The sequence below is a fragment of the Paraburkholderia sp. DHOC27 genome (genome assembly GCF_003429005.1).
Taxonomy (GTDB): Bacteria; Pseudomonadota; Gammaproteobacteria; order Burkholderiales; family Burkholderiaceae; genus Paraburkholderia.
In genome coordinates, this window is sequence record NZ_QVQV01000002.1 from 457,205 (window position 1) to 572,547 (window position 115,343).

Sequence of the window (115,343 nt, forward strand, 5' to 3'; positions counted from 1 at the left end):
GAGTCGGTCGCCTGACGGACCTCGTAACTGCTGGCAGACCCATCATGTTCAGGAATACTGCGCGCTGCCTGGACGCAATTTTCGTGATTGCGGGCGCGTTGATCGCTCACTGGATGCGTTTTTCGACACCGATTGCGCTTTCAGACACTCAACGCCTCTTGATCGCCTTCAACTGCGTTCTGGTACTGCTGCTTTTCCCCGCTTTTGGCGTGTATGAAACGTGGCGCGGCAAATCGCTGCCGGCCATGCTGGCACGCGTGGCAACCGCATGGCTGGTGGTGGTCGCTACTGGTCTGATACTGGTATTCACGCTGCACCGCATGGACGCGGTCTCGCGTCTCTGGTTCGGCTATTCGACCTTGATTTCCGGTGCGCTGATCATCGCCACCAAGTGCCTCGTGCATCTGTGCCTGCGCAACGCACGGCGGCGTGGTTTGAATCATCGCACGGTGGCGATCGTCGGCGCGCCTGGCTTCGCACGCACCCTGCTCGCGCATCTGCAGAACGCGCCCGAGGCTGGCTTCATGCCGGTGGCCGTGTTCGACACCAGCGCCGAACTGCAAGGGGCACCGCGCGCACGCATGGGCCGCCTGCCCGTGCTGACCGATCTCGACAGCTTCGCTTCCACGGTACGCAGCGAACATATCGACGAAGTGTGGCTCGCGTTGCCGCTCTCCGAAGAGCATGCCATCTATCGCTTCACGCGCACCTTCCGCGACGACTTCGTGAACCTGCGTTTCATTCCCGATGTACGCAGTCTGACGTTTTTCAATCACGCGATGGTCGACGTGGTCGGCCTGCCCACCATCAGTCTGAGCGCGACACCGGTGCCGCCGCCGCAGATGTGGCCGAAGCTGCTGTTCGACCGGCTCTTCGCGCTGGCTGCGTTGATCGCGCTGGCGCCGCTGTTCGTGGTTTTGGCCGCGGCCATCAAGTTCACCTCGCCCGGTCCCGTGTTCTTCACGCAGATGCGCAAGGGCGCGGACGGCCGCCCCTTCGCGATCTACAAGTTCCGCTCGATGAGCGTGCATCACGAAGCCTCCGGCCAGGTGACGCAGGCCGCGCGCGGCGACGCCCGCGTGACGAAACTCGGCGCCTTCCTGCGCCGCACGAGTCTCGACGAGCTGCCGCAATTCTTCAACGTGCTGCTTGGACAGATGTCCGTGGTCGGGCCACGCCCGCATGCCATTGCGCACGACGATCTCTACAAGGATCTGGTGTACGGCTACATGTCACGTTATCGCATCAAACCCGGCATTACCGGCTGGGCCCAGGTGAACGGCTACCGGGGCGCCACCAACAAAATCGAGAAGATGGAAGCGCGCGTCAAGTTCGATCTGTTCTATATGCAGAACTGGACCTTCTGGTTCGACATGCGGATCGTCGTCGCCACCATCTTCAAGGGATTCGTGGGTCGTAATGCCTATTGATCAGGATTACCTGGAAACGCTCGTGAAAGTCTCCGTCATCGTGCCGACGTACCGACGTATCGCCGATCTGGCGCGCTGCCTCGCCGCGCTCGAGGCGCAGGAGTGGCACGCCAACGAAATCGTCGTGATTGCGCGTCACGACGACCGCGCCACGCTCGACTGGCTGCGCGAACTCGACGCGACCCGGCCCGATGCGCGCCGCAAACTCGCACTGGTGCAGGTGACGGGCGTGGTGGCCGCGTACAACCTCGGCATCGAAACGGCGACCGGCGACATTGTCTGCTTCACCGACGACGACGCCGCGCCGCATCCCGACTGGATCGCGCGCATCGTACAGACCTTCCAGGCCGATCCGACGCTGGGCGGTCTGGGTGGCCGCGACATCGTGCACGACCGCGGCGGCATTCTCAAAGGCCAGCAGGAAGTGGTGGGGCTGGTGCGCTGGTATGGACGCCCGATCGGCAATCATCACATCGGCTACGGGCCGCCGCGTGCCGTGCAGGTGCTCAAGGGTGTGAACATGGCGTTTCGCCGCGACGCGATCGGTGGATTGCGTTTCGACAAGCGTCTACGGGGAAGCGGTGCGCAGGTGCATTGTGAAATGGCGTTCAGCCTGGATATCGAACGCCGCGGCTGGACCTTGATTTACGACCCGTCGTTGCTGGTCGAGCACTATCCGGCCCAACGCAGCGACGAGGATCAACGACATAAGTTTAATGACGCGGCGTTTTATAACGCGTCGTATAACCTCCGACTCATCATGTGTGAATACCTGTCGCCTTTTGGCCGATGGGCATTCCTCGCTTATTCGACGTTGATCGGCAATCGCGCGGACCCGGGGCTCTTGCGCGCATTGTTACTGGCGTTCGGCAGCGACGGAATGGCGCTCGCTTTTCACAAATGGTGGGTGGGGCTGCGCGCCATGCGCGGAGCCTGGCAGGAGGCGGGGCGCTGAAGGCAATCAGCGTGTTTGATCACGCGAGGGACCATTAATATGAACAGCAAAATAATCGCCGTGTGCGTTGCGGCCACTACGTTATGCGCCTGCACGCTGGCGCCGGGACCATACCTCGACTCGAAGCGGCTGCAACCGCCGGCGCCAGCGCAGCAAACCGCCGACACCTATCCGGTGCAGATGATCGACGTCGGCTATTTCCGCAAGGTACGCGCGGCTGCCGTGCCCGCGGTGTGCCCGCTTAGCTGCGTCACGCCGCAGGGCCGCCGGAACTACCAGTACGACGTGGGCATCAACGATCAACTGACGATCATCGTCTGGGACCATCCTGAACTGACGGGCGGCGGCACGGGTGTCGCCATGCCGCCGTTGCCGGCCACCGGCACCGGCACGGGTCCTTCGCCGGGCCCGACGCAAACCCAGGGCGCCACGCCCATTACGAACGGCGGCGGCTCCGAGAGCGGCCTGACGATTCGCGTGGCAAACGACGGCACGATCTTTTTTCCGCGCGTGGGCCGCGTCAAGGTGCAGGGCCTGACCGCCGAGCAGATCCAGAAAGTGCTCACCAAAGGCCTGGCGAAGACGATTCGCGATCCGCAGATCGACGTACGGGTGTCCGGTTTCAACAGCCAGTCCGTGCAGGTGACGGGCAACGTGCGCAGCCCGTCTTCTGAAGCCATCACCGAAGCGCCGCTGTCGGTGCTCGATGCGATCAATCGCGCGGGCGGTGCGCTGCCCGACGCGGACCTGCAGGACGTGGGCGTGACCCGTGACGGCAAGCGTTATCGCGTCGATGTCGCGGCGCTGCTCGAAACCGGCGACCCGCAGCAGAACGTGCTGCTGGCGGATGGCGACATCATCGACATTCCGGATCGTTCGAACAGCCGCGTGTTCGTGCTCGGCGAAGTCGCCAAGCCGACCTCGCTGCCGATGAACCGCGGCAAGCTCACGCTGGCCGACGCACTCACCGGTGCAGGCAGCCTCGATATCGCCACGGGCGACCCGCACTTCGTCTACGTGATTCGCGGCGCGGACAAGACGCTCACGCCGGACGTCTACCAGCTCGACATGACGCAGGTGGACGCGCTGATGCTGATGACCAAATTCGATTTGCAGCCCAAGGACGTGGTGTACGTCCAGGTCTCGAGTGCCGCCCGCTTCAACCGCGCGCTGGCCCAGATCACACCGACGCTGCAAACCCTCTTCTATACGTGGCAACTGTCTAAATGAGCCGCGCCCTGCACGGAGTCGAACAATGAGTACCTATGACATGCTGGACCACTCTCCCGCGCCCGGCAGCGACGACGAAGCGGTGATGAAGGATCTGATCCGGATGATCGTCGATCAGATCTGGTGGGTGATCGGCATTGCCGGGGCGATCATTCTCGCCTCGGTGGTGTACGCCAAGCTCGCCACGCCCATTTATTCGGCTGACGCGCTGATCCAGGTGGAGTCCACGCCGCCCTCGGGCAATTCCGGCTCGCAGCAGGTGCTGGCTTCGCTGGTGCCGTCGGCCGGCGCGATGCACACCGACGCCGAGATGGAAATCATCAAGAGCCGTGCGGTGGTCGAACCGGTCGTCGAGCAGTTCAAGCTGAACTTCAGCGCATGGCCCAAGACGATGCCGGTGCTCGGCAAGGCGACCGCGTTTCTTGCCCACCCTGGCCACCCGCTCGGCGCGCTGTTCGGACTCAAGAGCTACGCCTGGGGAGGCGAGCAGTTCGCGCTCGACTCGATCGCCGTGCCGCCTTCGCTGGAAGGCAGTCAGTTGACGCTGCGCTCGCTCGGCAGCGGCCGCTATGAATTGTGCGACATGTATGGCCAGGTGCTGCTGACCGGCGTCGCAGGCGTGCAGGCACACGGCAGCGGTGTGACGATGCTCGTCACCACGCTGGTGGCGCGCCCCGGCACCGAATTCTACGTGCTGCGGTTCAATCAGCTGGACGCCGTGGCGGGTATCGCCTCCGGTCTGCAAGTGTCCGAAAAGGGCCGCGAAACCGGCGTCGTGCAGCTTTCGTACATGGGCACCAACCCGCACGCGATCACCGCGATCACGAATGCGGTGGCGGCGTCGTATCTGAAGCAACGCACCGAACGCGCGCAGGAAGAAGCGAGCCGCATGCTCACGTTCCTGAACAGCGAACTGCCGCGTCTGCGTGCCGAAGTGCTGCGCTCGGAAACGGCCTTGTCGGCCTATCAGGCGCGCGTCGGTTCATTCCAGCCGACTCAGGAAGCTGGTCTGTACCTGACGGGCGGTCTGGAGTACGAGAAGCAGATCGCGGCGTTGCGGATTGCGCGCGCCCAGCTATTGCAGCGCTTCACGGCGGACAGCCCGGAACTGCAGACCGTCGATGCGCAACTGGCCGCGCTCACGCGTGAAAAAGGCAGCTTCGAGGATCACTTCAAGACGCTGCCGGGTTCGGAACGCGAAGCGATGTCGCTGCAACGCGATGCCAAAGTAGCCGAAGAAATTTATGTGGCGCTCCTGAACAAAACCCAGGAACTGTCCATTTCGCGCGCGGGGACGATCAGCAACGTGCATATCGTCGATGAAGCGTTGCTGCCCTCCTCGCCCGTGCGTCCGAAGGCTGCGCTGATCATCTCGGCGGGCACGGTGCTGGGCGTGATCGCCGGCATTCTGTTCGCGTTCTGCCGCCGCACCTATTTCATGGGCGTTGCCGATCCGGAGTTCGTCGAGCGCCGCTTCCAGCTGCCGATCTTCGGTTCGATTCCAATCAGCCTCGAGCAGACGCGCAGCGACAAGCTCATCAGCGCCAACCACGGTTCGCGCGTGGGCGCGCCGATCGAGGCCGTGGCAAAGACCGCGTTGCCGTCCGCGATCGCCAATCTCATCGGTCCGCGTATCAAGCCTGCGACGACCGTGCCGGCGCCCGTCGCAACCGGCACGCAGACGGTGCTGCGTTCGCCGCACGTGCCGCTGCGTGCGTTGCTGGCCAAGACCCATCCGTTCGATACCTCGGTGGAAGGTCTGCGCGGCCTGCGCGCCACCCTGCAATTCGGCCTGATCGATGCACCGAATCGCGTGGTCTGCTTCACGAGCCCGGCGCCGGCGGACGGCAAGAGCTTCATGTGCGCCAATCTCGCCGCCCTGCTCGCGGAATCCGGCAAGCGCGTGCTGCTGATCGACGCCGATCTGCGGCGCGGCCGTCTCGCGCAATATCTCGGCCGCTCGCCGGTAGGCGGCCTGACCGAGCTGCTGACAGGCCAGGTGGATCTCGAAGTCGCTGCACGTCCCACCGGCGTGGCGGGACTGCACTTCATCGCCGCGGGGGCCTATCCGCCGAACCCGTCGGAAATCCTGACGTCGTCGCGCTTCAGCGAGATCCTGCGCCGCTTCGAAGAACAGTTCGATCTGGTGATCGTCGATACACCGCCGCTGCTGGCCGTGGCGGACGCCGCGATCATCGCGAACATGGCGGGCTCCACGGTGCTCGTGATGCGCGCCGGCGCGCACACCGAGCGCAATATCAAGGAGTCGCTTAAGAAGCTGCGCCGCGCACGCGCACGCGTGATTGGCGGTGTGATGAATGCCGTGCCGCTGAAGAGCGGTGGCCGCTATGGCACGTATGATTACGCGTATGCGTACACCTACATGCCGAACGATCCGCTGAACAGCGATCCGAATCGTTAAGCGGGTTTGATCGTTAGACCGGCCTCGACGGGCCGGTCTTTTGATTCTTCGCAGAGACGTCCACCCTCGCAACGAGCTTCAAAGTAAAAAAGCCGCCCGGTGTAAAAACCGGGCGGCTTTTTATCTGGCTCTCGTTTAGTTCAGATCGCGTCTGACTCGAACTGACTCAAACTGCTTTGCGCAAATGCGACCTGCTGCGGGCGTCATGACGGAATAGCGTTATAACCGCGTGAGAGCGATCACGCGGCTGCGGTTAGATCAACGCCCAGGCAACGCGAATCAGCGCGTCTGCAACCCGCAGACGCGCTCGCAAACTTACAGAAACACGCTGACGTCAGCGTGAAAACGCGCGGCCAGTGCCTTCGCGACATTCTTGCTGATCGCGCGGCGGCCGGCGAGGATATCGCTCACCACGGTCGGCGAGGCAATGTCCGCCAGGTCTTTCTGTTTGAGCCCATTCGTTTCCAGCAGATGGCGCAGCACTTCGCGCGGCTCCACTTTCGGCAGCGATATGTGGCGCGTCTCCCAGGCCTGGATCAGATCCCCGACGATCCCGAACAGATCGGTCAAGGGCCCTTCTCCTTGCCCATCGAGATGCCTGGACAGTTCGTTGGAAAGTTCGACCATGCTCTGATAGTCGTTCTCGTTGCGAATGGGCTTGAGTGCCACCTGATGTTGCAAGGTGGCCCAAGTCTCGGCGAGTTCGGGGAGCTTCCCCGATAGGCGGTCAGCGTTCATGTCGTTCTATTCATCCTTTGTCCAAAAGGTCGCATTGCATACGTCACGGTTGACCTGACGCGCAGCGACTGCTTGTTTTTGATGGAGCGCCGTCCAGAAGCGAAGCGGCTATTGCCCAATCGCGCACTGCGTACTGCGGAGTGCATCGACGCCAGAAAACCTGCTCCCGGACTCAAGAACTCGATACCCTCCCCCCAAAACCGGCCGCCCGCTGCCCACCTTCCTCTGCGTGCGCGGCCGAACCGTACGGCGCGTCAGAAGGCGTTCACAACCCGGCTATTCATAAGCATTGCAAAACACTTCTTCATTCGTGATTCGTCAGCTCATACGTAAAACAGGGTTCTGCGTCATACGAATTTGACCCCGAAAGCGACCGGGAAATCTGTGCGCTATGCCACTCATTCGACGCATCTTGCGGGGCGAATCTTTCCCGATCTTTCCAGACCTTTCAGGGTTTCTCCTGGAACACCGGATCCGGGTTCGAGACCGGCCTCAGCGCCCCCAGATATTGCCCTGCGCCTTGTCCTGCGGCCACACCAGATCCTCAGGTGTCCGCTCAGAGCGCTGACGGGCGGCCGAGGCGGCTACCGTACGCGTTACTTCGATCATGAAAGCATGCCGGAAGGTTGCCGCCGAAAAACGCTCGGCGTTCGCACGGCAGGCCGCGGGCGTGATCAGGATGCGTTGGCGGTCGAAGCGCTCGATTGCATCCTGCAGGGCCGGCACGGTTTGCTGTGAGAAATGCACGCCGGTGGGCCGCGCCTCGCCGATGGGGATGACCGTCTCGAGCGCACCACCCTTGCCGAATGCAATCACGGGTGTACCGCATGCCTGGGCTTCGAGCACGACGATGCCGAAGTCTTCTTCAGCGGCGAACACGAAAGCACGCGCACGCTGCATGTAGTCCTTCAGTACCGCAAACGGCTGATAGCCGAGAATCGTCACGTTGGGACCCGCGCTTGCGCGGATCGCATCCATGTCCGGTCCATCGCCGATCACCACGAGACGACGATGCGGTGTTGCATTGAACGCTTCGACGATCAGATCAATACGCTTGTACGGAACGAGCCGCGATGCAGTCAGATAGAAGTCGTCTTTCTGCGCGCACACCTGGAACTTGTGAACATCGACCGGGGGAGGAATGACGGCAGCATCGCGTCGATAGGTTTTCATCACGCGTCGCGCAACGAATTGCGAATTCGCAATCAGACGATCCACGCCATTCGCAGAACGGGAATCCCAGCCGCGCAGATAGTGAAGCAACGCACGCGCAGCCCACGAACGTGGTCCACGTGTGAGCTTCGCTTCGCGCAGATATTGATGCTGCAGATCCCACGCGTAACGCATGGGTGAGTGCACGTAACTCACATGCGTTTGATCGGGGCCAACCAGCACGCCTTTAGCAACCGCATAGGAACTCGTAATGATCAGGTCATAGCTCGCCAGATCGAATTGCTCAACGGCAAGCGGCATCAAAGGCAAATAAGCGCGATAGCGTTTGCGAGCCAATGGCAGATGCTGAATGAACGAAGTCGTCACCTCTTTATTGCACACCGGCGAACGGTCTTCGAGAAAGTCGACAAGGCTGAACAGGTCAGCATCAGGGAAGCACTGGATGATCTGCTCCAGTACTTTCTCTGCGCCCCCCGGTGCGACGAGCCAGTCGTGCACGATCGCCACTTTCATAATATCGCTACCTGTAGTCGGCCCTCGGCCATCGAAAACAGTGTACGGGGAGCATTACTCGCCGTGCGTGCGCGCGACCACATTGAAAGCACGACGGGCCGCGAATAATGACAGCACAGCGCGGTCCGCTTCATGTGGACCGATACATGTCACTCCATTCGTTTCCCCACGCGCCTGACGATGAACTCAACTGAACTCACCCACGCGTTCCCGCTCACCGAGTCGAATCTGGACGATGCGGTCGAACACGAAACCGCTGCTGCACCGACTGTGCTGTTCGTCGATCAGAGTGGGCAACTCGGCGGCGCTGAGTTTTCCTTACTGCCCCTTGCCACGAAGTTTCGCGCCCGTGGCGAAGTGGTATTGCTCTCTGAAGGCCCGTTCCGTACACGACTCGAAGATGCCGGCGTGCACGTGAAGATGATCAGCGACACACACGTCTCCGACATCGACCGGCAGGCCGTTGGTTTGAACTGGCTACGTGCGCTACCCGGCATTGTTCGTTCAATGCGTGAGATCGCAAAACAGGCGCGACGCTTCGACGTGCTGTTCCTCAATACGCAGAAAGCGATGGTGCTGGGCGCGCTAGGCAAGCCGCTGCATCGCAGACCTGTGATCTGGCATCTGCACGACATCCTCACGCGCGAACACTTCGGCCGTGTGCAGTTGACCATTGTTAAATGGCTCGTTCGGTATGCTATCGATCACGTGGTGGCAAACTCGCGCGCCACAGCGGATTCTCTTGTAGCGCTGACTGGCAAGCCGGCTGCGGAGATTCCGGTGGTGCACAACGGTATCGACGTAAGCGAGTTCAGTCAGGTGAGCGTCGACGACATGCAGGCATTGCGACGCCGCCTGGGACTGCCGGAACACGCCTGGCTTGCAGGCCTGTTTGGGCGGCTCGCGCCGTGGAAAGGTCAGCACATTGCGATCGCCGCAGTCGCGCGCCTTCCGGACGTGCACCTCGTGCTGGTGGGCGCCGACCTGTTCGGCGAACACGCGTATGCCACCGGCTTGCGCCAACTCGTGCAGCAGCTCGGCATTGCCGACCGCGTGCATTTCGCCGGCTTTCGCGACGACATGCCCACGTGGATGAAAGCGATGGACGTGATCCTGCACACCTCCACTGAACCCGAGCCGTTTGGTCGCGTGATCGTCGAAGGTATGGCGGCGGCGCGGCCTGTGATCGCAGCGGCTGCGGGCGGCGTCACGGAAATTCTGCGGCATCGCAAGAATGGCTGGCTCGTCACACCAGGTGACGTGACAGCTTTCGTCGACGCCATCGAAACCTTGCGCGCGGCACCGGAACTGGCGGAGCGTATCGCGAGCCAGGCCTTCGCCGACGCGCAGCGCGACTTCTCGCTGGAAGGCTATCTGGCGCACATGACGAAAGCGATCACGCACACCAATGCGCGCGGATCGCGGCATCGCGCTGTGGCGGCGCATGCCGCTGGCAATGCCACAGCGGCCACCACCGCGGGCAATCCAGGCGCGCAACAGCATTAGTCGCAAGTAGCAGTCTGGCGATATCTACGCATCGTGCCCGTCGATTCACCCACGACCGGCAAGATGCCATGGAATGCTAACCGGTGACGAACGAGCACCGGTAGCAACACGCATGCAGCGTAGCGGCCCACCAGCCGCTCGCAGCGTTACGCGTGACGTACTAGCAGCATGGAAGGGGCAACACCAAAACCAACCAAGGGCGGTGCCGATGCGCGTTCTCGCGGCGCGTCGGACCTCGCTCGGCCACAACAAAAACAGAAGATCTGAATTGGAGACGGACGCGAAATGGCTTACATCACCCCCAATAGCCGGCGTGCACTTTCAACCACGAAAGCAGCGGTATTCATCTTTTTTCTGAGCTTTTTCATTCTCGTTTCGAGCGGACGAATCGGCAGCGCCAATACGAATCTGCAAACCGTTACTTCTGCGCCGGATCTGCAAACGGCCAGCGGAAACGCCCATGACGCCCACGCGAAACCGTGGATGCGCCTGCCCGACGGACATTATTTCCAGCCGCACGACATGGGCGCGGTCCTGCTGGTATGGCCGGGCACCTGGCTTGGCGCCAGGGTCGAACAGTCGGCGCTTGCCACCATGCTGCCCGATCCTTCCATCGTTGCGCGGCTCGCCGTCTCGTTGACCTATATCGTTGTGAGCGCAATCGGTTGCCTCTACCTGTTCCTGCTCTTCAACGAGTTCTATTCCGACAAGCAGGCCTTCGTCGTCGCGCTGGCCTTTGCCGCAGGCAGCCTTTATTTACCTTACGCCAAGATGATATGGGACGAAGCGCCGTGCGCCGCGGCAATGTGCGCATTACTGTTCTACACCCAGGCATTGCTGCGTCCCGCTGCCGGCACACGTGCCTTTGCCGCTGCGGGGGCTGCGCTCGCGCTGGTTTGTCTCCTGCATCATTCCATTGCGCCACCGCTGTTCGTCGCCATGCTGATTCTCGCGGTGTACACGCGTGGCCCGCTGCTGCGCTATCTGGTTCTAGCCGGCGTGTTCGCGGCGATCGTTGCGCCGATGTGGGCCTTCGACGTGGCCTATACGCGCTCCATGTTTCGGCCGTTTCTCGAACTCGCCAGCTTCGTTCACGGCGCTGTAACGAACAGTACAGCTAACGATGCAGCAGGCAGCGTCATGCACGGCGACATGCTGCAAGGGCTCGGCACGCTGCTCTTCAGCGCGAATCGCGGGCTCGTGGTGTTTTCGCCGATCGTGCTGACGTCGCTGTTCCTGCCGTGGACCTGGCCGCGTCTGTCGTCGCCTCAGCGTGCCTTGCTGGTGGCCATGCTGTTTGGGCTGTCGCTGTATGTCGGCATGGTCATCCGTATGCAACAGTGGGGTGCGATTGGATGGGGGCCGCGTTGCCTGCTGCCCTGCCTGCCCATCGTGTTTCTGATGGTGGGACCGTGCCTGCTGGAAATTGCCCGTCGTTCAAACCGCACCGCGACGCTCATCGTGATTGCCGCGATTGGCTTCAACGTGGCGCCGACCTTGATCGACTGGCATGCAATGGCATCCGGATACGCGGGTACGCAGTTGCAGGACGCAAACTCGCCGCACGTGATCGAAGATATCTGGAGCGGCTTTTTCAAGGGCATGCGCGGTGAGCCGCTCGGGCTCGCTCACAGCAGCACGGCGTTGACGCAACACGACGACGCTGGCCGCTTCCCTGACGTGTGGACGGCGCAGATGATGAAAGGCTCCAGCGCTGGACGTATGGCCGGCTGGAGCATCCTGTGCATGCTGTTGCTCGGCATGACGATGATGTGGGGCAAAATCTTCGCGGCACGCCGGCAGCGCGACGGTCTGACGGAGGCCACCATGCGGGCCATCATGCAGCAGTCGGAGACCGCCCGGCGCTGGGACGGGCGATAGCGTAAAGCCTCTATACCTCTACGCCGCCGGGTACTCGATCGTCTCGACACCCGTGTCGGTACCCAGCAGGCAGAGGCTCGCGCCGTGGCCCGCAAAGAGACCGACGGTGACCACACCGGGCCACGCGTTGACCTGCGCTTCGAGCGCGCGTGGGTCGGTGATCTTCAGACCCTTCACGTCGAGGATTTCGTTGCCGTTGTCGGTGATGAACGGCGTGCCGTCTTTGGTCACGCGCACCACTGGCACACCGCCCAAAGCCGTCACGCGACGGCCAATGGCGGTGCGCGCCATCGGCACCACTTCGATGGGCAGCGGGAAGTGTCCGAGCACGTCGACGCGCTTGCTGGCGTCCGCGATGCACACGAACACGTCCGACACCGACGCGACGATCTTCTCGCGCGTCAGCGCGCCGCCGCCGCCCTTGATCATCGCACCGCTGTGGTCGATTTCATCGGCGCCGTCCACGTAGACCGGCAACGCATCGATCTCGTTCAGATCGAGCACCTTGAAGCCATGCGACTCCAGCCGCGCGGTGGTTGCCAGCGAGCTGGACACCGCGCCGCGATAGCGCTGCTTCGTGGCGGCCAGCGCGTCGATAAAACAGTTAGCGGTGGAGCCGGTACCGACACCGATCACGGCGCCTTCGGGCACATGGGCGTTGACATAATCGGCGGCGGCCTGACCGACCAGTTGCTTGAGTTCGTCTTGAGTCATGGGATTGGGGCAGAAGCTGCTGAAGTAGCGGGAAAACCGCAAGTTTACCGAAGTAGCATGCGCCAACGGCACTTATCCGGCAAGCGGGTTGGAGAAACCCGCTGCGCGCCTTCGCGGCGTCCCGCGTAGGGGACGGGAGGCGCCGCGCTTTGCCGGCCGGCCATGCGTTGTCACAAGGCCAGACCGTTAATTTCGCGGGCTTGCGCCCCGCTCAGGCCTTCACTTTCACCGAGCGCTGCCGCACCGCTTCGAACAGGCACACGCCGCTCGCCACGGAAACGTTCAGGCTTTCGACGCTGCCCGCCATCGGAATCTGCATCACCTCATCGCAGGTATCACGCGTGAGACGGCGCATGCCCTCGCCTTCCGCGCCCATTACGAGCGCCACCGGGCCGTCCAGTTTGGTGTCGTACAGGCTGGCCGTGGCCTCGCCCGCCGTACCCACCACCCACACGCCCGCGTCTTTCAGTTCGCGCAGCGCCCGCGCCAGATTCGTCACGGTGATGTAAGGCACGGTATCCGCTGCGCCGCTGGCCACCTTCGCCGCCGTCGCGTTCAGACCCACGGCGCGATCGCGCGGCGCGATCACCGCATGCGCGCCGGCCGCGTCGGCCACGCGCAGACATGCGCCAAGGTTGTGCGGATCCGTCACGCCGTCCAGCACCAGAATCAGCGGCGCGCCGTTGATGCCATCCAGCAGTTCGGCGAGATTCTGCGCGAGCGGCAGGTCGCCCGCACGTGCCACCACGCCCTGATGGCGCTCGGTATGGGCGAGGCCCCACAGACGCGTTTCGTCGGCTGCAATCAGACGCACGCCCGCTTCTTTCGCCGTATGCAGGAACTCCGTCATGCGACGGTCCTTGCGCGTGGCGTCGTAGTAAACCTCTTCCACTGTCGACGCGTCGTGGCGCAGACGCGCGGTCACTGCGTGGAAACCGTATAGAACCTTGAGACGTGACATGACTGAAACAACCTTTGATTGAGCGCGCCGCGAACGGGACGCGCTACTGAAATGAATACGAGTGAAATGCGAGACCGCGCGCAATGGGGCACTGAACGGGGTTGAGTGCCCCTTCAGTACCCCATTGCGCGCGGCAAAACTTCAGGCACACGGCGTCGTACGACGTTAGCGCTTCTTGCGGGTCTGCGCCTTGGACGAAGCGGCGGATTTCGCCGACGCGTTCTTGCGGGCCGCGCCGCGTGCCGCGCGCGCTTCCTTGACCGCCAGCGAAGGTGCGGGCGCCGCTTTCTTGCGACGACCACCCGGCGCGCCTTCCACGGGGGGCAACGCGCGCACGCGGGCGCCGCCGGTTTCGGCCGCGGCGTCGTCGGCGAGCGCCGTGCGCGTACCAGGCGACTTGATCGGCGTATCACGCACCAGACGGAAATCGATCTTGCGTGCGTCCAGATCGACGCGGCTCACCTGTACGCGCACCCGGTCCGACAGACGGTAACGGATACCCGTGCGCTCGCCGCGCAGTTCGTTCTTGATCTCGTCGTACTGGAAGTAGTCGGAGCCGAGTTCGGTGACATGCACGAGGCCTTCGACGAACAGCGCATCGAGCTGCACGAAAATCCCGAACGAGGTCACGCCGCTCACCATGCCGCCGTACTCTTCACCGAGCTTGTCGCGCATGAAATAGCACTTGAGCCACGCTTCGACGTCGCGCGAGGCTTCGTCCGCGCGGCGCTCGTTGGCCGAACAATGCAAGCCGAGTTCTTCCCAGATCGCCGTGTTCGAACGGTTGCGGCTGCGCTTCTCGTCATCGGCCTGCTGCATCGCGCGGGCACGCGGCGAGAGCGCCGTGTTCAGCTCCACGCCATGCGGCGCTTCCGGCGTGTACTTGCGGCCTTGCAGGATCGCGTAGATTGCGCGGTGCGTGAGCAGGTCGGGATAGCGGCGAATCGGGCTCGTGAAGTGCGCATACGCCTCATACGCGAGACCGAAGTGGCCGATGTTGTCCGGGCTGTAGACCGCCTGCTGCATCGAACGCAGCAACATGGTCTGCAGCATCTGCGCGTCGGGCCGGTCGCGGATGTGCGCCATCAACGCGGCGTAGTCGCTGGCATGCGGTGTCTCGCCACCGCCGAGCGTGAGGCCCATGCCGCGCAGGAAGGTGCGCAGGTTCTCGAGCTTCTCAGCCGTGGGGCCCGCGTGCACCCGGTACAGGCCCGGATGTTTGTTGCGCTTCATGAAGTCGGCGGCGCAGACGTTGGCCGCCAGCATGCACTCTTCGATCAGCTTGTGCGCGTCGTTGCGGGTACGCGGGATGATCTGCTCGATCTTGCCCTGCGCATTGCAGACGATATAGGTCTCGGTGGTGTCGAAGTCGATCGCGCCGCGTTTTTGCCGCGCCGCGAACAGCGACTTGTACACGCCGTAGAGATTTTGCAGTTGCGGCAGCAACGCCGCGCGCCGCGCCGCTTCGGGACCCTTGGTGTTCTTCAGGACCGCAGCGACTTCGGTATACGTGAGACGCGCCGCCGAGTGCATCACGCCGGGGTAAAACTGATAGGCCTTGATCTCGCCGCGCGCGGTGATGACCATGTCGCACACCAGTACGCAACGATCCACGTGCGGGTTCAGCGAACACAGACCGTTGGAGAGCTTCTCCGGCAGCATGGGAATCACGCGGCGTGGGAAGTAGACCGAAGTGCTGCGTTCGATCGCATCCACGTCGAGACCGCTGCCGGGATGCACGTAGTGCGACACGTCGGCAATTGCGACGATCAGGCGGAAGCCCTCGCCCTTGCCGACTGCAACCGGCTCGCAATACACCGCGTCGTCGAAGTCGCGCGCGTCTTCACCGTCGATGGTGACGAGCGGCACGTCGCGCAGGTCGACGCGATGACGGACATCGGCGGGGCGAACCTCGTCGGGCAGGCGCGCGGCGTCATCGAGCGCGGCCTGGCTGAACTCGTGCGGCACGCCATACTTGCGCACCGCGATTTCGATTTCCATGCCGGGGTCGTCGATATCGCCCAGCACCTCGACCACGCGGCCGAGCGGCTGCGAGTGGCGGCTCGGAAAATCCGTCAGCTCGACCACCACCACCTGGCCGACCTTGGCCTTCTTGGTGTTCTGCGTGATCAGGATGTCGTGGCCAATGCGCTTGTCTTCAGGCGCCACGATCAGCGCGCCATTCTCGTTGAGCAGCCGGCCGATCACCCGCTTGTTGGCGCGATCCGTGACTTCGACGATATGGCCTTCGGGCCGTCCGCGCCGGTCGTAGCCCACGATCCGCGCGAGCACGCGGTCGTTGTGCATGACCTTTTGCATTTCACCGGTGGGCAGGAACAGATCGTCCTGGCCGTCGTCGCGCACCAGAAAGCCGTAGCCGTCGCGGTGGCCCTGCACGCGTCCGCCGACGAAATTCGACGGGTGCGTGAGTTGATAGTGATTGCGCTGATCCAGCCGGATCTGACCGTCCCGCTCCATGGCCGCGAGACGCTTGAAAAATCCTTCGCGCTCCTGGCGCTTGATCGACAATGCTTCGGCGATGTCATTCGCTGCAAGCGGTGCTTCGCTCGTGCGGAGCACGCCGAGAATTTCTTCGCGGCTTGGGATCGGATACGGGTATTTGCTCAAGGGCTTGTCGATGATTTTTTCTCGTTGCATGGACGTCGGTCGGCGTTGTGACGCGCCTCAGTTGCACCTGCGATTGACTGCTCGGGTCTGGCTCGTTCAAGGCTGAGTCCGACGGGCTTGTGCACCGTGCCAACGAACTACTGCGAGGCATTCTAACACCCGTATTGGGTGCCACAGCGCGTGTCAATAGTTGCCAGGGGGCGCAAACGGCGGGGCATCGCGGGCGTTCTCAAAATGCTTGACAGCCCCGGATCTATCGCTATAATTGCGGTCTCTGCTGTACAGACACCTGCCCAGGTGGCGAAATTGGTAGACGCACTAGGTTCAGGTCCTAGCGGTGGCAACACTGTGGAGGTTCGAGTCCTCTCTTGGGCACCAAAAGCTGTTTTGGCGAAAGCCGCAGAAGTTCGAGAAACCCCGTAAGATCATCGTCTTACGGGGTTTTTTGTTTTCTGCCGCGGCGGCTCTACGGCAGCCTGATCAATGTGAAAAGCGCGGTGAAAGCGCGCCGCCCTTTTCGATTCATATTCGAAATATGGATATGAAGCCGGGTTATGACGAAGCCAGTCCTGACCGGCGCCGCTACCCGCAAAGCTTTATCCCGTGGGCTTCTCCAGCCCGTGACACGAAACGCACCAACCTTGCCGTCAAGACGCCTCGCGCCCGCTAGGGCAGCGGTCGCGCCGTGTTATTTCGATATACTTACAGACCTTTCCTAACCCATTTTTGCGGCCCTTCCCGCGCGGCGAACGCTGGTCTTTCGCGGCGTGTCGCCTGTGTGCGACGGGTGCGTCCGCCTCTGCTCACCATGTCCGATTTATCCACGTCGTTCGTCGACAAGCCGCGCGCGCTCGTCCAGCTCAATCCGAAGCCGCTCGCCATCGCGCTCGTGCTCATCGTGCTGGGCGCGATCTATCTGGCGCAGACCGTCAGCGGCAAGCAGGCCGCGTTGTACGTGCTCGGCGCGCTGCTCGGTCTCACGCTCTATCACGCCGCTTTCGGCTTCACCTCGGCGTGGCGCGTGTTCATCGCCGACGGCCGCGGTGCAGGACTGCGCGCGCAGATGTTGATGCTCGCGGTCGGCGTGCTGTTGTTCTTCCCGGCGCTGTCGGCGGGTACGCTGTTCGGTCATGCGGTAGTCGGCGAGGTGTCGCCGGTCGGCACCTCGGTGCTGGTCGGCGCGTTCATCTTCGGCATTGGCATGCAGCTCGGCGGCGGCTGCGCGTCCGGCACCTTGTATACAGTGGGCGGCGGCAGCACACGCATGGTGGTCACGCTGATTGCATTCGTGGCCGGCTCGGTGGTCGGCACCGCGCACATGCCGTTCTGGTCGGCGCTGCCGCATCTGCCGCCCATCTCGCTCGTCAAATCGCTCGGCGTCGGACCGGCGATCGCGCTGAATCTCGTGGTGTTCGCGGCCATCGCCGCGTTGACCGTGCGGATCGAAAAGCGCCGTCACGGTCATCTCGTGAACGAGGCCGCTGCGCATGCCTCATCGTCGTGGCTGCGTGGCCCGTGGCCGCTGCTGGTTGGCGGCGTCGTGCTTGCGGTTCTCAACTTCGTGACGCTCGCCCTCTCGGGGCATCCGTGGGGTATCACCTCGGCCTTCGCGCTGTGGGGCGCCAAGGCGTTTTCCGCGCTCGGCGTCGACGTTGCAAGCTGGCCGGTGTGGAGCGCGGGCCCGAACGCGGCCGCGCTCGCTGCTCCGATCAGCCATGACGTGAAGTCGGTGATGGATATCGGCATCGTGATCGGCGCGATGGTCGGCGCTTCGCTCGCCGGACGCTACGCGCCGGTGTGGCGTCTGCCGCTGCGCTCGCTGATCGCGGCGATCATCGGCGGCCTGCTGCTCGGCTACGGCGCACGGCTCGCGTATGGCTGCAACATCGGCGCGTACTTCAGCGGCATCGTGTCGGGCAGCCTGCACGGCTGGCTGTGGCTCGTCGCGGCATTCTTCGGCAACGTGGTGGGCACGAAACTGCGTCCGGCGTTCGGGCTCGCCGTCGAGCGCGTGCAGCAGACGGGTTGCTGAGCTTACGAACCGCGGCTAGCTCTTTCGACACGCACTGACGGACGATCTCGCGGGGCGCGTTTTCGTCCGTTTTCGTCGCCTCACCTGCAACATGCATTTCCGATCCGCACCGTCCCCTCGGGTCGCGTCGCATCTCCCGCCGCTCACGCCACCCTCGCCCCGTCCTACTCTCCACCCGTCCCCGCTCGCACCGCCGCCTTCCATCCCCCAGGCACAATCGTTGCACCCACATTGCACGAACCCAGGCGCGCGCAACACCACCCCCTCCCCACAAACCGCACCTTCACGGAGTAAAACCATGCATTGGATCGACCCGGAATGCCTGCCAGAGACACGCGGCACAGTGACTCAATTCCTGTTGAATCCGCACGGCGAAGTGGACGGCTTCATCCTCGGCCGCGACCAGCAAGTCCATTTCCCGCCTCACCTGTCCCGCGCGGTCACGAAAGCCATCCACCCTGGCGACAAGGTACGCGTGCGTGGCGTCAAACCGCGCGGCGTCGCTATGGTCGCCGCCGTTCAGTTGACCGCCGCGACGGGCGTGACGATTCTCGACGAAGGCCCCCACGCGGGCGGTGCGAAACACGAGAAGCCACACGTCGAAAAACGCCCCATGCGTGCCAGCGGCGAGGTCAAGCTCTCACTGTACGGGCCGAAGGGCGAACTGCGCGGCGCGCTGTTGATGGATGGCACCTCGGTCCGCATGCCCCCGCACGCGGCCGAAGAACTGGCCGCTTACCTCACGCCGCGGGTCCATATCCAGGTGTGGGGCCACGGCGTGAAGAACCGGTTTGGCCGGACCATCGAAGTCGATGACATCGCCGAACTCGTCGATGCCGGCACGTCGGCAGCGCTCGCGGAACTCGCGGAACTGGCGGAGTGACGAATGCGACCGGCTTCTGACCGACGCCACGCGAGACCACATCGTTTCTGTGGCATCCCCGTGTAGCCGTTCCTGCACCCAACCCTGACCCGAGCGGAGCGACGGTGAACCCGCAACCCGTTGAGGCGCAAGTGGACGAACAAGCACCGTCCCCGCAAAGCCTGCGTGGTCTGGACGGGCTTAACTTCCTGATGGCGGATGTGCGGGACGGGCTCGGCCCGTTCCTCTCCGTCTACCTCAAAGGCACACAGCACTGGAGCTCAGGCAACATCGGCCTCGTGATGGCTGCGAGCGGCATGGCGGCGGCTATCTGCCAGATTCCCGCCGGGTTGCTGGTTGACGCGGCGCGTGCGAAGCGCCTGCTCATCGCCATTTCCGGTCTGCTGGTGGCGACCGGGTGCCTGTTGATTGCGATTTTCCCGAGCCTGCCCGTCGTGCTCGCAGCGCAATTCACGCTCGGCGCCGCGTCGGCCATCATTGCGCCGTGCCTCGCGGCGTTGAGCCTTGGCATCGTCGGGCATCGGCTGCTGCCCGCCCGCATCAGCCGCAACGAGACCTTCAACCACGCGGGTAATTTTGTGTCCGCAGTGCTGGCCGGTGGCCTTGGACAGTATGTCGGGGCGATCTGGCTGTTCTATCTCGTGTGCGGCTTCGCGGTGGCGAGCGCGCTGGTGGTGCTGCTGATCAAGCCACAGGAGATCGACCACGAACTCGCCCGTGGCGCGGAGAGCATCGCGGACGACGCAGGACAGCACCGTGCGGCCACCTTCCGCGAACTATGGCGACGGCGTGACCTCAAGGTGTTTCTGGTCTCCGTCGTCCTGTTTCACTTCGGCAATGCAGCCATGTTGCCGCTCGCGGGCCAGGTGATCGCAAAGTTTCATCCCGGCGCGGACGTGGTTGCGCTGAGCGCCTGCATCATTTCGGCGCAGCTCGTGATGGTGGTCGTCGCTGCCACGGTCGGGCATGCCATGCGTAAAGGCGTGGGACGCAAAAGAATCTTTCTGGTGGCGCTCGCCGTGCTGCCCGTGCGCGGCATTCTCTTTTCCATGACCACGAGTCCTTACGCGGTGGTGGCGATCCAGTTGCTCGACGGGGTGGCGGCGGGCATTTTCGGCGTGGTCGCGGTCGTCATCGCGGCTGATCTGATGCGTGGCAGCGGCCGTTTCAATCTTGCCCAGGGACTCATGGCGCTGGCGGTTGGCACTGGGGCGGCGTTGAGTCAGGTGACTGGCGGATACGTGGTCGAGAAGTTCGGCTTTGCCACCGGGTTTGGCACGCTGGCTGGCATCAGCGCACTGGCCTTGTTGTTCTTCGCGGTGTTCATGCCGGAAACCCGACCCGACGCAGACAGCACGGAGGAAGGAGAATTCCGCCGGGCGACGTGATTCCCCTCCTCCGTGGCATGCATGTCTGCATGACTAGTCCATCAGCTTGTCCAGCGTGATGGGAAGATCGCGGATGCGCTTGCCCGTGGCGTTGAACACCGCGTTCGCGACAGCCGCGCCCACCCCCGTGATGCCAATTTCGCCCACACCGCGCGCGCCCATCGGCGTATGCGGGTCCGCTTCGTCGTTCCAGATGATGTCGATATGCGGCACGTCCAGATGAACCGGCACGTGATAGTCGGCAAGCGATGGATTCATCACACGCCCCGTCCTCTCGTCGAACTGCGTCTCCTCCATGAGCGCGAGGCCGAGGCCCATGATGATGCCGCCACGGAACTGACTGGCGGCGGTCTTCGCATTGATGATGCGGCCGCAGTCGAACGAGCCGAGGAAGCGGCTCACGCGAACCTCGCCGGTAATGACATTGACACGCACCTCGCAAAAGAGCGCGCTGTGGCTGTGCATCGACCAGTGCTGCAACTCGAACGGCATCGGCGCTTCCGCTTCCACCGCGAGTTCCATTCGCTCCGCACGGCTGAGGATGGCGCCATAGCTCTCGAACCGCGCGTCATCCTCCAGTGCATACAGACCGCCGTCCCTGGCACCGACCTCATCCACGGACAGACCGGACAGCGGCGAGCGATCGCCCGCCAGCCGCAGCAGTTCCTTGACGAGTGCCTGCTGGGCCGCACTCACCGCAGCGCCAATGGCTGCCGTCTGTTGCGAACCGCCGGCGAGCACGGTGCCGGGCAACCTCGAATCGGCGTATTCGAAGTCGATGTCCTGCATCCTCAGGCCCAGCCGCTCGGCCGCCACCTGGGACTGCGCGGTGGAGGTGCCCATGCCCATTTCGTGCGCGGCGATGCTGATGGTGGCGCGGCCGTCGACGGTCAAGGTGATGCGCGCCGCGCCGCCCGGCATCCGGTAGTACGGGTAAGTGCCCGTGGCGCAACCCATGCCGACGAGCCAGTCGCCCTCGCACCGCGCACCGGGTTTGCCGCGCGCATGCCAGCCGAAGCGCTCGCGGCCGGCCTGCCACGCGTCGACAATGCCACGCTGGGAAAACGGTAATCCCGTGGTTGGATCTTTTTCCGGCTCATTCCTGATCCGCAATTCGACGGGGTCCATGTTCATGGCTGAGGCAAGCTCGTCCATGCCGCATTCCAGCCCGAACGTACCCACGGCTTCGCCCGGTGCCCGCATGAAGGTGTTGGCCGTCATGTTCATCTTGACCGTCTCGACGTCGAGCAGAAAACTGCGCGCGGCGTACGCACTCTTCGCAGGCAGGATGAACGGTTCCGGCATGTTGTTGTGCGACGTCATGGCAACGAGGCCGGTGTGAATCAGCGCGTCCAGCGAGCCATCGGCCTGCGCACCGAGCGCCACGCGCTGTTCGGTGAGCGTGCGGCCGCCGACGACGCGGTACACCCCTTCGCGCGACAACATGATCCGCACCGGACGCTGCGCCAGTTTCGCCGCTGCCGCGGCAAGCAGTTGATGCTGCCACACCGTCTTCGAACCGAAACCGCCGCCGACGAACGGCGAGGTCACGTGGACGTTTTTCTCGTCGATGCCGAACACCTGCGCGATCGTCCACGCCTCATGGGCGACCGCCTGCACGGTATCGTGGATGCGCAGCGTCTCGCCCTGCCAGACGAGCGTCGCCGCGTGCAACTCGATCGGATTATGGTTGTGACGCGGCGTCGTGTAGCGTACGTCGATGCTATGCGGTGCCTGCGCCAGCATCGCCTCGGCATCCTCGATCGCGAGCTTCAGCGGCTCGCCCTGGAACACGCCGGGCTCGCTACCGTTTGCCTTGGCCTCGGCGAGCGCGGTCACACCATCGCTGCCTGCCTCATACGTCACGTTGATCAGCGACTGCGCGTGGTCCGCCTGCTCCTGCGTCGCGGCCAGCACGAGAGCGACCGGCTGACCATTCCAGTGCACCTGATCGTCCTGCATGATCGGCAGGTTGTCACCTCCGGCCGCCTTGGGCTGCGTCATGAACGCGGGCATGGGTTTGAGGCGCGGCGCGTTTTGGTACGTCATCACCAGCACGACGCCCAAGGCCGCCTCGGCGGCAGCGGTGTCAATTGCGACGATACGCCCACGCGCCACGGTGGAATACTTCAGGGCCGCGTAGGTCACGCCTTCCAGCGGGAATTCCGCGGCGAAGGTGGCCCGACCGCACACCTTCAACGGCCCGTCGATCCGGTTGATCGGCGCACCGATCAGGCTGTCTTTATGGCGAATCAGTTCATCCGGCTCGCCGCCGGGAATGAAACGGTCGGGGGCAAGCGCAATGGCTTTCTTCATCACCGCCTGCACGGTGTCCTTGACGATACTCATGAGCGGTTCTCCTGAAGCGCGGTCAACTTGAGCAGCGTGTCGATCATCACGCGCTGGCTCAGCTCGATCTTGAAGGCGTTATCGCGAAGCGCTCGGGCGGGCGCGAGTTCCGCCTGCGCCGCCGCACGATACGCCGCCTCGCTGGCAGGACCGCCCATCAGGGCGGCCTCGGCCGCTCTGGCACGCCACGGTTTGTGTGCAACGCCGCCGAGTGCGAGCCGCACTTCTTTCACCACACCGTCCTGCACGTCGAGAGCCGCTGCCACCGAAATCAGGGCGAACGCGTACGAAGCGCGATCGCGCACCTTGCGATAAACCGAGCGGCACGTTAGCGCAGGCGGCAGCGTCACGGCGGTGATCAGGTCGCCGGCTTCGAGCACGGTTTCGGTTTGCGGCGTGTCGCCAGGCAGCACGTGGAAATCCACCAGCGGGATATCGCGTAGGCCGTTGCGGCCCTCGACCGTCACCACCGCGTCCAGCGCGGCGAGCGCCACGGCCATATCCGAAGGGTGCGTGGCGACGCAGGCAGCGGAGGCGCCAAGAATGGCGTGCATGCGATTGAAGCCGTCGACGGCGTCGCAACCCGAACCCGGTGCGCGCTTGTTGCAACGCGCGGCGTCGTCGTAGAAATAGCCACAGCGCGTGCGTTGCAGAAGGTTGCCGCCCACTGTCGCCATGTTGCGGATCTGCGCCGAGGCCCCTGCCAGAATCGCTTCGGCTAGCAACGGATAGCGCTCGCGAACACGCCGGTCGGCGGCGACAGCCGTGTTCTTCACGCCCGCGCCGATGCGCAGGCCGCCGTCATCGGTTTCTTCGATTGCGCAGGAAAGTCCGGTGATATCGACCAGCATCACAGGATGCTCGATGGTCTCGCGCATCAGGTCGACCAGGTTGGTGCCACCGCCCAGATATTTGGCGCCCGAGCGGGCACCGAGTCTCAACGCCGCTTGCGGGTCCGAAGCCCGTTCATAAGTGAAGGGGTTCATCAGGCCACCTCGCGCGCGGTGGATGCCGATTCGGATGCGGATTCAGCCTCGCGTTCAGCTTCGAAGGCAACCGCGGACTGGTCCGTACCGAAGGTCTCCTGAATCGCATCGACGATACCGTTGTAGGCACCGCAGCGGCACAGATTGCCGCTCATGCGTTCGCGCAACTCCGCGTCCGTCAGCGCAAAGCCTCGCGCTGCCACGTCTTCGCTGACATGGCTTGGCACGCCGCACTGCAACTCGCGCGCCATACCGATGGCCGAGCAGATCTGACCGGGCGTACAGTAGCCGCACTGAAACCCGTCGTGTTCGACGAACGTCGCCTGGAGCGGGTGAAGCTTGCCCGGCGAGCCAAGCCCTTCGATGGTGGTGATCTCACGGTCCTGATACTGCACGGCCAACGCGAGGCAACTGTTGATGCGCGTTCCGTCCACCAGCACGGTACAGGCGCCGCACGCGCCCTGGTTACAGCCCTTTTTGGCGCCGAATAGATGTCGCTGCTCGCGAAGCAGATCGAGCAGCGAAGTCCTGAGGTCGAAATCGAGGTCAGCCTCGATACCGTTGATGACGAAGTGCATGATTGCTCCCGTTCGACAGTGGTCTACAGCCTGCGAACGCAGCAATTCCCGGACCGCGTATGGCGCGTGGGCCAGTGGTACACGTGCCGGATCACGGTGAAGTCACGATGGCGCAGACGACGCCGCCCGGCCAGAGAGGGAGAAGCCTGGCAGTGACGGTGGGCGCGTCGCGTGTAAAAACGGATCCCGGCGCCCGGTCTTTACGTGGCCAGCCCTTCGTCCCCTTTAAGCTTGGTGGTGGGCCCGCACCTGTGCACGTGCGACGTTTCAGCCTGCGCAACGTCAGCGGATTTTCCCGCCGCCGTCGATCCCCGCACCTTTGCGCCAAACCTCCTTGCCTTCCTCGGATAGCTCGCCGCTGCTGCGCGTTGCATTCGGCTCTGTCCCTGCAATCGCCTTCGAGCCGCCCGGCTGTTCCTGGGCTTTCTGCTTTTCCTGCTTGCGCGCGGCGACCCGCTCGTCGTGTGAACGACCTGCATGATGGTTCATTGCATCCTCCTTTGTTTGGCACAGTGGCCAGGTCTCTTTCTGGCCCGCACGCTCTGTGCCCAGCTTCAGGTGGGCAGCCCTGCTATTCAGCGCCGGCATACATCAGACCTTTGCCTGACGCGGCAAATCAGCGAAATGAGGCCAAAATAAAGGCCTATTCGTGATGCAGACGCACGCGCGCGAGCCCTAGAATTTCGTTACGCACCGTCACGTCTCCGACACCAGTCGGAACGCTTTCTCGCCACGGATCTCCGGTTAATTCAGCATGACACGGCTTGCACGGCACTACGTTCCAGAACAACCGCAGCACGTTATCTTGCAGGGGCTCACGGGGCCCGCCTTCCTCGACGAAGGAGATTACCTGTACTTTCTCACCTGCCTCGCGGACGCGGCGCGCGTCGCCAGCCTGGCGGTGCATGCGTGGGTGCTCATGCCCGAGGCAGTGCAGTTTCTCGTCACGCCGGCCTATGAATCGAGTGTGGCGATGGCCATGCAGGCCGTCTGCCGCCGCTACGTCGAGACCTTCAACCGCCGCCATGCGCGCCGCGGTATGGTCTGGCGCGGCGGCTACTGCGCAACCGTGATCGAGCCCGATCGCTATTTCCTGCTCGCAAGCCAGGTCATCGATCACGCGCCGGTGCGCAACCGCCTCGCCGCGGAGCCGTCACATTACCCGTGGTCCAGCTACACGCATCACGTCGGATTGCGTCAAGATCGCTTCATCAAGGACCACCCGCTCTACCGCACGCTCGGCGATACGCCGCCGGAGCGCCACCAGGCTTACCGCGACCTGAGCGCCCGCCCCCTCGACGAACTCGAGGTCGACAACCTGATGCAATCGACGCTCAACGGCTGGGTGCTCGGTAGCGCCGCGTATTGCGAGTGGGCGGCACAGACCGCGACCCGGCGTCTGATGCCCCTGCTGCTGCGCGATCGTCCGCAGAAGAAGGTTCGAACCGCCGCCACCCTCGCACACGCGGGCTGATCGACAGTCAAACCGTCAAGGAATCCTGACTGATCCACAGTGTGCTGTGTCGGCCCACAATGCTTCAAGGACCGTGGAGCAGGTACAGCCAGGCAATCAAGGTGACGATGGAAATGAGCGTCGACATGGAAATGACCGCGCCTACCGTGGTTTTTTCAACGTCGTACTCGGTGGCGAGAATGTAGGCGCTCTTTGCGGTGGGCACCGCAGCGCAGACCACCGCCGCAACCGTCGCCGCCTGCCCGAGACCGCTCGCAAGACACAACGCGTACACCACGAGCGGCGTAATCACCAGCTTGACGGCCGTGACGAGCGCGTAAAACGACAGGCGCTGTCGAAACTCGCTGAGCGTCAGTTCGAGCCCAATGGCGAACAGGGCACAGGGTGTGAGCGCGTCGCCGAGAACGGTGAGAAAAGACTCGAGCGGTGCGGGCATGCCAAAACCGGATAGCGACCACGCCACGCCGAAGACCGTCGCAAGAATCACGGGATTGGTCGCGATCTGGCGGATCAGCGGCGCCATACGGATTTTTCGTGAGGTATCGAAACGGCTGATTTCGAGCAGCACCACCAGCAACGGGAACATAAACGCGCCGATGAAGACCGTTGCGACCGCCGCCGCGAGTACGCCCGGCTTGCCGTAAAGCGTCTTGAGGATAGGCAGCGCGACAAACGCCGTATTGGTCATCGACGCTGCCGCGCCAAGCATCGTGCCCGAACCCAGTGTTGCACCGCCACGCAAGCGTGCAATCGCCATCACGACCACAAAGCAGATCAACGATCCGCCGCCGAACGCGGCCAGAAAACGCCAGTCGAGCAGCGCGTGCAGCCGTTCATCGCTGATGGTCAGGAACACGAGCGCGGGCATCGCCACGTAATAGGCGAAGCGCGTCAGCGAGCCTCCGAGGGCACGCGGCACATAGCCGGTGACGCCCGCGAGCCACCCTGCCACGACGATTGCGAAGATCGGGAATATCGTACCGACGAGATGCATGGCGCAGTCCAGTAAGAACCGACAGTGTGCCTGCCGATAATTAGCCGAGATTTACGCCTCACGCGAGCGGTTGCTGGGGTGCGCCTTGGAGCCCGCTTAAAACCCGCGCTAGAGCCCGCTTTAGAGCCCGCTTCAGGCTTGCATACAAGAGCGCCCGGTCAAAGCTCCACGTCGCCCGTTTTCGCGCGCACTGCGTGCTATCGTTTCGCTGTCGATTTTCCGCCGCGTCATTCGTCGTGGCAGTGGAGGCACTCGATGCCTCCGAATCCAGATCGTTTTTTGACAGGAGAATGGCAATGCGTGTGATGGTTCTGGTAAAGGCCACGCCTGAGTCGGAAGCGGGACAAATGCCCAGCATGGAACTCATCGCGGCGATGGGCAAGTTCAACGAAGAGCTCGTGAACGCCGGCATCATGCAAGGCGGAGACGGCCTGAAACCGAGTTCGGCAGGCGTACGCGTGAGGTTTTCCGGTGCGGACCGAACCGTCGTCGACGGCCCGTTTGCGGAGACCAAGGAACTGGTCGCCGGTTACTGGCTCTGGCAGGTCGAGTCAATGGAAGAAGCCATTGCGTGGGTGAAGCGCTGCCCGAATCCAATGGTAAGCGATTCGGACATCGAAATCCGCCCGTTCTACGAGCCGGCGGATTTCGCCGCCGCCTTCACGCCCGAGCTTCAGGAGGCGGACCAGCGCCTGCGTCAGCAAATCGACGAACAGCAGCGCGATCAACAGAAGCGTTGAGCGCGACGCACGTTCACCGTGAGATCGGCCCTGCGCGGGCCGATTCCATCATGGGCAGGTCGGATTCACTCCGGGTGTACCCAGGCCGAATCCTGATTCATCGCAGCATCAATAGAACGACGCCTCGCCCGGCGGACGGGTCTTGAAGCGCTTGTGGACCCAGTAGTACTGCTCGGGCATCAGGCGAATCTGTTCTTCCAGGTAGGCATTCATGCGACGCGCGTCGATCGCATCATCGCCGCTCGGATAGTCCTGCCACGGCTTGAAGACCTTCAACCGATAGCCTTTGTAATTCGGCAGCACCTCGCCAATAAACGGCAACACCTGCGCCTGGCCGGTTTTGGCAAGCCGCCCTACGGCGGTCAGCGTGCAGGTCTGAATGCCGAAGAATGGCACGAACATGGAATTGCGCAGTCCGTAGTCCATATCCGCGCCGAGCATCACCGGCTTTTTGTCGCGCAGCCAGCGCAACACGATGCGGGCGCTGTCGGCGCGACTCGCCATGTCGGAGCCGAAACGGCCGCGCTGGGTGCGCGCCACGGCATCCAGCGTCTTGTTCGACATGGGCTGATACAACGCGCCGCATTGCCGGCCGAGCGCGTAGTTGATGAATACCGAGCCCGCCTCGATGCCGACGAAGTGCGCGCCGAGCAGCACGGTGGGCGGCATATCCGGGTCTGATAAATCCACCTCGCTGTCGACGATCACCAGCTTCTTCAACTTTTCCGCCGAACCAAACCACTGGACGCTGCGCTCCACGTAGCTGCGGATCACATGACGAAAATGCAGTTGCGCCACGCTTTCGACCCGCGCGGCATCCCAGTCGGGAAAGCACAGCCGCAGGTTCACGTGCACGACGCGCTTGCGCCGGCTCGGCAATTGATAGAGCAGCCAGCCCAAAGCATCGCCGAAGCGGGCGGTCAGTCCATAGGGGAGGATGGCGAGAAACTTCAGTAGCGCGAGAGCGGCCGCCACGCCGACGCGGCCTAGCAACCGGCGCCCGGCAGGCCGCGGTTTTCAGCAAGAACGGGGACAGCAGAGAGCAAAGACAAGCGTTCGGCACCTTTTATGATTGACGGGATGCTCGAGCGCTTCTGATCAACGAGCCACTATCGCAAACGTGGACAGGATACTCGCACGGCTGACCGGGAAAAGCGACAGAAAAGATGAGGGGGTATCCCCTCACCTTCGATTGCAATTCAAACCGTCAGAAGGACGGGCGAACCACGGAAAGCGAGTAACGGCCGAGGTTCACTTCAGTGATCTGGCGTGCCGGCACCCATTTCTGGCGCGCATCGTTTAGCGCAGCCTGCGATTGATCGGCGGAGTCCGTGTAGCGGTAGGTGCTCTGGTCTTGGGCGATTTGCGTTCTCACATCGTCGTTCCACGAAGGAGGCGACGATTGCGCGAACGACGAAACAGCGGGGATGGCGAGCGCAGCAGCAACGATAAATTGAGCAACTTTCACGGCGTTTTCTCCAGAAGATGTCCCGCGTACGGTCTTGTCTGAATGCAGTGAAGTCAGTGTAAAACGATGCCCGCCCGGCAACGAGCGCCACGGCCGAATTCACTGTTGGCGATTTCCGCATAAAGCTGCGCGGTTCGCCTGCGCCGGCCTTGTGCGCGGGCCCTCAGCCGCTTCGGGCATCACGCGGGGATCAGGCGGCATCACGCGGTGATCACGCGGCGCGCCGGAAGCCATTCATCGCCGGACGCTCCGCTGCGGGCGGAAACACGTTCCATGAGCCGTCGTCATGGCGGAAAAACACCAGCGAGAGCACGCCGCCCGGCCGTGCCGTCTCGACGCACACCACCCTTGCCCGGCGCGAACCGATCCGGCTCATGCGGGTAACGCGTGCTGGGGTAGCGGGCGTCGGCGCGAGCCACTTGTCGACGATCCAGTGCAAGGATTTTTCGGCGCTGTACATGTCATGCTCCTTCGAAACTCCAGTTGATACCCTGATTCGGATTCCTGATTTTCAGCCGGCGTATTCAGGCGGCCACTCGAACGCCTGCATATACGCCCTTCAATTCCGTCGCCACGAGCGCCTTGAACAGACTCATCAGCACCTGCATGCCGGCGCGGGGGTGCGTGAGGCACGTTTCGACCTGCTGACTACGGCTTTCGCCGGACAGGCACCACGTACAAAAGTGCTCGCAGTTGTTCGTCAATAACCGGTAGCGGTTCTCGCCCAGACGTGAGCGAGCGCGCAGCACCGCTTCGGTGCCCACGAAGCGGGCATCGGTGTGCAGACGAATCACGATCGCGTTACCGGCGGCAAAGCTGTCCAGTGTGACTTCGAGCACGGGGCCACGGCAGCGGCCCGCAGCAAAGCCGGCATAGTGGACCACCCTGCCCGCGCCCACATAAATGCCGTGATGCTCGTAGCCACCCCGACGCGTCACGAGATGCGTGCCGGGTGTCAGGTCGTGGCCGTCGCAAAGCGGAATATCCGCACAGACGCTGGCCGCACCGCGCATGGCGTGCCGTGGTTCGCTACGGACTGCGGGTTGATTGCTGTTCATGACTCGCCTCGATTTTCGCTTGGGGCCGGTGATGCCTGCCTCGACCCAACACTGTTGCGAGGTCTTTTGCATCATCCGGGCCAGCAGCCTCGAACCGTTGATTTTCCGGGCGAGTCAGCGAAAATGAGGCCGTGGTGGAGCGGACGAATGTCTGCGCCTGACAAACGCTTTTCGTGCTGAACTGTTGGATGCATTCCGCCAGCACGGTGCGTGTGAATGCGGTGTGAAGAGATCGCGCAATGTGTTGGGTTGACGGCGCGAGCCCGGCCACGAGTGTTGGGCAAGACCGTACATTCCTTCGCGTCCGCGACCGTGCCGCACCGGCGCATCGGCGTGTAACGCCCGCCAGTCTAGGCATGCGAGACAAACGACCAGAACGCGGCAACGCTAGCACGCTATTTGCAACGTATCGGCCATCCACATGGCTTGTTGCAGCCGCACCTTCATTGCCGCATCGGAGACACATCATGGCGACCATCCGGATTCACGATCTTCCCGACAGCTTCGCGCTCGACCACAAGGCCATGAGCATGATTCGCGGCGGGGACGGCGCGCCCTGGCTGTACGGCTGGATGCAGCCCTATACGCCCACCACCTCGGGCACGGGGGCCGTCGGCAACCTCTATCAGATCACCAACAACTTTTACGCCGGGCAGATGATCAACCAGTTCCAGTCGGTCAACGTCAACAACACCGGCAACAACGCGAACCTCAGCGTGTCGCCCGACGCCATCAGCAAGAACCACGCGGCGTAACGACCGTGACCTGTGCCAGTCAATTCAGATGGGTGTCGTCCGCACGCTCGGACGCGGGCCGCGTGCGCGAGGACAACGAGGACGCCTGCCTCCAGCAGCCCGAACGCGCGTGCTGGGCTGTCGCCGATGGCATGGGCGGCCATGCGGTGGGCGACCTCGCCAGCGGTCTGATCGTCGACGCGCTGAGCGGCCTGTCCGCGCCCGAGAGCATCGCCCACTACCTCGCGGAAGCGAGCGAACGTCTGCTGTCCGTGAATCAGCGGCTCAGGGACGAGGCCGCGCGTCGGCAGGTGTCCGTGATCGGCAGCACGGTGGTCGCCCTCTTCGCCTGCGACGCCTACTGCGGCTATCTGTGGGCCGGCGACAGCCGGCTGTATCTATGCCGCCAGGGTCATCTACGGCAGTTGACGCGCGACCATAGCCAGGTGGAAGAACTTAAGGCGCTCGGCCATATCACGGAAGAGGAAGCCATCAATCATCCCGCCCAGCACCTGATCACGCGCGCCGTGGGCGCAACGGACCGTCTGGAACTCGACGCCAGCACGATGGCCGTGGCTGACGGCGACACGTTTCTGCTGTGCAGCGACGGCTTGAGCAATGAACTCAGCGCGCAGGAAATGCAGGCCGCGCTGACGGTGGCGGATTGCGACGTGGCCTGCGATGCGCTGATCGAAGCGGCGCTCGCACGCGGGGGGCGCGACAACATCACGGCTGTGGTGGTGCGCGCCGAGGACACTTACGCGTCCGACAAAACGCTCCTCAATCCGTCACCCTAGGTAGTCGATCCCGCATCATCCCCCGCCCGGCTCCTTGTCGTTTTGCTGAGCGTTGCGATGACGGAAGTCTTTCGAATGCAGACCGTGTTTCTTCAGCAGCATTTGCAAGTGCGAGCGGTTCATATCGACCCGCCGCGCCAGTTCGGCGACGGTGCCGCCCACCTCCTGAAGCCCGCGCTCCAGAAAGACTTTCTCGGCTTCATCACTGGCCGCCCTTTTGGCGTCCCCCAGCGACATCAGATTCGCCACCACGCTCACCGTGGCGGCAGCAGGCGATGCCGCGCCCGGCCGCACATCGACCGGCAGATGTTCCACGTCACCCGTGTCGCCCGCGAGACACGAGATCCGGTAGATGATGTTACGCAACTCGCGGATGTTGCCAGGGTAGCCATAGCGCAGCAGAAAATCGCGCAGGCGCGGCGTCATTCGCACAGGACGGCGCTTCAGTGCGCCCGCCGCCTCGTCGCTGAAATACGCGAGCAACAGCGGTATTTCATCGCGCCGTTCTCGCAGCGGCGGCAACGTAATGTGAATCACGCTGAGCCGGTAAAACAGGTCCTCGCGAAAACTGCCCTGCTCGCTCTGGCGCCGCAGATTGCGATTGGTCGCGGCCACGATGCGCGTATCCACCGGAATGGGTTCGTCGGAACCCACGCGCTGGATTTCGTGCGCTTCGAGCACGCGCAGCAGTTTGACCTGTCCCGCCAGCGGCAATTCGCCGATTTCGTCGAGGAAAATCGTGCCCGTATGGGCGCTTTCGAACTTGCCTTTACGATCGCCCGAGGCGCCGGTAAAGGCGCCCTTTCTATGGCCAAACAATTCGGATTCCAGAAGATTATCGGGAATCGCCCCGCAATTGACCGAGATGAACGGTTTGTCGGCCCGGCTGCCGTTGGCGTGAATCACCTTCGCCATCAGCTCCTTGCCCGTGCCGCTCTCGCCGTCGATCAACACCGGCAATTCGGTGGGGGCCGCCTTTTCCGCAATTTCCAGTGCTTCGAGCAAGGACGGATTGTCGCCGAACGTACCCTCGAAAATGAAGCTGCGCGCGAGCAGCGCCGCGCGTCGCGCGCCGCGTGACTGCTCGACACGAAGTGGCTCCGCGGCCGCCTGCACGAAACGCTCCTTGTGCGACAACTGCATGACCTCGTCGCGCAGTGCGCTCGCCTGCCTGAGTACGCGTTCGATGTCGGCGCGTTCGAGCTTCGAGGCCCAGCGCAACATGGAGCGCAGGATCTCGATCTTTTCGATCAAGCCGGCGTACGAAACGGCGGGACTCGCGTCCTCGGTCTGGTCAAGTATTTTCATCCGGCACTCAACTGTTTCTGGACGAGCTGGTAGTACATTCCCTTGCGCTGCACCAGTTCCTCGTGGCGGCCTTGCTCGACAATGGCGCCTTCGTACAGCACGAGAATCTTGTCGGCCCGCATGATCGTGCTCAGCCGGTGCGCGATGATCACCGCAGTGCGGCCTTTCAGAATGTCGTGCATATTGCCGAGAATATTGCTCTCGGACTGGGTATCCAGCGCTGAAGTCGCTTCGTCGAACACCAGCAGCTTCGGATCGTGATACAGGGCGCGCGCAATACACAGGCGCTGGATCTGGCCACCGGAGAGTCCAAGGCCGCGCTCGCCCACCACCTGCTCATAGCCGAGCGGCATCTTGCTGATGAACGCGTGCGCGTCGGCCATCTTCGCGACCTCTTCGATGCGCCGCCGGTCGGGCGCATCGTCCCCGCTCGCGATATTGTCGGCAATCGTGCCGGAAAACAGCAGATTGGTTTGCATCACGTAGCCGATCTGCCCGCGATAACAACCCTTGTCGATACTGTTGAGATCGTAGCCATCCACGGTCATCTTGCCTTCGCTTGGCATATAAAAACCGACCAGCAGCTTGGCGAGCGTGGTCTTGCCCGAACCGCTGCGACCCACGATGGCCACCAGTTCACCGGGCTTGATATCGAAGCTGATGTTCTCCAGCACATATTCGCTCTCACCGGCGCTGTAGCGGAAATACACTCCGTTCAGACTGATATCGCCTTGCAGATCGGGCAGGATGACGCGCGCGGCCAGGTCTTCCGGCTTTTGTTCGGGCTCGATGTCGAGCACATCGCCAAGGCGCTCCATTGCCACGCCCGCATCATTGAGCATGCTCCAGAGATTGACGAGACCCATCAGCGGTCCCAGCACACTCCCCATGAATGCATTGAAGGCGATCAACTGGCCGATGGTCAACTCACGCGCCAGCACCAGATTCGCGCCCACCCACAGAATGGCGATGGTGGTTGCCGCATTCAACAGCTGGCTGCCCATGCCCACGAGAATGTTGAAGGCCTGGGCGCGGTATTGCACCTCGAGCGCCTTCGCGTATTTCTTCTCCCATCGCATGCGCACCGGACGTTCGATGCCCATGCCCTTGATCGTCTCGACTCCGGCGAGCGCTTCCATCAAAAACGCCTTGGAATCCGTGGATGCCGTGAACACCTCGCGTGCGTAGCGCTTGATTTTTGGCGTGGCAAGCGCGGTGAGCAGCACGATCGGAATGACGAAGGCGATCAGCACCAGCGTCATCTTCACGTTGTAGAAGAACATGATGCTGAAGTAGATGAACACCATCAGCAGATTCAGCGCGGTCGTCACGGTCGATTCGGTGAGGAACGCACGAATGGTCTGATTTTCCTGGAAACGCGCAAAAATGTCGCCCGTCTTGCGGCTGGCGAAAAACGAGAACGGCAGCGACATGGTGTGCTTGAAGAACTGCGACATCATGGCGAAATCCATGTTGCGCACCATGAAATTCGCCAGATAGGCGCGCACGGTGGACATCAATTGCGAAAAAACATTCGCCACGATCAGCCCGGTAATCAGCAGTTCGAGAAGGCTGACGTTCTGATGCACGATGACGCCGTCAAGAATGTTCTGGATGATGAGCGGTGGAATTACGCCGAGCACCTGAATCACGAACGTGGCGAGAAACAGGTGCGCGAGTATCTTGCGGTACGGCGTGAGGTATCCGGCGAAGCGGATCCACGGTGAGCGTGAGGCCGCCATCTGCACCATGTTCGGGCCCGACGTAAACAGCAGGCATGTACCGCTCCAGCCGCGTTCGAAGTCCTCCACGCTCAGCTTTCTGAAGCCGAGCGCCGGGTCCGCAATCCACACCCAGTCCTTCGACGTGCCATACACGATGATGTAGTGGTAGCCCTCCCAATGCACGATGAAAGGCAGATCGAAGCCGCGCAACGACTCATAGACGCACTGCACGCCGCGCGTCGTGAAGCCGAGCGATTCGCCGGCGCGGGCGAGGCTATCGAGCGTCGCACCCATCGTCGTGACATTGGCAAGATCGCGCAGCTTGCCCAACGTCATGCCGATGCCGTAGTGCCGGCAGATCATCGCGAGGCAGGCGGCACCGCAATCCATCTCCTCGGCCTGCTCGACGAGCGGAAATCGCCGGAGCACTTTTTCGCCGAACTCGGGCCGCGTGTGCAGGTCGAGTACGACGGGATGCTTGCGCCGTTGCTCGACACGCTTCTGCCTTTCCAGTTCGCGTTCGGCAAAACGGATGCGTTCTTCGAGCGCCTCGCGCAACTTCGGGTTGCGCTCCAGGATGAAGTGCACCGTCTTCTCGGGGATCACGAGCAGGCGCGTCTCGGTGTTAGCGACTACCGAGACCATCTGCTCCTGGCGCAGCAAGCACGCTTTCTCGCCGAAGATCTCGCCTTGCCTGAGCGTGGCCAGCACGTAATCGCTGCCCTCGTCGTGCCGCACGATACGCACTTCGCCCTGCCGGACCACATACAGCCGTCGATCTTCGCGCGTGCCCTGCTTGAGAATTTCCTTGTCCGCGCTCACGCGTTTTGCACCGACACTGCGCACGCATTCTTCGAGTTCCGCTTTATTCAGCTTGCTGCGCAGATCGAATAGCTGCGTCACGAAGCCGCCAGCCGAACTGATCGCCACGTAGCTCGCCACGAACGCAAGCGCATCCGGGTTGCCGCCGATCACAGGCTCGATGGCGCTGCGCGGAATGAACAGCAACTCCGTTTTCGCCGAGGCGCGTACCGACGACTCGTGCACATACTGACGCAGCATCGCGATGTCGGCGAAGATCTCGCCCGTCTTGCGCACCCCCATGCTGATCTCTTTGCCGCGTTCCTCGGTAAAGATGCGCACCGTACCGGACTTGATCACAAACAGCCCGTCCGCCGCTTCGCCCGCATTGCACACGGTCTCGCCAAATGCGAAATGCCGGGACTCGGCGTGCGCGGCCAACCGTTCGAGTTCATCGCGCGAGAACGGCGAGAGAATCTCGACCGTCGCAAGGAAGTCGGCGGTTGGCGAAGCGGTTTGTGGTGCATCCATATGTTGGTGAACCTCGGTATATGAACCGTCAGTGGGCCTAACGGGCCTAACGCACTTCGATCACATGCTCCTGCGCGCGGGCGAGCAGCCACTCTTCGCGCAGACGCCGGCGAATTTCGCTCTCGACGTCCTCGTCGAGAGCGGCCGGATACTTCGCCGTCACCGCGAAAATCTCGTAGCAGGAACCGTCGGACGAGGGAAACGGCCCCAGCAGATCGCCAGCGTCGGCATTGAAAATCTTCGCCTCGATATCAGGCTTGAGCGAACCGCGCAGCACCTTGCCAATCACGCCACCGCGCTCGCGCGTTTCGGCGATTGAATGTTCGCGTGCCATCTCGGCGAAGCTGTCCGGATCGTCGTCCAGCACCGACATCATTTCGCGCGCCTTTCCTTCGCTATCCAGCACCATGTGGCTCACTTCGATTGCGTCGAACTTCGGCGAATTCAACGAAAAGTACTCTTCGACTTCCGCCGGGTCACCGATATTCGACAGCATCTTTTCCTGGTACAGACCGTCGGTAATGAAGCGCTCGAACTCATCGAGGCTCACGCCGAGCGCATCGAGGAAATGATTCATGTCGGCCGCGCGATGCAGGCCGCGCACCCGGCGAAACTGATCGGCGCGCTGCTGGATTTCATCCTCGGACAACTGCACGCCGTGCTTTTTCGCGGCGTGCACCGTGAGCTTGTCGCGCACCACCTGCTCGATCAAACTCTCGAACTGTCCGGTCAGTTTCAGCAGACGTATGAATTCGGCCACGTCCACGACTTCATCGTCGATTCGCACTATCGCGGTCATCTGTTCCGCTCCTTGAATTGAGGCCTGCGCTGGCCGCGCGTCATCCCGCCACCTGTCTGAACGGGTCGAGGCCGAGATCGATCAGACGCCGCTCGCGTACGACGATTTCGGCGCTGGCAGTCATTCCGTAACGCAATGCATAGCGGTTGCCCGCCACTTGGTAGTAGTTCCGTTCAAGGGCCACGCGTCCTTCGTAGACGGGCTGCTTGTCCTGCGCGGAGGGTTTGGTGGCCGGCGAGATGTATTCGAGGGTGCCGTTGATCAAGCCGTACCGCTGATAGGGAAACGCGTTGAATTTCAGCTTCACGGCCTGGCCTTCGTGCAGGAAAGCCCGGTCACGCTCCGCAATTTCGATCTTCAGCACCGAGCGCGCGTTCTGTGGCGCAATGGCCCCGAGCGGCGTATTGGCCTGCACCTTGTCGCCGGGTTGCGTCGAGGTCACGTCCGTCACGACGCCCGAAACCGGCGCCACGATCAGCAGGAAATTGTCCTTGTCGATATTCTCGAAACGGATGCGCGCGGCGGCGTCTGCCTGGAGGCGGGCGCTTTCCAGTTGCAGCCGCACGGTGTCCTGCGCGGTGGCGATATCGCGCACTGCAGAATCGTATTGAATCTGCAGGTTGGTGGCTTCCTCGCCGCTCGTCGCGAGTTGCGCGTTGGCCTGCGCATATTCGTGACTCAACTGGAAGTCCAGTTCAGAGAGCTTCGATTGGGCCACACGGTATGCGTTTTCTGCTTCCTGGTAGGCGTTTTTCTTCGCGTCGACCTGGAGTTCCGCTACGCCCCCGCCGCCCGGTTGCGCAAACAGGCGCACATATTTGTCCTGTTCGTCGCGCGCGGAATCCCGCGCACGCCGTGCGTTGTCGAGGTTGCTGCGGGCCTCGTCGAGCAACGCGCGTTGCCCCTCGGCGAGCTTGGTCGTGCCCTCCGACATGCGGTTCTGGTGCAGGTTCGACTCCACTTCCATCTGTTCCTTGAGCGCGGCTGCCTTGCGTTCCATCAGCGCCTTCTTCGCGGGAAACTCGCGCCACTCCCGCTCGGCATCGTCAAGCTTGAGTTGCGCCTGCAAGGCGTTGCTCGCCGCTTCGATCGCGCCACGCGCATTCAGCCGCGCCAGCACATCGCCCTTCGAAACGGGCTGCCCTTCGGCCACGTACAGATCCACCAGTTCGCCGTCGATGGGTGCATAGAAGCGCCGCACTTCCGACACGGGCGCGAGTGTGCCCTGTGCACTCACGATCACGTCCGCGTGTCCGAAGAACGACCACAGCAACCCGGCCACTACCAGCGCGACCATCAGCAGCACCAGCGCACGTGCCAGCCGCACCGGCTCCGCCGTGAGAATTGCGATGCCTTCGGCGCTGTGATCTTCGAGCGCCTCGGCAAGCGGCTTAAGATGCAGTTCCCGCTTCACTGGCAGCGCCTCCGATCAGCGTGAGCTTGGCCCGCAACAGCTCGGGGTCGAGTACCATGCGCAGCTCCTGCAGTGAACGGCGTTGCAGGTCGACTTCGGCGTTGATCGCGTTGAGCAGCGTGTCCGAGTCGCCGGGATGATCGGCACGCAATTGCGTATAGATGCGCATGCCCTGTTGCGCGACGCTTTGCGCTTCCGAGAGCAATCTGGCCTGACTGCGGAATTGCGGCGAGATGCCGGATTCGAGTCGCTCAGCCCCGCCTATCGCACCATTCTCACGATACTGATGCCACAGTGCCTGCGCGTGCGTGAGCCAGTCCTGCGCCCGCACCAGCGCTTTCTCGCGAATCGCCGCCACGTCGTTGCCGATGGCCTGCACGAACCACGTGTCGGCGACGGGATCGAGCGCACCGTAGAAGGTCAGCAATTGATCGTCGTAGCCTTTCGTACCGCGCGCCTTTTGCAGCGCACTGTATTGATCCAGCACGGACTGCTTGCGGGCCCGCTCCTGCGCGAGCACGTCGGACCACGGCGAAGCGGGCATGGACTGCAAGCCGGCTAGTGCCTGCTGTGCGTCGCCGCGTTGCCACGCCGCAGCGGCGCGCTGATACTGCTGCATCACCGCGCTTGAGGGCAGTTGCGTCGCGGCGAACTGCTGATACTGCTGCTGAAACTGCGGGGTCGCGAAGTGCGCGGATTTCATCAGCGCCAGTAATGCGCCGAGCTGGCGCGCCCGGGCCGCGTCCGCCAGCGCGACGTATTGCCGGAGGTCCGTGCGTAGTTGCTCCAGACCCGCCAGACGCGGATACTTTTCGGCGTACTCGCTCAACATCGCTCGCAGTGCGTCGAAGTCGCCGCGCGGCAGGTCGCTTTTGAGCGCCGCATTCAATCGCGCAATGGCCGGCAAATACACGGAGTTGTCGCTCTGTAGCGCACGCAAATGGCTCATCGCCTGCGCATAGGGCTCAGCGAAATCGGGCACGTATGAGGAAATGCGATCTAGCGCGTGCTGGTGCGCCTGGGGGTCCGCGTTCCAGCGCGCGAGCAGATTCGTGATGACGTCTTCGTCGGCGTTCATGTGAATCGGCGCCTGGGTACCGCCCCTGCCCACTACGAATCGCTCCAGATCGCCCACCCATGCGAGTTCAGCCACCAGCGGTCGCGCATCGGGATTGGGCGCGGCCAATGCCGTGGCACGCGCGTTCACCGCGGCGGCCCGCGCGAAGTTGCCCCGCCGCAAGGCAGAAAGCCAATCCGGCACGACGGACTTCAGCAAGGCTTCGCTCGCGAGAGCCTGCATGGGTGTATCCGCAGGATGACGGGCCAGGTTCTCGTTGGCCAAGGTGGTGGCTTGCCCATAGTCGCCGTCCGCCAGCAGCGTTTTCACCTCGCGTTGCGCGGCGCCGCGCATATACAGCGCAACGGACACTGCCAGCACCAGCATGAGGCCCGCAACACCCCATAGCGCGCCGCGCCGGAGCGCCGTGCGGTCGTCGCCGGAAAAGGCCCGCAGCAATTCGGCCGCGAACACCTGCCAGCGGCGCCGTGCCGGGGCGTGCTCCGTGTCGCGTTCCGCTGCGGGCGTCGCGTGTGCGACGGACTCGTTGACCTCGTCGTCGCGCTGCGTGACCTGGTCGATGCAGAAGATCTCGAGAAACGAATGCGCGGCGCCGACGAATGCGGTCTTGTCGGTGTCAAACACTTCGACTTTCACAGGGTCGGAAGCAGGGATCGTCGTCACGGTGGCCTCGAGGTCGCACGCTTTATGCAGGTGCACCTTGTAGACGAAGTGGTCGCCGCCGAATGCAAGGACGTCGCCGTCTTTCAGGGAAACCGCGGATTCTTCGAGCCGCTTGCCGGCAACGAACGTGCCGTTCGTGCTGCCCAGGTCTTCGATAGACGGCACGCCATCCTGCAGAAAAATATGTGCGTGACGCCGCGAGATGTAATTCACCTGATGAGGAAAGGCCGCCCTGTAGCGCGAAAACAATTCATCAGTCTTGCTGACGAGAAATGGAAAGCTCAGTATCTCGATGGGCTGAAGTCCAAGATCCTCGCGTTCCGGCACGAGCGTCAACGTCACCGTCTGTATCGGGCGGCCCACGTCATGTGCACGAGGTTCGATGCCCACGCGATAGCAGAGCGCGCCGCCAAAACACAGTTCATCTCCGACACGCAGACGATGTGGCGTTTGCCGCACGCTCACGCCGTTGACCGACGTGCCGTTCTTGCTGCCCAGATCGGCGACATACGCGGCGCCGTGTTCGATGAAAACCCTGGCATGTCTGCGCGATAACGCAGAAACGGATTCTTGCGGAAAACTCGCAAACGGCGGCTCACCGCGACCGACCGCAAACAGCGTGTTGCCAATGCGGATTGCGCCTAGCTCCGGCTGTGAGACAGGCAAGAGCACCACATCGAACGCCTGTTCGTGGGTCACCCTCAACTCTGCAATGGGAGCCTCGCCGGGATTCATTTGTCTTCATCACGAAGTTGATCCGCAACCACGAAGGGTTGAGCGAAGAGCCGGTGCGACGCGCAATGCCAGGCGATGGGCGCGAGGGAACACCGTACAGGCGATGACAATCGAATTGTAAGACACGCACGGCGGGAGTCAATTATCGCGGCAGCCTGAACGTGCCTCACGTTTTCCCCGAGTATCGCGCTGCTTTTCACTTAGTACTCCCTTAGTTTTCCTTGACGTCGGCCTGCACATCGACCGGACCCCAGCCGCCGCCCAACGCCTTGTAGAGCAGCACGGTGTCCGAGAGAATCTGCTGATGATTGGCGAGCAAGGCGAGCTGTGCTTCGAGCAGCGTGCGCTCCGTCTCGAACACTTCCAGTTGCGACACCACCCCTTCCTTCAGTTGCGCTTCGATCTGGTCGGCCACGAGGCGCAGGCGCGTCACTTCCTGCTGCAACTCCACCCGCTGTTGGCGATGCGAGTCGAGATTGACGAGTGCGTTCTCCACTTCCTCGAACGCCCCCATCACGGTGCGGCGATACTGCTCTTCGGCGAGTTCGCCTTGCGCCTTGGTGGTTTTCACATGCGCGCGCACACCGGGATCGAAGATCGGAAAGTCGATGCTGGGCATCAGTCCATACGTGAACGCCTTGAGCAGCGAGGACAGCGCAAAGCTCGCCGTGCCGGCATGTCCCGTCAAACTGATGGTGGGCAGTTGTGCGAGCTTCGCCTGACCGACGAGGTCATAGGCTTCGAGCACGCGAAATTCCGCAGCCACCACATCGGGCCGGCGCGCGAGCAACTGCGAGGGCAACCCGGCGGGAACCGGCGGCAATTGCACGCGTTGCTGCAAATGCCCATCCGGCAGGTGAAAATCGCCAGCCGGCACACCGGTCAGCGTCGCCAGTGCGTTGTTCGCGAGATCACGCGAGCGGTGCAATTCCAGCAGTTCGTTGGTCAAGCGGTTGATCTCCGCCTGCTGACGTACCACCTGGGTCTGAGGCACGAGGCCGTTGCGGCTTTGCCCTTCGTAGATGGCAAGAATCTGGCGGTTGGTGGCGAGCGTTTTCTCCTGTTGTTCGATCTGGTCGTCGTACTGGAGAATCTGGAAATAGGTGATGGAGACGTTGGACACCAGTTCGAGGTAGCCCGCGCGCCAGTCCGCTTCGGTGGCGTGAAATTCCGCCTTCTGCGCCTGCACGCCCTTCTCGACCTTGCCCCAGATGTCGATGTCCCAGTTGACCTGGGTGCCTAGCATGTACTGCTGCTGAAACGGCACGCCAGTGCTTTTCTGGAAGCTCGCGCCCGCGCCCGCGTCGAGGGTAGGCAGCGCGCCCGCCTGCGCCTCGTTGATCTCGGAGCCCGCCACCTGAATCCGTGCGGCCAGAATCTTGATGTCGAAGTTGCCGTCGATGGCTTTGCCGATCAACGAGTCCAGAAACGGGTCCTGAAAGCTCTTCCACCAGTCGGGCTCGATCGTGGCAGCGGCCGAAACCGCAGCGCCCTGCTTCGACCAGGTTTCCTTGGCGGGTGTCGCGGGACGTTGATACGCGGGCATGCTGACGTCGACGCAACCGCTCAACGCCAATCCGCACAGCGCGATGACGCAAACCATCCAGCGGGTCGTGCAAACCAGCTCGCGATGAGCACCCGCCAGTCCGGACAAGGCAGACACGATTCTCTCCAGCCGCTCAGAGCAGCGTGATGCTGTTATTGGCGGACTGATGCGGCGTGACGGTCGAACGCATGCCGGTCGCGAACGCGGTATCCATCCCCACCACGTTGTCGATATTCAGGCCTTGATTAATCAGTTGCGACGCGCCGATCGTCACGCCATCGCCGAACTTGAACTGGCCAAACGAAGGAAACTGCGGCATCGCGAAGCCGGTCATCTGGCCGCCGCGCATGGCACGCATGGCCTCGCGGTCGAGTTCTTCGGTGACATCCAGGTCTGAGACGATGAGCGAGTTCATTGCGGTTCTCCAGTGGGCACTTGGACCTATTGCCGGCACTTGGCGTGTGTCGGCTCGTACCCAGCTAATGCACAGGCCGTGCCAATCTCGCATGCATGCTGTGGCAGACGGCTTGCAGGCACGATTAAACGGGGTATTCAGGAGTACCGAGCCGTTTCGTGGCATACCGGCATGCGCTGAAAAACGAAGAAGTGATGGCCGTCATCCAACATCCATGCTGTGCGGCGTTGGTGTCGCGCCAACAGGCTCAGATGGCGCAACCTGCACGCACGCGCACCCCGCGCCCTGCACCGCTTGCGTCACTTGACGTAGACCGTGATCTTCTTCGAGTAGACCGGCGGCGTGTGCGGCATATGCATGTAGTCGCCCATCAACAGTTGCAGCGTGTGCTTGCCGGGCGGCAGCACCAAGGTGGTTTCGGTTTCTCCCGCGCCGAAATGCAGGTGACTGCGATCGGAGGGAATCTCCTTGTCGAGCGGCGGTAGATCCGTATCGATCAGCAGATGGTGGTGACCCGTGTTCGGAAAGTTGACACCTTTAGGCGCCACGCCCATGTTGCGCAGACCGAACCAGACACGGAACGGCTTGTTGGCGGGAAGGGTTTGACCGTCGTTCGGATAGCCGATGTAGCAAATGGCATCGGCAGGCGCGGGCGTGGCCAATGCGATGGCGGAATTGAGCCACATTATGGCGGCCAACGACGCTAGAGCGATTACCTTGTTCATCGTGCGACTCCCCGTCCTTGCAGACCGGCACTTGCCGTGTGGTCCTAACGTACGTAGATGGTGATTTTCTTCGAATAGACCGGAGGAACCTGCGGCACGTGGTTCTCGTCGCCTAGCAGAAGCTGTAGCGTGTGCGGCCCTGGCGCCAGTTCGACGCGTGCATCGGTTTCGCCAGCACCGTAGTGCAGATGATTGCGGTCCGAAGGAATCGGTTTGTCGAGCGGCGGTAGGTCCGTGTCGATCAGCAGATGATGGTGCCCGGTGTTGGGCACGTTGACGCCCTTCGGGCAAATCCCCATGCCGCGCAAGCCCATGCGCACCCACAGTTTGCCGCCGTGAATCACAGTGCCGTCTGCAGGCCAGATGATGTATTCCTCCGCGCCCGGCGGCGACGGATTCTGTTGCAGGTCGGGCGTCGCCGCCGTCAACAACAGCATGGCGAGAACACTAAGCGCTGTTCTTGCTGGCATGTTGCGCCTCCTTCGAAAATGACCTGTTCGTGCGCTGTGGCTTTTGCGCTTATCTGCTGCGCTCGTCTGTTGCACTCATCTGTCGCGCTCGTCTGCTGCATTCATCGCAGCTTCGAAGCGCCACGCACCACCGCGCGTCATGGCAAACGGCGAACCGCGCTGCCAATCCAGGCCCCGCATCTGGCCTTTAACTTAGGACGTAGCTTAGGTCGCAAATTTATAAAATGAAACGGGCAATCGTTAACCTTGTGACGCACGTAACGCATGCTATGGTTGTTTACGACCGTCGCGAAACTGCCAACACCCTGTACACCTGTGGGCTCATGCAGTGCGTCGCCTGATCCGCTGACGGAGTGTCCGTCAACGGATAGATGGTTCGGTCCGAACAAACAGGATTTGAATATGTGGCGAACATTCCTGCTCATGTGCATTGCCGGGGCCCTACACATGCCGTGGATGGACGCCTGCGCCGCTACGTCCAGTGGCGACCGCACGATTCTTCGTACGACAAACTTATCGGGCAACGCAGGCGGCGAGCGGCGCGTGGCGCTCGTGATTGGCAGCAGCGACGGGCGCAGCGATCTTCCCGCGCTCACACTGCGCAATCCGGCTAACGACGCGCGCAGCATGGGCGCACTGCTGACTTCACTCGGCTTCGAGGTGAGCGTACTCACCGACGCCACGCCGCAACAGATGCGGCAGGCGCTCGCTGCGTTCCGTCTGCATCTGGCGGACGGCGGCACAGGTCTCTTCTATTTCGCGGGACACGGTGCGCAGATCGACGGCGAAACGATCCTCATGCCGCAAGCGGTGGATGCGCGCTCACGCACCTCGCTTCACAGCGACGGAATCGATCTCTCCAGCGTGCTCGCGGCCATGTCGGCACCACGTGCTGGCAAAACCAATCTGGTGATTCTCGACACCTGTCTGCAAAGCGCTAACGTCAGCGACGATTTTTCATCACATGTTTTGCCGCACGCCGAGTCAGTGTCGCCTGCAAGCGTTCCTGCGCAGACGTTGATCGCCTACGCCACGGCACCCGGTGGCTTCGCGGCCGATGGCATGGCGCACGGCGTCTATACGCGTGCGCTTTTACGGGCGTTGGCCACTGATCCGCAGCGCGAGATCGACGCAATCATGCGGGATGCGGCGAAAACCGTGCGTGTTGAAACGCGCGATCAGCAACGCCCCTGGACGGTGTCGTCGCTGGCCGGCGCGTTTCGCTTCGCGCACGCGCCCAGCTTTGCAGGTGATGCAGGCGCAGCGCTCGCCAGCACGTCGGTGGTCGCCATGCGCAGTCGCGGCATCATGCCGAAAGACAGCAACGAGCAATACGAACTGACGTTCTGGGACTCCATCAAGAACAGTAACTACGCGAGCGACTATGAGGCGTATCTGAAGGCGTATCCCAACGGCCGCTTCGCCACGCTCGCGAAGGCGCGCATCGAGCGTTTGCAGAGTGCGGCGTCGGCGCCGCCTGCTGCGTCGAAAGCACCCGCGCCTGCTCCGCAACCGGCACAAGCGGCTGCACCGGCTCCCGCTGCCACTGAGCATCAGCACGCCGCTTCGGCGATGCAGGCCACGCCTGCGCCTGCGCCTGCACCCGCGCCTGCTGCCCATGTCGCTAACGCCACGCCTGCACCTTCAAATGCGACCGTGCCCGCACCCGCAGCCACACCGGCGGCTGCCGCAGTGGCACTCAAAACCTTGCCACCTAAAGCAACATCAGCAACATCAGCAACACCGCCCACAGCAGCCACCGCATCGAACGCCGAAAGCAAGGACTGCGCAGCATGCCCCGCGATGATTTCGCTGCCCGCCGGTTCCTTCACGATGGGCAGCACCGCCGGTGACATCTCGGAGCGGCCGCCGCATCGCGTCACGATCGGCGCACCGTTCGCCATTGGCAAGTACGGCGTAACGGTCGAGCAATGGAATGCGTGCGTCGCCGCCAGTGCCTGTCCGAAACTGTCGAGTGAAAATGCCACCGCTGCGAATAGTCCCGCTCGCGATGTCAGTTGGGATGAGGCCCAGCAGTACGTCAAATGGCTCAGCAAGGTGACGGGCAAACCGTACCGTCTGCCTACCGAAGCCGAGTGGGAATACGCGGCACGCGGCGGCACCGCGACGCCCTACTGGTGGGGCGAACAGATGCGCAAAGGCAATGCGAACTGCAAGGGCTGCGGCGATCCGTGGCATGAGGACGGCCCCGAAAACGTCGGCACGTTCGCCGCCAATCCGTATGGTCTGTACGACATGGGCGGCAATCTCTGGCAATGGGTCAGCGATTGCTGGCACAGTTCGTACAAGGACGCCCCCGTGGATGACCGCGCGTGGGATGCCTCGGCCTGCGATACACGGGTGATCCGCGGCGGCTCGTGGCGTGAAGGTGCCGACTACATGCTCGCGTCGACCCGCTTCAAGTACAGCGGCAGCGTGCGTCAATCGCAAAACGGCTTCCGGGTGGTCAAGGATCTCAAGTGATGCGCTGGGCCGCACACATTGCGTGCGGCCTCGTATTCAATCACGGCCGCAACGCACGCTTCAATGTTTGCGGGCCCGGCTGTTGAGTTCAGCCACATCGGCCATGATGCGATCCGGACCGTACTTGCCGGCCATCTGTTTGAGACCGGCATCGAGCGCACGCAGATAATCCGCACGTGCCTCGCTTTCCGGTCGCGGCGCGCTGAAGAGCGGCGCCGGAGTGATTAGCAGTACGACCAGTTCGGTTCCGAATGGCCGCGCCACCACCCAGTCTCCAGCGCTGCCCACGGTGGCCGCATAATTCGCCGGCGCCTGGTTATCTGGCGCGCGCGGACCTGGCACCATATGCACGACGCTGCCGTCCAACTGGTAGTAGTCGATATTGACGTACGAATCGAAACCCGGCGTCGTCAAGCTGACCACTAGTGGATCGCCCTCGACCAGTTGTCCGTCAGGCGCCTTTACCTTCAGGACCGCCGGATGACCGGCTTGCCAATTGCGGGTCCAGTACGGCGCGTAAAACTGGATGACGTCACACTTGTCCGCGCCGAGCGGTTTCACGTCCACATCCAATGCACTGCCGCCCGACAAGGTGCTCAGGCGTTCCTTGAGCGTCGCAACGCCGTCCGGCTGCGGGACGAATCCGTGCACTTTCATCGTACGCCCCTGCCCCGACGCAGCGAGCGCCGAACACGGCAATTGCGCGAGCAATGCGGCAAGTGACGCCGGAGTCAATGGCGCCTGTGCCGATGCGGGTGCGGATGCGGGTGCGGATGCGGGTGCCGGAACGGCGGCGGTCGCTACCGGTGAAGCCGCATGCAGCGCCGGTGGTTCGACGCGATCACTCAATTGTGGTGCGGGCGTGGGCGTGGGAGTAGCAATAGGCGCGGCGGCAATCTGCGGCGTGGACGAAGTGGATGGCGCTTCCGCCGCACTGCCGGGCGCGCGGAACCACACGATGCTGAGAGCAGCGAGGCCCACTCCTGCGAGCGCGACGCCTCCTGCAATCAGCATGCGTGGATGCGTGACGCGCGGTTGCGCCGCGAATTCTTCGACGAAGCGGTTGACAGTCGGCGTGCGAGCGTCGCGATCGAATGACAGCGCGGCGCGCAACGCGCGCCACGGGCGCGTCCCCAGGCCTTCTGGACGCTGCGGCTTGAGATCGGCGCTGCGCGCCTGCGTGGCCGAAAGCCGGTTGAACGGGTGGCGTCCCGTCAACAGCTCATACACGATGCAGCCCAGCGCGTACACGTCGTCACGTGGGTCGGGCTCACGATGTTCGAGCATCTCAGGACTGGCGTACGCGGGTGTCAACGCGCCGAGCGCGCCTGGATCGAACACGGTGGCGTCGCTCTCTTCCTCGGGGCGCTGAAAAACCCGCGCAATACCGAAGTCGATCACCTTCACTTCGCCCTTGTCCGTCAGCAGCACGTTGCCTGGTTTGAAATCGCAGTGAACGAAACCGTGCTCGTGTGCATAGGCGAGTGCGTTTGCCATGCCTCTGACGATTGGCAATGCCTCGTCATACGGCATGCCCTTGAACGTCTTGTTACGCAACAGATGGCTAAGCGGCTTGCCGGACAGATACTCCATTGTCAGATAGACGATCGCGCCGTCCCGGTCGAAGTCATACACCGCGACGATATTCCGGTGCGCAAGCACCTGTGCTTTTCGGGCCTCGCGTTGCAACGCAATCAGGGATTGCGGATTGCCGCGGAACTGCACATTGAGGACCTTGATGGCCACGTAGGGCTTGCGGTCGGATGCTTCGAGCTTGCGCAGATCGAGCGCCTTGTACACGGTGCCCATACCGCCCACGCCCAGGCATTCCTCCAGCACGAAGCGGTTATTCAGCGTGTCGCCCACGCCTTTGACCTGTTCGGAGCCGTTAGTTGATTGAGCACTGATGGCGGAGAGATGGTGGCTATTGCCACTCGAGCGCAGCGTGGTCTGCAAGCGGGTTTCGCCACCGAACTGGGTCAGGTTCGTGCTGCCCATCTGCTCGATCCGGCGCTGCACTTCCGCATACACTTCCGGAGGCAGCGGCATCTGCGTGTGCGCTTCACCGAGTATTTCGAGCAGCCGCGCCGAGCCCACGCTGTCTTTTGTCAGCGTACTGTCGAGCTGCGCAATGAACTCATCTTGCGACAACCCGCCACTCTGGAATTCGCTAATCGCGTCCGCAAGGTTCGCCATTTGTGTAAAGCCACGCAGCTCCTGATAAGCTGAAAAAGCCCTGTCGTAAGAAGTTAATGCGCACGAGCGATACTAGCCCGCAGGCATGTCTTTCGCAATTCAGGATTGCCCAGCAATCCTCTTCAAAGTGTGTGGTTCGACATGCAAGTGTTGTACTGCGCATGACAGCATCGAAGAAGAGTGTTGGTTTGAACCCGTCACTTCTACGATGCATGCTTCGTTGCCTCGTTTTTTCTTCAAGGCTCCGTTGATGGGTCTCCTCAGCGCGTGCGGCTAGACGTTGCAACGCTGCGTTGTCCGCCGCGCTTTCCGACGCGTTGTCCGCTGCATTACCTATACTGGTCAAATCCAATCACTGATTCCCTTAGTTCGAAGAGAGACATCATGGCGACCATTGCAATCAAGGATCTTCCCGACAGTATCGAACTCGATCGCGAGGCCATGACGGCTGTCGTGGGCGGCGCGCGACACGGTGTGCGCTACGGTTCGCTCCTCTTCGCAGCCACGCAACCCGCTCACCTGTTCGACTATCCCCTGGGCTTCACGTCCACGCGACCCTTTGCGTCTGCCGCCAACACGGGCTCGGCCCTAAAGCGCAAATGACGACGCGCCAGGCTGGCTGGCGAGCGCCCATCAATAGAAGAACGCATACGCCTGCCTGTATTTCAAATGTTTTGCCTGCATCGCTACCCCGTCGCAAGCGATCAAGCTGAACTGCTCCGCCGCCGTCGAGCGGCGTACGCCGGATTAGTGGCGCACGCCGCCTGGTTTATGGCGGAAGGCGCGTGTGGTTTTTAGCGGTTCTAGTGCGGCTTGCAATGAGCATCTCAATGCAACGCCGCGTTCACTCAGGCTTCTCGTGCCGCTCACTGCTTCAGCGCACCAAGCTGATAGCCGCCGAAATTCTGAATGGTCGGAATGCTCACGTTGAGGTGCTGGCTCGCGTCCGTGGTCGTGACGATGGGGCCAACCTGCACGCCGATAGTGGGACTCGCAAATCCGCCACCGCCGAACACGCTGCCGTAATTGCCGCCTACGCCCGCGAATGCGCTGCCGCCGCGAATCGCGATCATGCCGTCATGTTCGAGCGATTCGGCAATGGGCAAATCCTTGATGATGAGGTTCGATTTCATGTCTGACTCCAGGAGAAAAGTGAACGGGTGCCACCCTCCACGAGGGTGGCACGCACGCCTGTTACAGCAGTCCGCCTTGCAAGCCGCCGAAGTTCTGGACGGTGGGGATGCTCAGTTTCAGATGCGAGCTGGCGTCCGTCGTGTTGACAGTCGGGCCGACCTGCATGCCCATCGTCGGGCTGGCAAAACCGCCACCGCCCACGACGCATTGTGAATTGCCGCCCACCAGCGAGACGGCGCTGCCGCCGCGAACTGCTGCCATTGCCTTGCTGTCCAGGTCTGCGGCGACGGACAGGTCTTTGATCTTGAGGTTCGAGTACATGATGAATTCCTTGAAAAGAGAGAGTCGAAGTGGCCACCCGTCGTGAGGTGGCATACACCTTGTTTAGATCGCCAACTGCTCGCCGCCGTAGTTCTGGATCGTCGGGATCGAGAGCTTGAGGTGCGAGCTGGCATCCAGCGTGTTGACGGTCGGGCCCATCTGCATGCCGGTCGTGGGGCTGGCGAAGCCGCCGCCGCCGAGCACGCTCTGCGAATTGCCGCCGACGATGGAGGTGGCGCTGCCGCCGCGTACTGCAGCCATTGCCTTGCTGTCGAGTTCTGCGGCGATGGACAGGTCTTTGATCATCAGAGTCGAGGTCATGATAAATACTCCTAAGTGGTGATACGGGTTTGGGTAAGTGAGCTTTGTGTCGCGCTCACACCATCTAATGCATAGGGTGTGCCAGGCGAGCGCGTAATGGCTGAAAATTGCCTCGAGCCCCTGCTGCATGGGGATTGCGACTTTGTGCCCGCGATGACACGCAGCGCATGGGATGCAGAAGGTGTTGTGTTTAGCCAGACAGAGCGGCGATTAGCGTTTGTCGATCACAAACACCTGGACGTGGTGACGAAATGCGGTACGTCATGAGGCGGCGTAGGCGGACCAATGTGACCGAATCGCCGCGTTTTTTTTCACGACTGGTGCGGTCGTCGCAGATTGGCTCGAGCCAGCGTGACTGCTCCAGCACGGGCGAGTCGTATGCAGGGTGTTGATAAACAGGACTACCTGGCAATGTCCACCGTGCATTTAAGCACGACGGACATTGCCCGGATTCACCAGGGCACGACACGTCCGAGATAATCGAGGTAATGCAGTCCCTTGCGGCCTGCATAGGCCTCGATAGTATTCACCAGGTTCGGAATGCTTTCGTCGATGCTCAGCCGGGCATCGGGGCCGCCCATCTCGGTTCGCACCCAGCCAGGCGCCATCAATAGCAGCGTTTTGGTGTCGTCGGCATGGCGTGCCGCGAAGCTGCGCATGAACATGTTCAGCGCCGCCTTGCTGCCCCGGTACACCTCGTAATTGCCGTTGACGTTGTTGGTGACGCTGCCCTGCCCCGACGACATCACGCCGATCGTGCCGTTGGGCTCCACGAGGTCCTGTAACGTCTCGATGACTCGCATCGGGCTGAGGGAGTTCGTCACCATGACGCGTACGAACTCTTCTGTCGAGACATCCGCGATGGTTTCGCGGTCGTCGTTCTTGACGCCAGCGTTGACGAACAGCAGATCGATTTTGCGGCCTTCGAGCCGGGCGCGTAGCGCGGCGACCTGCACGGGCTGCGTGATGTCGACGGATTCGATTTCGAGTGCGCCATCGAGCTGTCCGAGCGTCTCTGACGCGTCGGTGCGCGCGGTGGCAATCACGCGCCAGCCGCGCTTGAGATACTCGGCGGTCATCGCCAGGCCGAGACCGCGCGATGCGCCGACAAGAAGAACCGTTTTCTGCGAGGCTGAAGTTTGCATGTGAGGTTTCCCTGTGAATGAGGCGGGTCGTCGATAGTACGGTAAGTCATTGAGCAAATAGCTTTCCCGACCACTCGCTGGCCGAACGACGCAACTTTGAATGAAGCAAATGCCTGACACCCATTGACACGCTACGTCATCCCGCTAAAATAGCGTTCTAGCTTGCAGACGTGCCCAGGTGGCGGAATTGGTAGACGCACTAGGTTCAGGTCCTAGCGGTGGCAACATCGTGGAGGTTCGAGTCCTCTCCTGGGCACCATAAGTAGTTCTGGCGCAAGCAAGAAGTCGTTTGTTGAAGTTCGAGAAACCCCGTAAGACACATGTTTTACGGGGTTTTTTGTTGCCCGCAGTTTTTCCTCCCCCCCTTTTGCTCACCCCTTTTCCTCACCCCTGCCCCGCACCTCCAGCCGATACCGGCTCGGACTTTGCCCGAACATCCTCTTGAACGTCGCGCTAAAGGTCGTCTCCGACGCGTAGCCGACCGCGGCGGCGATGCCAGCAAGCGTGTCGTTGCCCGTCTTCAACGCATCGCGCGCGAGGGTCATGCGCCAGCCGATCAGATACTCCAGCGGCGGCAAACCCACCAGGTCCTTGAAGCGTTCGATAAACGCGGTGCGCGACATGCCCACCTTCGACGCAAGTTCCTCCACTTTCCAGCGCCGCGCGATTTCCGCGTGCACCATTCTCAGCGCGGCGCCGATTCGCGGGTCCGACAACGCACCTAGCCAGCCGGTGGATGTCGGATGAGCGGCCAGATGGCCGCGCAGGATGTTCACCAGCACGATATTCGCAATGCTGCCTGCCATCGCTGCCGCGCCTGGCCGGATCGCGTCGGTCTCTGCCCTGATCAATTCGAGCGCCGCGCTCAACGCGCGCGCATTCGGCGAATCCGCCGCCACGTGCACTAGCGGCGGCAACAAATTCAGCAACAGGCTGCTCGTGTCGTCGTCGAATTCGAACCGGCCGCCCACGCTGACCGAATCGGCTTCACCCTGTCCCAGGTGAACAATGCCGTCGCTCTCGAGATGACTGAGCATCACTGCGTCGCCGTCTTGCGCTGTGACGCCGGGATCGCTCGCGAAGCAGTACGGCGCGCCGTTCGTGAGGAGACAGAAGTCGCCTGGCTGCAACTTCACAGGTGCCGTGACGCCCTCGATCCACACCCACCTGTCACCCTTGACGACACCGACGAATTTCACGTGCCGATACGCAGCAAAGCGCAACGCCCAAGGTTCGACGGCCTCGAAGCGCGCCGACAGCACGCTCCTGACCTTCAGCAGGGAAAAGACATCGGACAGCGGATCCATGAGAAAAATGTACGATCCAATAGAAAATTAGACCAATGCATTATGGATTGAACGGATTCTTTGAGCAAGAATGGCGGCATCACAGGAAATTCAGGTGCCTCGCAACATGTCTCAAACCGCCATCATCTCCAGTCACGACGAACTCGTCGCCCGTTTGCTGCCGTTTCTCGACGAGATCAAGGACAAGACCCCAGGCCCCGCTTTCGAGCAATGGCTCAACACGAAGTACGGCGTGGCAAGCGCCTTGTACCAAGACCTCGCGCGGCTCATCACGCTGGGTGTGCAGGAAGGCTGGGCAGCGGACGCGGAAATCGCCGGCCCGCGCTATCGTCGCTCACGGCTGATGGCGCCCAGTGCCGAGACGTTCTTTTTCAGCGCGACCGCCGTGCTGCTGGACAGCACGGATAACACCCAGCGCAACCCGGAAGGCAGCTTGCGCGCGGGCTTTCATCTGCACCCGTACGGCGAGATCAATCTGGTGGTGCCGCTCGATCCAGGTGCCGCGCTCGCGGGCCCGAACGGCTGGTGTACCGGCGGCTGGACGGCGCCCGAACCGGGCAGTCAGCACTTCCCGGAAGTCAAAGGCGGCGCGGTGATCTCGCTCACCTTGCTGCCTGCCGGGAGGATTGCCTTCGACATCCAGCCGCCGCAGGAGTGAAGCGCCATCACCCGCGTTCAATGATCCCCGGCGGATTCGACGAGCGCCGCGGGCTGCGCCTTCGTCACCGGCTCGCCCCGCGCGGTCCTGAACAGGTACGCGAGATTGCCGCTCGCCAGCAGCTTGAAGGTGGAGACCGAGCCCGCTACGGCCAGCAGGATGGGAATCAGGAAGTCGTGGCTCACGCGCGTGAACTCGAGAATCAGCACGGTCGCAGTGAGCGGCATCTGCATCGAAGCAGACAGGAACGCGGCCGCGCCGACAATTGCAAACGCGCCCGTCGCGGTGCCCGGCCAGAAAAGATTCCACACGCCGCCCAGCACGATGGCGAGCAGCGCACCGTTGGCCAGACCCGGCGTGAGCAGGCCGCCTTCGGCGCCCGCGCGCAGACTGCCGGCCGTGATCAGGACCTTCAGCACCAGCAGGATGGCGGCAAGACCGATCGTCACGTTGCTGTCGAAGGCGAGACTGGCCGGCCCCTTGCCATTACCCGGCAACTGCGGGAAGTAAATCACCAGCAGGCCGATGATCGCGAAGTTGATGAGTGAGAACACCGGCAGCCGCCAGTCCTTCGGTGCCTGCGCGCGCGCTCGTGTCATGAGCTGAGCGAAGCCAAACGCCGCCAATCCAAACAGCGGACCGCACACCGCCGACCACACCGCCAGCGGCGTGGTCAGAACGAGCGGCGAGACCTGATACTGGTGCTCGTTGCCGAGACCGATCCACGCCACCGCCGCGCCGATCGCCGAAGTGGCCACGGCGGGCACCAGCGCCGCCCAGCCAAACGTCCCCAGCAACACTTCGAGCACGAACACCGCGCCGCCGAGGGGCACGTTATACACCGCCGCGAGACCCGCGCCCGCGCCGCACGCCACCATGATGCGGCGCTCGGCAACCGTCAATCCGGCGCGATGCGCGAGCCAGCCGGCCCACACCGAGCCGATCTCACGCGGCGCCACTTCACGCCCGAGCGGCGAGCCGAGCGCCACGGTGACGATCTGCAAGACGGCATGCACGACCGTAGTGACGATCGGCATACGTGGGTCGTCCGACTTGACTGCCTTCTTGATGCTGACGAGCGGTCGCCCGAACCGGTACAGCGTCCACCAGCCAAGCCCCGCCACCAGTCCGCACAACACCAGCACGGCGAAGCGGCGCGCCGGCGCAGCCGCGCTGACACCCTGCAGAAAACTCTCCGCACTGATGACGTGTGCCTCGCTGTAGCCAAACGCCAGGTGCTGGATGGCATGCAGCAGCAACGCCAGCGACATGCCGCCCAACCCGGCGCCGACGCCGGTCAACACGGTCACGGCGACGAGCATGGTGAACGGGCTGCGTTCAGCGGCAGATGCAGAAGGCGGGTTTGGTTGAGTCGACACGATTGGCAACGACCATCAATTCTGGGATGGCGCCATCGTATGCCGCGCCGCCTTATGAGACAAATGGATTTTTCGCCGCCACTAATGACCCTGACGCATGAATATTTTTATATCTGTTCGCCTGGATATTCATGGCCGGGTGGGCATCGCTATTGCTCATTTATACAACCCAACTGAATAAGCGCAACGCGGAATTCATTACATCAAGCTGACAATAGAAAGCAGCAAATGCGGCCGAATACCCGCACTCGATTAGGGACTATCACTGAGAAAATGCATTTCTGGCATGCAGACGCTTAATGGTCAGCGTACACTCCCGCCAAGCCCGCACCACGGGGCGTGCGGGTCGCTAGCGGGTCACTGCGCGGCTCGCCGTAAGGCACGGGTAGTTCGGAGACTTGGAGAAAAAACACATGAGTTGGACGCGGGAGCAGAAAAACGTCACGATCGCCGCCTATCTGGGCTGGACGCTCGATGCATTCGATTTCTTTCTAATGGTCTTCATTTTGAAAGATATCGCGAGCGACTTTGGTACTGATGTCAAGACCGTCGCTTTTGGCATTACCCTGAGTCTCATGATGCGGCCAGTCGGCGCGCTCATCTTCGGCTGGCTCGCCGACAAATTCGGCCGCCGTCCCACGCTGATGGTCAACATCGCGTGCTATTCGCTCATCGAACTGCTGTCCGGCTTCTCGCCCAACCTCACCACCCTGCTCGTGCTGCGCGCCCTGTTCGGCATTGCGATGGGCGGCGAATGGGGCGTGGGTGGCGCGCTGACCATGGAAACCGTGCCGACCAAGTCGCGCGGCATGGTCTCCGGCATCCTGCAAGCGGGCTACCCGAGCGGCTATCTGCTGGCTTCGGTAGTGTTCGGCCTGCTGTTCCAGTTCATCGGCTGGCGCGGCATGTTCATGGTGGGCGTGCTGCCGGCGCTGCTGGTGCTCTATATTCGCGCGCACGTGCCCGAGTCGCCGGCCTTCCAGACACTCGAAAAACGCGCCCGCCCCGGCCTGCTCGCCACACTGAAGAAGAACGTCGCGCTGTCGCTCTACGCGATCATCCTGATGACGGCCTTCAACTTCTTCTCGCACGGCTCGCAAGACCTGTATCCGACCTTCCTGCGCATCCAGCACGGCTTCGACGCGCATACGGTCTCGCTCATCACCATCGTGCTGAATATCGGCGCCATCGTCGGCGGTCTGTTCTTTGGCTTCATGTCGGAGAAGATCGGCCGCAAGCGCGCCATCTTCATCGCTGCGTTGATTGCCCTGCCGGTACTGCCGCTGTGGGCCTTCTCGACCACGCCGGTGCTGCTGGCGGTGGGCGCGTTCCTCATGCAGATCTCGGTGCAAGGCGCATGGGGTGTGATCCCGGTGCATCTGAACGAAATCTCGCCGGATGAGATTCGCGCCACCTTCCCGGGCCTCGTGTATCAGCTCGGCAACCTGCTCGCCTCGGTCAACGCACCGCTGCAAGCCGGCCTTGCTGAACAGCACGGCAACAACTACGGCCTCGTGATGGGCGTGGTGATCGGCATCGTGGCCGTGGTAATTGCGATACTGATTCCGTTTAGTCGTGAACGCCGCGGCATAGATATGACACAATCAGCGAAAGAGGTGGCGACAGCGTAATTCGAACGCCACTGCAGCAAAGCTCATGTAGCACCCGTAGCACATATAAAGGCAGCCACAGGCTGCCGCGCCAGGAAGCAATGCGAGGCCGTCCCGATTCAATCGGGACGGCCTTTTTTATTCCCGCGCCGCCTGCGTTTTGATGCATTGCAGCGTCGCCTGTTTAGAGGAGAGCACCCACGACGAGACCTTGCCACCTGAACCCTATCCTTTTTATCCTGAAAAAAACGGTCGTTTCAAATACGCATTTGAATCGCTTGTTTGCGGCTGGGAGACCAGCAATGGGAGACGCAACATGGCAGTTCGTTCGACAGGCCGGCATGCCGGCGATACCAAGTCCCGCATCCTCGACGCCGCTGAAACCTTGTTCATTGAATGCGGTTATGAGGCCATGTCGTTGCGGCAGATCACCTCGCGCGCCGAGGTCAATCTCGCAGCGGTCAACTATCACTTTGGCAGCAAGGAGGCGCTGATCCACGCGATGCTCTCGCGCCGTCTCGATCGTCTGAATCTGGAGCGGGTCAAACTGCTCGATCGCTTCGACGCAATGCTCGGCGCGCGTCTCACCTGCGAGCATGTGCTCGGCGCAATGTTCATTCCGGCGTTGCGCCTGTCGCGCGAACCGCAGGTGGGCGGCAAGGCGTTCCTGCGGCTGCTCGGGCGCGCGTACACCGATCCGTCGTCGTTCATTCGCGACTTTCTGAATGGGCATTACGCATCGGTTGCCGAGCGCTTCTTCGAGGCATTCCAGCGTGCTTTGCCGCATCTGCCGCGTGAGGAACTCGGCTGGCGTCTGCACTTTGCGATCGGCGCGTTGTCCGGTGTGCTGGCCGGCACCGACACCGACAGCCTGATCTCGGAGTTCTCGCAGGGCAAGTCGATGAACGACCTGCAACTGATCGCCCGCCTCGCCTCGCTGATGGTGGCTGCGCTCAAGGCGCCGCTGCCCGATGCCAGCCAGCTGGCGAACTTCGCCGCCGTGCTGGGCGATGCTGCGGACAACACGCAGGACGGCCGCGCGGATAGCGATGCCGATGGCAACCCCGCCGCCCCGGCGCGCGAGCTGGCCGAAGCCGGCGGGCCCGGCGTGAAAGCGGGCGCGACGGAGCGCCTGGGCAGCATGGCCGGTACCGCCGGTCCGTTGCGGCATGCCGCGCACGGTGCAGTTTGAAGCAGGACTGAAGCCGCATGGGTGTGGGGTCGAGAAACTCCGCGGTCGAGGAGTCGCCTTGAGAAGTTGCTTCTGAGCGGTCGTATCCGCGACCGTTCAGAAGCCATTCGGGAATGAGGCGCCCCACCCGGCATGCTTCGCTGATGAAGAGCGGTGCACCAGGCACCGTATCTGCTGTCGAACGTATAACGAAACGGGCGTGACACGGTCACGGACGTAGCGAACGCGAGCCGCGCGGCATCGCGCGCCGGCGGCTGCACATCCGGACGCGCAGTGCGATGCCCCGTCTCCGACGTGCCACGCGTACACGCGTACACGCCCGCATATCAAAGCACCATCGAACGGGAGGAAACATCATGCTGTGGTTCTTCGTTGTGCTGGTCATCGCCGCTGCGGCGCTTGTCTATGTCGAGGCCCGAGCTTCCTGGTGGCTCGCGTTCCTCGTCGTCTGGGTGGCTGCCGCGCATCTGGGCGGCGCCGCGGGTCCGGTTGCAACGACGGTGCTTGCCATCGTGTTCGTGCTGCCTGCACTGGTGCTCACGATAAAGCCGTTGCGGCGCGCGTTGATCTCGCAGCGTGTGCTCGGCATCTTCCGCAAGATCCTGCCAGAGATGTCGCCTACTGAGCGCGACGCCATCGAAGCCGGCACGGTCTGGTGGGACGCCGCCCTGTTCTCCGGCCGCCCGCACTGGGACACGCTGCTAGGGCATGGTCCCGCCACGCTCACGGCGGAAGAACAGTCGTTTCTCGACGTCGAATGCCAGCACCTGTGCGATCTGGCCAATGACTGGGAAACCACCACGGTGTGGCAAGACCTGTCGCCGCAGACCTGGCAATACATCAAGGAACGCGGCTTTCTCGGCATGATCATTCCGAAGCAATACGGCGGCAAGCAGTTCTCGGCGTATGCGCATTCGCAGGTCATCATGAAGCTGTCGACGCGCTGCTCGGCCGCCGCCGTCTCGGTGATGGTGCCGAACTCGCTCGGCCCGGCCGAACTGCTGATGCACTACGGCACCGAAGAACAGAAGAACCATTACCTGCCGCGTCTGGCGCGCGGCATCGAGATTCCCTGCTTTGCCTTGACGAGCCCATATGCGGGCTCGGACGCGGCCGCCATTCCTGACGTTGGCATCGTCTGCAAGGGCAGCTTCGAAGGCCGTGAGACGCTCGGCTTTCGCGTGACGTGGGACAAGCGCTACATCACGCTCGGGCCGATCGCCACAGTGCTGGGCCTCGCGTTTCGCGCGCTCGATCCGGACCATCTGCTCGGCGGTGGCGACGAACCCGGCATCACCTGCGCGCTGATCCCCACTTCGCATCCGGGCGTGAAAATTGGCCGCCGTCACTGGCCGTTGAACGCCGTGTTCCAGAACGGCCCAAACTCCGGCAAGGACGTGTTCATTCCGATTGACTGGGTGATCGGCGGACGCGCCCAGGTGGGCAACGGCTGGCGCATGCTGATGGAATGTCTGGCTGCCGGGCGTGCCATTTCGCTGCCGTCGTCGAACGTGGGGATGGCGAAAATCGCCGTGCGCGGCACCGGCGCCTACGCCGCCGTGCGCCGCCAGTTCCGCACCCCGGTGGGCAAGTTCGAAGGTGTGCAGGAAGCACTTGGGCGCATGGGCGGCAATCTCTACGTGATGGACGCGGCGCGGCGCCTCTCCGCGCATGCCGTGGATCTCGGCGAGAAGCCCTCGGTGATTTCCGCCATCGCGAAGTATCACATCACCGAACGCGCCCGCAAGGTCATCAACGACGGCATGGATGTGACAGCCGGCAAAGGCATCTGCATGGGACCGTCGAATTTCCTCGCGCGGGCCTATCAACAAGTGCCCATTTCGATCACCGTGGAGGGCGCGAACATCCTGACGCGCTGTCTGATCATCTTCGGTCAAGGCGCGATTCGCTGCCACCCGTACGTGCTGAAGGAAATGACCGCGACGCGCGACGACGATCACGGCAGGGCCTTGCATGAATTCGACGCCGCTTTCTTTGGACACCTGAACTTCACGCTCTCGAACGTGGTGCGCAGTTTCGTGTATGGCATCACGGCCGGTGCGTTGATCGGCAAGCCGCAGCGCGCCCACGCGCCGCTCGTGCCGTACTATCGCGCAGCCACGCGTATGTCGACCGTGTTCGCGCTGCTCGCGGATGTGTCGATGTTCGTGCTCGGTGGCGATCTGAAGCGTCGCGAGCGCATTTCCGCGCGGCTTGGCGACGTGCTCTCGCAGCTTTATCTGATCTCGGCCACGCTCAAGCGCTTCGAGGACGAAGGCCGCCAGGAAAGCGATCTGCCGCTGGTGCGCTGGGGTGTGGAGGACGCGTTGCATCAGGCGCAGGAAGCCATCGACGGTGTGCTCGTCAACTATCCGAACCGCTTCGCGGCGGGGCTCGTGCGGCTGCTGGCGTTCCCGTTCGGCTTGCCGCATCGCGCGCCGTCCGATGCGTTGAGCGGTGCGATTGCCGAACTGATGCAGACGCCCGGTGCCGCCCGCGAGCGGCTGGTGGCCGACTCTTACGTGCCGAATCCGGATGTCGATCCGCTCGGCTTCGGTGAACTGCTGTTCGCGCTGAATCCGCGCATCACCGTGATCGACCAGAAGCTGCGCGAGGCCGTCAAGCAAGGCTTGCTCGAACCGATGCCGCAAAGCCTCGCCCATCTCGGTGCCTGGAATGCCACCGCACATCAACAGGGGCTGATCGACGCGGAAGAACGCCAGGTGCTCGACGATTACGTGCGCTACGGCGCCGAACTGGTGAAGGTCGACGACTTCGAGCCGGACTTCGGCATGCTGGAGAGCCTGCAACAGCGCAAGGAAGCGCTGGAAAAGGCGCTGGAAGAACTCGCGGCATAAGCGGGTGCGAGGCAACTAAGTCCAACTACGAAACAGTGATGCTCACGCTACACATGGAGATCGAACCTACGCGTGAGCAGACACCCCGACTGGCCAGCGGAGCACTAAAACATGAACGACACCTACCTGAACTTCGTCAACTCGCCGTTCGGCGCGCGCCTCGTGCGCTCGCTCGGTTTGCCGAAGCCCGAGGTATTGCGCCGCTATCGCGCGGACCGTCCTGAGTTCGACGGATTGCTTGCAGTGGGTGCGGGACGCGAGCCGCATCTGCTCGATACGCTCGCCGGCGTGATCGCGCGCACCGGCTTCACCAGCGTCGCGCACGAAAGCGCAGGACTGTGGGTGCCGCTCGCGACGCGCCACGGTCTGATGACGGGCCGCTTCGAACCCGTCGAAGGCGGTGCGCCGGGACGCGTGGCCGCACTCGTGTTCGATGCGAGCGGGATCGAAAACAACGCGCAGCTCGACAGCGCGTATGGCTTCTTTCATGACTCGCTGCGTTCGCTGGAAAAATGCGGACGGATCGTCGTGCTCGGCAGGCCGCCAGAAGCGTGCGCCACGCCACGTCAATGGACGGCGCAGCGCGCGCTCGAAGGTCTCACGCGTTCGCTCGGCAAGGAAGCGCGGCGCGGCATCACGGCCAATCTGCTGTACGTCGCGCCAGGCGCTGAAGATGCGCTGGAAGCGAGCCTGCGGTTTTTTCTGTCGCCCCGCTCGGCGTATGTGTCGGGACAGGTGGTACGGATTGCTGCAGCAAAACCATCGACCACGGCAGCGCCCTTCGCGTGGACCCAGCCGCTCGCCGGCAAGCGGGCGGTCGTGACCGGCGCGGCGCGCGGCATCGGCGCAGCGATTGCCGAGGCGCTCGCTGCCGAAGGCGCGCATGTGATCGGCGTCGATATCCCGTCCGCCCACGCCGCGCTCGACACCACCATGCAGCACTTATCGGGCAACTGCGCGGGCAACGGCGCGGGCAACGGCACGGGCAGCGGCAGCGGCACCGCCCTCGCCTTCGATATCGCCGCGCCCGAAGCGCCCGCGCAGATTGCAGCGGCGCTCGATGAACTGGGCGTGGACATCATCGTGCACAACGCCGGCATCACACGCGACAAGACCATCGCACGCATGAGCGAAGCCGCCTGGCACAGCGTGATCGATATCAACCTCTCCGCGCAGGAACGCATCGACGAGGCGCTGCTCGCCGCCGGCATTCTGCGCGACGGCGGCCGGATCGTCTGCGTGTCGTCGATCAGCGGCATTGCCGGCAACCTCGGGCAAACCAACTATGCGACCTCGAAGGCGGGCGTGATTGGCCGCGTCGAAAGCATGGCGCCGTTGCTGCGCGAGCGCGGCATTACGATCAACGCGGTGGCGCCAGGCTTCATCGAAACGCAGATGACCGCGAAAATTCCGCTCGCCCTGCGCGAAGCCGGACGCCGCATGAATTCGATGAGCCAGGGTGGTCAGCCCGCCGATGTGGCCCAGGCTATTGCATGGCTCGCGCACCCGGGCTCGGCGGGCGTGACGGGCCAGGTGGTGCGCGTGTGCGGCCAGAGCCTGATCGGCGCATGATGCGGAACATGCGCAGAACATGAGCGGAGCACCAGTATGAGCGAGCCATCGAGGATCGGTCACGCCACGGCGCGTCCGCGCACGGTCGTCATCGAGACGTTGCCAGCCCCGGCCAAACTCTATGGACGCGCGTTGGCGGGCGTGATGAAGCGTGGCCGCGCGGCGCAGTTGCCCGCGCTGCGGCTCGTGCGCCCCGCCGCTCCGCTGGAAGCCGACGCCATTCAGCGTTATGCGCGTGTGTGCGGCTTCATTCCCGACCAGGGCGTGCCGCTCACCTTTCCGCACCTGCTCGCCTTTCCATTGCATCTGCTGATGCTGACCGACCCGGCCTTTCCGTGGTCCGCGCTCGGGCTCGTGCATCTGGCCAATCACGTGCGTCTGCGCCGTCCGCTGGCACTGAACGACGTGCTGCGCGTGGAAGTCGAATTCGGCGCGTTGCTGCGGCATGACAAGGGCCAGGCGTTCGTGTTGCACACGCGTCTGTATCGACGCGGCGAAGCGGTCTGGGATGGCGACAGCGTCTATCTGAAACGTGACGTCAGTGCGTACGGCGAGACGGCGGGCGGCACACCGCTCGCCCCGCTCGAGATTCAACGCGATGCCTTGCAACGCAACTCACGCTGGCAGCTTCCCGCGCAACTCGGGCGCGACTACGCGCAGGCCTCGGGCGACTACAACCCGATTCATCTGAGCGCGCTATCGGCCAAGGCGTTCGGGTTTCCGCGTGCCATTGCGCACGGCATGTGGACCCTGGCGCGCGCCGTCAGCGTGCTGCAACCGCCCCGGCCACTCGTCGAAGCCGCTGTTAGCGCGGAGTTCAAACTGCCGATGCTGTTGCCGGGGGAAGTGTCGTTGTGGACCGCCAGGCCGTCGCCCGGTCTGCACGAAATCGAGGTACGCGACATGGCGGGCGACAAACCGCATCTGCGTGGCCGGTTTCATTTGATCTCGTCATGAGTGCAGTGGCCACACGCTGATTGCACGATCTATAGAAACATTGAAAGGAGACCTGCATGTCCAACCCGCTACCCGCCGTGCGTCGTGTCGCCATTCTCGGTGGCAACCGGATTCCGTTCGCGCGCTCCAATACCGCTTACGCGGAGGCCTCGAATCAGGACATGCTCACCTTCGCGCTGCAGGGCCTCGTGGACCGCTTCAACCTGCACGGCGAACGGCTCGGTGAAGTGGCCGCGGGCGCGGTCATCAAGCATTCGCGCGATTTCAACCTGACGCGCGAGTCGGTCCTCTCCACCACGCTCGCGAAGGAAACGCCCGCCTACGACGTCCAGCAGGCCTGCGGCACCGGTCTCGAAGCGACCATTCTGGTGGCCAACAAGATCGCCCTTGGACAGATCGAGGTGGGCATTGCGGGCGGCGTGGATAGCACCTCGGACGCACCAATCGGCGTCAACGAGCGCATGCGCAAGATCCTGCTCGAAGCGAATCGCGGCAAAACGCCAGGGCAGCGCGTGGGTGCGCTCACCAAGCTGCGCCCGGCCATGTTCTTCAAGCCGCTGTTGCCGCGTAACGGCGAGCCGCGGACGCGTCTTTCGATGGGCGAGCACTGCGAACTGATGGCCAAGCGCTGGGCGATTTCACGCGAAGCGCAGGATCAGCTCGCCTACGAGAGTCATCACAAGCTGGTCGCCGCGTATGCGCGCGGCTTTCTCAACGATCTGATGACGCCGTATCGCGGCCTCGCCCGCGACAACAACCTGCGCGCCGACCTGACGCTCGAAAAACTCGCGAGCCTCACGCCCGTGTTCGACCGTGATGCCGGCACGCTCACGGCCGGCAATTCCACACCGTTGACCGATGGCGCTTCCGCCGTGCTGCTCGCCAGCGAAGAATGGGCCGCGGCGCATGGCTTGCCGGTGCTCGCCTATCTGAGCTGGTCGGAGACCGCTGCCGTGGATTTCTTCGACAAAAAAGAAGGCCTGCTGATGGCGCCCGTGTACGCCGTGCCGCGCATGCTGGCGCGCGCCGGACTCACGTTGCAGGACTTCGATTTTTACGAGATTCACGAAGCGTTCGCCGCCCAGGTACTCTGCACGCTCACGGCATGGCAGGATGACGACTATTGCCGCACGCAACTCGGGCTCGAGCACGCATTGGGGCAGATTGACCGGACGAAGCTGAATGTGAACGGCAGTTCGCTCGCCACGGGGCATCCGTTTGCGGCAACCGGCGCGCGGATCGTCGCCGGCCTGGCAAAAATGCTGGCGCAGCTCGACAAACCAGCGGGGACGGCGCGCGGCCTGATTTCGATCTGCGCGGCAGGTGGCCAGGGGGTCGTGGCGATCCTCGAACGCTGATGCATGCGACACGTCGCGAGCGCGAACACGCGGGACACATCTCGAGCGCGAACGCGCGGGACACATAATAGACAGCAAGGAGACAGGAGACACATCATGAACCAGCCCACCCAGACGACGCCCACCGCCGCGTCCGCCGCGCCGGGCATGCCGGCGGCATCGCACACGGCGCACTCCACGTCGCACGCCACCTCGCAACCCGCGCCGAACACCGACGGTATCTGGTACGCCTCGTACCCGCCCGGCGTGCCGCATGAGATCGACGTCAACCAGTACGAATCGATCCCGCAGTTCTTCGATGAATGTACCGCGAAGTTTCGCGAGCGCGTGGCGTATGTGAGCGTGGGCGCGAGCCTCACCTATGGCGAACTGGCGCGCAAGGCCACTGCGTTTGCGGCGTATCTGCAGACCATTGGTGTGAAGCCCGGCGAGCGCGTGGCGATCATGTTGCCCAACACGTTCCAGTATCCCGTGGCGCTGTTCGGCGCCCTCAAGGCGGGCGCCGTCGTGGTCAACGTGAATCCGCTCTACACCGTGCGTGAACTGGCGCATCAGCTGAAGGACAGCGGCGCGCAAACCATCGTCGTGTTCGAGAATTTCGCCAAGACGCTCGAAGACGCGCTGCCCGGTACGCGCGTACAGAACGTCATTGTCACGGGGCTCGGCGATCTGCTTGCCGACGGCCTGAATCTGAAGGGACGCCTGCTCAACTTCATGCTGCGTCACGTGAAGAAGATGGTGCCCGCCTATCGCCTGCCGCAGGCAGTGCGTCTGCTCGATGCGCTCGCAAGCGGCTATCGGCAACCGCTGACGCCCGTGCCCCCGAACCATGCCGACATCGCGTTCCTGCAATACACCGGCGGCACAACCGGCGTCGCCAAGGGCGCGATGCTCACGCACCGCAATATCATCGCCAATCTGCTGCAGGCCAAGGTGTGGTCCGAGAGCCAGTTGGGCGGCGATATCGAAACGGTACTCACACCGTTGCCGCTTTATCACATCTATTCGCTCACCGTGAATGCGCTGATTTTCATGGGACTGGGCGGGCGCAACATCCTGATCGCCAATCCGCGCGACATGAAGCGCGTCATGATGATCATCCGTCACGAGAAATTCACCGGCATCACGGCGGTCAACACGCTGTACAACGCGTTCCTCGAAAACGAGGAATTCAGGCGGCGCGATTTTTCGGATCTGAAACTGGCGATGGCCGGCGGCATGGCCACGCAAAAAGCCGTGGCCGAACGCTTCAAGGCGGTGACGGGCAAGCCGATCGTCGAAGGCTACGGGCTGACCGAATGTTCGCCCATCGTCTCGATGAATCCGGTGGACCTGCAAAACATGCGCGATTTCGAAGGCTCGATTGGTCTGCCCGCGCCCTCGACGCAGGTGCGCTTCAAGAAGGAAGACGGTCACTGGGCCAACATAGGCGAAGCGGGCGAATTGTGCGTCAAGGGTCCGCAGGTGATGAAGGGCTACTGGAATCGCCCCGACGAAACCGCCAAGGTATTCGACGACGACGGCTGGCTCGCCACCGGCGACATTGGCGTGATGGATTCGCGCGGCTTCATGCGGCTCATCGACCGCAAGAAGGACATGATCCTGGTGTCCGGCTTCAACGTGTATCCGAACGAAATCGAAGACGTGGTGGCCATGCACCCCGATGTGCGCGAAGTGGCGGCGATCGGCATTCCCGATGCCGTGCAAGGCGAGCGCGTGAAGATTTTCGTGGTGGCGCGCAACCCGTCGCTCACGGCCGAGCAGTTGATCGACTATTGCCGCAAGCATCTCACCGGCTACAAGGTGCCGAAGCTGGTGGAGTTCCGCGACGAGTTGCCGCAAACCAATGTGGGCAAGATTCTGCGGCGCGCGCTGCGGGATGAGGAACTCGCGAAGCAATCGCGTGCCTGACAGGCAGTGTGTTTGCAACAGGCGCACGGGCTCGATGTTTGCGTCAATGATGCGGAAGGCGTTGTGTACGCCGGTTTGCCGCGCGGTCGCTGGACGTTTTGACGTGTCCATCGCGGCAGACGAATTTTTTACAGACGCTGACCACCCGGAGGGAGGGACATGAAGCTGCTTTACATGGCACGCATAGGGTCGCTCGGCGCCGCGCTCGCCCTTGCCGGTGTTTCTGCTGCGGCGGTGGCGCAAAGCGCTGCGCAGACTGATCCGGGAACGGGCATCGCGATCAACCCCGATAGTAAAGGTGGGAATGGCGCCGGAAATAATGCGGAAAACAGCGCGGAAATCGGCACCGGAACTGGCGTAACAGCCCCTGCGCCTGCCGCGTCCACCACCTCCACCGCGAGCGAAACGCAGACAACCGCAGTGACGGCAACTGTTCCCTCGGTGCCCGCTTCGCAGGCGGGCAAGCTGACGCTCGATCAACAGGTGCGCTGGTTGCGTCAGGCGGCGCAAAGCGGCGCGCTGGAAAAGCTCGACGATGCACAACTGGTCGCCCTGTTTCAGTCGCTCGATCCACTGACGCTGTCGCGCTACATTCAGGAAGGCCCGAACGGCTACCCGTCGTATGAGTTCATCATGCTGCGCTGGGAGCGCATCAAGGGCTCGTGGCCGGAGCAGCCCGATCACATGCTGGTGCGCCTCGCGCACGACCCGCTGCGCATCTACGCAAAGTGGCTCCCCGATGGCGTCCACGCAGGCCAGGAAATCATCTATGACGAAACGAAGCGCGCCGATGAAATGTACGGCCACCTGGGCGGCATGCTCGGCGTGGTGCCCATCTGGACCTCGACCACCGGCACGCTGGCCCACGCGCAGTCCAATCACGAAGTGCGCGATCTGGGCACGGGTTTCATCACGCGGCAGTTTCTGACCGAAGGCAAGAAGTATGTCGAAGCCGGCGTGCCGCGCACCACGCAGATCGCCGTGCAGACCATCAATGGCGTACGTGTGGTCGCGTTTACGTACGAGACGGCCGTCGGTCAGCCGCAGTTCTATGCGAAGAAGGAAACGCTCGGGCTGGATCTGCGTCACCCGTATTTCCGCACCGTGGAGTCCTACGCTAACGACGGCAAGATCTTCGAGAAGATCGTCTTCGAATCCATCACACCGAAGCCGTTCGACGACACGGCATTCGATCCGAAGAATCCGGAGTACAAGTTCTGAGCGCAGCCTGGATCACAGCAGGCGTCACGTCACAGGTTCGATGAGGAAGGTGATCGCCGCATCGAAAGCGTGGTCTGGGTGGCGCGTCTGTTGAATCACACGATGCGTGCGGGCCGCGAGCTGGCTCAGTACGAAATGATCCGAGGCACGGGTGAATCCAATCAACGCAACGGGCGCTGCGGCGAGGCGCGGGGCAAGCGTCGTGTACCACAGCGCGCCGATATCAGCGCCGGTTTCGAAGCATGGCAGGTCTCGCTGCAGCACATAGTCCGCGAAGGCGCGATGCGAAGCGAGAGACGTGTCGATGACGGCGATCGTGGTGCGCGCTTCAAGCGCGTGCGAGATCCCTGGCAGCAAAAAACCGCCCGCTGACAGGCATGCACCGCTCGCTACGAAGGTCTGCACGAAAGTGCGCCGGTCCATGATCTGAATTCCTGTCTCGATGCCTGCCTTGTGTGAATCACGTTGCCAAAGCGTAGCAACACCACGGCATCACGCCACGCGGATGCGGCATCGACCCGCGCCGCCTGCCACCCACGCCACCTCTACGTATAACCACGCCGCGTACGCCACGCAGTGGGCCACACGCCCTGCTTGCCCGGCGAGAGAATTCCGTTGGGATCGAGCGCGTCCTTGATCGTCTCCGCGAGACGCAACGACGCGCCATCGTTGAAACTGTACTGCGCGGCGGCGAAGTCCATATACGCGAGATGCGTTCGATACTCACCGTAGCCCGCCGCCCGCGCATCGCTCATCAGCACGCGCAGTAGTTGCCCGGCCAGCTCCGTTTGTTGTGCGTCGTCACGGTCGAAAATCGCCGCGAAAATATGATGCAGATGACGCGCGCCGGCCGTAAAGCCACCGTAGTAATCGAAGCCGTATTCCGCTGCGCGCGCCTTCACCATCGTGTACTGACGCATCGCATCGCGCCCGGTTGCCGGGACGACCGGCGAGAAATCCACATGCGCGCCCGCGCCGCCGCGCCAGTCGAGCATGCGGAAGGCGCTCATGGCCGGAATGCCGGCGAGATTGCGGTCGCCGCCATCCACGGGTTGCGCGGTTCCGTCATAGCGCCGCGTCAACATTTTCGCTTGCGGCACGCGGGCAAAGGCCCGCTGCACGATGTCGTATTGCGCGTCGATCAGCGCCGGCGTGCCGTACAACGCGAAGTGCAGATTCCATCGGCCCACCTGCAAGTGATCGAGCATCGCGGCAATCGCGGACTCGGGCATCGGCCCCGTGCCCTGGTACCACTGCGCGCGCGATGAGAGACCCGCGGCGCGCCGCACGCCGCCTTCGATCACGGCCTGATTGCGGATCGTCTCGTCGAGCCGCAGCGGCCGCAGTATCTCGACGATCGCCTCCAGATCCTCCTCGTGGCGAAACTGGATCTCGCCCAGCAAACAGGACGGCGGCGCGGGCATCAGCCACACGCCCATCTTCGTCACCACGCCATAGTTGGACTGCATGAACATCGCATCGAACGATGGTCCGTAGCCCGCCTTGAAGGTCTGCCACGACGTGCCGATGTCGATGCCGCCCATGCCGGTACGCAGCACGTCACCGTTGGCCAGCACCACTTCCATGCCGCACTGGTGCGCGGCGTGATCGCCATAGGGCGTATAGCCGAAGCCGCGTTCGAGCGTGTTGCCGATCACGCTGCCCCAGCCGGCGGCCGGCGGATCGACCCAGAGCTTGAGGCCGTGCGTGCGCAGATACGCGTCCAGGTCGAAGTAGCTGACGCCGGGTTCGACCAGCGCATAGGCCAACGTTTCGTTGACCTCAATGATGCGGTTCATACGCTGCAGATCGAGCACGACCGAGCCGGACAGACGCGGCGCCGCACCGCCATACGCGAAGTTGCGGCCGGTCGACACGGTCCACAGAGGAATGCGGTACTGGTTCGCCACGCGCAGAATCGCGCGGACCTCCTCCACCGAGGCAGGCCGCAGCGCCGCGGAAGCCGCGAATACGGCTTCACCCGGCGCGAACGGATCGCGATACGCCGCGAGTTCCGCCGCCGACGACGACACCATGTTCGGCGCGCCGACGATTTCCCCCCATGCGACGAGCGCACGGTCGAACTGCGCCTCTGAAACATCGGGCGGCAACAAGCGCGTCAAGAAGTCTCCTCGTGTTTGGTCCGATACCCCTCTAGCGGTGGCCACCGCCTCCGCCGCCATGTCCAAAGCCACCCATGCCACCCGCGCCACCCCAAACGCCGCCCCGCCCGCCGCCCCAGCCGCCATGCACGGCACCCTGCGCGTGCCAGCCGTGCACGCCGTATCCGACGCGGCTGAAGTACACATGATGCAGCGGGTAGCGATGATGAAAGCGGTCGAAGAAAACAAACGACCCGCCCACCACCGTCACGAAGCCGCCCCAGTACCACGGATCGTAATAAGCATAGGGCGGATAAAAGGCCACCGCGCTGTTGTCGCCCTGCACGAACTGCCAGCTGCCGTCCGGCTGCTGGCACGCGAGGCCGGTGACCTGCTGCAGCGTCCCGTCGATCTCGGCCTGACCCACGATGTTCTGACACGGCGGCGCGGCGGCCGTCGCGCCATCCGGCAGGGTTTGCGCCGCCGCCGGCACCGCGGTAGCCACGGCCACCATCCAGGTCAGACCCAGCGCCATACTTCGCGCCAACCCCGGCGCCCTGTGGCGCCCTTGCATGTTAAGCATGATGTCGTCTCGCCCGACGCTCCGGCGTTGCGATCCGCACGGGCGGACCGGCACCGTAAAGACCCCGTCGCTTTGCCTTGCAGGGTTTGCGCTGGCCTCGCTTCAGCCTCGGCTTGGGCGGCAGCAGCACGCGCCTGCAATGAATAAACGACCAGCGGGAAGAGGCTATTCCGCTTACGCGGACGCGGGGTGAGGCGTCTCTATTACGCGATGTTTCGACGCTACTGCCACGACTCCGGACGGCCGCCCAACGAGCTGCAGACGTCGATGGCGATTTCGCGCAGTTTGCCTTCGGCGATCGGGCCAGAGATGGCGTAGCCCATGTGGTCGCTCACCCAGTAGAAGGTGCGGCGGTTGCCGTCGCGGAACAGGCGGAAAGCGGTTTCGTCACGTCCAATGCCCGTCACGTATAGCGTGAGGCGCGCGCCGCTGGCGTTCTCGTACATGAACTGCGCGGCAGGCCCCGCTTCACCCGGCAAGAGGCGCCCGCCCACCAGCGAATAGCCGTACTCCTGCAACGACGGAATGGAAAGCGGCCGGTTCAGGCGCTTCGAGAGCCAGTTGATCAGATGCTCTTCCTGGGTCGCGGCCACCTCGACGGGATGGCGCTGTTCGGGCGTGTACACCGCGTAGGCGATGTCGGCGCGCCGCGCGAAACTCATCGGATCGCCGCCGGCCATGCCGCCCACGTAGCGCGCGGCGAAAGGCCCGAGCGCCGTCGCCACGCCCGCACCCACCACGAGCCAGCAGGCCGCGAGCCCGGCTCGCCGCCACCACGGTGCGGGCGCGCGCACCACGATGAAGGCCGGCTCGTCGTTTGCCCGCGAGCGGCCGTCACTCGCCGTGTCCGCAGCGCCGCACAAGGCCTGCAAGGCGGACTTCTGGGCCCGCCAGTGCGCGACCTGCGCCGCCGCGTGCGGGTCACGCGCCAGCTGTTCGAGCACGGCCTCGCGCTCGCCCGCCGGCAGCTCGCCATCGACGAACGCCGACAGCGCGCGCAGATCGGGCGCGCCGGACGGCGGGGGCGTAGCAGGATCGTGGTCGTCGTGGCTCATCACGGGTTTCTCACAACTTTGAGCGGAGCGCCGGTACGCGCCGGTCCATCGCCCAGCAGATCGCGCAGATGTTCGCGCGCACGCGAGAGGCGCGACATCACCGTGCCAATCGGTACGCTCAGGGCAACTGAGGCTTCCTGATAGGTCAGCTCCTCGACGCAGACCAGCAGCAGGACTTCACGTTGTTCGAGCGGCAGGCGGTACAGCGCGCGTTGCAGGTCGCGCAGCACCAGCCCGTCCACTTCGCCAGGCGGCGCCTCCAGATTACGCCACGGCGCGCTTTCGTCATCAACCGCAATTTCCCGCCGCGCACGCAACTGGTCGATATACAGGTGCCGCAGAATCGTCAGCAGCCAGGCCCGCAGATTACTGTTCGGACGAAACGCCGTCCAGCGCGCGAGCGCCCGCTCCGCCGTATCCTGAACCAGATCGTCGGCCCATGCGAAGTCCCCCGTCAGCGCGCGCGCATAGCGGCGCAACTGCGGGAGCCAGCCAATCACCTCGGCTTCGAAATTCACGCGGCGAACGCGGTGGGCGAATGCTTAATAACCGCCGCTGCTGCCACCCGAGCTGGAGGACGTGCTGCTGGAACCGGAGTCGCCGGCGGTGCTGCAACCCGAGGCTGCGAGAGATGCGAGTAACAACGCCAACACCATGCATACGCCTGAAAAAGTACGGGAAGCCTTCATATGCTGTCTCCTGACGGGATGGATGGACGTCTGTGTGCGGTGGCGCACTCACGGCCGGGGTGCCGCACGTCCATACGGGCATAAACGCTGTCAGCGGCGGCTTTATTCCATTCATCAGCGAGAAATTGCCATGCGGCAGCCGCCAACTCCTCGTCCAGATTGGTAACGCAACGTTACATGCGCCAGTTATCAGGTGCTTCTATGTGCGCAAGCCGTTATAGTGGACGGAACGCCTGACCCGCTTGCTTCTCTGAAAAGGGTAGAATCGCGTCGAGCAACTGTCCTTCTTACCTGACTTGTCCATGCCATCCGCAGAATCGCATCCGCAAAACGACTTCATGAACGCAGCGCGCAAGGAAAGAAAGCGCGTCGAGATCTATCTCGTCAACGGCATTCGCCTGACGGGCTGCATCGAGTCGTTCGATCAGTATCTGGTGATGCTGCGCACGCCGGTCGGCTTGCAAGGCATCTACAAGCGCGCCATCTCGACCATCCAGCTCGACACCGGAACCCGTCCGGCGCCTCGTGCCGGCCGTCCTTCGCACGGCGAGCACACCACGCGTGGACCGCATGGCTCGCGCGAGCCGCGTGAACATCGCGAACCGCGGGAACCCCGTGAACCGCGCGAGTCGTACGGCGCGCAGTCACCCTCCGAGCGCAGTCCGTCCGAGCGCGCGCCGTCGGATCGTCCGGCGGACGGCCCGGTGGTCGTCACGCGCCGCCGCCGGCTGTTCGGCACGGGCGGTGGCGACGGCGGCGGCAACAACGGCAGCCACGAATAGGTTCACCTGGCCGCGGTAGCCTCGTCTGCTGCCTCCGTCCTGGGCGGCCTAGTCTGCCGCCTCCGTCTTGTTCAGCCGCAGCAGGATCTGTTCGATACGCAAGCGTTGCTGGTGGGTCAGTTCAAAGCCACACTTGACCGCCAGCACGCGACGCCGCCAGTAGCCCGCGTCGAACATCTGCACCACGGGCTGCCGCGTCGCCCACTCCAGGTGTTCCAGTTCCGCCTCCACGACATGTAAAGCGTTAAAGCGCTGTGCCGGCTTTCGCCTGTCTGCATTCATGTGTGCGCTACCCCGTCAATGTGCCGCTCGGGCTCCGTCCCGCGACACACCCAAGACGAAATAACCCAGTTGCAATTTGAAGCAAGGTTTGACGACCTGTAGCGGGTGTGGCTCGCCTGCGATGCAAACATGGGGCTGGGCGCGCGTGGCCCTCGTCACGGTCGCATCACGTGATGCGTGGCCGGCGCGTTTCGTTACGGAAAGGCCCGATGCCACGCAATGGCCAACCGGCCAGGTGGCCGATGCACGCCGCTTTGCGCTATGCTCAAAGCTCGCTACCTCTGCGGAGTACGACATGTCCAAGCCGAAGCCTCACGCGCCGGAACCCGTTGAAACGGCGGACGATCGCCTCGACGAGGCGCTCGACGAAACCTTCCCGGCCAGCGATCCCATCGCCATCGACGCTGACGAACCACGCAGGTCCGCTCCCGCGAAGACCCGCCCACACGCGCCAGCTAAAGAGAAGAAGTAGCGTTTTTATTTGCGATCCGGCAGGTATGCGCAAACGGTGAGGCAAGCACCGGGCATGGGTTAGCGCAGCGGCATGCCACGCACGCATTGGCGTGGACTGCTGGGTGGCCAGGCGCTCGCCATTTGCTGCCCATTGTTCGTGGTGTGCGCGTCGTGCGGTCGCTATGTGGTCGCCGTGCGGTCGCCGTGCGGTCGCGATCAGCCGCGATAAAGCCGCAATACGACCGCTACACAGCCGCGCAGTAGCGCGAACACGGCGGCGCAACCAGGCAACGACCCAGCCACCCAACAGCGCGCGAAAGCAAAACCGCGCGCCCACACTGCCCGCTCCCGCAGAAGGAACGACAGCATGTCCATTGAGACCACTAGCCCTGCCCGCTTCCTGCGCGAGCGCGATGGCCACGAAGCGCGTGTTACGTATGTCGAACTGTTTTTCGACCTGATCTACGCGTTTGCCGTCACGCAGCTTTCACATCGCCTCGTCCACGACCTGAGCGCGGTGAGCGCGCTGCAAACCCTGATCCTCTGGTTCGCGGTGTGGCTGGGCTGGCAGTACACCTGCTGGGTCACCAACTGGTTCGACCCGGAGCGCATCCAGGTGCGCCTGCTGCTGTTTGCGGTGATGCTGATCGGCATGGTGATGGCCGCCAGTCTGCCACTGGCGTGGGGCGAACGCGGCCTCGTGTTCGCGATCAGTTACGTGGCGATCCAGGTGGGCCGCAGTCTCGTGGTGCTGGGCTTTCTCGGCTCGCGTCACGCGCTTACCGCGAACTTCCGGCGCATCTGCGGGTGGCTCGTCATCTCAGGCATTGCGTGGATCGCCGGCGGTCTGCTCGACGGTACACCGCGCTTTGCGTGCTGGGCGGTGGCCGTGCTGTGCGAATACGTGTCGCCGATGTTCGGCTTCCCGCTGCCCATACTCGGCCGCTCCAGCGCCGCAGACTGGCGCACCACGGAGGGCGGCCACATCGCCGAACGCTGCCAGGCCTTCGTGATCCTCGCGCTCGGCGAATCGGTGCTGGTCACGGGCGGCACGCTGTCGGACCTGGCGGCATGGAGCGCGCCGGCCATCATCGCGTTTCTGGTGTGCTTCGCGGGCAGCGTGGCGATGTGGTGGGTCTACTTCGATACCAGCAGCAGCGCCGGCAGCCACGCCATCTCGCGCGCGAGCGAGCCTGGCCAGATGGCAGCGTACTTTCATTACGTGCACGTGGTGCTGATTGCGGGCGTGATCGTGTCGGCGGCGGCGGATGACCTCGTCATCCTGCATCCACCCGAGCACATCAGCGGATCGACGGCGTGGCTGCTGCTCGGCGGTCCGGCCATCTACGTGGTGGGCAACGGGCTATACAAGCGCGTGGTGTACGGCTCGTTCCCGTTGTCGCACTGGATAGGGCTGGCGCTGCTCGCGCTCGTCGTGCCGTTTGCGTTCCACACCGACTTGCTGATGACGGGCGGTCTGACGACCGCCGTGATGATCGTCGTGGCTGCGTGGGAGAGCATCTCGCGCCGCAGTTCGGCGCGCGGTGTGGAGGCGGTCAGCGCGGAATAGCCTGAAGGGCCGGACACGGGTTTGGTTTTGGCTCTGCGGGTTTGCGGTTGGACTTCGCCCCCCCCTTTAACCTGCTTTTACAACCGGCTTTTTACTCGAATTTCCACCTCATTTCCTGCCAGTCTCATGCCGTTTCCTTGCGCATTTCTATTCGATTTTTTCCCGCTTTCGCTTAAAAGAATCACCCAAAAGAAAAAACCTCGTGCGGCGTCCCGTACGAGGTTTTTTGTCCATCTGACTGCCACATGTTTCGTGACAGCGGTCGGGCCAGGCAATCAGCTTCCGGCCGGTTACCTGCTTCAGCGCGCCATAGTAGGCAAACCCGAATCGAGCTGACGCTGCAGATCCTGCACCTGCTTCTGCGCCGCGCGCAACTCGCTCTGGGCCTGCGCCTTCTGCTGCGCAAGCGCGGTGGCTTCCGCCTGGGTCTGTTGCTGCTGGCTGTTGACCAGCGTCTGTTGCTGATGCGCCACTTCGAGGTCTGCCTGCAGACGGTTGGCGCGGTCCTGCGACAACGCGATCATCCGCTCCGTGAAAGCCTTCTGTGCCGCCAGGCGGATGCGGCGGATTTCCACCTCGGACAACTGCACCGTTTGCCGCACGAAGTCCTTGTAGATGAGTTCCGCGCGCGTGTCGTCATCGGTCTTGATGACGCGCCAGAAGGTTTTCTGCTGGAACAACGCGACGTAGTACGTCATCTCTTTCGCGTTATAGAGCAGGCTCGCACCGTAGCTACCGTTGTAGGTGGTGCGCAGTTCTGTCAGATCCGTACCGCGGATCAACTGCTGCAATTCCGCCACGTTACCGGCGGCGGATTGCTTTGCTTCATCAGGCGTCAACGCAGTGGTCTGCCCCGACTCGGCCGGAGTCGTGGCGGGCAATGCGCTCGTGGTTGCATCCTGGGGTACGACGGCAGCACTTGCTGCGCTGTTCGGCAAAGCCTGAGCGAAGACACCCTGCGCTGCCCCCAACGCGACCAGAGCGCCTAAGGCGATCTGCCGAAGTTTCGACTTATGGTCCATGTAATTCCTGCTCGAACAGTTTTTGTTTTATTGCAAAACGTCTCATTATTACTCAGTTTCGCGGCTCTCGGGCTCTTCGTCGAAAATTTGATACTTGCGCATTTTCTCCCATAAGACTTTGCGGCTAATCCCCAGCGTTCCCGCCGTATCCTGGCGGCGCCAACCATTCGCGTCGAGCGCCGCCAGCACGCGGTTGCGCTCGTTCATATCCCATTTGCTGCGATCCACCAGCACTTCCGCGGCGCTCTCGGCGGGCACCGGCTGGTTGCTGCGCGCCTGCGCCAACAACCGCTGCAGACGCGCGGCATCCCAGGCGCCGACCTGGCGCACCGTCACGCCGATCCGCTCCGCCAGGTTGCGCAGTTCGCGCACGTTGCCGGGGAAATACGTGTCGGCCACCGCGTCGGCCAGCCAGTACGGCAGGTCCGGCAACGCATCGAGCCGTTCCGCGCCCACCACCGACGCAATGAACGACTTGAAGATGGCGATCTTGTCGACCGCGCCGCGCTCCTCCAGCGACGGAATTTTAAGTTCGATCACGGCCAGCCGGTAGAACAGGTCGGCGCGAAACGTGCCGTCCTTGACGAGTTGCGGCAGATGCTTGTGACTCGCCGCCACCAGCCGGAAATCGAGCTTCACCGGCGTGGCCGAGCCGATCCGCGTGACCGCACTGTCCTCCAGCACGCGCAGCAGCTTGACCTGCTGGTAAAGCGGCAGATCGCCGATTTCATCGAGGAACAGCGTGCCGCCGTCGGCCTGCTCGAAATAGCCTTTGTGGGCCACCACTGCGCCCGTGAACGAGCCCTTCGAGTGGCCGAAGAAGAGCGACTCGAACAGACCATCCGGAATCGCGCCGCAGTTCACCGGCACGAACGGGCCCTGCCCGTAGCGGCGGTGCTTTTCATGCAGCAGTTGGGCGATGCGTTCCTTGCCGACGCCGGTCTCGCCGTGCACCAGCACCGGCGTGTCGCAGTCGGCGAAGGTGTCCACTTCGTGCAGCAGCGCCTGCATGCATTCCGAGTTCGCCACCAGCGCGCTCGACTCGAGCGTCCTGGCGCTGTGCGCGCGCATCTGCAACACCAGCTTGGTGACCATGCCGCGCAGTTCGGCACAGGTGAAATCGAGCGGCAGGACGTGCGAATACTCGGACGGGTACATCGTCGGATCGTGATCGCGGGGCGCCGCGCCCACCCACACCACCGGCATGCCGTGAGCGGCCTGCCAGTCGCGCAGGATCAGCGCGCCGCTGTCGATCACCGACACGCTGATGATGGCGAGCGCCGGCCGCGCGGCGGTCCGTTCGGGCGAGATCGCGATGTCGTCCGCGCGGATCACCTCGACATCGAAGCTCGCCATGCAGCGGGCGACCCGGTCGACGATGTCGGCCTTGCCTTCCCAGACGTAGATATCGAGTTCGTCGATTTTGGCGGTGGTTCTCATGGGCAAAGAATCAGTAAACCAGTTGTGCCTGACCGCAGGTCAGTCCGAGATCGTGAACTGTCACGACACCGATCTGGACACCCAGCAGTTGGAGTAAAGGAACCAGCAACGCGTCGAGCGAGTTGAGGATGGGCGTGAGCAGATTGACCAGAGCGTTGAGCAGCCCCACTACCGCGTTGTAGACGAGACCATTTGTCAACGGAACGCCCGCAAACACCGCGTAGACGGAACTGGACAGTGCCGAGACAACCTGGGTCAGCACGCCGCTGGTGGCCGAACCCAGGGCATTGGTGTTGGTGGATTGGTAGTCGTCACTATCACCCACAATGCCGTTGAACGTCATCGTCGCCGGCTGGGCCTGCTGGAGATTCAGGAGCAGCCCGGTCGGCGTAGGCTTGGCAGTGGGGTTACCCACATACAGGCTAAGCGCGTCCACCCCTAACACGGTCAGACTCGTCACCGGCACGGGCGTATTGCAGGCCATCAATGTTTTATAGTTGGTCAGATTGCTGGCGGCGTCCATGCCGACACAGAGCGATGCAACACCCGCCTGTGCCGAGATCACGCTCTGACTGGCCGCCTTCGATGTCGTGCATTGCGTGCTCTGCAAGCCTGCCGTGCCTGACGCCACATCGATCGAAACGGGCAGATTCAACGCGCTCATCTGCACAATGCCGAGGAGATTCACATTGAGCAACTGAACGTTGAGATAGAGCCGCACCGCCGCCGAATGTGCGCTGGTACGTGGCGTGCCGTCCGCGTTGAAACCCGCCTCGCCCACCGCGATCACCGGCGGCTCGAGCAACCGCGCCTGCGCCGTGACGTTCGCCAGAGCGCCGAGATTCAGCGCCGTGCCCAGATTGATCGCGGACTGTCCGTTGCCGATCTCGGCGGCCACCATCAACGCGTCGAGCACGTTCACCGTTGCGGTCGCCGCCGCCTGCGGATCACCCAGCGCCACGGCAAGTAATCCGTTGGTGCCTGCGCTGTTGCCCAAGGCAATCTGCTGCCCACCCGGAATCGACGCGGCAATCGTTCCCAAATCCGTGATGACGGTCGCGCTCGCGGTCGTGCTCTGACTGACCGCCGTTGCCATCGCCCTGACCAGTTGCGCCAGCGTGACCTGGGTATTGAGCAACTGGCTCATCGAACCCACGCCCAGCGCGGTCGCCAGATCGCCCAGTTTAATCTGCGCCGAAGCGAGCCCCTGATACGAGGCCACGCTCAGATTCAGATTGCCGCCCAGCAGGCCATTCAGCAGTCCGTTGAGCAAGCCGCCCGAGAGACTCGCTACCGCCGTCGTTACGGAGAACGAACGGACGTTGGTGCTCTGTGCGGTGGCAGTGGCCTGCAGCGTGCGCGCCGGTCCCATGAAGAAGTACGGCACGGTCTGCTGGACCGTTACCTGCACCGCATTCATCGGCGTGCCCGTGAGTGCGAAATACGATTGCCCTGCGTTGACGGACGGATCCCAGCGTCCACACACCACCGTGACGGTGGCGTTCGGCATGTTGTTGCCGGTCTGCGCATTCTGCTGCGCGGAGGCGGTGGCCGCGGCGCAATCGCCCGCCGTGCTGGTCGCGCTGCCAATGGTTTGCGCGCCTGCGGCAGCGGCCAGATCGGCCGTGCGTTGCAGATCGCGGCGCATGAAATAAAAGTTGCCGACGTCGATCGCACCCAGCGCGGCGAGCGCGATGGCGAGGCACAGGGCCGCCACCAGCAGCGTCGAGCCACGCTGACGACGCCGCGTCACCGCGCGCACCCTTGCCATGCGCTCGCTATCACGGCGAACGTGCAGCGCGGCCGGCGATTCGCCAGACCGTTGCGTGCGCACGAAAGATGGGAAGCGTCTCGGCATATCAGTTCTGCGGCAGTCCGCCCGACGGCGAGCCGCCGCTGCCGCCCTGACCCATCATGGAGCCGTACGATTCCGGAATCTTCGACGTGAACGACGTCAGATAGCGTTGATATGCGAGTCCGGCTTCCGCGCCGAGCATCGGTTGCGCGGGCGCGGCGGCGGTGTTGCTGCGCTGGAGCGCGAGCCACGCATTTGTCGCGTGGTCCACTTCGCTCGGCGGCGCGCTCGCCTCACCGGCATCGCCCTGCGCCCAGCACGGCGCCGCGCAGCCGAGCGACGTCAGCATCAGCAGCGCGGTCAACGCGCGCAGCACACGCGCCTGCTGCGACGCTTGTGTTGTACGTGCCTTCGCCCTCGCCTTCCCGTTCACCGCCACGCACCGCGCGGCGGCGTGCTGAATGACCACCGCGGCCGCAGAGGCCGCAGTGGACTCACCACGCGCATCGTCATTGATCTTGTTCATCTTTCCCCCCAAACTTTTTATTGTGCGAACCGTTGCAACAGACGCGGCGCCGCATCGAACGTCTGGCCGCTCATCGCCACCGGCGCGGCCATCGGCGGCGCAGCGCGTGGGTCTTGCTGACTCTGCTGACTCTGCTGAAGCTGCTGCATCTGCGCTGCGTGTTGATACGTGTGCCCCGCCACCGTGACCTTGTGCGCATCGCCGCGAATCGCGGCCCGCACATCGGGCGTGAACTTCTGCTGCTCCATCAACGCCGCAGCGGGTTTCTCTTCGCCGCTCGCGAGCAGGTAAAGCGCGATATTGCTGATGATCTTCGGATTGCTTTGATCGAGCTCCGCCGCCTTCATCAACGGCACGCGGGCACCGGCTATGTTGCCCTCGCGCAGGCGCGCGTAGCCGAGATCGGACAGCGTGAGCGCGTCGGTCGGCGCGAGTTGCGCAGCCTGCTGCAACTCGTCGGCGGCGCGCGCAAAGTCACCCGCAGCGCCCGCGATCAAACCGAGGCCACGATGACCGCGTGCAGCCAGCGGCGTTTGCAGCAGCTTCGTATAACTCTGCGCCGCGGCCGCCGGTTGCTGCGTCATCCGCAACGCGTCGGCGCGCAGCACGATGGTGTCCGGCGTCACACCGTACTGTTTCTCGTAGGCGTCGATATGCGCGAGCGACGCGTAATACAGCCCTTGCGCCTGCATGCGGTTGATCAGGTCCAGGTAAGTGCCGGGCGCGTCCGGCGCCGGGTCACGCGTGGCCTGCTGAATCTCCGCGGCACGTTCCGCCTGTGCACCGACGCCATAGCCCGACGGCATCGCACAGGCGCCCAGCGTGGCCAGCATCAGCAGCACCCCGGCGCGTTGCATGGTGCGCACGGCGGGGCGCGCAGTGCGCAACGCAGGCGGTTGAAAAAATACGTCGTACGTCATGGCCATACCTACCGTTTCATGGACTTCAGCGAATGCGTCACCGCCAGCACGCCGGGGCCGGCCGTGACGATCATCAGCGCGGGCAGCAACGTCATGATCATCACGCCCGTCATCTTCACGGACATGCGGCCGATGCGGTCGCGCAACATGGCGCGGCGCGTTTCGCGCAGCCGTTCGCCGAACTGCTTGAGCGGTTCCTGCACTGCGCCGCCGTGCCGGTCCACCTGGATCAGCAGACGCACGACCGCGCGCATGTCTTCGTTGTCGTAACTCGACGCGAGCCGCTGCAACGACTGCTCGCGCGTGCGGCCTGCCGCGAATTGGCGCTGGGCGATTTCGAGTTCGCCGGAGAGGATGGGCAGCACGCCTTTGAAATCGCTGACCATCACCTGCAGGCTTTGATCGAGCGAGAGCCCCACGCCCTGCAACAGACGCAGCAGGTCGACCAGCATCGGCAGTTCGTCGACCACCCCGAGCCGGCGGTTGGACGCGCGGCGCTGGATGTAGATTTTCGGAGCGAGAAAGCCGACGATTACCATGCCGACCACCAGCGCGAGATAGCGCCGGTTCTCGAGATGGCCGCTCGCCAGCACGCTGGCGATCAGCGGCAGAACGATCGCGCCGGCGATGCGCGTCATCAGGAAGAGCCCACGGGTGCGCGTGTCGATGAAGCCGCACTGTTCGAGAAAGCGCCGGTCCTCATCGGCCACCATCTTGCGGCCGAGCGGCGTGTCGAGCCAGCGGATGCCGGCCAGCGCGAGACTGTCCAGCAGTCCCTTGAAGCCCTTGCGCGGCCCGGTCTTGCCATCGGCGCCGCTGTTCGCTGCGTTGTTGGCGGGCTTCGTCGCACCGTCCTTGCCGGCTGCCGCATTTGCGGCGACACGCGCCGCGCTTTGCTGCGCCCGTTGATCCAGCGCATGCACGAGCGTGCGTTCGCTGCGCCGCGAGGCGGCGATTCTCGCCAGCACGAGCCCGGCAATCAACAGCAACGCCAGTGCGGCGACAGCGAGCGCAATGGCGGCTATCTGGTTCGCGTCCATCATGACCTCTTCAGGCGCGTCAGGCGATGCAGCAGCCAGGCGCCAACCAGTTGCAATGCGAAAGCCAGATAGACCAGCTTGCGCCCGTTCGGATCGAACCACATCGCGCCGAAATAACGCGGATTCGTCAGGATCAGAAAGCCGCCTATGCCCACCGGCAACAGGGCCAGCACCACTGCCGACATGCGCGTCTCCGCGGACATCGCGGACAGCTCACGCTCGGCCTGTTCGAGATCGCGCATGAAGGTGGACATGCGGTCGAGCATCACATCGGCGCGGCCGCCGTACTTGACCGACAGGCGCAACACCGCGCCCACCAGTTCGAGTTCGTTGGCGCCATACAGCATGGCGGCCTGCGACAGCGCGCGGTCGATTTCGACGCCGCTGCGCAACAGTCGGGACACCTGATCGAGGCAGGTGCGCAGCGGGGCTTCGGTGGTCTGCAAGGCGCCCTGGAATGCTGCCGGCACGCTATTGCCGAGCACGATCAGCCGCACGATGCCGTCCAGAAACGAAGGCAATTGCCGCACGATCATCATGCGGCGCTTGTTGGTGCGGGTGGACAGCACGAAGTAGACCGTGCAGGCGCACGCCAGCAGCGTCACGCCCGCCGCCGGCCAGCCACCCTCGCGGCCCGCCCACAGGCACAGCACGGCCGTGAAGCCGCCTGCGATGGCGACCAGCGTGCGCGCGTTGGTGATGCCCGCGCGGTTCATGATGTGATCGAGCGCGAGGAAGCAGCGTGCTACCTGATAGCGGGCCAGCTCGCGCCAGCTGGCGCCCGCTTGCGGCGCCTGCACGGAGGTTTGCAACTGCGCGGCAGGCGCACGCGCGCCGGCGGTCTGACGTGTGCCGCCCGCTGCGTTGCCGGCGGCCCCACCTGCTGCGCCACTGCCGCCAGCGGCTCCGCCAAAGGCGAGACCCGCCGTGCGCGCCGCCGTGTGGCCTCCCCCATGAGCCGCCGCATTGCCGCCAAACGCTCCGCGCGCGCCGTCGAGACCCGCGGCCACGGCCGGTGCCATGCGGCTGTCGATGAAACGCGCGGTGCTCGCCTGTTCCTTGCGTTGCGCGCCGCGTTGCAGGATCAGCAACGCACCGGCCGCACACAGCAGCGCGAGCGCCGCAAAGATCAGCACGAAGCTAGACATTGAAGCCTCCATCGAACCCGCCGCCGCCAATGCCGCTGAACCGGCCGTGCACGTCCGGCACGCCGCCGAGCGCCTGACGGAAGCGCGCGAGCTTCGGCGAATGCGGATGGATGCCGAGCGAGGTCCACTGGTCGAGTTCTTCGCCGTCCTGAGTGGTCACGGGCTCGTAGCGATACAGCTCCTGGGTCGCGATGATGTTGTCGGCGAGACCCGTGACTTCGGTGATGGACAGAATGCGCCGCCGTCCATTCGACAGCCGCCCAATCTGCACGATGAAGTCGATCGCGTTGGCGATCTGCCGGCGCAGGCTCGACTCGGTGCCCTGGAAGCCCGCGAAGCCCGCCAGCATTTCGAGCCGGTACAGACATTCGCGCGGCGAACTGGCGTGCACGGTACCCATCGAACCGTCGTGGCCCGTGTTCATGGCCTGCAGCATTTCCAGCACTTCACCGCCGCGCACTTCGCCGACGATGATGCGGTCCGGGCGCATCCGCAGCGTGTTGCGCAACAGGTCGCGAATGGTCACGACACCGGCGCCGTCGAAGCCGCCGGGACGGCTTTCGAGCCGCACCACATGCGGGTGATTCAGCGAGAGTTCGGCGGTGTCCTCGATCGTCACCACCCGTTCCGGTTCGGGAATGTGAAACGCCAGCGCATTCAGCAACGAGGTTTTGCCCGAACTCGTGCCGCCCGACACCAGCACGTTGCAGCGCGCCGCCACCGCCGCTTCCAGCAGCGCGCCGATTTCCGGGCTGTAGGTGCCGTTGGCGAGCAGATCGTCGGGGCGCAGCGGGTCCTTGCGGAACTTGCGGATCGAGACGATCGGCCCGTCGATGGAGAGCGGCTCGATCACCACGTTCACGCGCCCGCCGTTCGGCAGACGCGCATCGACCATCGGGTTCGACTCGTCGAGGCGTCGCCCGATTGGCGCGAGAATGCGCCGCACGATCCGCAGCAGATGCGCGTTGTCGGCAAAGCGCACCGGAATCTTGGTGAGCATGCCGTGACGCGACACGTACACGTCGTTGTAGCCGTTGATCAGGATGTCTTCGACCGCCGCGTCGTTGAGCAGGTCTTCGATCGGACCGAAGCCCGCCAGCTCCTTGGTGAGCGCCTCGGCAATCAGACGCACTTCGCTCTCGTTGATCGGAATGCGGCGCAGCCTCACGAAGCTGTCCATCTCCAGATCGACGAACTGATTGATCGCGTTACGCGACCAGCGGCCGAACTCCGCGCCGAGTTCCTCGATGCGCGTGAGCAGATGTTCGTGCGCCGCGTTCTTGATGTCCTGGAACTGCTGGCTATGCGCGAACGCAGGTGCGTCGTCGGCGAATTCGATGTCTTTAGCCATCGTCTATGACCGCTTGGTGGGGGTTGGAATGAAGCGCTTGAGCGCACTGAGCGCCGACTTGCCGTGCGCGTGCGCTGCTGCGCCAGCCGCGCCACCCAGCTTTTCGACGAGCGGCTCGAGCGCGCGTACATAGGGGTCGCGCGGCGCCGTGTCGCTCAACAACTGTCCCTGATTGACTGCCTGTCCCAAGGGCACGCGCCGCTCCGGCAAGGTGGCGAGCAGCGGGATATCCAGACGCTGCGCGATCTGCGCGGCGGTGAGACCAAGATCCGGTTCGAACTTGTTGACGATCAGACCGACGCTGGCGGTGTCCACGCCCTCTTCACGCAGGCCGTCCAGCACGCCCACCGCCGAGACGATCGAGGCCACGCCCTGATCGCACAGCAGCCAGGTTTCGTCAGCGGAGCGCGCCACGTGCGCGATGAACTCACTGTTGCTGAAGCCGCCGAGGTCGATGATCTGCTGGTCGAAAAACGCACGCAGACGGTTCAGCAGGCTCACCGAACTGGAGTACGAGACCTCGCGCATGTCGGCGAGATTCGGCGGCAGGCTGCTCAGCGCGAGGCCGCTCGCATGACGCGACAGCGCGGTATGCACGAAGGTCTGATCGAAGCGGCGCAGATTGCGCACCGCTTCGACGAAGTTGAATTCACTGCGGGTGTTGAGCAGCAGCGAGCCGTCGCCGGCCGGCAAGCCGAGATCGAACAGCAGGCTGCGCCTGCCTTGCGACGCGTCGCGCCGGTGCAGCATGGCCGACAGGTTGGCGGCAAGCGTGCTCACCCCCATGCCGACCCGCGCGCCCAGCAGCACGGTGACCTTGCCATGCCGGCTGACCGGCTCGACGAGATTGTCGATCACCTGACGCGTGATGCGCAGGGCGTCGTCCGCCGGCGCGGCCAGATCGATGAAGTCACGCACGCCGGCCCGCAGCGCGGCGAGCGCGCTTTCCGGCTCGCCCACGCTGCCGACCGCGACGATCTGCAGGCCCGGATAAGCGGCGCGTGCGGCCGCGGCGGCGGCGCTCGCAGCGGCCGCACGGCCACCGGAGAAGTCGACGAAGACCAGCGACGGATTGAGCGCCGCAATGCGCTGCGTGAGCATGGTCGGATCGAGCGAGACCGGCTCGAGCGCCCCTACTCCGATCAGTGTATCGGCCAACCAGTGCACGTGCTCGTCGGCGAGCGACGCGAACACGAAGTGATCGGTGATCGCGCGTTCAGTCAACGATTGCGTTCTCGCGTTCATGATGGACATCCTTTGACGGCCACGACTGCCGGCCCGTCGATTTGTGTTGCGCACTGCTGGCGGCGCGCCTGCGCGCACCGTTCTGCCTGCCCTGTTCGTCCTCCTCACGATGCGCCGGTGCCGGTGCGCGGCATGCGCGACACCACAGCGGCGAAATCGTGAACAGGTCGAGGTTCATTTTGAAAATCCCGGCGCCGCATCCGGCGCCATCACACCACCCAGCAGCGAACGCCACACCGGCCCGTCACGCTGCTCCGAGAGTTCACCCGGCGTCGACGGCAGCGCCGCGCCCTTCGCGATCGGCGACACCAGATGCGGCGTCACGATGATCACCAGCTCCTTGTCGTTCTGCGAGTAGCTCAGGTTCTTGAAGAACGCGCCGATAATCGGCAGGTCGCCGAGCACCGGCACCTTCGACACGTTCGAAATGGTTTCGCGATCGATCAGGCCGCCAATCACGAAGCTTTCGCCGTCACCCAGTTCAACCGTCGTGTCCGCGCGGCGCGTCGTAATGGCCGGCACGGAGACGCCGTTGATCGTCACCGCGTTGGTGAAGTCGAGTTCGCTCGCTTCCGGCGCCACTTTCAGGGCGATCCGTTCGGGACTCAGCACGGTCGGCGTCAAGGTCAGGCCCACCCCATACGGCTTGAATTCAATCGAGGTCGTGCCGAGACCCTGCGGCACCGGCACCGGAATTTCGCCACCGGCCAGGAAGCTTGCGGTCTGGCCGGACAACGCCACGAGTGTCGGCTCGGCCAGCACGCGTGCGAGGTTGTTGCTCTCCATCAGGCTCAGATTCGCGCTGATGCCGTGCGTGACCGAGTTGAACACCAGGTTGAACGCGGACGAAATCGGCGAGGTCGAGGTGAACGACGGGTTCGCACCGAAGGTCGCCGAGCTCAGCGAGGCCGGCGCGAACGAGCCGAAGGTGAAGCCGTTGTTCTGCTTGAGCAGATTCAGCCCGACCTCTTTCAACACCGAACGGCTGAACTCGACTACCCGCACATCCACCTGCACCACGGAGCGCGTCGCGACCGTGGAGGCATCCACGACGAGGCCCGTCGTGCCTGCCGCATTACCCGAACCCGCTGAACCAGTTGAACCCGCCGCGCCTGCGCCGCCATGACTACTGCTCGCCGCGCCCGTGCCGCTGCCGGCACCCGCACCGTTGTCCTGTCCCGCCGCACTGTGCGCACGGGCCTCACCTTCGGCGACATCCACGGCGCGCTGATGCTGCTCCATGTTCACCGCCGAGCCGGAAATCAGCGCCGTGTCGCCCATCGTCTGCACCGAAGGGGTGCCCGGCCCCAGCAACGCACGCGAGGCCGCGGTCCCCACGTTCACCGTGTAGGAGAGCGGCGCGTCGCGATCACGTGCCCACACCATCACGTTCGTGGTGCCCGGTGACTTGCCGATCAGCAGCACGCCGCCATGCTTGTCGCCGCGAATGATGAGCACGTCCGCGACTGACGGATCGCCCACGGCGATCCGCGTCAAGGTATGGCCACTCGCGAGCGACTGTTGCGAGCCGACCGTGATGTTGACTGCCTGCGGGGCATCCGCTGCGTCGCTGGCCGGCGCGACCACGAGCGTTGCCAGGCACAGCCAGGCTGCGAAACCGCATCCGATAATCCGTTTTTTCATATTGTGTGGGCGCATCGACCGGCCGCCCGCTCCCCAGAACCCTTCAACGGGCGACCGTTTCGGTACGCCCACCCCGTATGACTTCAATTCCTTCTGTGCTGCCGCTTGCACGCGCTGCGACGCGTGCGACAGGCGCGGCGGCATGCGGGCTGGCCACGGCCCGCGTCACATTCGCCGTCTCGCCGGTACTGCCGGAGAGTTCGTTGAGCGCGAGGCCTGCTGCGGCGCGCGTCGAGTCCTGCGACGCCACGCCGGCAGGCGCGCTCGCCGCAATCTTCAACACGCCTGCAGGCATCGCAAACGCAGACGCTTCCATTACTTCGGCATCCTTTGGATTGCGCAGCGCGAATACCAGACGTCCCGCACCTTCAGCGAGCGTCAGCTTGTCGATATCGGCAACGGGTACGGCGAGCACGGCGGTGCGCACCATGCCGGTGGCGTCGTTGGCCGTGTCGGCGCTCGGCGTCGCGGTGCCGAATGCCAGCACCCGCACCTTCGACAACAGCAGGCGCGCCTGGCTGCGATCGATTTCCGCGCCGTTGTTGATACCGCCGTTGCTGTCGCGTTTTAGCGTGAAGAACACGTCGACAAAATTGCCTGGACGCAGCCGGTTGCCCACCGCGTTGCTTTCGTCGACGCGTACGGCAATCGCACGTTCACCCTGTTCGACACCTTCGGCGAGTCCCGACGACAGTTGCCCTTCCAGCACCGGCGACTGCACACCGATATCGCTGACAGGTACACGTCCTGCCAGTTGCGACGGATCGGCAAAGGCGCCATTCGGATTGATGGGCAGCGATTCGACGCGCAGTGCGTCGACGGTAATCGGTTTGCCTGCCGGCAACGCGCGCGCCGCGACCACCACGGGAAAGGTGGCTTGCGCGACGGTGGTTTGCGGCTGCACCGCCGGCTTGCGTGAGAGCGACCACGCGAACACGCCGAGCAGGACCGCGAGTACGATCAGCGCGCCTGCTGCGATACGGGTCAGATTCGGCATGACGGCTCACCTCGTAATCTGAGCGCGGGCCGATTGAAGGCGTGCGCAGGCGTCCAGGAGAGTGCTTGCATGCAAGGAGCGAGCGGGGCCATCACAGTATGTTTCCGGGGTTGAGTTGAACCATCGCGCTGCTGACGAGCGCACTGGGCATGGCCATGTTCATGAGCGGCAAATTCGGAATCAGCGGATTGCTGGCGTAGTTGTAGGTGAGCGTGACGTTCACGCAATCCATCGAAGCGTTGTAGTTGCAGGTGGTGGGTGTTGCCACGCAGGTCGCCGTGTTGACCATCGTCGCGATCATGTTGGTCGCCGCGCTGCACGCTGCGTTGGCGCGCGCCGTGAGTGCCGCGCTGACGCTCGTGGCCTGCTGGTAGTTGAGCGCCGCACGTGCGCCCTCTTCCGCTGCGAGCGTGAGACTCTGCTGCGCGACGAACACGAGGCTGAACGTGACGATGCCGTACATCACGACGAAAAACAGCGGGAACACCAGCGCGAATTCGACCGCGGCCACGCCGCGCTGACGCAGGCTCGAGGTACGCCTGCCTTGCGCACGCATGCCTTGCGTACGCCTGCCTTGCGCACGCTGGCATGAGATGCGTTTGCCGGCGACGCGTTGTGTGCATGCGTTCATCGCACACTCCCCGCTACGCCATGCAACACCAGCAACGCGACCGCGGCAGCAGTGAGACACGCCGCATACGGCGTGGCGCGCTTCTCACCCACCGCGAACGTAGGACCCCGTTGCCGCCCGAGCGAAGCGAGCCGCGTGCGGGTCGACAGCAGCACCCACACGGCATGCATGCCGCCGAGAATGCTCGCCGCCACCCACAGTCCGAACAGCGCGTGCACACCACACCACGCGCCGAGCACGGCGAACACCTTGACGTCGGCTGCGCCCATCACGCCGAGCACGAAGAGCGGCAACAGCACGACGAGACCGATCGCGAAACCGAGCGCGGCCTGGCCCATCGAAACATCAAAAGGATTGCGTTGCAGGAATGCAACGGCGAATGCCGCGACCAGTCCGGCCACGACAAGTGAATTGGGAATACGTCGACTGCGACAGTCGCACAACGCGACCGCCGCAGCCCACGCTACTAGCAGAAAATCAGCTACTGGCACATTCATAGAGCACTCGACGAGCGCAACGACCCGGTGCGGACCGCGGCAGCAGCCCGCACACCTTATTAGCCAACACTCTCGACAGGCGAGCTAAAGCACCGGCCTGCAAAGGCCGTTATTTTTCGTTCGCTATGACAGGAGTCGCCGCCTTGATTTCGACTAGCCGCCAGAAGTGGTGGGTAGTTTGCCAGCGACAGTGGTGAACACGCTGCTCAGGTCTGTGCCCAACGTGGTGACGGATGCAGCAATCGCTACTGCGATCAGTCCGGCAATCAGGCCATACTCAAGCGCCGTCACGCCTTTGGTTTCTCTCAGGAATTTGATAGTCAGGTTTTTCATTTTCGCCCTCGGAACTTCATCTATTCATTTGATATTCATATCTGCACACGACGCGGGTGTTTTCAGTGTCACAAACGATGATTCTCTCGTTCATCGCCTGTGGGTCTCGTACACTGCACACCACTTTCATCGCGGCCGCAAACTGCTACGCATTACGTTTGGCCGTCTGTCCGATATCGCACCTCCCTCGTCAAACTGTGATGCTTCCGGCTTTTATAGCGCATCAATCTTATTAAAGCAATTGTCTCAAGCCGTTTTCGAACTAATGCTTTTGAAGCTTTGCGTATACATAGATTAACGGCAATGCGTGCGGTGCAGCACATAGTATTAACACTGAGTTAGATTCGCTCCACTAAGTATCTGTTTGAACCGCTCGTTTCAAGCAAAACGGCAGCGTGACGTTACGCGGCGTACCGTAACGCGCACGCTGGGTCGTTACGTTACGCACACTGCGAATCGGCCTCGCCACGATCCGTTTCGCATCGCCAGCGCGCTTCGCGCCATCTCCTCGTTCACCTCGCAGAACCGCGCCAGATATGGCGCGCAGCCCGTTCGCCAAAAATACTTCGCGATTCTCCAGTTGAAATGGCACACCTGTTGCAAATAAAGGCACGCAGCAACACCCAACAACACAATGCGATGCGAGGGCGACATGAAGATTCAAACAAACCACCACATGGTACGTATCACTCTGCTTGCGGCGACGGTCGCCACGATGCTCTCTTTGAGCGCTTGCGGAGGCTCGGGGACCTTGAGCACGGGGACGGGATCAAGCGGTAGCGGCAGTGGCAGCGGCGCACTTTCGACGACCAGCGGCAGCGGTTCGACGGGTGCAAGCGGTACGGGTACGACCACGGGATCGACCGGTGCGGGCGGCACGTCGGGCACGGGCGGCGGCTCGACCACGACGACGACGGGCAGCACGCCGGTCGCCAACGCGCTCGGCACCGTGGCAGGCAACGCAGGCAACGTGGTCAGCAACGCCGGTTCGACGGTCTCGAGCATCGGCTCCACGATCGCGTCGCAATCGCTGCCGGGCGTCAGCTCGCAAACCACCCAGGCTGCGGGCGGCATCGTCGAAAACGTCGGCGCAGCGGTCTCCACGCTGGGCAACGGTGTAACGGCGGGCCTCGGTCAACTGGGTACGGGCAACAACGCGGTCGGTACCACGGTGTCGAGCGTGGGCGGTGTGGTGGGCAACGTCGGCGGCGCGGTCACGAGCACGGGCAACCTCGTGACAAGCCTCGGCAGCGGTCCGCTGGCGCCGCTCGGTGCACTCACCACGCCGCTCGGCGGCGCGATCGACACGCTGGGCGCAGCGGTGACGAATGGCGGCAGCACCTTGACGACGGCACTCTCGACGGGTCCGGTGCAGCAGGTCACGCAGACGCTCAGCACGGCCATCACGCCGATCACGTCGATGGTCGCCTCGACCACGCAGACGGTCGGTTCGGCAACGGGGCTCGGCGCACCGGTGAGTGGACTGCTCTCGACGGTGGGCGGCGGTCTCGGCAAGGCGGGCAGCCTGCTCTCGTCGACGGGCGGCAATCCGATTACGGCGGATCTCGGCAAGGTGGTGAGCAGCACCGGCACGACGGTGACCTCGGTGGGCGGTCTGCTGACCGGCGGTTCGTCGAATCCGCTGGCACCGGTAACCGGTCTGCTCGGCGGTCTGACTTCGGTGGGCGGCACGGGTAGTGGTAATCCGCTCGCTCCGGTGACGGGTCTGCTTGGCGGTCTGACTTCCGCAACCGGCGGCGCGGGCAGCGCGGGTAGCAGCCCGCTTGCGCCGGTCACGGGTCTGCTGAGTTCGGTGACGGGCAGCTTGAGCGGCGCGACCGGTGGCAGCACCGGCCCGCTGGCGCCGGTGACGGGCCTGCTCTCGACGGTGACGGGCACGGTCGGCGCGGCCACCACGACCACCACGACGACGGTGGCCTCGACCACGACGTCCACCACCACGGGTGGCCTGACGGGCACGAGCGGCAGCGGCGCAGCGGGCAGCCTGCTCTCGCCAGTGACCTCGCTGGTGGGTGGCCTGCTCGGCGGTCTCGGCGGCCTCGGCAAGAAGTAAGCGTAGCAAGGCGTAAAAGCCGCCGCACAGAAGCAGGCGTGTGAACCGGGAGGCGCTCTGCGCAGCCTCCCGGTTCACGTGACCTGAGCGGCGTCGCGCAACGGCAGTCCGGGGTGACTGCCGTCGGGCACGCGGTGATCTCGTCGCAGCAACAGCACGATGAGCACGTTTTAGCAGTGGGTGATGACGCGGTTCATGAGAGTCGACCGCGTCGTCACCGAAACGAAATGGCAGTCCAGTCATGCAGGCGCGCGGAGACCATCCATCAAAACACCCAGAAGAGACCGAGGAGCACCCATGTCCTACTCACGTTTTTTTACTCCCCTTGCGGCCGGCGCGGCAGTCTCGACGTTGCGCGCCCCGCTCTCCGCGCTTGCTCTCGCCTGCCTGCTCGCCGCGTGCGGCGGCAACGGCGTTACCGCACCACCGAGTGCCTCTGGCGGCGGCGGTAGCGGTGCGGGATCGAGCGGTGGCACCACCACCACGACGGCTTCGACCGGCACCTCGGGCGTCGTCACCGACGCGGCCAAGACCGCCAGCGATCTGGGCAGCACGATCGCCGCGCAGAGCATTCCGGGCCTGAGTCCGCAGGTCACGCAAGGTCTCGGCAACACCGTCTCGGCAACGAGCGGCACGCTTACCTCGCTCGCCAATGCGGTCAGCAGCGGCCTCGGTCAGACCGGTTCGACGACGAACCCCGTCGGCACCACGGTCGCCGGTCTCGGCTCGGTGGTCAGTTCGACGAGCGGTGTCGCGCAAGGCTTGAGCACCACCGTGGGTGGGCTCGGTAGCGGCAATCTCTCTGCCCTTTCACCGCTCACCACGCCGCTCGCCGGCGCGCTCAGCACAGCGGCCAACGCGCTCAATGCAGGGGGCGTGACGCTCGGCAATTCGCTTTCGTCAGGACCGGTGCAACAGATCACGCAACCGCTCAGCACGACGATCACGCCGCTCGTGCAGAGCGCAGGCGTGCTCACGCAGACGGTCGGCACCACCACCGGGCTCGCCTCGCCGGTCTCGGGTGCGCTCGCGCAGGTCGGCGGCGCGCTGAAAACGGCTGCGACAACGGTGGGCTCGTCGACCAACAATCCGTTGGGCGCTGACGTCGGCAACCTGGTCGGCTCGCTCGGCAACACCGTCACCAATGCCGGTGGCCTCGTCAATCCGAACGGCGCGAATGGGGCTGCCCCGATTCCTGGCTTGATCGTGAGTCTGGTGGGCAGCTCGAACGTGGTGGTGGCCAACGGCCCGCCCACCGGCGCCGCCGCCAATGGCCCGCTCGGACCGTTGAACGCCGCGCTGGCGAGCCTCGGTCTCGGCGCAAGCCCGCTCGGTTCGCTGACCTCGGTGCTGGGCGGCACGCCGCTCTCTGCGCTGTCTTCCGCGACCGCGGGCACACCGCTCGCCTCACTGACTTCCGCGCTGGGCAGCACGCCGCTGGGTTCACTCACCTCGACCCTGAGCAGCGCGGCTGGCAGTTCGAATCCGCTCTCCCCGGTGACGGGGCTGCTTGGCGGCGCAACCAGCACCTCCGGCAGCTCCGGTGCGGGCGCCTTGCTGGCACCGGTAACGGGTCTCGTGGTGCAGGTGACCGGCACGCTGACCGCCGCCGCAGGAACCGCAGGATCTTCCGGCACGGCAGGCGGTTTGACGTCGCTGGTGGATGGTTTGATTCCGGCCAGCCATAAGTAATCCGTAGCGACGGTCGTTAACAACTGTAGATGGACTCACGGATAGCACGTAGCATGCAGCACGGAACTACGTGACAAAAACCGTAGCCGATGAGAGCACCCCGTCCTCCGCAACGCACGGAGTTCGGGGTGAGCAGCAAGCGCAAAGCACGACGACGTGCGCGCGATGTCAGTAAAGCGTTCGTGAAAAGCCAGGCCGGGCAATCACGGACGAACGATAAAAAGCCAAACGAGGGAACATCCGATGAAACTCGGGTACGGTAGTTGGACGCTCCTGCTGGCGACGCTCGCCGCAGGCGTAGTACAGGCGCAAACGCGCCCGGTAGTGGGGGGAAACCCCGTTGGGGGTAACCCGCTGGATTCGCTGCCTCAAGTGAATGCACCCAGCAAAGGACCGAACGTCACACTTCAGGTACAGCCGCAGGCGCCGCAACTGCAGACGCTGCTCGCCACGCATCTGACGCCGAGCAAATTTCAGGTCGAGGGCGTCAAGTCGATTCCATTCAACGATGTCGCTGAGCGCTTCACGCCGCTCGTCGGCAAGGACATCACCATCGCCGATCTCATCAAGGTCGCCGACGGCGTCACACAGCTCTACCAGTCGCGCGGTTATGCGCTGTCGTTCGCATTCGTGCCGGCGCAGAATTTCGAAAACGGCGTGGTGCGCGTGACGGTGGTGGAAGGCTTCGTGTCGGAGGTGAAGATCACCGGCAATCCCGGCAGGGAGGAAGACAAGATTCGCGCGATCGCCGAGCACATCCGTGCCGACCGGCCGCTGCGGCGCGCAACCTTTGAACGCTATATCAACGTGCTGGGCATTCTGCCTGGCATCAAGGTGGCCGCCAACGTGCCGCCGCCGACCAACACCGATGGCGCCACCACGCTCGAACTCAAGGTGGATCACAAGGCCATTAACGTGAGCGCGGGGCTCAGTACCAACCAGCCCGGCGTACAAGGGCTGCTGACCGCGACCGAGAACGGTCTCACTTCACTTGGCGAGCAGTTGAGCGTCTCCGCGCTGCTGCCCAAGGGCCCGGATAACGTCACGTACCTCGCCGCGCACGGCGCGGTGCCGATTGGCAGCGACGGACTGGTGGCGAAGGTCGATGCCACGCACTACCGTGGTAATCCGACGGATAACCCTGGCTTGCCGGGTTATGTCGAGCGGACCGTGATCAACGACAAGCTGAGCGGTTCGCTCTCCTATCCGCTGCTGCTGAACAACACGCAGAGCGTGATCGGCTCGGTGACGGCCTACGCATCGCACGATGAGGACACGTATCACAACACCATCAACGGCGCGCAGATCGGTTTGCGCTCGCAGGTGCGTGTGGTGCAACTGCAGGCCGATTACGCGAGCGTGGATGCGAACCAGGTGCGCAAGGCGAGCGTGAATGTCGCGCAGGCGTTCAACGTGCTGGGCGCATCGAAGTCCGGCGATTCGAATATCCCGGGTGTGATCGAGACCAACCCTGCGTCTATCACGTTCACGCGCACGGGCGCGAGTTTCTCGCAGACCAATCAATGGCCGCTGAAGATCGGCACCGCGATCGCCATGACGGGCCAGTACAGCCCCGATTCGTTGCCCACGTCCGAGCAGATTTCGTTCGGCGCGCAGCACTTTGCACAGGGGTACGAGCCAGGTGAGGCGTCGGGCGATTCGGGCTGGGGCGCATCGGTGGAAGTGAATCGCGCCTTCGCGCCGGGCTTTACCTATCTGCAGACCATCACGCCCTACATCTCGTTCGATATGGCGCGCGTGTATCTGCATGCGGGCACGCCGTCACCGTCGAAGCTCTCTTCGATTTCGTTTGGCTTCCGCATTTCGGATGCGAAGTATTACTCGCTCGATCTCTCGGTGGGCAAGGCGGTGGGCGATGCGCCGGTGGAAAGCGCATCACGCAGTCCACGGGTCAACGCGACGTTCTCGTATTCGTTGAACTGAATGTCAGGATGTCACGATGCGGGCCGATGCTGCACGATATGCAAGTCGGCTTGCGTGATGACGCGGGCTGCCGTGCCTGCCTGGTCAGGTTTGATTAGAGGGTCCACTATCAAACCTGGCGCCCAGTTTCACGTATTCTGCGCTGACAATGACGGCTCAGCATGCCGGACCCGGCGCAAAGCGCGCAGCCAATGCGTAACCCACTGCGCACTCGTTGTGCACTCGTTGTGCACTCGTTGTATGCGCGTTTCGCACCATTGCGCGCCGCCCGTCTGGCACGCCGCCCATAACACCACGCGACCATGATCGCGCCGATTTTCAATCAAGGAGGAAGACGATGACCCAAGCTCGATCCACTCACACGGCAATCACCCTGCGCGGCCGCGCGATCCTGTCACGTACCGCCCGTCAGGCAGCACTCGCCGGCGTGCTGCTCGTCAGCGCCGCGACCGTCATGGCGCAAACCGACAGCCCCGTTGGCACGTGGCAAACCATCGACGACAGCACAGGCCAGCCAAAGGCGCTCGTGCAGATCAGCCAGGACGGCGACGCGCTCGACGGCAAGGTCATCAAGGGGCTCGGCGCGAACGATCAGCCGGACCGTCGTTGCACGGCCTGCACGGACGATCGCAAGAACCAGTTGATCCTCGGCATGACGATCATCCACGACATGAAGAAGGACGGCGAAGGCTGGGACGGCGGCAACATTCTCGACCCGGAAAACGGCAAGGTCTACAAGTGCAAGATGCGTCTGGAAGACGGTGGGCAGAAGCTGGTGGTGCGAGGCTATATTGGCGTCTCGCTGCTGGGGCGCTCGCAAACGTGGATTCGCCAGCAGTGAGCGCGCATGGCAATGACGGGCACGATGAGATGCGCTGAAAAGCGCGTGGTGCTGCGCGTCTGATGCGTGCGTGCAGAACGACACCAGCGCAAAAAAAACCGGCCGACGATTCACCTCGTTCGGCCGGTTTTTATTGGATTGCGCAGATTCAATTCATTGGACTCGTCACGCAGCGCGCTTGTAGAAAGCCGCGTAGCTGAACACAGAAGGCACCGCTGGAGGCGTGGACGGGGACGTGGACGAGGAGCCGTAGTTCGCGGGCTTTTTCGTCGAACTGGACGCTTCGGCGCGCGCTGCCTTTTCTTCCGCGCTCACGTGAATGCGCATGCGCGCTTCCATCATGCTGCACAACTCAGTGCTGGCTTCGCCGAACAACTCGTCCATGACGCGTTTGAGCACACCGGATTCGTGCCAGGCCTTGAAGCGGCGATGGCAGGTTTGATACGACGGATATTTGCGCGGCATGGCCGACCACGTAGCGCCGCTATACATCACCCACAGCACGCCATTGAGCACGGAACGCGTGTTGGCCAGCGGGCGGCCGCGCAGTTCGGAGCGCGGACGCAGTTCAGGAAGCAGCGGAGCGATGCGCTGCCATTCTTCGTCATTGATATCACGGTACGGGGTCATGGCTTTCTCCTTCGTCAAGAACCATGACTAGAAGATATCGACTCCCCCCAGGACCGAATATAAGACCAATCCGAATCTTGAAAATGCGACGCCGACCGCCAGTGATCGGCGGCCGGGCTCTGATCTATCGCAAAAGAATAGCCGCGCGGTCTGAACCGGGGCGCGCGCAGGCGGTCGGCTCAGGTGAGCGACGTGTCGACGATGCGGCGCGGCGCGTCGAGATACTCCTTCGACTGCATCTCCACGATGCGCGACACCGTGCGGGAGAATTCGTTGGCCATCGGGCCGTCGGTGTAGAGCAATTCCGGCGTCACCGCTGCGGACATCAGCAGCTTGACCTTGTGGTCGTAGAAGACGTCGATCAGCCACGTGAAGCGGCGCGCTTCCGACGCCATCCGCGCGCTCATCTGCGGCACACCGGATAGCACCACCGCGTGAAAACGGCTCGCCAGTTCCAGATAGTCGTTCTGCGAGCGCGGGCCGCCGCACAACGTCGCGAAGTCGAACCAGACCACGCCGTCTGCCTTGCGCAGCGCCTTCAGCTCGCGCTTTTCGATGCGCAGGATCGGGCTTTCGTCGGGCACCGCGGCAAGGCGCGCAAAGGCGTCGCGCAGCGCCTTGTCGGCGGCCGCGCCGAGCGGCGTGTGATACACCTCGACCTGGGCCAGCGTGCGCTGCCGGTAATCGACGCCGGCATCCACGTTGATCACGTCCAGCTTCGCCTTGATCAGCTCGATGGCCGGCAGCACGCGGTCGCGATGCAGGCCGTCCGGATAGAGCGTGTCCGGGTCGTAGTTGGAGGTCATCACGAACTGCACGCCGTTCTCGAAGAGCTTGTCGAGCAGACGGTACAGGATCATCGCGTCCGCAATATCCGAGACGTGGAATTCGTCGAAACAGATCAGACGGTAGCGCTTGGCGACACGGCGCGCGAGTTCATCGAGCGGATCGGCCTGGCCTTTCAGGTCTTCGAGTTCGCGGTGCACTTCACGCATGAACTCGTGGAAATGCAGACGCGTCTTGCGCTGCACCGGCACGACCGTGAAGAAGCTGTCCATCAGAAAGCTCTTGCCGCGCCCTACTCCGCCCCACATGTAGACGCCGCGCGGCAGGTCTGGATGAATGATGAGTTTCTTGAAGGCATTCGAGCGGCGCGATTTGTATTCGACCCACTCTTCGTAGCACCGCTGCAGACGGTCCACGGCCGCGCGTTGCGCCGGGTCCGATTGATAACCCCGCGTCTGCAGTTCGTTTTCGTAGTATTCGGTGACGTTCATTTGGTGGCTGCAAAAAAGAAGGCGGGAGGGAGTGAACCCGCCCGCCTTCGTCGTAAAGCTAAGCTGCTGCGATCAGTCAGGCGTGCGCGTAATTACATGTTCAGCGCGCGCTTGTCCACGGCGAGCGCCGCTTCGCGCATCACTTCGGACAACGACGGGTGCGGATGGCAGATACGGCCAATGTCTTCCGACGCCGCCTTGAATTCCATCGCCACCACGGCTTCCGCGATCAGATCCGATGCGTTGGCCGAGATGATGTGCACGCCGAGCAGTTCGTCGGTTTTCGCGTCGGCGATCATCTTGACGAAACCATCCGCCTTGTTGATGCCGAGCGCGCGGCCATTCGCCATGAACGGGAACTGACCCGTCTTGACTTCGCGGCCTTCCGCCTTCAGTTGCTGCTCCGTCTTGCCGACCCATGCGATTTCCGGTTCGGTGTAGATCACCCACGGAATGCAGTTGTAGTCGATATGCGGCTTCTGGCCGTCGATGATCTCGGCCACCAGCACGCCTTCGTCTTCGGCCTTGTGCGCGAGCATCGGGCCACGCACCACGTCGCCGATCGCGTACACGTTCGGCACCGACGTCGCGCAGTGCTCGTCCACGTCGATGAAGCCGCGTTCGTTGGCCTTCAGGCCGATGGCTTCGAGACCGAGGTTGTCGGTATTCGGCACGCGGCCGATCGACACGATCAGGCGGTCCGCTTCCAGCTTCTGCGCGTTGCCGTCCTTGTCCGTGTAGTTCAGCGTGACGCTGTCGTCGGTCGTCGTGACTTCGCCGACCTTCACGCCCACGTGAATATCGAGGCCCTGCTTCTTGAACTGCTTGGCCGCTTCTTTGGCCAGTGCCTGGTCAGCCGCGCCGAGGAATTCCGGCAGCGCTTCGAGCACCGTCACTTCTGCGCCGAGACGACGCCACACCGAGCCCAGCTCCAGACCGATCACGCCGGCGCCGATCACGGCCAGCTTCTTCGGCACGGAGTCGAAGCTCAACGCGCCTTCGTTGTCGGCGACGATCTTGTTGTCCACCGGAATGTTCGGCAGATGACGCGCCTTCGAACCCGTGGCGATGATCACGTTCTTCGCCGTTACGGTTTCGGTTTCGCCTTCACCGCTGACTTCGATCTGCACGCCGGCGTCCGTCTTGCCGGTGAACTTGCCGTGGCCCTTCAGCCAGGTGATCTTGTTCTTGCGGAACAGGAATTCGATACCCTTGGTCATCTTCTCGACGATGCCTTCCTTGCGGGCCAGCATCTTCGCGATATCCACCGAGACGTTTTCCACGCTGATGCCGTGGTCCGCGAGGTGATGCGATGCGTTTTCGAATTCTTCCGACGACGCCAGCAGCGCCTTGGACGGAATGCAGCCCACGTTCAGGCAGGTGCCGCCGAGCTTCAGCGCGCCGGCCGGGTTCTTCCACTTCTCGATACAGGCCACGCTCTTGCCGAGCTGCGCAGCGCGAATGGCTGCGATATAGCCGCCGGGACCGGCACCGATCACGACGACGTCGAATTCTTTGGACATGACAATCCTTTTGATGGCGGGACGACGCGCGCGCACGCTGCGCGGCGCGCGTCGTTCCAATGCTGCAGGGCGCTAGTTGCGTGCTGCCTGCTTGTTGCTTGCCAGTTGCTTGCTGATTAACCGCGTGCTCTGTCTATATGGCGCCGGTTTGCGCAATGGCAAGCCGACGCCAGCAGACTTGACGCTGTGCTGCGCTTACAGGTCGAGCAGCAGACGCGCCGGATCTTCCAGCGCATCCTTCATGGCGACCAGCGACAGCACCGCTTCGCGACCGTCGATGATCCGGTGGTCGTACGACAGCGCCAGATAGTTCATCGGGCGGATCACGATCTGGCCGTTTTCGACCACTGCGCGTTCCTTGGTGGCGTGCACGCCGAGAATCGCGGATTGCGGCGGGTTGATGATCGGCGTCGACAGCATCGAACCAAACACTCCGCCGTTCGAGATCGAGAACGTACCGCCGGTCATTTCTTCGATGGACAGCTTGCCGTCCTTCGCCTTCTGGCCGAATTCAGCGATCTTCTTTTCGATGTCGGCGAGGCTCAGCTGATCTGCGTTGCGCAGGATCGGCACCACCAGGCCACGCGGCGAACCGACCGCGATACCGATGTCGAAGTAACCGTGATAGACGATGTCGTTGCCGTCGATCGACGCATTCACCAGCGGGAACTTCTTCAGTGCATGCACCGCTGCCTTGACGAAGAACGACATGAAGCCGAGCTTCACGCCATGTTCCTTCTCGAAGCGGTCCTTGTACTTGTTGCGCAGGTCCATCACCGGCGCCATGTTCACTTCGTTGAACGTCGTGAGGATGGCGTTGGTTTGCTGCGACTCGAGCAGACGCTCGGCGATACGCGCACGCAGACGCGACATCGGCACGCGCTGTTCCGGACGGTCCTTCAGCGAGGCGTCGGCAGAGACCGGTGCCTTGACGTCCGGCAGCGACGGCTTGGCCGCCTTCGGTGCGGCAGCCGGTGCCGGTGCTGCGGCCTTGGCAGCCGGAGCGCCTGCGGTCAGCACGTCACCCTTGGTGATGCGGCCGTCGCGGCCGGTGCCCGACACGTCGCCTGCGCCGAGGCCCTTCTCGGCCATCAGCTTGCCGGCGGCGGGCGAAGCTGCGGTGTTCGCACCCGTTGCGGATGCGGCTTGTGCAGCGGCAGGAGCCGGTGCGGCAGCGGGTGCCGGCGCGGCTTCCGGAGCCGGCTTCACTTCGGCTTCGACAGCAGCGGCGCCAGCCTTGCCTTCGGTGTCGATCTTGGCGATCACCTGATCGGCCGTGACGGTGTCGCCGTCGTTCGCGATCACTTGAGCCAGCACGCCGGCTGAGGGAGCCGGCACTTCCAGCACGACCTTGTCGGTCTCGATTTCGATGAGGATCTCGTCTTGCGCGACAGCCTCGCCGGGTTTCTTCTTCCACTGCAGCATGGTGGCTTCCGAAACCGACTCCGAAAGCTGCGGGACCTTGACTTCAACAATAGACATTGTGATTTTTCCTGAATACGTATCTGGTGACAACGAACCGTCTGCGAACCGTGGATGAACCGTCACTCGCGGTCGGGGAAAGCGCGCTGCGCTTTCCCGGTTCGCTTGTTGTGGTTATTTGGCGATCGACGAGCTCTTCAGACGGCCGAACGCACCTTCGACCAGCGCCTTCTGCTGTTCGTAATGCTTCGCGTAGTAGCCGACTGCAGGCGATGCCGAGGCCGGACGGCCGCTGTATGCCAGCTTCTGTCCATCCTTCATGCCGTCCTTCAGGTGGTGCTCGATGTAGAACCACGGGCCTTGATTCTGCGGCTCGTCCTGCACCCACACCACTTCGGTGGCATTGTCGTACTTCTTCATTTCCGCTTCGAACTGCTTGTGCGCGAACGGATAGAGCTGTTCGATACGGATGATCGCGACGTCGTTGGCCTTCGCTTCGCGGCGATGGGCCACCAGGTCGTAATACACGCGGCCCGAGCAGGCGATCACGCGCTTGACCTTCTTCGCTTCGATGGCTTCGTCCACTTCGCCGAGGATCGGCTGGAACGCGCCCTTCGCCAGTTCGGACAGGTCCGACACGGCTTCCTTGTGACGCAGCAGCGACTTCGGCGTGAAGACGATGAGCGGCTTGCGGAACAGGCGGATCATCTGACGGCGCAGCAGGTGGAACATCTGTGCCGGCGTGGTGGGCTGAACGACCTGCATGTTGTGGTCTGCGCACAGTTGCAGGAAACGCTCGATACGCGCCGACGAGTGCTCCGGACCCTGACCTTCGTAGCCGTGCGGCAGCAGCATCGTGAGACCCGACACGCGGCCCCACTTCACTTCGCCCGACGAGATGAACTGGTCGATCACGACCTGCGCGCCGTTCACGAAGTCGCCGAACTGCGCTTCCCACGCGACGAACGTGTTCGGCTCAGCGGTCGAGTAACCGTATTCGAAGCCAAGCACGGCTTCTTCCGACAGCACCGAGTCGATCACCGAGAACTTCGCCTGACCTTCGGCGATGTTCTGCAGCGGCACGTACGTGCCGTCGTTCCAGCGCTCGCGGTTCTGGTCGTGCAGCACCGCGTGACGGTGCGTGAACGTGCCGCGGCCCGAGTCCTGACCGGTCAGGCGCACGGCGTAGCCGGAAGCGACCAGCGACGCGAACGCCAGATGTTCGCCCATGCCCCAGTCGAGCTTCGCTTCACCACGGCCCATGGCACGGCGGTCGTTGATGACGCGCTCGACGAGCGGGTGCACCTTGAAGTTTTCCGGGATCGTGGTGATGCGTTCGGCGAGGCGCTTGAGTTCGGCGAGCGGCACGGCCGTATCAGCCGCGTCGGTCCACTTGCGGTTCAGGAACGGCACCCAGTCCACTGCGTACTTGCTCTTGTAGTTCGAGAGCACCGGGTCGACGGTGTGATGGCCTTCGTCCATCGCCTTGCGGTAGGCCTTGACGAATTCGTCGCCTTCTTCCGCGGTGATCACGCCTTGCTGCACCAGCTTTTCAGCGTACAGCGCGCGCGTGCCCGGATGCTTGGCAATCGTCTTGTACATCAGCGGCTGCGTGACCGCCGGCGTGTCCTGCTCGTTGTGGCCCAGCTTGCGGAAGCAGACGATGTCGACCACGACGTCCTTGTGGAACTGCATGCGGAAGTCGATGGCGATCTGCGTAGCCAGCACCACGGCTTCGGGATCGTCGCCGTTCACGTGCAGCACCGGTGCTTCGATCATCTTGACGACGTCCGAGCAGTACAGCGTCGAGCGCGAGTCGCGCGGGTCCGACGTGGTGAAGCCGATCTGGTTGTTGATGACGATGTGCAGCGTGCCGTGTGTGCCGTAACCGCGCGTTTGCGCGAGGTTCAGCGTTTCCATCACGACGCCCTGGCCAGCGAAGGCCGCGTCGCCGTGGATCTGCACCGGCAGCACCTGCAGACCGCTGTCGTCGCCGCGACGGTCCATGCGAGCCTTGGCCGAGCCTTCGACCACCGGGTTGACGATTTCGAGGTGCGACGGGTTGAACGCGAGCGACAGGTGCACCGGGCCGCCTTCGGTCGAAACGTCCGACGAGAAGCCCTTGTGGTATTTCACGTCGCCAGCCGGCAGATCGTCGACGTGCTTGCCTTCGAACTCGGCGAACAGGTCAGCCGGCATCTTGCCGAGCGTATTGACCAGCACGTTCAGACGGCCACGGTGAGCCATGCCGATGACGATTTCCTGCACGCCGCGGGCACCGCCGTGACGCACGACTTCGTCCATCGAGGCGATGAAGCTCTCGCCGCCTTCCAGCGAGAAGCGCTTCTGGCCGACGTACTTGGTATGCAGGAAACGCTCGAGGCCTTCAGCGGCCGTCAGGCGGTTCAGGATGTGCTTCTTCTTGTCGTTCGAGAAGTTCGGCGTGGAACGGATCGATTCGAGCTTCTCTTTCCACCAGCGCTTCTGTTCCGGATCGCTGAGGTACATGTACTCGGCGCCGATCGTGCCGCAATACGTGTCGCGCAACGCCTTGACGATATCCCGCAACGAAGCCTGTTCGAAACCGAAGTACAGGTTGTTCGTGTTGAACGTCTGGTCCATGTCGGCTTCAGTGAAGTCGTAGAACGCAGGTTCGAGTTCGGGGATAGCGGGACGTTCGCGGCGCTTCAGGGGATCGAGATTGGCCCATTGCGAGCCGAGGAAGCGATACGCGCCGATGAGGGACTGCACGTAGACCTGCTTGCGAGCGGTGGCGAGATCTTCGCCGCCAGCGGCAGTGCGCGGGATGAAGGCGTTGGCCTTGGCCCGTTGAGCAAATGATTCGACGATCGGGCCGTGGGCCACGTCGTTGGCATTGCTGCCATCCGATGCAGGAACGTTCTGCAACGCGTCGAAATACACACGCCAGTTCTCGGGCACTGACGCCGGATTGTCGAGATACGCTTCGTACATTTCTTCAACGTACGGAGCATTGCCGCCGAACAGATAGGAGTTCGACTGGAATTGCTTCATCATTTTTACGCTCACCTTTCTTCGAGTTTCTCGAGAAATAGCGGGTTACCGAAACCTTCCGCGACACGGCCTGACCGTTTGGCGGATTGCGCGAATCAAGTCTTGCTTGGAAGGACCTTAACTTGCATCCGCGCAAGCATAGCACAGAACGAATAGTCCAGATAGCTGACATAGCGCCGCGAACCCTTTACCGGCGGGCTTTTGCGCACCTTTTTGAGTCTCACAATAGTGTGCTGCGAGGAATGGCAAGTACTCACAACAATCAGTTTGGGCCAGAAACGGCAAAAGCCACCCGGAGGTGGCTTTTGCACTGCATCACGCATTGCGTCATTTACGCGTGACCTTGCGTTAAAGCCGCTTTAAATCAGCTTTGGACCGCATGGGCTACCGCGTAAGCGTGGACCTTAATCCACCGCGCCCTTGCGGCTCGCGCTGCGACGCTCGTGTTCCTTCAGATAGCGCTTGCGCAGACGGATGGATTGCGGCGTGACCTCGACCAGTTCGTCGTCGTCGATGAATTCGACGGCGTATTCCAGCGACATCTGGATAGGCGGCACGAGACGCACGGCTTCGTCAGTACCCGACGAACGCACGTTGGTGAGCTGTTTGCCCTTGATCGGGTTCACGACGAGGTCGTTGTCGCGGCTGTGAATGCCGATGATCATGCCTTCATACAGCGGCTCGCCCGGCGACACGAACATACGGCCGCGATCCTGCAGCTTCCACAGTGCGTAGGCCACGGCCGCGCCGTCGTCCTGCGAAATCAGCACGCCGTTGCGACGCTCGCCCACCGCGCCTTCCTTGACCGGCTGATACGAGTCGAACGTGTGGCTCATCAGGCCCGTGCCGCGCGTGAGCGTAAGGAATTCCGACTGGAAGCCGATCAGGCCACGCGCCGAAATACGATACTCGAGACGCGTACGGCCACGGCCGTCCGATGCCATGTCGAGCATTTCGCCCTTGCGGCGACCGAGTTCTTCCATCACGCCACCCTGATGGCCGTCTTCCATGTCGACCGTCAGGTTTTCATACGGCTCGTGCTTCACGCCGTCCACTTCCTGCATCACCACGCGCGGACGCGACACGGCCAGCTCGTAGCCTTCGCGACGCATGTTTTCCACCAGAATGGTCAGGTGCAGTTCGCCGCGGCCTGCCACTTCGAAGGTGGTTTCGTCGCCGGTTTCCTTCACGCGCAACGCCACATTGTGGTTCAGTTCCTTGAACAGGCGGTCGCGGATCTGACGGCTCGTCACGAACTTGCCTTCACGGCCGGCGAGCGGCGACGAATTCACGAGGAAGTTCATCGTGAGGGTCGGCTCGTCCACCGTGATCATGGGCAACGCGTCCGGTTGTTCCGGTGCGCAGATGGTCACGCCAATGCCGATTTCCTCGATACCGTTGATCAGCACGATGTCGCCGGCTTCAGCGGAATCCACCTGAACGCGTTCGAGGCCCTTGAACGACAGCACCTGATTGATCTTGCGGTTCAGGATCGCGCCGTCGGGACCCGAGCGCACGGCGACAGCCATGCCCGGCTTGATGCGGCCACGCGTGATGCGGCCCACGCCGATACGGCCCACGTACGACGAATAATCCAGCGAGGTGATCTGCAGCTGCAGCGGTGCTTCCGGATCTGCCGGGCGGACCGGCACGTGTTCCAGCACGGCTTCGAACAGCGGACGCATATCGCCTTCGCGCACGTCCGGCGTCAGGCCTGCATAGCCATTGAGACCCGAAGCGTAGACGATCGGGAAATCGAGCTGCTCGTCGGTTGCGCCCAGCTTGTCGAACAGGTCGAAGGTCTGGTTGATCACCCAGTCGATACGCGCGCCCGGACGGTCCACCTTGTTGATCACCACGATCGGCTTGAGGCCGAGCGCCAGCGCCTTCTTGGTCACGAAGCGCGTTTGCGGCATCGGGCCTTCCACGGCGTCCACCAGCAGCAGCACCGAGTCGACCATCGACAGCACGCGCTCCACCTCACCGCCGAAGTCGGCGTGGCCCGGCGTGTCGACGATGTTGATGTGGGTGCCTTCGTACTCGACCGCGCAGTTCTTCGAGAGGATCGTGATGCCACGTTCCTTTTCGATGTCGTTCGAGTCCATCACGCGCTCGGCAACCTGCTGGTTGTCGCGGAACGTGGCGGTCTGGCGGAGGAGCTGGTCGACGAGCGTGGTCTTGCCGTGGTCGACGTGAGCAATAATGGCAATGTTGCGTAGGGCGCGGGTCATAGGAACCTGGAGACAGTTGAGTGCGCCTGCAGCAGCATTGTGTACAAAAGCTAACAAAGCCCAAAGCGCACTTTTGGGAACCCAAAATTATAGCACGTGAACGTTAAGTTCTCTGGTTTTCCCTTAGTGCAGCGCCTTTTGGCGTCGCTTTTGCGCTCGCAGCAACCTCCACCGCACTTCCATTTCCCCGACTTTCGGTATCTCATTGGCTTACATCGCCTTTCGCGAAGAGCTGACAGAATTCCCGCGCGCCGTACCGCTTCAACAGCGCCCGCAAGGCCCTGACGGGCAATCCAATTACCGCGTCGCTCCGAGAAAGTGCCTTTCCTGTCTTGCAATAACGCTTGCCGCGTCAAGTAAGCAACCACTATAATCCTGCATAGTCAACCATTGCAGTCGCACAAGAATCATGACGGATCAGACACAATCGCCGCCGCCCGAAATCAGTGCCTACCAGCTCGGCGAGAGCGTCGGCTATCTGATTTCCCGCGTCAGATCGACGATGGCGAATGAGATTACCCAGCGCACCATGACCGAGGTGGGCATCACCAGTCAGCAGGCCAGCATCCTGTTCATGGTGGCGAGCGGCAAGTGCCTGCTGGCAGCGGAACTGGCCCGCGAGTACGGCATCGACGCAAGCGCGGTCACACGTCTCGTGGACCGGCTCGAGAAACGCGGGCTGCTGACCCGGGTGCGCAGCAGCGAAGACCGCCGCGTCGTGCGCCTCGCCCTCACCCCCGAAGGCCAGAGCATTGCCGCCCGCATGCCGGCCATTTTCAACGGCGTGGTGGACAACCTCCTTGCCGGCTTCACCGCCGAGGAAGTCGGCTTCCTGAAGAGCATGCTGCGGCGAGTCCTGATCAATAGCGGCTGCGATCTATCCGGCATAACCCGTGACGTAGCAAGCAATTCCTGACGCCCGGCTGCCTTTATCTCGTTGCGCTGTCCACCATTACAAATATTGACCTTCATAGAGTCGAGCGATGAAATCTCTTTCTCTGTCGGCGCCCAGGGTGTCGTGCCGGGCCGCTGTCACCGCAGCGGTGGCGGCGCTAGCCCTCACGGGGTGCGCGAACTACATCGGTATCAAAAGCGACAAGCAGATGTCGGCGCCGACCCAGTACGAATCCAGCCAGAGCATGCCCTCTCAGGGCGGCCAGTGGCCGTCGCTCGACTGGGCCAACCAGTTCGGCGACCCGCAGTTGCCGCAACTGATCGCGGAAGCGCTGGATGGCAACCCGTCGATCGCCCAGGCACAGGCGCGGCTCGCCAAGGCGTCGTCGTATATCGAAAGCACGCGCTCGGCGCTCTATCCGAAGGTCAACGGCAGCTACTCGTGGAACCGCGAGATTTTCTCCGCCAACTCGATCTACCCGCCGCCCTATGGCGGCACCTGGTACAGCGAGAACAACGTGCTGGCGAGCGCCTCCTGGGACCTGGATCTGTGGGGCAAGAACCGCCAGCGCCTCGGCCAGGCGGTCTCGCAGGAGAAAGCCGCTGAAGCCGATGTGCAGCAGGCGCGCGTGACGCTCGCCGCTTCCGTGGGGAGTACGTACAACCAGCTTGCCCAGCTCTACGCACTGCGCGACATCGCAGCGCGCGAAATCGCCAACCGCCAGGACATTGGCCGGATTACCAATGGCCGCGTGCTGGCCGGTCTCGATACCAACGTCGAGCGGCAGACCGCCAACGGCAACATTGCCACCAGCCAGACCAACCTGAGCGATCTGGACGGCCAGATCACCGTGGTGCGCTATCAACTGGGCGCCCTGCTTGGCAAGGGCCCCGATCGCGGCCTGCAGATCGCGAAGCCGGTGTTGACCGCCGGCAACGCCGTAGTGCTGCCGGATAACGTGCCGGCCGATCTGGTGTCGCGCCGTCCCGATGTGGTCGCCGCGCGCTGGCAGGTCGAAGCCGAGATGCACGACGTGAAGGAAGCCAAGGCGGAATTCTTCCCGGACGTGAATCTCTCGGCCGGGTTCGGTTTCGATGCCTTCGGCTGGGGCAAATTCCTGACAGCGTCGAGCCGCAACATGCAGTTGGGACCGGCCATTCACCTGCCGATCTTCGACGCCGGTGCGTTGCGCTCGCAGTTGAAGGGCCGCTACGCCGACTTCGACCTCGACGTGGCCAACTACAACCAGACGCTGATCAACGCGCTCTCGGACGTCGCCACGCAGATCTCGACGATCCGCTCGATCGACCAGCAGTCCGGCGATGCGCAGCGCGCGCTCGACGCCTCGACCAAGGCGTACCAGCTCGCGGTGATCCGCTACAAGGCGGGTCTGTCGGAGCAGTTGCAGGTGCTGAACGCCGACCAGAACCGCCTCGCCGCCGAGCAGACGGTGACCAACCTGACGATGCGCCGCCGCGACATGCAGATCGGCCTCATCAAGGCGCTGGGCGGCGGTTTCGATGCGACCCAGACCGGTCTGATCGTACCCACCGATGCCCCGGCCGCCGCATCCGATGCAACGGCCACCTCGGCCGTATCGGCCCCAGCGACGCCAGCGACCACGCCGAACACACAAGCCGCCGCGGCAGCGAACTGAAGCTGAATGCCCGCCCAGATAAACGACGCAGATTGAAAGAATACGGAGCATATCAATGAGCACCCCCCAGCAACCCCCTGCCCCCGCGCAACCGGCGAACAACAGCAAACGCAAGCGCATGATGGCGCTGCTCGTCATCGTGATCCTGATTGCCGCGATCGCGTACGGGCTGTACTACTTCCTCGTGGCCCGCTTCCACGAGTCCACTGACGACGCATACGTGAACGGCAACGTGGTGCAGATCACACCGCAGGTCACTGGCACCGTGATCGCCGTCAACGCCGACGACACCCAGACAGTCAAGGCCGGCGACCCGGTCGTCGTACTCGATCCGGCCGACGCCCGCGTCGCGCTGCAACAGTCGGAAGCGAATCTCGGCCAGGTGGTGCGCCAGGTGCGCGGCCTGTTCGCGGATGACAACCAGTACCAGGCACAAGTCGAAGTGCGCGAGGCCGATCTGTCACGCGCCCAGGACGACCTGCGCCGCCGCATGATGGTCGCGCAGACCGGCGCCGTCTCGCAGGAAGAAATCTCGCACGCCCGCGACGCCGTGAAGAGCGCCCAGGCCGCACTCGACGCCGCGAAGCAGCAACTGGCCTCGAACCGCGCCTTGACCTCCAACACCACGATCGCGGATCACCCGAATGTGGAAGCGGCTGCCGCCAAGGTGCGCGACGCGTATCTGGCGAACGCCCGCAACACGCTGCCCGCGCCGGTCACGGGTTATGTCGCGAAGCGCTCGGTGCAGGTCGGCCAGCGCGTCTCGCCGGGCAATCCGCTGATGGCGATCGTGCCGCTGAATGGCGTGTGGGTCGACGCGAACTTCAAGGAAGTGCAGCTGAAGCACATGCGCATCGGCCAGCCGGTCGAGCTGACGGCTGACGTGTACGGTTCGTCGGTGATCTTCCACGGCAAGGTGGTGGGCTTCTCGGCAGGTACGGGCTCGGCTTTCTCGCTGCTGCCGGCGCAGAACGCCACGGGTAACTGGATCAAGGTGGTGCAGCGCCTGCCGGTGCGTATCGAACTCGATCCGAACGAACTCGAAAAGCATCCGTTGCGGATCGGCCTGTCGATGGACGTCGACGTGAGCATCAAGGACGAAAACGGCGGTCAACTCGGTGACGCCAAGAACACGGTCTATCAGACCAGCGTGTTCGACAAGTACGGCGACGAAGCCGACGCCGAAATCGCCCGCATCATCGCCCAGAATGCCGGCCCGAATGCCGACAAGACGAGCGGCGGCACGCAAAAGTCCGCCGACCGCGGCAGCAAGCCGGCCGCCAAGGCCATGTAAGGACGTCCAGTTCAGGAAAGGTTGTTAATCAATGGCTCAGCCTCAAGCGCAAGTCCCTCATCCGCCGCTGGAGGGTGCGCAACTGGTGATCGGCACCATTGCGGTGTCGCTCGCCGTGTTCATGAATGTGCTCGACACGTCGATTGCGAACGTGTCGATTCCGTCCATCTCCGGTGACCTCGGCGTTTCATCCGATCAGGGCACCTGGGTCATCACCTCGTTCGCGGTGGCGAACGCGATCTCCGTGCCGCTGACCGGCTGGCTCACGGACCGTATCGGCCAGGTGCGGCTCTTCATGGCGTCGATCGTGTTGTTCGTGATCTCGTCGTGGATGTGCGGGCTTGCGCCCACGCTGCCCTTCCTGCTCGCCTCGCGCGTGCTACAAGGCGCGGTGGCCGGTCCGATGATCCCGCTTTCGCAAACGCTGCTGCTCGCCAGTTACCCACGTGCGAAGGCGCCCATGGCGCTCTCCATGTGGGCCATGACGACCCTGGTCGCCCCCGTGGCAGGGCCAATTCTCGGCGGCTGGATTTCAGACAACATCTCGTGGCCGTGGATCTTCTACGTCAACATTCCGGTCGGCACCGTGGCCGCCATTGCGACGTGGACGATCTTCCGCAATCGCGATTCGGTGATCCGCAAGGCGCCTATCGACGGTGTGGGGCTCGCACTGCTGATCATCTGGGTCGGCTCGTTGCAGGTCATGCTCGACAAGGGCAAGGACCTCGACTGGTTCTCGTCCACCACCGTCGTCGTGCTGGCGCTGACCGCCGTGATTGCGCTCGCGTTCTTCATTGTCTGGGAGCTGACCGCGGAGCATCCGGTGGTCGACCTGTCGCTCTTCAGCAAGCGCAATTTCACGGGCGGCACGGTCGCGCTTTCGATCGGCTATGGGCTTTATTTCGGCAATCTGGTGCTGTTGCCGTTGTGGCTGCAAACGGACCTCGGCTACACCGCCACGGACGCGGGTCTCGTGATGGCGCCGGTGGGTCTGTTCGCGGTGCTGCTCTCGCCGCTGACCGGCAAGATCCTGCCGCGCACCGATCCGCGATATATCGCGACGCTCTCGTTCCTCGTGTTCGCGCTGGTGTTCTGGATGCGCTCGCGCTACACGACCGGCGTCGACGAGTTTTCGTTGCTGCTGCCCACGCTGATTCAGGGCATCGGCATGGCGGGCTTCTTCATTCCGCTCGTGTCGATCACCTTGTCGGGTTTGCCGGGCAACCGGATTCCAGCGGCGTCGGGTCTGTCGAACTTCGTGCGGATCATGTGCGGCGGTATCGGCACGTCGATCTTCCAGACCGCGTGGGACCATCGCACGATCCTCCATCACGCACGTCTGAGCACGCAGGCCAATGCCTACAACCCGGTGTTCGATCAGTCGATCCAGCAAATGGGGGCGGCCGGTTTTAGCCAGCCGCAGGCGTATGGGCTCTTCAACAACATGGTCACGCAGCAGGCGGCGCAGTTGGGCGTGAACGATCTGTTCTACGTCTCGGCGGGGATTTTTATCGCGCTGATTGCGTTGATCTGGATTACCAAGCCGGAACGCGCGGGTGGTGATGCGGGGGCAGCGGCGGCTGCGGCGCATTGAAGTAGCTGGCTGCCCGGCGCGAAGCAAAGAAAAAGGCGGTGCCGCAAATTGCGGTACCGCCCTTTTTGTCTTCGCTCGATGCGAATGATGCCTGACGCGCCGTGCAGGCGTGGTTTGGCTAATCAGTTCGTGGCAGCCGACACCACCAGGCGCTCGGGCGCGAGCACGCCCTCGCCCACTTTCGCCACGCCGAGCAACTTGCGTTCGTCGCTCGAATACACCCGCACGCGCTCAGCAGCGGCCGCTTCGTCGCTCAGGGCGAGTTGCGTCAATGGCAGACGTTGACCGTGCAGAAAGCGGCGCGTCGCCTCCGTGTCGAGCTGCACCGTGGGGAAGGTGGACAGCAGTGCATCCACCGGTTGCAGCCACGCATCGCGCTCGCCTTCTGCGGCGTTCGAAAGCGCCTCGAGCGTCACCGCATTCTCCAGCGTCAACGCGCCCACGCCCGTGCGCCGTAGCGCCACCAGATGCGCGCCGCAGCCGAGCGCCTCGCCGATATCCTCGGCCAGCGTCCGCACATACGTGCCCTTGCTGCAGGTCACACGAAACGTCACGTCGGGAAGCGCACACGCCAGCAGTTCGAGCGCGTGAATCGTCACCTGACGCCCCTCCCGCTCCACGACCTGACCGGCCCGCGCGTATTCGTATAGCGGCTTGCCGTCGCGCTTGAGCGCCGAGTACATGGGCGGCACCTGGACGATCTCGCCGCGAAAGCGGGTCAGCGCGGCAAGCACCGCCGCCTGATCGCAGGTCACGTCACGCGTCTCGACGGCTTCGCCTTCCGCATCACCGGTGGTGGTGCGAATGCCGAGGCGCATGGTTGCTTCATACGTCTTGTCCGCTTCGAGCAGGTCTTGCGAGAACTTCGTCGCCTCGCCGAAGCAAAGCGGCAACAGACCCGAGGCGAGCGGATCGAGCGTGCCGGTATGCCCCGCCTTTTTCGCCAGATAGAGACGCTTGGCGCGAATCAACGCGTCATTGCTCGACAGGCCAATGGGCTTGTCGAGCAACAGAACGCCGTCGAGCGCGCGGCGCGGCACTTTGGGCCGCTTGTTGGCCGACTCAGCCGCGCTTGAATCTACTCGTGAGGATGCAGTCATGTGAGAACAGTCAGCGAACGAAAACCCGATGAGGCAAAAGCCGCGTGCGATCGACCGCGATCAATCGTCTTTTGCGCGGCTCGCGTTCGCCTCGTCGATCAGGCGCGACATTTCGACGGCCCGTTCGATGGTCTTGTCGTAATGGAAATGCAGCGTCGGCACCGTATGGATATGCAGGCGCCGGAACAGCTGATTGTGCAGATGACCCGCGGCGTGCGTCAGCGCTTCGAGCGTCTGCTGCGGGTCGCCCGTCAGCGTCGTGAAATACACCTTGGCGTGTGCGTAATCCGGCGTCAGCTCGACGCTCTGGATCGTCACGATGCCGATACGCGGGTCTTTGATTTCGCGCAGCAGCTCGGACAGATCGCGCTGGATCTGATCGGCGATCTGCACGTTGCGGTTAGGGGAAGAACGTTTCTTGGGCATGGTGAATCCGTAATCCGCTCTGGCGGATAGCAATGAGGTTCGCGTCCGGGCGGTTCAAGTGCAGGGACACGGGGCCCGCCATGCGCACACACATGCATGCGCGGCAGGCACAAAAACAAGGGGCGGAGCAAGGCGCCAAGCGCCCGCCCCGCCCCTTCAGCGTTGCGCCTGAATTACAGCGTACGCGCGACTTCCGTGACTTCGAAGACTTCGAACTGGTCGCCTTCGATGATGTCGTTGAAGTTCTTGATCGACATACCGCACTCGAAGCCCTGACGCACTTCCTTGACGTCGTCCTTGAAGCGCTTGAGCGAATCGAGCTCGCCCGTGTGGATCACGACGTTGTTGCGCAGCACGCGCACCGACGACGAGCGCTTGACGAAGCCGTCCGTGACCATACAACCGGCCACCGCGCCGACCTTCGGCACCTTGAAGACCTGACGCACTTCGACCATACCGGTGACGATCTCGCGCTTCTCCGGTGCCAGCATGCCCGACATCGCGGCCTTCACTTCATCCACAGCGTCATAGATGATGTTGTAGTAGCGAATGTCGATACCGTTGGCTTCCGCCAGCTTGCGCGCCTGTGCGTCCGCACGGGTGTTGAAGCCGATGATGACGGCCTTCGAAGCCGTGGCCAGGTTGACGTCGTTTTCGCTGATGCCACCCACTGCGCCGTGCACGATCTGCACGCGCACTTCGTCCGTGGAAAGCTTTTGCAGCGACTGCACCAGCGCTTCCTGCGAACCTTGCACGTCGGCCTTGACGATGAGCGGCAGGTACTGCACTTCGCCTTCGCCCATCTGTTCCAGCATGTTCTCGAGCTTCGCGGCCTGTTGCTTGGCCAGCTTGACGTCGCGGAACTTGCCTTGACGGAACAGCGCGACTTCACGCGCCTTGCGGTCGTCCGGCATGACGATGACTTCTTCGCCCGCCTGCGGCACTTCCGACAGACCCTGGATTTCCACCGGGATCGACGGACCCGCCGACTTGGTCGGCTTGCCGGTTTCGTCGAGCATGGCGCGCACGCGGCCATAGGCGCTACCGGCCAGCACGACGTCACCACGGTTCAACGTACCCGACTGCACCAGGATCGTTGCCACCGGACCCTTACCCTTATCGAGCTTCGCTTCGATGACGAGACCCTTGGCCGGTGCTTCGACCGGTGCCTTCAGTTCCAGCACTTCAGCCTGCAGCAACACGTTTTCGAGCAGATCGTCGATGCCCGAGCCAGTCTTGGCCGACACCGGCACGAACGGCGAATCGCCACCGTACTCTTCCGGCACGACGCCTTCCGCGACGAGTTCCTGCTTGACGCGCTCCGGATTCGCTTCCGGCTTGTCGATCTTGTTGATGGCGACGACGAGCGGCACGCCGCCAGCCTTCGCGTGGGCGATGGCTTCCTTCGTCTGCGGCATCACGCCGTCGTCAGCCGCCACCACCAGAATCACGATGTCCGTTGCCTTGGCACCGCGGGCACGCATGGCCGTAAAGGCCTCGTGACCCGGCGTGTCGAGGAACGTGATGACGCCACGCGGCGTTTCGACGTGATACGCGCCGATGTGCTGCGTAATCCCGCCCGCTTCACCTGCCGCCACCTTGGCGCGGCGGATGTAGTCGAGCAGCGAGGTCTTGCCGTGGTCGACGTGACCCATGACCGTGACGACCGGCGGACGCGGCAGCAATTCCGCGTCGGAGATTTCGCCTTCGACGAGCATCGCTTCCGGATCGTCCAGCTTGGCCGCAACCGCGTGGTGACCCAGTTCCTCGACGATGATCATCGCCGTTTCCTGGTCCAGCATCTGGTTGATCGTGACCATCTGGCCGAGCTTCATCATCGACTTGATGACTTCCGATGCCTTCACGGCCATCTTGTGCGCCAGATCGGCCACGGTGATGGTTTCCGGCACGTGTACTTCGCGCACGATCGGTTCGGTCGGCGCCTGGAACGTGGTGTTCTGTTCCTGATGCTTGCCGCGCCCCTTGGGGCCGCCGCGCCAGCCGCGATCCACACCGCCGCTGGTGTCGCCACGCGTCTTGATGCCACGGCGCTTGGCCGCGTCGTCCTGCCAGCCGCCCTTGCCCGCGCCCGGCTTCTTCTTGTCGCCCGCCGACGGTGCCGTCGTCGCAGCCGGAGCCG

General features: G+C 63.3%; 95 protein-coding genes and 2 tRNA genes (2 of these 97 running past the window's edge). 38 read left to right on the forward strand and 59 right to left on the reverse strand.

The features are described 5' to 3' along the window. The 5 genes in view from D0B32_RS10305 to D0B32_RS10325 are tightly spaced (at most 39 nt apart) and all read left to right on the forward strand, a layout consistent with a single transcriptional unit that may run on beyond the window. Nucleotides 1-15, forward strand: partial view of a Crp/Fnr family transcriptional regulator gene (locus D0B32_RS10305; RefSeq protein WP_117334165.1) — the 3' end only. 720 nt of this gene lie to the left of the window's left edge; only the last 15 of its 735 coding nucleotides appear in the window; its start codon lies off the left edge, out of view; its stop codon occupies nucleotides 13-15. Between the two features lie 29 nt (nucleotides 16-44). Next, nucleotides 45-1,430 carry an undecaprenyl-phosphate glucose phosphotransferase gene (locus tag D0B32_RS10310; protein WP_117333846.1) on the forward strand — a complete coding sequence of 462 codons (1,386 nt, stop codon included), beginning with the start codon at nucleotides 45-47 and terminating at the stop codon, nucleotides 1,428-1,430. After that, on the forward strand, nucleotides 1,420-2,385 hold the full coding sequence (locus D0B32_RS10315; RefSeq protein WP_117333847.1) for a glycosyltransferase family 2 protein: 966 nt from the start codon (nucleotides 1,420-1,422) through the stop codon (nucleotides 2,383-2,385). The genes D0B32_RS10310 and D0B32_RS10315 overlap by 11 nt, the downstream gene beginning before the upstream one ends. A gap of 39 nt (nucleotides 2,386-2,424) precedes the next feature. Further along, entirely contained in the window at nucleotides 2,425-3,615 is a 1,191-nt protein-coding gene (locus D0B32_RS10320) for a polysaccharide biosynthesis/export family protein (protein WP_117333848.1), read from the forward strand. A gap of 25 nt (nucleotides 3,616-3,640) precedes the next feature. Further along, nucleotides 3,641-6,037: a polysaccharide biosynthesis tyrosine autokinase gene (locus tag D0B32_RS10325; RefSeq protein ID WP_117333849.1), complete on the forward strand. Its 2,397-nt coding sequence runs from the start codon at nucleotides 3,641-3,643 to the stop codon at nucleotides 6,035-6,037. Between the two features lie 315 nt (nucleotides 6,038-6,352). On the opposite strand, the gene D0B32_RS10330 is transcribed toward D0B32_RS10325, so the two are convergent. Beyond that, entirely contained in the window at nucleotides 6,353-6,775 is a 423-nt protein-coding gene (locus tag D0B32_RS10330) for a type II toxin-antitoxin system HigA family antitoxin (protein ID WP_117333850.1), read from the reverse strand. A gap of 492 nt (nucleotides 6,776-7,267) precedes the next feature. Next, nucleotides 7,268-8,461, reverse strand: a complete 1,194-nt coding sequence (locus D0B32_RS10335; protein WP_117333851.1) for a glycosyltransferase family 4 protein — start codon at nucleotides 8,459-8,461, stop codon at nucleotides 7,268-7,270. Between the two features lie 180 nt (nucleotides 8,462-8,641). On the opposite strand from D0B32_RS10335, the gene D0B32_RS10340 reads away from it, so the two are divergent. After that, entirely contained in the window at nucleotides 8,642-9,967 is a 1,326-nt protein-coding gene (locus D0B32_RS10340; RefSeq protein ID WP_259294950.1) for a glycosyltransferase family 4 protein, read from the forward strand. Nucleotides 9,968-10,252: 285 nt separating this feature from the next. Then, the gene (locus tag D0B32_RS10345; RefSeq protein ID WP_117333853.1) at nucleotides 10,253-11,848 is read left to right on the forward strand and encodes a hypothetical protein; all 1,596 of its coding nucleotides are present in this window, start codon (nucleotides 10,253-10,255) and stop codon (nucleotides 11,846-11,848) included. Between the two features lie 18 nt (nucleotides 11,849-11,866). Here the strand turns inward: D0B32_RS10345 and rpiA are convergent, their stop codons facing one another. The 3 genes from rpiA to rnr all read right to left on the reverse strand — a co-directional run bounded on the left by rpiA (nucleotide 11,867) and on the right by rnr (nucleotide 16,181). Next, nucleotides 11,867-12,562, reverse strand: a complete 696-nt coding sequence (rpiA, locus tag D0B32_RS10350; RefSeq protein ID WP_117333854.1) for a ribose-5-phosphate isomerase RpiA — start codon at nucleotides 12,560-12,562, stop codon at nucleotides 11,867-11,869. Nucleotides 12,563-12,773: 211 nt separating this feature from the next. Beyond that, a complete protein-coding gene (rlmB, locus tag D0B32_RS10355; RefSeq protein WP_117333855.1) occupies nucleotides 12,774-13,523 on the reverse strand; it encodes a 23S rRNA (guanosine(2251)-2'-O)-methyltransferase RlmB in 750 nt (249 codons plus the stop codon). A 165-nt stretch (nucleotides 13,524-13,688) separates the two neighbouring features. Continuing rightward, nucleotides 13,689-16,181 carry a ribonuclease R gene (rnr, locus tag D0B32_RS10360; protein WP_117333856.1) on the reverse strand — a complete coding sequence of 831 codons (2,493 nt, stop codon included), beginning with the start codon at nucleotides 16,179-16,181 and terminating at the stop codon, nucleotides 13,689-13,691. Between the two features lie 261 nt (nucleotides 16,182-16,442). Between rnr and D0B32_RS10365 the strand changes: the two genes are divergently transcribed. The 4 genes from D0B32_RS10365 (at nucleotide 16,443) to D0B32_RS10380 (ending at nucleotide 20,454) form a co-directional block, all read left to right on the forward strand. Then, nucleotides 16,443-16,529 (forward strand) — tRNA-Leu (locus D0B32_RS10365). A 430-nt stretch (nucleotides 16,530-16,959) separates the two neighbouring features. Next, nucleotides 16,960-18,183 (forward strand): YeeE/YedE family protein, encoded by a 1,224-nt coding sequence (locus tag D0B32_RS10370; RefSeq protein WP_117334166.1) that lies wholly within the window; start codon nucleotides 16,960-16,962, stop codon nucleotides 18,181-18,183. Between the two features lie 298 nt (nucleotides 18,184-18,481). Then, entirely contained in the window at nucleotides 18,482-19,066 is a 585-nt protein-coding gene (locus D0B32_RS10375; RefSeq protein ID WP_117333857.1) for a hypothetical protein, read from the forward strand. A 104-nt stretch (nucleotides 19,067-19,170) separates the two neighbouring features. After that, nucleotides 19,171-20,454: an MFS transporter gene (locus D0B32_RS10380; RefSeq protein WP_117333858.1), complete on the forward strand. Its 1,284-nt coding sequence runs from the start codon at nucleotides 19,171-19,173 to the stop codon at nucleotides 20,452-20,454. A 33-nt stretch (nucleotides 20,455-20,487) separates the two neighbouring features. On the opposite strand, the gene D0B32_RS10385 is transcribed toward D0B32_RS10380, so the two are convergent. From D0B32_RS10385 to D0B32_RS10400, 4 genes are all read right to left on the reverse strand, one after another. Then, nucleotides 20,488-22,803 (reverse strand): xanthine dehydrogenase family protein molybdopterin-binding subunit, encoded by a 2,316-nt coding sequence (locus tag D0B32_RS10385; protein WP_117333859.1) that lies wholly within the window; start codon nucleotides 22,801-22,803, stop codon nucleotides 20,488-20,490. Further along, nucleotides 22,800-23,789 carry a xanthine dehydrogenase family protein subunit M gene (locus D0B32_RS10390; protein ID WP_117333860.1) on the reverse strand — a complete coding sequence of 330 codons (990 nt, stop codon included), beginning with the start codon at nucleotides 23,787-23,789 and terminating at the stop codon, nucleotides 22,800-22,802. The genes D0B32_RS10385 and D0B32_RS10390 overlap by 4 nt, the downstream gene beginning before the upstream one ends. Continuing rightward, nucleotides 23,789-24,367, reverse strand: a complete 579-nt coding sequence (locus D0B32_RS10395) for a 2Fe-2S iron-sulfur cluster-binding protein (protein ID WP_117333861.1) — start codon at nucleotides 24,365-24,367, stop codon at nucleotides 23,789-23,791. Before D0B32_RS10395 ends, D0B32_RS10390 begins: the two co-directional genes overlap by 1 nt. Nucleotides 24,368-24,649: 282 nt before the next feature. Next, nucleotides 24,650-24,856 carry a hypothetical protein gene (locus D0B32_RS10400; RefSeq protein ID WP_117333862.1) on the reverse strand — a complete coding sequence of 69 codons (207 nt, stop codon included), beginning with the start codon at nucleotides 24,854-24,856 and terminating at the stop codon, nucleotides 24,650-24,652. 265 nt (nucleotides 24,857-25,121) lie between these two features. Between D0B32_RS10400 and D0B32_RS10405 the strand changes: the two genes are divergently transcribed. Then, nucleotides 25,122-25,841 carry a transposase gene (locus D0B32_RS10405; protein ID WP_117333863.1) on the forward strand — a complete coding sequence of 240 codons (720 nt, stop codon included), beginning with the start codon at nucleotides 25,122-25,124 and terminating at the stop codon, nucleotides 25,839-25,841. Between the two features lie 64 nt (nucleotides 25,842-25,905). Here D0B32_RS10405 and D0B32_RS10410 read toward each other — a convergent pair whose 3' ends face one another. Continuing rightward, nucleotides 25,906-26,835: an AEC family transporter gene (locus tag D0B32_RS10410; RefSeq protein WP_117333864.1), complete on the reverse strand. Its 930-nt coding sequence runs from the start codon at nucleotides 26,833-26,835 to the stop codon at nucleotides 25,906-25,908. Between the two features lie 296 nt (nucleotides 26,836-27,131). On the opposite strand from D0B32_RS10410, the gene D0B32_RS10415 reads away from it, so the two are divergent. Then, nucleotides 27,132-27,575, forward strand: coding sequence for a YciI family protein (locus tag D0B32_RS10415; RefSeq protein ID WP_117333865.1), 444 nt, complete (start codon nucleotides 27,132-27,134; stop codon nucleotides 27,573-27,575). Nucleotides 27,576-27,683: 108 nt separating this feature from the next. Here the strand turns inward: D0B32_RS10415 and D0B32_RS10420 are convergent, their stop codons facing one another. The 4 genes from D0B32_RS10420 to D0B32_RS10435 all read right to left on the reverse strand — a co-directional run bounded on the left by D0B32_RS10420 (nucleotide 27,684) and on the right by D0B32_RS10435 (nucleotide 30,056). Further along, nucleotides 27,684-28,568 carry a lipid A biosynthesis lauroyl acyltransferase gene (locus D0B32_RS10420; RefSeq protein ID WP_117333866.1) on the reverse strand — a complete coding sequence of 295 codons (885 nt, stop codon included), beginning with the start codon at nucleotides 28,566-28,568 and terminating at the stop codon, nucleotides 27,684-27,686. A gap of 214 nt (nucleotides 28,569-28,782) precedes the next feature. Next, the gene (locus D0B32_RS10425) at nucleotides 28,783-29,043 is read right to left on the reverse strand and encodes a hypothetical protein (RefSeq protein ID WP_117333867.1); all 261 of its coding nucleotides are present in this window, start codon (nucleotides 29,041-29,043) and stop codon (nucleotides 28,783-28,785) included. Nucleotides 29,044-29,254: 211 nt separating this feature from the next. Next, nucleotides 29,255-29,503: a hypothetical protein gene (locus tag D0B32_RS10430; protein ID WP_117333868.1), complete on the reverse strand. Its 249-nt coding sequence runs from the start codon at nucleotides 29,501-29,503 to the stop codon at nucleotides 29,255-29,257. Nucleotides 29,504-29,567: 64 nt separating this feature from the next. Then, entirely contained in the window at nucleotides 29,568-30,056 is a 489-nt protein-coding gene (locus tag D0B32_RS10435) for a lecithin retinol acyltransferase family protein (RefSeq protein WP_259294976.1), read from the reverse strand. A gap of 512 nt (nucleotides 30,057-30,568) precedes the next feature. On the opposite strand from D0B32_RS10435, the gene D0B32_RS10440 reads away from it, so the two are divergent. Together D0B32_RS10440 and D0B32_RS10445 are read left to right on the forward strand one after the other, a co-directional pair. Next, nucleotides 30,569-30,856 carry a hypothetical protein gene (locus D0B32_RS10440; protein ID WP_117333870.1) on the forward strand — a complete coding sequence of 96 codons (288 nt, stop codon included), beginning with the start codon at nucleotides 30,569-30,571 and terminating at the stop codon, nucleotides 30,854-30,856. 5 nt (nucleotides 30,857-30,861) lie between these two features. Continuing rightward, nucleotides 30,862-31,632, forward strand: coding sequence for a PP2C family serine/threonine-protein phosphatase (locus tag D0B32_RS10445; RefSeq protein WP_117333871.1), 771 nt, complete (start codon nucleotides 30,862-30,864; stop codon nucleotides 31,630-31,632). Between the two features lie 15 nt (nucleotides 31,633-31,647). On the opposite strand, the gene D0B32_RS10450 is transcribed toward D0B32_RS10445, so the two are convergent. The 9 genes from D0B32_RS10450 to D0B32_RS10490 all read right to left on the reverse strand — a co-directional run bounded on the left by D0B32_RS10450 (nucleotide 31,648) and on the right by D0B32_RS10490 (nucleotide 43,808). After that, complete coding sequence (locus D0B32_RS10450) at nucleotides 31,648-32,940, reverse strand: sigma-54-dependent Fis family transcriptional regulator (protein ID WP_117333872.1); 1,293 nt, start codon at nucleotides 32,938-32,940, stop codon at nucleotides 31,648-31,650. After that, nucleotides 32,937-35,996, reverse strand: coding sequence for a peptidase domain-containing ABC transporter (locus D0B32_RS10455; protein ID WP_117333873.1), 3,060 nt, complete (start codon nucleotides 35,994-35,996; stop codon nucleotides 32,937-32,939). The genes D0B32_RS10450 and D0B32_RS10455 overlap by 4 nt, the downstream gene beginning before the upstream one ends. Before the next feature lie 46 nt (nucleotides 35,997-36,042). After that, nucleotides 36,043-36,795, reverse strand: a complete 753-nt coding sequence (locus D0B32_RS10460) for a peptidylprolyl isomerase (protein WP_117333874.1) — start codon at nucleotides 36,793-36,795, stop codon at nucleotides 36,043-36,045. A gap of 40 nt (nucleotides 36,796-36,835) precedes the next feature. Beyond that, on the reverse strand, nucleotides 36,836-38,209 hold the full coding sequence (locus D0B32_RS10465) for an HlyD family efflux transporter periplasmic adaptor subunit (RefSeq protein WP_117333875.1): 1,374 nt from the start codon (nucleotides 38,207-38,209) through the stop codon (nucleotides 36,836-36,838). Further along, the gene (locus tag D0B32_RS10470; RefSeq protein ID WP_117333876.1) at nucleotides 38,187-40,685 is read right to left on the reverse strand and encodes an FHA domain-containing protein; all 2,499 of its coding nucleotides are present in this window, start codon (nucleotides 40,683-40,685) and stop codon (nucleotides 38,187-38,189) included. Before D0B32_RS10470 ends, D0B32_RS10465 begins: the two co-directional genes overlap by 23 nt. 211 nt (nucleotides 40,686-40,896) lie before the next feature. Further along, nucleotides 40,897-42,288, reverse strand: a complete 1,392-nt coding sequence (locus tag D0B32_RS10475; RefSeq protein ID WP_117333877.1) for an efflux transporter outer membrane subunit — start codon at nucleotides 42,286-42,288, stop codon at nucleotides 40,897-40,899. Between the two features lie 76 nt (nucleotides 42,289-42,364). Next, nucleotides 42,365-42,646, reverse strand: a complete 282-nt coding sequence (locus D0B32_RS10480; protein WP_117333878.1) for a hypothetical protein — start codon at nucleotides 42,644-42,646, stop codon at nucleotides 42,365-42,367. Nucleotides 42,647-42,945: 299 nt separating this feature from the next. Further along, nucleotides 42,946-43,371 carry a DUF4399 domain-containing protein gene (locus tag D0B32_RS10485; RefSeq protein WP_117333879.1) on the reverse strand — a complete coding sequence of 142 codons (426 nt, stop codon included), beginning with the start codon at nucleotides 43,369-43,371 and terminating at the stop codon, nucleotides 42,946-42,948. Nucleotides 43,372-43,415: 44 nt separating this feature from the next. Next, nucleotides 43,416-43,808: a DUF4399 domain-containing protein gene (locus D0B32_RS10490; RefSeq protein ID WP_259294977.1), complete on the reverse strand. Its 393-nt coding sequence runs from the start codon at nucleotides 43,806-43,808 to the stop codon at nucleotides 43,416-43,418. A 435-nt stretch (nucleotides 43,809-44,243) separates the two neighbouring features. Between D0B32_RS10490 and D0B32_RS10495 the strand changes: the two genes are divergently transcribed. Further along, the gene (locus D0B32_RS10495) at nucleotides 44,244-46,325 is read left to right on the forward strand and encodes an SUMF1/EgtB/PvdO family nonheme iron enzyme (protein WP_117333881.1); all 2,082 of its coding nucleotides are present in this window, start codon (nucleotides 44,244-44,246) and stop codon (nucleotides 46,323-46,325) included. A 60-nt stretch (nucleotides 46,326-46,385) separates the two neighbouring features. On the opposite strand, the gene D0B32_RS10500 is transcribed toward D0B32_RS10495, so the two are convergent. Further along, complete coding sequence (locus tag D0B32_RS10500; RefSeq protein ID WP_117333882.1) at nucleotides 46,386-48,521, reverse strand: serine/threonine-protein kinase; 2,136 nt, start codon at nucleotides 48,519-48,521, stop codon at nucleotides 46,386-46,388. A gap of 384 nt (nucleotides 48,522-48,905) precedes the next feature. Between D0B32_RS10500 and D0B32_RS10505 the strand changes: the two genes are divergently transcribed. Further along, entirely contained in the window at nucleotides 48,906-49,124 is a 219-nt protein-coding gene (locus D0B32_RS10505) for a hypothetical protein (protein ID WP_117333883.1), read from the forward strand. Nucleotides 49,125-49,387: 263 nt separating this feature from the next. Here the strand turns inward: D0B32_RS10505 and D0B32_RS10510 are convergent, their stop codons facing one another. From D0B32_RS10510 to D0B32_RS10525, 4 genes are all read right to left on the reverse strand, one after another. Further along, complete coding sequence (locus D0B32_RS10510; RefSeq protein WP_117333884.1) at nucleotides 49,388-49,654, reverse strand: hypothetical protein; 267 nt, start codon at nucleotides 49,652-49,654, stop codon at nucleotides 49,388-49,390. Between the two features lie 61 nt (nucleotides 49,655-49,715). Beyond that, nucleotides 49,716-49,976 (reverse strand): hypothetical protein, encoded by a 261-nt coding sequence (locus D0B32_RS10515; protein ID WP_117333885.1) that lies wholly within the window; start codon nucleotides 49,974-49,976, stop codon nucleotides 49,716-49,718. A gap of 63 nt (nucleotides 49,977-50,039) precedes the next feature. After that, a complete protein-coding gene (locus tag D0B32_RS10520) occupies nucleotides 50,040-50,297 on the reverse strand; it encodes a hypothetical protein (RefSeq protein WP_117333886.1) in 258 nt (85 codons plus the stop codon). A gap of 452 nt (nucleotides 50,298-50,749) precedes the next feature. Continuing rightward, nucleotides 50,750-51,442: an SDR family NAD(P)-dependent oxidoreductase gene (locus tag D0B32_RS10525; RefSeq protein WP_117333887.1), complete on the reverse strand. Its 693-nt coding sequence runs from the start codon at nucleotides 51,440-51,442 to the stop codon at nucleotides 50,750-50,752. A gap of 172 nt (nucleotides 51,443-51,614) precedes the next feature. Here D0B32_RS10525 and D0B32_RS10530 point away from each other — a divergent pair. Further along, a tRNA-Leu gene (locus D0B32_RS10530) sits at nucleotides 51,615-51,701 on the forward strand. Nucleotides 51,702-51,813: 112 nt separating this feature from the next. Here the strand turns inward: D0B32_RS10530 and D0B32_RS10535 are convergent. Beyond that, the gene (locus D0B32_RS10535) at nucleotides 51,814-52,749 is read right to left on the reverse strand and encodes an AraC family transcriptional regulator (protein ID WP_117333888.1); all 936 of its coding nucleotides are present in this window, start codon (nucleotides 52,747-52,749) and stop codon (nucleotides 51,814-51,816) included. Between the two features lie 106 nt (nucleotides 52,750-52,855). Here D0B32_RS10535 and D0B32_RS10540 point away from each other — a divergent pair, with 106 nt between their 5' ends. Then, nucleotides 52,856-53,407, forward strand: coding sequence for a DUF4863 family protein (locus tag D0B32_RS10540; RefSeq protein WP_117334167.1), 552 nt, complete (start codon nucleotides 52,856-52,858; stop codon nucleotides 53,405-53,407). Between the two features lie 17 nt (nucleotides 53,408-53,424). Here D0B32_RS10540 and D0B32_RS10545 read toward each other — a convergent pair whose 3' ends face one another. Further along, nucleotides 53,425-54,729 carry a chloride channel protein gene (locus D0B32_RS10545; RefSeq protein WP_117333889.1) on the reverse strand — a complete coding sequence of 435 codons (1,305 nt, stop codon included), beginning with the start codon at nucleotides 54,727-54,729 and terminating at the stop codon, nucleotides 53,425-53,427. Nucleotides 54,730-55,199: 470 nt separating this feature from the next. Between D0B32_RS10545 and D0B32_RS10550 the strand changes: the two genes are divergently transcribed. The 8 genes from D0B32_RS10550 to D0B32_RS10585 all read left to right on the forward strand — a co-directional run bounded on the left by D0B32_RS10550 (nucleotide 55,200) and on the right by D0B32_RS10585 (nucleotide 67,465). Next, nucleotides 55,200-56,417: an MFS transporter gene (locus D0B32_RS10550; protein WP_117333890.1), complete on the forward strand. Its 1,218-nt coding sequence runs from the start codon at nucleotides 55,200-55,202 to the stop codon at nucleotides 56,415-56,417. A 295-nt stretch (nucleotides 56,418-56,712) separates the two neighbouring features. Beyond that, a complete protein-coding gene (locus tag D0B32_RS10555) occupies nucleotides 56,713-57,588 on the forward strand; it encodes a TetR/AcrR family transcriptional regulator (protein WP_259294951.1) in 876 nt (291 codons plus the stop codon). 356 nt (nucleotides 57,589-57,944) lie between these two features. After that, the gene (locus D0B32_RS10560; RefSeq protein ID WP_117333891.1) at nucleotides 57,945-60,446 is read left to right on the forward strand and encodes an acyl-CoA dehydrogenase; all 2,502 of its coding nucleotides are present in this window, start codon (nucleotides 57,945-57,947) and stop codon (nucleotides 60,444-60,446) included. Between the two features lie 111 nt (nucleotides 60,447-60,557). Then, complete coding sequence (locus tag D0B32_RS10565) at nucleotides 60,558-62,018, forward strand: 3-oxoacyl-ACP reductase (RefSeq protein WP_117333892.1); 1,461 nt, start codon at nucleotides 60,558-60,560, stop codon at nucleotides 62,016-62,018. Nucleotides 62,019-62,054: 36 nt separating this feature from the next. Continuing rightward, nucleotides 62,055-62,975: a MaoC family dehydratase gene (locus D0B32_RS10570; RefSeq protein ID WP_117333893.1), complete on the forward strand. Its 921-nt coding sequence runs from the start codon at nucleotides 62,055-62,057 to the stop codon at nucleotides 62,973-62,975. 56 nt (nucleotides 62,976-63,031) lie between these two features. After that, nucleotides 63,032-64,333 (forward strand): acetyl-CoA C-acetyltransferase, encoded by a 1,302-nt coding sequence (locus D0B32_RS10575; RefSeq protein ID WP_117333894.1) that lies wholly within the window; start codon nucleotides 63,032-63,034, stop codon nucleotides 64,331-64,333. Between the two features lie 96 nt (nucleotides 64,334-64,429). After that, complete coding sequence (locus tag D0B32_RS10580; RefSeq protein WP_117333895.1) at nucleotides 64,430-66,244, forward strand: AMP-binding protein; 1,815 nt, start codon at nucleotides 64,430-64,432, stop codon at nucleotides 66,242-66,244. A 159-nt stretch (nucleotides 66,245-66,403) separates the two neighbouring features. Continuing rightward, nucleotides 66,404-67,465 carry a DUF1571 domain-containing protein gene (locus D0B32_RS10585; RefSeq protein ID WP_259294952.1) on the forward strand — a complete coding sequence of 354 codons (1,062 nt, stop codon included), beginning with the start codon at nucleotides 66,404-66,406 and terminating at the stop codon, nucleotides 67,463-67,465. A 24-nt stretch (nucleotides 67,466-67,489) separates the two neighbouring features. Here the strand turns inward: D0B32_RS10585 and D0B32_RS10590 are convergent, their stop codons facing one another. The 5 genes from D0B32_RS10590 to D0B32_RS10610 all read right to left on the reverse strand — a co-directional run bounded on the left by D0B32_RS10590 (nucleotide 67,490) and on the right by D0B32_RS10610 (nucleotide 71,723). Beyond that, nucleotides 67,490-67,888, reverse strand: coding sequence for a hypothetical protein (locus D0B32_RS10590; RefSeq protein ID WP_117333896.1), 399 nt, complete (start codon nucleotides 67,886-67,888; stop codon nucleotides 67,490-67,492). A 122-nt stretch (nucleotides 67,889-68,010) separates the two neighbouring features. Further along, entirely contained in the window at nucleotides 68,011-69,588 is a 1,578-nt protein-coding gene (locus tag D0B32_RS10595; RefSeq protein WP_117333897.1) for an FAD-binding oxidoreductase, read from the reverse strand. Between the two features lie 31 nt (nucleotides 69,589-69,619). Next, the gene (locus D0B32_RS10600; protein WP_181969775.1) at nucleotides 69,620-70,102 is read right to left on the reverse strand and encodes a hypothetical protein; all 483 of its coding nucleotides are present in this window, start codon (nucleotides 70,100-70,102) and stop codon (nucleotides 69,620-69,622) included. 269 nt (nucleotides 70,103-70,371) lie between these two features. Further along, the gene (locus D0B32_RS10605; protein WP_117333898.1) at nucleotides 70,372-71,205 is read right to left on the reverse strand and encodes an anti-sigma factor; all 834 of its coding nucleotides are present in this window, start codon (nucleotides 71,203-71,205) and stop codon (nucleotides 70,372-70,374) included. After that, nucleotides 71,205-71,723, reverse strand: a complete 519-nt coding sequence (locus tag D0B32_RS10610; protein WP_117333899.1) for a sigma-70 family RNA polymerase sigma factor — start codon at nucleotides 71,721-71,723, stop codon at nucleotides 71,205-71,207. Before D0B32_RS10610 ends, D0B32_RS10605 begins: the two co-directional genes overlap by 1 nt. A 473-nt stretch (nucleotides 71,724-72,196) precedes the next feature. Here D0B32_RS10610 and hfq point away from each other — a divergent pair, with 473 nt between their 5' ends. Further along, nucleotides 72,197-72,676, forward strand: a complete 480-nt coding sequence (gene hfq, locus D0B32_RS10615; RefSeq protein WP_117333900.1) for an RNA chaperone Hfq — start codon at nucleotides 72,197-72,199, stop codon at nucleotides 72,674-72,676. Between the two features lie 48 nt (nucleotides 72,677-72,724). Here hfq and D0B32_RS10620 read toward each other — a convergent pair whose 3' ends face one another. After that, nucleotides 72,725-72,958 (reverse strand): hypothetical protein, encoded by a 234-nt coding sequence (locus tag D0B32_RS10620; protein WP_117333901.1) that lies wholly within the window; start codon nucleotides 72,956-72,958, stop codon nucleotides 72,725-72,727. Between the two features lie 295 nt (nucleotides 72,959-73,253). Here D0B32_RS10620 and D0B32_RS32505 point away from each other — a divergent pair, with 295 nt between their 5' ends. Both D0B32_RS32505 and D0B32_RS10630 read left to right on the forward strand, forming a co-directional pair. Continuing rightward, nucleotides 73,254-73,430, forward strand: coding sequence for a hypothetical protein (locus tag D0B32_RS32505; RefSeq protein ID WP_181969776.1), 177 nt, complete (start codon nucleotides 73,254-73,256; stop codon nucleotides 73,428-73,430). Between the two features lie 354 nt (nucleotides 73,431-73,784). Further along, nucleotides 73,785-74,981, forward strand: coding sequence for a low temperature requirement protein A (locus D0B32_RS10630; RefSeq protein ID WP_404935547.1), 1,197 nt, complete (start codon nucleotides 73,785-73,787; stop codon nucleotides 74,979-74,981). A 299-nt stretch (nucleotides 74,982-75,280) separates the two neighbouring features. Here D0B32_RS10630 and D0B32_RS10635 read toward each other — a convergent pair whose 3' ends face one another. The 14 genes from D0B32_RS10635 to D0B32_RS10705 form a co-directional block, all read right to left on the reverse strand. Next, nucleotides 75,281-76,003 carry a DUF2968 domain-containing protein gene (locus D0B32_RS10635; RefSeq protein WP_117333904.1) on the reverse strand — a complete coding sequence of 241 codons (723 nt, stop codon included), beginning with the start codon at nucleotides 76,001-76,003 and terminating at the stop codon, nucleotides 75,281-75,283. Nucleotides 76,004-76,051: 48 nt separating this feature from the next. Then, entirely contained in the window at nucleotides 76,052-77,443 is a 1,392-nt protein-coding gene (locus tag D0B32_RS10640) for a sigma 54-interacting transcriptional regulator (protein ID WP_117333905.1), read from the reverse strand. A gap of 10 nt (nucleotides 77,444-77,453) precedes the next feature. Then, complete coding sequence (locus D0B32_RS10645; protein ID WP_117333906.1) at nucleotides 77,454-79,301, reverse strand: TadG family pilus assembly protein; 1,848 nt, start codon at nucleotides 79,299-79,301, stop codon at nucleotides 77,454-77,456. 1 nt (nucleotide 79,302) lies between these two features. Next, entirely contained in the window at nucleotides 79,303-79,764 is a 462-nt protein-coding gene (locus tag D0B32_RS32900) for a DUF3613 domain-containing protein (protein ID WP_259294953.1), read from the reverse strand. Nucleotides 79,765-79,781: 17 nt separating this feature from the next. Beyond that, entirely contained in the window at nucleotides 79,782-80,621 is an 840-nt protein-coding gene (locus tag D0B32_RS10655; protein WP_117334170.1) for a lipopolysaccharide assembly protein LapB, read from the reverse strand. Nucleotides 80,622-80,692: 71 nt separating this feature from the next. Further along, nucleotides 80,693-81,724 (reverse strand): type II secretion system F family protein, encoded by a 1,032-nt coding sequence (locus tag D0B32_RS10660; protein WP_117334171.1) that lies wholly within the window; start codon nucleotides 81,722-81,724, stop codon nucleotides 80,693-80,695. Beyond that, entirely contained in the window at nucleotides 81,724-82,872 is a 1,149-nt protein-coding gene (locus D0B32_RS10665; RefSeq protein ID WP_117333907.1) for a type II secretion system F family protein, read from the reverse strand. The genes D0B32_RS10660 and D0B32_RS10665 overlap by 1 nt, the downstream gene beginning before the upstream one ends. Then, on the reverse strand, nucleotides 82,865-84,223 hold the full coding sequence (locus D0B32_RS10670; protein ID WP_117333908.1) for a CpaF family protein: 1,359 nt from the start codon (nucleotides 84,221-84,223) through the stop codon (nucleotides 82,865-82,867). Before D0B32_RS10670 ends, D0B32_RS10665 begins: the two co-directional genes overlap by 8 nt. A gap of 3 nt (nucleotides 84,224-84,226) precedes the next feature. Then, nucleotides 84,227-85,468 (reverse strand): fimbrial protein, encoded by a 1,242-nt coding sequence (locus D0B32_RS10675; protein WP_117333909.1) that lies wholly within the window; start codon nucleotides 85,466-85,468, stop codon nucleotides 84,227-84,229. Between the two features lie 174 nt (nucleotides 85,469-85,642). Further along, a complete protein-coding gene (locus tag D0B32_RS10685) occupies nucleotides 85,643-87,112 on the reverse strand; it encodes a type II and III secretion system protein family protein (protein WP_117333911.1) in 1,470 nt (489 codons plus the stop codon). Nucleotides 87,113-87,155: 43 nt separating this feature from the next. After that, entirely contained in the window at nucleotides 87,156-88,109 is a 954-nt protein-coding gene (cpaB, locus tag D0B32_RS10690) for a Flp pilus assembly protein CpaB (RefSeq protein ID WP_117333912.1), read from the reverse strand. Nucleotides 88,110-88,200: 91 nt separating this feature from the next. Further along, nucleotides 88,201-88,665, reverse strand: coding sequence for a TadE/TadG family type IV pilus assembly protein (locus D0B32_RS10695; protein WP_259294979.1), 465 nt, complete (start codon nucleotides 88,663-88,665; stop codon nucleotides 88,201-88,203). A gap of 71 nt (nucleotides 88,666-88,736) precedes the next feature. Further along, entirely contained in the window at nucleotides 88,737-89,237 is a 501-nt protein-coding gene (locus D0B32_RS10700; protein WP_117333914.1) for a prepilin peptidase, read from the reverse strand. 153 nt (nucleotides 89,238-89,390) lie between these two features. Next, entirely contained in the window at nucleotides 89,391-89,570 is a 180-nt protein-coding gene (locus D0B32_RS10705) for a Flp family type IVb pilin (protein ID WP_117333915.1), read from the reverse strand. A gap of 652 nt (nucleotides 89,571-90,222) precedes the next feature. Between D0B32_RS10705 and D0B32_RS10710 the strand changes: the two genes are divergently transcribed. The 4 genes from D0B32_RS10710 (at nucleotide 90,223) to D0B32_RS10725 (ending at nucleotide 96,121) form a co-directional block, all read left to right on the forward strand. Further along, the gene (locus D0B32_RS10710; protein ID WP_117333916.1) at nucleotides 90,223-91,644 is read left to right on the forward strand and encodes a collagen-like triple helix repeat-containing protein; all 1,422 of its coding nucleotides are present in this window, start codon (nucleotides 90,223-90,225) and stop codon (nucleotides 91,642-91,644) included. A 297-nt stretch (nucleotides 91,645-91,941) separates the two neighbouring features. Next, nucleotides 91,942-93,336 (forward strand): collagen-like triple helix repeat-containing protein, encoded by a 1,395-nt coding sequence (locus D0B32_RS10715; protein ID WP_117333917.1) that lies wholly within the window; start codon nucleotides 91,942-91,944, stop codon nucleotides 93,334-93,336. A gap of 243 nt (nucleotides 93,337-93,579) precedes the next feature. Next, complete coding sequence (locus tag D0B32_RS10720) at nucleotides 93,580-95,280, forward strand: ShlB/FhaC/HecB family hemolysin secretion/activation protein (RefSeq protein WP_117333918.1); 1,701 nt, start codon at nucleotides 93,580-93,582, stop codon at nucleotides 95,278-95,280. A gap of 337 nt (nucleotides 95,281-95,617) precedes the next feature. After that, on the forward strand, nucleotides 95,618-96,121 hold the full coding sequence (locus D0B32_RS10725; protein ID WP_117333919.1) for a DUF2147 domain-containing protein: 504 nt from the start codon (nucleotides 95,618-95,620) through the stop codon (nucleotides 96,119-96,121). A gap of 165 nt (nucleotides 96,122-96,286) precedes the next feature. Here the strand turns inward: D0B32_RS10725 and D0B32_RS10730 are convergent, their stop codons facing one another. The 6 genes from D0B32_RS10730 to typA all read right to left on the reverse strand — a co-directional run bounded on the left by D0B32_RS10730 (nucleotide 96,287) and on the right by typA (nucleotide 106,237). Then, entirely contained in the window at nucleotides 96,287-96,751 is a 465-nt protein-coding gene (locus D0B32_RS10730) for a transposase (RefSeq protein ID WP_117333920.1), read from the reverse strand. A gap of 179 nt (nucleotides 96,752-96,930) precedes the next feature. Beyond that, a complete protein-coding gene (gene zapE, locus D0B32_RS10735) occupies nucleotides 96,931-98,028 on the reverse strand; it encodes a cell division protein ZapE (protein WP_117333921.1) in 1,098 nt (365 codons plus the stop codon). A gap of 92 nt (nucleotides 98,029-98,120) precedes the next feature. After that, a complete protein-coding gene (gene lpdA, locus D0B32_RS10740) occupies nucleotides 98,121-99,551 on the reverse strand; it encodes a dihydrolipoyl dehydrogenase (RefSeq protein WP_117334172.1) in 1,431 nt (476 codons plus the stop codon). A 195-nt stretch (nucleotides 99,552-99,746) separates the two neighbouring features. After that, nucleotides 99,747-101,033 carry a 2-oxoglutarate dehydrogenase complex dihydrolipoyllysine-residue succinyltransferase gene (gene odhB, locus D0B32_RS10745; protein ID WP_117333922.1) on the reverse strand — a complete coding sequence of 429 codons (1,287 nt, stop codon included), beginning with the start codon at nucleotides 101,031-101,033 and terminating at the stop codon, nucleotides 99,747-99,749. Between the two features lie 114 nt (nucleotides 101,034-101,147). Further along, a complete protein-coding gene (locus D0B32_RS10750; protein ID WP_117333923.1) occupies nucleotides 101,148-104,009 on the reverse strand; it encodes a 2-oxoglutarate dehydrogenase E1 component in 2,862 nt (953 codons plus the stop codon). Between the two features lie 401 nt (nucleotides 104,010-104,410). Then, entirely contained in the window at nucleotides 104,411-106,237 is a 1,827-nt protein-coding gene (gene typA / locus D0B32_RS10755) for a translational GTPase TypA (protein ID WP_117333924.1), read from the reverse strand. A 409-nt stretch (nucleotides 106,238-106,646) separates the two neighbouring features. On the opposite strand from typA, the gene D0B32_RS10760 reads away from it, so the two are divergent. The 4 genes from D0B32_RS10760 to D0B32_RS10775 all read left to right on the forward strand — a co-directional run bounded on the left by D0B32_RS10760 (nucleotide 106,647) and on the right by D0B32_RS10775 (nucleotide 111,677). Continuing rightward, nucleotides 106,647-107,153, forward strand: a complete 507-nt coding sequence (locus D0B32_RS10760; RefSeq protein WP_117333925.1) for a MarR family winged helix-turn-helix transcriptional regulator — start codon at nucleotides 106,647-106,649, stop codon at nucleotides 107,151-107,153. Nucleotides 107,154-107,220: 67 nt separating this feature from the next. Next, the gene (locus tag D0B32_RS10765; RefSeq protein ID WP_117333926.1) at nucleotides 107,221-108,789 is read left to right on the forward strand and encodes an efflux transporter outer membrane subunit; all 1,569 of its coding nucleotides are present in this window, start codon (nucleotides 107,221-107,223) and stop codon (nucleotides 108,787-108,789) included. 55 nt (nucleotides 108,790-108,844) lie between these two features. After that, nucleotides 108,845-110,083: an EmrA/EmrK family multidrug efflux transporter periplasmic adaptor subunit gene (locus D0B32_RS10770; protein WP_117333927.1), complete on the forward strand. Its 1,239-nt coding sequence runs from the start codon at nucleotides 108,845-108,847 to the stop codon at nucleotides 110,081-110,083. A 31-nt stretch (nucleotides 110,084-110,114) separates the two neighbouring features. Further along, nucleotides 110,115-111,677 carry a DHA2 family efflux MFS transporter permease subunit gene (locus D0B32_RS10775; RefSeq protein WP_117333928.1) on the forward strand — a complete coding sequence of 521 codons (1,563 nt, stop codon included), beginning with the start codon at nucleotides 110,115-110,117 and terminating at the stop codon, nucleotides 111,675-111,677. 122 nt (nucleotides 111,678-111,799) lie between these two features. Here D0B32_RS10775 and truB read toward each other — a convergent pair whose 3' ends face one another. From truB to infB, 3 genes are all read right to left on the reverse strand, one after another. Next, nucleotides 111,800-112,777, reverse strand: coding sequence for a tRNA pseudouridine(55) synthase TruB (truB, locus tag D0B32_RS10780; protein ID WP_117333929.1), 978 nt, complete (start codon nucleotides 112,775-112,777; stop codon nucleotides 111,800-111,802). A 60-nt stretch (nucleotides 112,778-112,837) separates the two neighbouring features. Next, nucleotides 112,838-113,203 carry a 30S ribosome-binding factor RbfA gene (gene rbfA, locus D0B32_RS10785; RefSeq protein WP_117333930.1) on the reverse strand — a complete coding sequence of 122 codons (366 nt, stop codon included), beginning with the start codon at nucleotides 113,201-113,203 and terminating at the stop codon, nucleotides 112,838-112,840. Between the two features lie 173 nt (nucleotides 113,204-113,376). After that, a protein-coding gene (gene infB / locus D0B32_RS10790) for a translation initiation factor IF-2 (protein WP_117333931.1) crosses the window boundary here: on the reverse strand, nucleotides 113,377-115,343 show its 3' portion. Its footprint extends 955 nt past the window's final position; the window shows 1,967 of its 2,922 coding nt (coding positions 956-2,922); its start codon lies beyond the right edge, outside the window — the gene reads right to left on this strand; it ends in the stop codon at nucleotides 113,377-113,379.

Excerpts from the sequence above, each read along its gene's own strand:
- D0B32_RS10410 (WP_117333864.1), bottom strand. The coding sequence starts at position 26,835 with ATGCATCTCGTCGGTACGATATTCCCGATCTTCGCAATCGTCGTGGCA.
- truB (WP_117333929.1), bottom strand. The coding sequence starts at position 112,777 with ATGACTGCATCCTCACGAGTAGATTCAAGCGCGGCTGAGTCGGCCAAC.
- D0B32_RS10665 (WP_117333907.1), bottom strand. The coding sequence starts at position 82,872 with ATGTCTAGCTTCGTGCTGATCTTTGCGGCGCTCGCGCTGCTGTGTGCG.
- D0B32_RS32505 (WP_181969776.1), top strand. The coding sequence starts at position 73,254 with ATGTCCAAGCCGAAGCCTCACGCGCCGGAACCCGTTGAAACGGCGGAC.
- D0B32_RS10315 (WP_117333847.1), top strand. The coding sequence starts at position 1,420 with ATGCCTATTGATCAGGATTACCTGGAAACGCTCGTGAAAGTCTCCGTC.
- hfq (WP_117333900.1), top strand. The coding sequence starts at position 72,197 with ATGCCATCCGCAGAATCGCATCCGCAAAACGACTTCATGAACGCAGCG.
- odhB (WP_117333922.1), bottom strand. The coding sequence starts at position 101,033 with ATGTCTATTGTTGAAGTCAAGGTCCCGCAGCTTTCGGAGTCGGTTTCG.
- D0B32_RS10375 (WP_117333857.1), top strand. The coding sequence starts at position 18,482 with ATGCATTGGATCGACCCGGAATGCCTGCCAGAGACACGCGGCACAGTG.
- D0B32_RS10335 (WP_117333851.1), bottom strand. The coding sequence starts at position 8,461 with ATGAAAGTGGCGATCGTGCACGACTGGCTCGTCGCACCGGGGGGCGCA.
- D0B32_RS10540 (WP_117334167.1), top strand. The coding sequence starts at position 52,856 with ATGTCTCAAACCGCCATCATCTCCAGTCACGACGAACTCGTCGCCCGT.
- D0B32_RS10525 (WP_117333887.1), bottom strand. The coding sequence starts at position 51,442 with ATGCAAACTTCAGCCTCGCAGAAAACGGTTCTTCTTGTCGGCGCATCG.
- lpdA (WP_117334172.1), bottom strand. The coding sequence starts at position 99,551 with ATGTCCAAAGAATTCGACGTCGTCGTGATCGGTGCCGGTCCCGGCGGC.
- D0B32_RS10395 (WP_117333861.1), bottom strand. The coding sequence starts at position 24,367 with ATGCACTTCGTCATCAACGGTATCGAGGCTGACCTCGATTTCGACCTC.
- D0B32_RS10640 (WP_117333905.1), bottom strand. The coding sequence starts at position 77,443 with ATGAGAACCACCGCCAAAATCGACGAACTCGATATCTACGTCTGGGAA.
- D0B32_RS10505 (WP_117333883.1), top strand. The coding sequence starts at position 48,906 with ATGGCGACCATTGCAATCAAGGATCTTCCCGACAGTATCGAACTCGAT.
- D0B32_RS10670 (WP_117333908.1), bottom strand. The coding sequence starts at position 84,223 with ATGGCTAAAGACATCGAATTCGCCGACGACGCACCTGCGTTCGCGCAT.
- zapE (WP_117333921.1), bottom strand. The coding sequence starts at position 98,028 with ATGAACGTCACCGAATACTACGAAAACGAACTGCAGACGCGGGGTTAT.
- D0B32_RS10520 (WP_117333886.1), bottom strand. The coding sequence starts at position 50,297 with ATGACCTCGACTCTGATGATCAAAGACCTGTCCATCGCCGCAGAACTC.
- cpaB (WP_117333912.1), bottom strand. The coding sequence starts at position 88,109 with ATGCCGAATCTGACCCGTATCGCAGCAGGCGCGCTGATCGTACTCGCG.
- D0B32_RS10340 (WP_259294950.1), top strand. The coding sequence starts at position 8,642 with ATGAACTCAACTGAACTCACCCACGCGTTCCCGCTCACCGAGTCGAAT.
- D0B32_RS10600 (WP_181969775.1), bottom strand. The coding sequence starts at position 70,102 with ATGGCGCTGGGTCTGACCTGGATGGTGGCCGTGGCTACCGCGGTGCCG.
- D0B32_RS10575 (WP_117333894.1), top strand. The coding sequence starts at position 63,032 with ATGTCCAACCCGCTACCCGCCGTGCGTCGTGTCGCCATTCTCGGTGGC.
- D0B32_RS10485 (WP_117333879.1), bottom strand. The coding sequence starts at position 43,371 with ATGAACAAGGTAATCGCTCTAGCGTCGTTGGCCGCCATAATGTGGCTC.
- rlmB (WP_117333855.1), bottom strand. The coding sequence starts at position 13,523 with ATGTCACGTCTCAAGGTTCTATACGGTTTCCACGCAGTGACCGCGCGT.
- rnr (WP_117333856.1), bottom strand. The coding sequence starts at position 16,181 with ATGCAACGAGAAAAAATCATCGACAAGCCCTTGAGCAAATACCCGTAT.
- D0B32_RS10330 (WP_117333850.1), bottom strand. The coding sequence starts at position 6,775 with ATGAACGCTGACCGCCTATCGGGGAAGCTCCCCGAACTCGCCGAGACT.
- D0B32_RS10515 (WP_117333885.1), bottom strand. The coding sequence starts at position 49,976 with ATGTACTCGAACCTCAAGATCAAAGACCTGTCCGTCGCCGCAGACCTG.
- D0B32_RS10370 (WP_117334166.1), top strand. The coding sequence starts at position 16,960 with ATGTCCGATTTATCCACGTCGTTCGTCGACAAGCCGCGCGCGCTCGTC.
- D0B32_RS10510 (WP_117333884.1), bottom strand. The coding sequence starts at position 49,654 with ATGAAATCGAACCTCATCATCAAGGATTTGCCCATTGCCGAATCGCTC.
- D0B32_RS10480 (WP_117333878.1), bottom strand. The coding sequence starts at position 42,646 with ATGAACTCGCTCATCGTCTCAGACCTGGATGTCACCGAAGAACTCGAC.
- D0B32_RS10435 (WP_259294976.1), bottom strand. The coding sequence starts at position 30,056 with ATGCGCGGTGCGGCCAGCGTCTGTGCGGATATTCCGCTTTGCGACGGC.
- D0B32_RS10450 (WP_117333872.1), bottom strand. The coding sequence starts at position 32,940 with ATGAAAATACTTGACCAGACCGAGGACGCGAGTCCCGCCGTTTCGTAC.
- D0B32_RS10710 (WP_117333916.1), top strand. The coding sequence starts at position 90,223 with ATGAAGATTCAAACAAACCACCACATGGTACGTATCACTCTGCTTGCG.
- D0B32_RS10390 (WP_117333860.1), bottom strand. The coding sequence starts at position 23,789 with ATGAACCCCTTCACTTATGAACGGGCTTCGGACCCGCAAGCGGCGTTG.
- D0B32_RS10725 (WP_117333919.1), top strand. The coding sequence starts at position 95,618 with ATGACCCAAGCTCGATCCACTCACACGGCAATCACCCTGCGCGGCCGC.
- D0B32_RS10760 (WP_117333925.1), top strand. The coding sequence starts at position 106,647 with ATGACGGATCAGACACAATCGCCGCCGCCCGAAATCAGTGCCTACCAG.
- D0B32_RS10320 (WP_117333848.1), top strand. The coding sequence starts at position 2,425 with ATGAACAGCAAAATAATCGCCGTGTGCGTTGCGGCCACTACGTTATGC.
- D0B32_RS10715 (WP_117333917.1), top strand. The coding sequence starts at position 91,942 with ATGTCCTACTCACGTTTTTTTACTCCCCTTGCGGCCGGCGCGGCAGTC.
- D0B32_RS10310 (WP_117333846.1), top strand. The coding sequence starts at position 45 with ATGTTCAGGAATACTGCGCGCTGCCTGGACGCAATTTTCGTGATTGCG.
- D0B32_RS10535 (WP_117333888.1), bottom strand. The coding sequence starts at position 52,749 with ATGGATCCGCTGTCCGATGTCTTTTCCCTGCTGAAGGTCAGGAGCGTG.
- D0B32_RS10635 (WP_117333904.1), bottom strand. The coding sequence starts at position 76,003 with ATGGACCATAAGTCGAAACTTCGGCAGATCGCCTTAGGCGCTCTGGTC.
- D0B32_RS10695 (WP_259294979.1), bottom strand. The coding sequence starts at position 88,665 with ATGCGTGCGCAAGGCAGGCGTACCTCGAGCCTGCGTCAGCGCGGCGTG.
- D0B32_RS10470 (WP_117333876.1), bottom strand. The coding sequence starts at position 40,685 with ATGAATCCCGGCGAGGCTCCCATTGCAGAGTTGAGGGTGACCCACGAA.
- D0B32_RS10685 (WP_117333911.1), bottom strand. The coding sequence starts at position 87,112 with ATGAAAAAACGGATTATCGGATGCGGTTTCGCAGCCTGGCTGTGCCTG.
- D0B32_RS10325 (WP_117333849.1), top strand. The coding sequence starts at position 3,641 with ATGAGTACCTATGACATGCTGGACCACTCTCCCGCGCCCGGCAGCGAC.
- D0B32_RS10495 (WP_117333881.1), top strand. The coding sequence starts at position 44,244 with ATGTGGCGAACATTCCTGCTCATGTGCATTGCCGGGGCCCTACACATG.
- D0B32_RS10720 (WP_117333918.1), top strand. The coding sequence starts at position 93,580 with ATGAAACTCGGGTACGGTAGTTGGACGCTCCTGCTGGCGACGCTCGCC.
- D0B32_RS10775 (WP_117333928.1), top strand. The coding sequence starts at position 110,115 with ATGGCTCAGCCTCAAGCGCAAGTCCCTCATCCGCCGCTGGAGGGTGCG.
- D0B32_RS10550 (WP_117333890.1), top strand. The coding sequence starts at position 55,200 with ATGAGTTGGACGCGGGAGCAGAAAAACGTCACGATCGCCGCCTATCTG.
- D0B32_RS32900 (WP_259294953.1), bottom strand. The coding sequence starts at position 79,764 with ATGAACAAGATCAATGACGATGCGCGTGGTGAGTCCACTGCGGCCTCT.
- D0B32_RS10585 (WP_259294952.1), top strand. The coding sequence starts at position 66,404 with ATGAAGCTGCTTTACATGGCACGCATAGGGTCGCTCGGCGCCGCGCTC.
- D0B32_RS10560 (WP_117333891.1), top strand. The coding sequence starts at position 57,945 with ATGCTGTGGTTCTTCGTTGTGCTGGTCATCGCCGCTGCGGCGCTTGTC.
- D0B32_RS10645 (WP_117333906.1), bottom strand. The coding sequence starts at position 79,301 with ATGCCGAGACGCTTCCCATCTTTCGTGCGCACGCAACGGTCTGGCGAA.
- typA (WP_117333924.1), bottom strand. The coding sequence starts at position 106,237 with ATGACCCGCGCCCTACGCAACATTGCCATTATTGCTCACGTCGACCAC.
- D0B32_RS10675 (WP_117333909.1), bottom strand. The coding sequence starts at position 85,468 with ATGAACGCGAGAACGCAATCGTTGACTGAACGCGCGATCACCGATCAC.
- D0B32_RS10475 (WP_117333877.1), bottom strand. The coding sequence starts at position 42,288 with ATGGTTTGCGTCATCGCGCTGTGCGGATTGGCGTTGAGCGGTTGCGTC.
- D0B32_RS10750 (WP_117333923.1), bottom strand. The coding sequence starts at position 104,009 with ATGATGAAGCAATTCCAGTCGAACTCCTATCTGTTCGGCGGCAATGCT.
- D0B32_RS10345 (WP_117333853.1), top strand. The coding sequence starts at position 10,253 with ATGGCTTACATCACCCCCAATAGCCGGCGTGCACTTTCAACCACGAAA.
- D0B32_RS10655 (WP_117334170.1), bottom strand. The coding sequence starts at position 80,621 with ATGCAACGCGCCGGGGTGCTGCTGATGCTGGCCACGCTGGGCGCCTGT.
- D0B32_RS10545 (WP_117333889.1), bottom strand. The coding sequence starts at position 54,729 with ATGCTCGTCGCCGTGACCGTGTTGACCGGCGTCGGCGCCGGGTTGGGC.
- rpiA (WP_117333854.1), bottom strand. The coding sequence starts at position 12,562 with ATGACTCAAGACGAACTCAAGCAACTGGTCGGTCAGGCCGCCGCCGAT.
- D0B32_RS10400 (WP_117333862.1), bottom strand. The coding sequence starts at position 24,856 with ATGAACCATCATGCAGGTCGTTCACACGACGAGCGGGTCGCCGCGCGC.
- D0B32_RS10605 (WP_117333898.1), bottom strand. The coding sequence starts at position 71,205 with ATGAGCCACGACGACCACGATCCTGCTACGCCCCCGCCGTCCGGCGCG.
- D0B32_RS10590 (WP_117333896.1), bottom strand. The coding sequence starts at position 67,888 with ATGGACCGGCGCACTTTCGTGCAGACCTTCGTAGCGAGCGGTGCATGC.
- D0B32_RS10460 (WP_117333874.1), bottom strand. The coding sequence starts at position 36,795 with ATGACCGCGATAGTGCGAATCGACGATGAAGTCGTGGACGTGGCCGAA.
- D0B32_RS10565 (WP_117333892.1), top strand. The coding sequence starts at position 60,558 with ATGAACGACACCTACCTGAACTTCGTCAACTCGCCGTTCGGCGCGCGC.
- D0B32_RS10430 (WP_117333868.1), bottom strand. The coding sequence starts at position 29,503 with ATGTACAGCGCCGAAAAATCCTTGCACTGGATCGTCGACAAGTGGCTC.
- D0B32_RS10765 (WP_117333926.1), top strand. The coding sequence starts at position 107,221 with ATGAAATCTCTTTCTCTGTCGGCGCCCAGGGTGTCGTGCCGGGCCGCT.
- D0B32_RS10490 (WP_259294977.1), bottom strand. The coding sequence starts at position 43,808 with ATGCTGTTGTTGACGGCGGCGACGCCCGACCTGCAACAGAATCCGTCG.
- D0B32_RS10580 (WP_117333895.1), top strand. The coding sequence starts at position 64,430 with ATGAACCAGCCCACCCAGACGACGCCCACCGCCGCGTCCGCCGCGCCG.
- D0B32_RS10415 (WP_117333865.1), top strand. The coding sequence starts at position 27,132 with ATGCGTGTGATGGTTCTGGTAAAGGCCACGCCTGAGTCGGAAGCGGGA.
- D0B32_RS10705 (WP_117333915.1), bottom strand. The coding sequence starts at position 89,570 with ATGAAAAACCTGACTATCAAATTCCTGAGAGAAACCAAAGGCGTGACG.
- D0B32_RS10455 (WP_117333873.1), bottom strand. The coding sequence starts at position 35,996 with ATGGATGCACCACAAACCGCTTCGCCAACCGCCGACTTCCTTGCGACG.
- rbfA (WP_117333930.1), bottom strand. The coding sequence starts at position 113,203 with ATGCCCAAGAAACGTTCTTCCCCTAACCGCAACGTGCAGATCGCCGAT.
- D0B32_RS10405 (WP_117333863.1), top strand. The coding sequence starts at position 25,122 with ATGACACGGCTTGCACGGCACTACGTTCCAGAACAACCGCAGCACGTT.
- D0B32_RS10660 (WP_117334171.1), bottom strand. The coding sequence starts at position 81,724 with ATGGACGCGAACCAGATAGCCGCCATTGCGCTCGCTGTCGCCGCACTG.
- D0B32_RS10620 (WP_117333901.1), bottom strand. The coding sequence starts at position 72,958 with ATGAATGCAGACAGGCGAAAGCCGGCACAGCGCTTTAACGCTTTACAT.
- D0B32_RS10770 (WP_117333927.1), top strand. The coding sequence starts at position 108,845 with ATGAGCACCCCCCAGCAACCCCCTGCCCCCGCGCAACCGGCGAACAAC.
- D0B32_RS10500 (WP_117333882.1), bottom strand. The coding sequence starts at position 48,521 with ATGGCGAACCTTGCGGACGCGATTAGCGAATTCCAGAGTGGCGGGTTG.
- D0B32_RS10555 (WP_259294951.1), top strand. The coding sequence starts at position 56,713 with ATGGCAGTTCGTTCGACAGGCCGGCATGCCGGCGATACCAAGTCCCGC.
- D0B32_RS10730 (WP_117333920.1), bottom strand. The coding sequence starts at position 96,751 with ATGACCCCGTACCGTGATATCAATGACGAAGAATGGCAGCGCATCGCT.
- D0B32_RS10440 (WP_117333870.1), top strand. The coding sequence starts at position 30,569 with ATGGCGACCATCCGGATTCACGATCTTCCCGACAGCTTCGCGCTCGAC.
- D0B32_RS10570 (WP_117333893.1), top strand. The coding sequence starts at position 62,055 with ATGAGCGAGCCATCGAGGATCGGTCACGCCACGGCGCGTCCGCGCACG.
- D0B32_RS10385 (WP_117333859.1), bottom strand. The coding sequence starts at position 22,803 with ATGAGTATCGTCAAGGACACCGTGCAGGCGGTGATGAAGAAAGCCATT.
- D0B32_RS10700 (WP_117333914.1), bottom strand. The coding sequence starts at position 89,237 with ATGAATGTGCCAGTAGCTGATTTTCTGCTAGTAGCGTGGGCTGCGGCG.